Source organism: Streptomyces sp. NPDC026092 (assembly GCF_040638605.1).
Lineage (GTDB): Bacteria > Actinomycetota > Actinomycetes > Streptomycetales > Streptomycetaceae > Streptomyces.
The window spans coordinates 100,062-212,148 of sequence record NZ_JBEZYN010000009.1 but is presented as its reverse complement, the minus strand read 5'-3'; the positions used below and the strand labels follow the sequence as shown (position 1 = coordinate 212,148).

Annotated in this window: 100 protein-coding genes, 1 pseudogene and 1 riboswitch (2 of these 102 only partly in view); of the genes and pseudogenes, 62 read left to right on the top strand and 39 right to left on the bottom strand. The window is 72.7% G+C overall.

Translation table 11 applies throughout. From position 1 onward, the window contains the following. The 3 genes in view from AB0F56_RS17510 to AB0F56_RS17500 are tightly spaced (at most 5 nt apart) and all read left to right on the top strand, a layout consistent with a single transcriptional unit that may run on beyond the window. Positions 1-1,371, top strand: partial view of an amino acid adenylation domain-containing protein gene (locus AB0F56_RS17510; RefSeq protein WP_362010008.1) — the 3' portion only. Its footprint begins 1,107 nt before the window's first position; 1,371 of the gene's 2,478 nt are visible here — the last part of the coding sequence; the start codon falls outside the window, past its left edge; it ends in the stop codon at positions 1,369-1,371. A 5-nt stretch (positions 1,372-1,376) separates the two neighbouring features. After that, positions 1,377-2,192, top strand: a complete 816-nt coding sequence (locus AB0F56_RS17505; RefSeq protein ID WP_362010005.1) for an alpha/beta fold hydrolase — start codon at positions 1,377-1,379, stop codon at positions 2,190-2,192. Next, the gene (locus AB0F56_RS17500) at positions 2,189-3,508 is read left to right on the top strand and encodes an MFS transporter (RefSeq protein WP_362010002.1); all 1,320 of its coding nucleotides are present in this window, start codon (positions 2,189-2,191) and stop codon (positions 3,506-3,508) included. Before AB0F56_RS17505 ends, AB0F56_RS17500 begins: the two co-directional genes overlap by 4 nt. On the opposite strand, the gene AB0F56_RS17495 is transcribed toward AB0F56_RS17500, so the two are convergent. From AB0F56_RS17495 to AB0F56_RS17485, 3 genes are all read right to left on the bottom strand, one after another. Beyond that, positions 3,495-5,567, bottom strand: coding sequence for a BTAD domain-containing putative transcriptional regulator (locus tag AB0F56_RS17495; protein WP_362010000.1), 2,073 nt, complete (start codon positions 5,565-5,567; stop codon positions 3,495-3,497). The genes AB0F56_RS17500 and AB0F56_RS17495 overlap by 14 nt on opposite strands. A gap of 460 nt (positions 5,568-6,027) precedes the next feature. Beyond that, positions 6,028-6,780, bottom strand: a complete 753-nt coding sequence (locus tag AB0F56_RS17490) for a response regulator transcription factor (RefSeq protein ID WP_362009997.1) — start codon at positions 6,778-6,780, stop codon at positions 6,028-6,030. Then, positions 6,764-7,681 carry an ATP-binding protein gene (locus AB0F56_RS17485; RefSeq protein ID WP_362009995.1) on the bottom strand — a complete coding sequence of 306 codons (918 nt, stop codon included), beginning with the start codon at positions 7,679-7,681 and terminating at the stop codon, positions 6,764-6,766. The genes AB0F56_RS17490 and AB0F56_RS17485 overlap by 17 nt, the downstream gene beginning before the upstream one ends. Before the next feature lie 719 nt (positions 7,682-8,400). Between AB0F56_RS17485 and AB0F56_RS17480 the strand changes: the two genes are divergently transcribed. From AB0F56_RS17480 to AB0F56_RS17470, 3 genes are all read left to right on the top strand, one after another. After that, on the top strand, positions 8,401-9,144 hold the full coding sequence (locus tag AB0F56_RS17480) for a MerR family transcriptional regulator (RefSeq protein ID WP_362009992.1): 744 nt from the start codon (positions 8,401-8,403) through the stop codon (positions 9,142-9,144). Between the two features lie 206 nt (positions 9,145-9,350). Continuing rightward, complete coding sequence (locus tag AB0F56_RS17475; RefSeq protein WP_362009989.1) at positions 9,351-10,910, top strand: M28 family peptidase; 1,560 nt, start codon at positions 9,351-9,353, stop codon at positions 10,908-10,910. 193 nt (positions 10,911-11,103) lie between these two features. Further along, positions 11,104-12,309, top strand: a complete 1,206-nt coding sequence (locus tag AB0F56_RS17470; protein ID WP_362009987.1) for a cysteine desulfurase-like protein — start codon at positions 11,104-11,106, stop codon at positions 12,307-12,309. Here AB0F56_RS17470 and AB0F56_RS17465 read toward each other — a convergent pair. Next, positions 12,306-12,860, bottom strand: a complete 555-nt coding sequence (locus tag AB0F56_RS17465) for an FABP family protein (protein WP_362009985.1) — start codon at positions 12,858-12,860, stop codon at positions 12,306-12,308. The genes AB0F56_RS17470 and AB0F56_RS17465 overlap by 4 nt on opposite strands. 109 nt (positions 12,861-12,969) lie before the next feature. Between AB0F56_RS17465 and AB0F56_RS17460 the strand changes: the two genes are divergently transcribed. Both AB0F56_RS17460 and AB0F56_RS17455 read left to right on the top strand, forming a co-directional pair. After that, entirely contained in the window at positions 12,970-15,060 is a 2,091-nt protein-coding gene (locus AB0F56_RS17460) for a DUF4139 domain-containing protein (RefSeq protein WP_362009982.1), read from the top strand. A 7-nt stretch (positions 15,061-15,067) separates the two neighbouring features. Continuing rightward, on the top strand, positions 15,068-16,720 hold the full coding sequence (locus tag AB0F56_RS17455; RefSeq protein WP_362009979.1) for a DUF4139 domain-containing protein: 1,653 nt from the start codon (positions 15,068-15,070) through the stop codon (positions 16,718-16,720). Positions 16,721-16,732: 12 nt separating this feature from the next. Here AB0F56_RS17455 and AB0F56_RS17450 read toward each other — a convergent pair whose 3' ends face one another. Beyond that, on the bottom strand, positions 16,733-18,865 hold the full coding sequence (locus AB0F56_RS17450) for an FUSC family protein (protein ID WP_362009977.1): 2,133 nt from the start codon (positions 18,863-18,865) through the stop codon (positions 16,733-16,735). Between the two features lie 113 nt (positions 18,866-18,978). Here AB0F56_RS17450 and AB0F56_RS17445 point away from each other — a divergent pair, with 113 nt between their 5' ends. The 4 genes from AB0F56_RS17445 to AB0F56_RS17430 all read left to right on the top strand — a co-directional run bounded on the left by AB0F56_RS17445 (position 18,979) and on the right by AB0F56_RS17430 (position 21,445). After that, complete coding sequence (locus AB0F56_RS17445) at positions 18,979-19,911, top strand: MurR/RpiR family transcriptional regulator (protein ID WP_362009974.1); 933 nt, start codon at positions 18,979-18,981, stop codon at positions 19,909-19,911. A 267-nt stretch (positions 19,912-20,178) separates the two neighbouring features. Continuing rightward, positions 20,179-20,568: a hypothetical protein gene (locus AB0F56_RS17440; protein ID WP_362009972.1), complete on the top strand. Its 390-nt coding sequence runs from the start codon at positions 20,179-20,181 to the stop codon at positions 20,566-20,568. Positions 20,569-20,671: 103 nt separating this feature from the next. Then, entirely contained in the window at positions 20,672-21,115 is a 444-nt protein-coding gene (locus AB0F56_RS17435; RefSeq protein WP_362009970.1) for a DUF6325 family protein, read from the top strand. Between the two features lie 51 nt (positions 21,116-21,166). Then, positions 21,167-21,445 carry an SHOCT domain-containing protein gene (locus AB0F56_RS17430; RefSeq protein WP_362009967.1) on the top strand — a complete coding sequence of 93 codons (279 nt, stop codon included), beginning with the start codon at positions 21,167-21,169 and terminating at the stop codon, positions 21,443-21,445. A gap of 24 nt (positions 21,446-21,469) precedes the next feature. Here AB0F56_RS17430 and AB0F56_RS17425 read toward each other — a convergent pair whose 3' ends face one another. Beyond that, complete coding sequence (locus tag AB0F56_RS17425; RefSeq protein ID WP_362009965.1) at positions 21,470-21,655, bottom strand: CsbD family protein; 186 nt, start codon at positions 21,653-21,655, stop codon at positions 21,470-21,472. A gap of 175 nt (positions 21,656-21,830) precedes the next feature. Between AB0F56_RS17425 and AB0F56_RS17420 the strand changes: the two genes are divergently transcribed. Next, positions 21,831-22,490 carry an HdeD family acid-resistance protein gene (locus tag AB0F56_RS17420; protein WP_362009962.1) on the top strand — a complete coding sequence of 220 codons (660 nt, stop codon included), beginning with the start codon at positions 21,831-21,833 and terminating at the stop codon, positions 22,488-22,490. Positions 22,491-22,508: 18 nt separating this feature from the next. Here the strand turns inward: AB0F56_RS17420 and AB0F56_RS17415 are convergent, their stop codons facing one another. Further along, complete coding sequence (locus AB0F56_RS17415; RefSeq protein WP_362009959.1) at positions 22,509-22,931, bottom strand: secondary thiamine-phosphate synthase enzyme YjbQ; 423 nt, start codon at positions 22,929-22,931, stop codon at positions 22,509-22,511. A 300-nt stretch (positions 22,932-23,231) separates the two neighbouring features. Between AB0F56_RS17415 and AB0F56_RS17410 the strand changes: the two genes are divergently transcribed. The 5 genes from AB0F56_RS17410 to AB0F56_RS17390 all read left to right on the top strand — a co-directional run bounded on the left by AB0F56_RS17410 (position 23,232) and on the right by AB0F56_RS17390 (position 28,306). Further along, complete coding sequence (locus AB0F56_RS17410; RefSeq protein ID WP_362009956.1) at positions 23,232-24,098, top strand: ABC transporter permease; 867 nt, start codon at positions 23,232-23,234, stop codon at positions 24,096-24,098. Next, complete coding sequence (locus tag AB0F56_RS17405) at positions 24,071-24,805, top strand: ABC transporter ATP-binding protein (protein ID WP_362009954.1); 735 nt, start codon at positions 24,071-24,073, stop codon at positions 24,803-24,805. Before AB0F56_RS17410 ends, AB0F56_RS17405 begins: the two co-directional genes overlap by 28 nt. Positions 24,806-24,838: 33 nt before the next feature. After that, on the top strand, positions 24,839-25,873 hold the full coding sequence (locus AB0F56_RS17400; RefSeq protein WP_362009952.1) for an ABC transporter substrate-binding protein: 1,035 nt from the start codon (positions 24,839-24,841) through the stop codon (positions 25,871-25,873). Then, positions 25,870-27,084 (top strand): LLM class flavin-dependent oxidoreductase, encoded by a 1,215-nt coding sequence (locus tag AB0F56_RS17395; RefSeq protein ID WP_362009949.1) that lies wholly within the window; start codon positions 25,870-25,872, stop codon positions 27,082-27,084. Before AB0F56_RS17400 ends, AB0F56_RS17395 begins: the two co-directional genes overlap by 4 nt. A 130-nt stretch (positions 27,085-27,214) precedes the next feature. Beyond that, a complete protein-coding gene (locus AB0F56_RS17390) occupies positions 27,215-28,306 on the top strand; it encodes an NAD(P)-binding domain-containing protein (RefSeq protein WP_362009947.1) in 1,092 nt (363 codons plus the stop codon). Positions 28,307-28,313: 7 nt separating this feature from the next. Here AB0F56_RS17390 and mltG read toward each other — a convergent pair whose 3' ends face one another. Further along, positions 28,314-29,183, bottom strand: a complete 870-nt coding sequence (gene mltG / locus AB0F56_RS17385) for an endolytic transglycosylase MltG (RefSeq protein WP_362009944.1) — start codon at positions 29,181-29,183, stop codon at positions 28,314-28,316. Positions 29,184-29,510: 327 nt separating this feature from the next. Then, positions 29,511-31,346 (bottom strand): ABC transporter ATP-binding protein, encoded by a 1,836-nt coding sequence (locus tag AB0F56_RS17380; RefSeq protein ID WP_362009942.1) that lies wholly within the window; start codon positions 31,344-31,346, stop codon positions 29,511-29,513. A 94-nt stretch (positions 31,347-31,440) separates the two neighbouring features. Here AB0F56_RS17380 and AB0F56_RS17375 point away from each other — a divergent pair, with 94 nt between their 5' ends. The 3 genes from AB0F56_RS17375 to AB0F56_RS17365 all read left to right on the top strand — a co-directional run bounded on the left by AB0F56_RS17375 (position 31,441) and on the right by AB0F56_RS17365 (position 36,488). Then, positions 31,441-31,884 (top strand): MarR family transcriptional regulator, encoded by a 444-nt coding sequence (locus AB0F56_RS17375; RefSeq protein WP_362009939.1) that lies wholly within the window; start codon positions 31,441-31,443, stop codon positions 31,882-31,884. 37 nt (positions 31,885-31,921) lie between these two features. After that, positions 31,922-34,846, top strand: coding sequence for an FAD-binding and (Fe-S)-binding domain-containing protein (locus tag AB0F56_RS17370; RefSeq protein ID WP_362009937.1), 2,925 nt, complete (start codon positions 31,922-31,924; stop codon positions 34,844-34,846). A gap of 214 nt (positions 34,847-35,060) precedes the next feature. After that, on the top strand, positions 35,061-36,488 hold the full coding sequence (locus tag AB0F56_RS17365; RefSeq protein WP_362009935.1) for a Gfo/Idh/MocA family oxidoreductase: 1,428 nt from the start codon (positions 35,061-35,063) through the stop codon (positions 36,486-36,488). A gap of 82 nt (positions 36,489-36,570) precedes the next feature. On the opposite strand, the gene AB0F56_RS17360 is transcribed toward AB0F56_RS17365, so the two are convergent. Then, complete coding sequence (locus AB0F56_RS17360; protein WP_362009933.1) at positions 36,571-37,734, bottom strand: S1 family peptidase; 1,164 nt, start codon at positions 37,732-37,734, stop codon at positions 36,571-36,573. A gap of 306 nt (positions 37,735-38,040) precedes the next feature. Here AB0F56_RS17360 and AB0F56_RS17355 point away from each other — a divergent pair, with 306 nt between their 5' ends. Together AB0F56_RS17355 and AB0F56_RS17350 are read left to right on the top strand one after the other, a co-directional pair. Then, positions 38,041-39,870 carry an ABC transporter ATP-binding protein gene (locus AB0F56_RS17355; protein ID WP_362009931.1) on the top strand — a complete coding sequence of 610 codons (1,830 nt, stop codon included), beginning with the start codon at positions 38,041-38,043 and terminating at the stop codon, positions 39,868-39,870. Further along, positions 39,867-41,648, top strand: a complete 1,782-nt coding sequence (locus AB0F56_RS17350; RefSeq protein WP_362009928.1) for an ABC transporter ATP-binding protein — start codon at positions 39,867-39,869, stop codon at positions 41,646-41,648. The genes AB0F56_RS17355 and AB0F56_RS17350 overlap by 4 nt, the downstream gene beginning before the upstream one ends. 51 nt (positions 41,649-41,699) lie before the next feature. Here the strand turns inward: AB0F56_RS17350 and AB0F56_RS17345 are convergent, their stop codons facing one another. Continuing rightward, entirely contained in the window at positions 41,700-42,491 is a 792-nt protein-coding gene (locus tag AB0F56_RS17345) for a metal-dependent hydrolase (protein ID WP_362009925.1), read from the bottom strand. Between the two features lie 71 nt (positions 42,492-42,562). Here AB0F56_RS17345 and AB0F56_RS17340 point away from each other — a divergent pair, with 71 nt between their 5' ends. From AB0F56_RS17340 to AB0F56_RS17325, 4 genes are read left to right on the top strand one after another with little or no spacing between them, the layout of a single operon-like run. Further along, positions 42,563-45,136 carry a DUF3516 domain-containing protein gene (locus AB0F56_RS17340; RefSeq protein ID WP_362009923.1) on the top strand — a complete coding sequence of 858 codons (2,574 nt, stop codon included), beginning with the start codon at positions 42,563-42,565 and terminating at the stop codon, positions 45,134-45,136. A 13-nt stretch (positions 45,137-45,149) separates the two neighbouring features. Further along, on the top strand, positions 45,150-46,013 hold the full coding sequence (locus tag AB0F56_RS17335) for an acyl-CoA thioesterase II (protein WP_362009921.1): 864 nt from the start codon (positions 45,150-45,152) through the stop codon (positions 46,011-46,013). Between the two features lie 56 nt (positions 46,014-46,069). After that, complete coding sequence (locus AB0F56_RS17330) at positions 46,070-46,555, top strand: glutathione peroxidase (protein WP_362009919.1); 486 nt, start codon at positions 46,070-46,072, stop codon at positions 46,553-46,555. 14 nt (positions 46,556-46,569) lie between these two features. Further along, a complete protein-coding gene (locus tag AB0F56_RS17325; RefSeq protein ID WP_362009916.1) occupies positions 46,570-47,364 on the top strand; it encodes a putative protein N(5)-glutamine methyltransferase in 795 nt (264 codons plus the stop codon). A 16-nt stretch (positions 47,365-47,380) separates the two neighbouring features. On the opposite strand, the gene AB0F56_RS17320 is transcribed toward AB0F56_RS17325, so the two are convergent. Next, on the bottom strand, positions 47,381-48,760 hold the full coding sequence (locus AB0F56_RS17320; protein ID WP_362009913.1) for a cytochrome P450: 1,380 nt from the start codon (positions 48,758-48,760) through the stop codon (positions 47,381-47,383). Positions 48,761-48,844: 84 nt separating this feature from the next. Here AB0F56_RS17320 and AB0F56_RS17315 point away from each other — a divergent pair, with 84 nt between their 5' ends. After that, a complete protein-coding gene (locus AB0F56_RS17315; RefSeq protein WP_362009911.1) occupies positions 48,845-49,312 on the top strand; it encodes a VOC family protein in 468 nt (155 codons plus the stop codon). 96 nt (positions 49,313-49,408) lie between these two features. On the opposite strand, the gene AB0F56_RS17310 is transcribed toward AB0F56_RS17315, so the two are convergent. Beyond that, positions 49,409-49,768, bottom strand: coding sequence for a hypothetical protein (locus tag AB0F56_RS17310; RefSeq protein ID WP_362009908.1), 360 nt, complete (start codon positions 49,766-49,768; stop codon positions 49,409-49,411). A 96-nt stretch (positions 49,769-49,864) separates the two neighbouring features. Next, on the bottom strand, positions 49,865-51,094 hold the full coding sequence (locus AB0F56_RS17305) for an acyl-CoA dehydrogenase family protein (RefSeq protein ID WP_362009905.1): 1,230 nt from the start codon (positions 51,092-51,094) through the stop codon (positions 49,865-49,867). A gap of 163 nt (positions 51,095-51,257) precedes the next feature. Between AB0F56_RS17305 and AB0F56_RS17300 the strand changes: the two genes are divergently transcribed. Then, the gene (locus tag AB0F56_RS17300) at positions 51,258-51,905 is read left to right on the top strand and encodes a TetR family transcriptional regulator (protein ID WP_362009902.1); all 648 of its coding nucleotides are present in this window, start codon (positions 51,258-51,260) and stop codon (positions 51,903-51,905) included. Positions 51,906-51,963: 58 nt separating this feature from the next. On the opposite strand, the gene def is transcribed toward AB0F56_RS17300, so the two are convergent. Continuing rightward, positions 51,964-52,536 carry a peptide deformylase gene (gene def / locus AB0F56_RS17295; RefSeq protein ID WP_362009899.1) on the bottom strand — a complete coding sequence of 191 codons (573 nt, stop codon included), beginning with the start codon at positions 52,534-52,536 and terminating at the stop codon, positions 51,964-51,966. Positions 52,537-52,662: 126 nt separating this feature from the next. Between def and AB0F56_RS17290 the strand changes: the two genes are divergently transcribed. The 5 genes from AB0F56_RS17290 to AB0F56_RS17270 all read left to right on the top strand — a co-directional run bounded on the left by AB0F56_RS17290 (position 52,663) and on the right by AB0F56_RS17270 (position 57,225). Next, positions 52,663-53,910 carry a MurT ligase domain-containing protein gene (locus AB0F56_RS17290; RefSeq protein WP_362009896.1) on the top strand — a complete coding sequence of 416 codons (1,248 nt, stop codon included), beginning with the start codon at positions 52,663-52,665 and terminating at the stop codon, positions 53,908-53,910. Positions 53,911-53,929: 19 nt separating this feature from the next. Then, a complete protein-coding gene (locus AB0F56_RS17285; RefSeq protein ID WP_362009894.1) occupies positions 53,930-54,658 on the top strand; it encodes a glutamine amidotransferase in 729 nt (242 codons plus the stop codon). 176 nt (positions 54,659-54,834) lie between these two features. Continuing rightward, positions 54,835-55,860 carry a 6-phosphofructokinase gene (locus AB0F56_RS17280; protein WP_362009891.1) on the top strand — a complete coding sequence of 342 codons (1,026 nt, stop codon included), beginning with the start codon at positions 54,835-54,837 and terminating at the stop codon, positions 55,858-55,860. A 115-nt stretch (positions 55,861-55,975) separates the two neighbouring features. Next, on the top strand, positions 55,976-56,926 hold the full coding sequence (locus tag AB0F56_RS17275; RefSeq protein ID WP_362009889.1) for a cytochrome c oxidase assembly protein: 951 nt from the start codon (positions 55,976-55,978) through the stop codon (positions 56,924-56,926). A gap of 89 nt (positions 56,927-57,015) precedes the next feature. Beyond that, positions 57,016-57,225 carry a hypothetical protein gene (locus AB0F56_RS17270; RefSeq protein WP_362009886.1) on the top strand — a complete coding sequence of 70 codons (210 nt, stop codon included), beginning with the start codon at positions 57,016-57,018 and terminating at the stop codon, positions 57,223-57,225. On the opposite strand, the gene AB0F56_RS17265 is transcribed toward AB0F56_RS17270, so the two are convergent. Further along, complete coding sequence (locus AB0F56_RS17265; RefSeq protein WP_362009883.1) at positions 57,222-58,259, bottom strand: DUF3048 domain-containing protein; 1,038 nt, start codon at positions 58,257-58,259, stop codon at positions 57,222-57,224. The two genes, AB0F56_RS17270 and AB0F56_RS17265, sit on opposite strands and share 4 nt — an antisense overlap. An 87-nt stretch (positions 58,260-58,346) precedes the next feature. On the opposite strand from AB0F56_RS17265, the gene AB0F56_RS17260 reads away from it, so the two are divergent. Next, a complete protein-coding gene (locus AB0F56_RS17260; protein ID WP_362009881.1) occupies positions 58,347-59,078 on the top strand; it encodes a lysophospholipid acyltransferase family protein in 732 nt (243 codons plus the stop codon). A gap of 64 nt (positions 59,079-59,142) precedes the next feature. Continuing rightward, positions 59,143-60,177 carry an NAD-dependent epimerase/dehydratase family protein gene (locus AB0F56_RS17255; protein ID WP_362009879.1) on the top strand — a complete coding sequence of 345 codons (1,035 nt, stop codon included), beginning with the start codon at positions 59,143-59,145 and terminating at the stop codon, positions 60,175-60,177. Between the two features lie 54 nt (positions 60,178-60,231). On the opposite strand, the gene AB0F56_RS17250 is transcribed toward AB0F56_RS17255, so the two are convergent. The 8 genes from AB0F56_RS17250 to AB0F56_RS17215 all read right to left on the bottom strand — a co-directional run bounded on the left by AB0F56_RS17250 (position 60,232) and on the right by AB0F56_RS17215 (position 67,345). Then, a complete protein-coding gene (locus AB0F56_RS17250) occupies positions 60,232-61,809 on the bottom strand; it encodes an alpha/beta hydrolase (RefSeq protein ID WP_362009876.1) in 1,578 nt (525 codons plus the stop codon). 132 nt (positions 61,810-61,941) lie between these two features. After that, positions 61,942-62,685 (bottom strand): urease accessory protein UreD, encoded by a 744-nt coding sequence (locus AB0F56_RS17245; RefSeq protein WP_362009873.1) that lies wholly within the window; start codon positions 62,683-62,685, stop codon positions 61,942-61,944. Beyond that, complete coding sequence (ureG, locus tag AB0F56_RS17240) at positions 62,682-63,359, bottom strand: urease accessory protein UreG (RefSeq protein ID WP_362009871.1); 678 nt, start codon at positions 63,357-63,359, stop codon at positions 62,682-62,684. The genes AB0F56_RS17245 and ureG overlap by 4 nt, the downstream gene beginning before the upstream one ends. 146 nt (positions 63,360-63,505) lie before the next feature. Beyond that, entirely contained in the window at positions 63,506-64,204 is a 699-nt protein-coding gene (locus AB0F56_RS17235) for an urease accessory UreF family protein (protein ID WP_362009868.1), read from the bottom strand. Then, on the bottom strand, positions 64,204-65,925 hold the full coding sequence (locus AB0F56_RS17230) for an urease subunit alpha (RefSeq protein ID WP_362009865.1): 1,722 nt from the start codon (positions 65,923-65,925) through the stop codon (positions 64,204-64,206). Before AB0F56_RS17230 ends, AB0F56_RS17235 begins: the two co-directional genes overlap by 1 nt. Further along, positions 65,918-66,268 carry an urease subunit beta gene (locus AB0F56_RS17225; RefSeq protein WP_362009862.1) on the bottom strand — a complete coding sequence of 117 codons (351 nt, stop codon included), beginning with the start codon at positions 66,266-66,268 and terminating at the stop codon, positions 65,918-65,920. Before AB0F56_RS17225 ends, AB0F56_RS17230 begins: the two co-directional genes overlap by 8 nt. A gap of 16 nt (positions 66,269-66,284) precedes the next feature. Then, positions 66,285-66,587 (bottom strand): urease subunit gamma, encoded by a 303-nt coding sequence (locus tag AB0F56_RS17220; RefSeq protein WP_362009859.1) that lies wholly within the window; start codon positions 66,585-66,587, stop codon positions 66,285-66,287. A gap of 137 nt (positions 66,588-66,724) precedes the next feature. Then, positions 66,725-67,345: a helix-turn-helix domain-containing protein gene (locus AB0F56_RS17215; RefSeq protein ID WP_362009856.1), complete on the bottom strand. Its 621-nt coding sequence runs from the start codon at positions 67,343-67,345 to the stop codon at positions 66,725-66,727. A 127-nt stretch (positions 67,346-67,472) separates the two neighbouring features. Here AB0F56_RS17215 and AB0F56_RS17210 point away from each other — a divergent pair, with 127 nt between their 5' ends. Next, positions 67,473-68,465 (top strand): ABC transporter permease, encoded by a 993-nt coding sequence (locus tag AB0F56_RS17210; RefSeq protein WP_362009853.1) that lies wholly within the window; start codon positions 67,473-67,475, stop codon positions 68,463-68,465. 132 nt (positions 68,466-68,597) lie between these two features. Here AB0F56_RS17210 and AB0F56_RS17205 read toward each other — a convergent pair whose 3' ends face one another. Continuing rightward, positions 68,598-68,873, bottom strand: coding sequence for a type II toxin-antitoxin system Phd/YefM family antitoxin (locus tag AB0F56_RS17205; protein WP_362009850.1), 276 nt, complete (start codon positions 68,871-68,873; stop codon positions 68,598-68,600). Positions 68,874-68,928: 55 nt separating this feature from the next. Here AB0F56_RS17205 and AB0F56_RS17200 point away from each other — a divergent pair, with 55 nt between their 5' ends. From AB0F56_RS17200 to AB0F56_RS17190, 3 genes are all read left to right on the top strand, one after another. Then, entirely contained in the window at positions 68,929-69,552 is a 624-nt protein-coding gene (locus AB0F56_RS17200; protein ID WP_362009847.1) for an ATP-dependent Clp protease proteolytic subunit, read from the top strand. A 7-nt stretch (positions 69,553-69,559) separates the two neighbouring features. Further along, a complete protein-coding gene (locus tag AB0F56_RS17195) occupies positions 69,560-69,865 on the top strand; it encodes a hypothetical protein (protein WP_362009845.1) in 306 nt (101 codons plus the stop codon). A gap of 314 nt (positions 69,866-70,179) precedes the next feature. Continuing rightward, positions 70,180-70,377: riboswitch (cyclic di-AMP (ydaO/yuaA leader) on the top strand. A 3-nt stretch (positions 70,378-70,380) separates the two neighbouring features. Then, complete coding sequence (locus tag AB0F56_RS17190; protein ID WP_362009842.1) at positions 70,381-70,857, top strand: NlpC/P60 family protein; 477 nt, start codon at positions 70,381-70,383, stop codon at positions 70,855-70,857. Between the two features lie 65 nt (positions 70,858-70,922). Here the strand turns inward: AB0F56_RS17190 and AB0F56_RS17185 are convergent, their stop codons facing one another. Further along, positions 70,923-71,549, bottom strand: coding sequence for a LysE family translocator (locus AB0F56_RS17185; RefSeq protein ID WP_362009840.1), 627 nt, complete (start codon positions 71,547-71,549; stop codon positions 70,923-70,925). Between the two features lie 72 nt (positions 71,550-71,621). Between AB0F56_RS17185 and AB0F56_RS17180 the strand changes: the two genes are divergently transcribed. Continuing rightward, positions 71,622-72,527 carry a LysR family transcriptional regulator gene (locus AB0F56_RS17180; RefSeq protein WP_362009838.1) on the top strand — a complete coding sequence of 302 codons (906 nt, stop codon included), beginning with the start codon at positions 71,622-71,624 and terminating at the stop codon, positions 72,525-72,527. A 59-nt stretch (positions 72,528-72,586) separates the two neighbouring features. On the opposite strand, the gene AB0F56_RS17175 is transcribed toward AB0F56_RS17180, so the two are convergent. The 3 genes from AB0F56_RS17175 to AB0F56_RS17165 all read right to left on the bottom strand — a co-directional run bounded on the left by AB0F56_RS17175 (position 72,587) and on the right by AB0F56_RS17165 (position 74,932). Beyond that, positions 72,587-73,114, bottom strand: a complete 528-nt coding sequence (locus AB0F56_RS17175) for a DUF6584 family protein (protein ID WP_362009835.1) — start codon at positions 73,112-73,114, stop codon at positions 72,587-72,589. A 47-nt stretch (positions 73,115-73,161) separates the two neighbouring features. Next, entirely contained in the window at positions 73,162-73,608 is a 447-nt protein-coding gene (locus tag AB0F56_RS17170) for an ATP-binding protein (protein WP_362009833.1), read from the bottom strand. A gap of 157 nt (positions 73,609-73,765) precedes the next feature. Beyond that, positions 73,766-74,932 carry an 8-amino-7-oxononanoate synthase gene (locus AB0F56_RS17165; RefSeq protein ID WP_362009830.1) on the bottom strand — a complete coding sequence of 389 codons (1,167 nt, stop codon included), beginning with the start codon at positions 74,930-74,932 and terminating at the stop codon, positions 73,766-73,768. Positions 74,933-75,076: 144 nt separating this feature from the next. Between AB0F56_RS17165 and bioB the strand changes: the two genes are divergently transcribed. From bioB to AB0F56_RS17140, 5 genes are all read left to right on the top strand, one after another. Further along, on the top strand, positions 75,077-76,363 hold the full coding sequence (gene bioB / locus AB0F56_RS17160; RefSeq protein WP_362009827.1) for a biotin synthase BioB: 1,287 nt from the start codon (positions 75,077-75,079) through the stop codon (positions 76,361-76,363). After that, entirely contained in the window at positions 76,356-77,636 is a 1,281-nt protein-coding gene (locus AB0F56_RS17155) for an adenosylmethionine--8-amino-7-oxononanoate transaminase (protein ID WP_362009825.1), read from the top strand. The genes bioB and AB0F56_RS17155 overlap by 8 nt, the downstream gene beginning before the upstream one ends. Positions 77,637-77,744: 108 nt before the next feature. After that, complete coding sequence (bioD, locus tag AB0F56_RS17150) at positions 77,745-78,443, top strand: dethiobiotin synthase (RefSeq protein WP_362009822.1); 699 nt, start codon at positions 77,745-77,747, stop codon at positions 78,441-78,443. An 18-nt stretch (positions 78,444-78,461) separates the two neighbouring features. Further along, positions 78,462-78,806 carry a VOC family protein gene (locus AB0F56_RS17145; RefSeq protein WP_362009819.1) on the top strand — a complete coding sequence of 115 codons (345 nt, stop codon included), beginning with the start codon at positions 78,462-78,464 and terminating at the stop codon, positions 78,804-78,806. 52 nt (positions 78,807-78,858) lie between these two features. Then, positions 78,859-79,524, top strand: a complete 666-nt coding sequence (locus tag AB0F56_RS17140; protein WP_362009816.1) for a methyltransferase domain-containing protein — start codon at positions 78,859-78,861, stop codon at positions 79,522-79,524. Between the two features lie 31 nt (positions 79,525-79,555). On the opposite strand, the gene AB0F56_RS17135 is transcribed toward AB0F56_RS17140, so the two are convergent. From AB0F56_RS17135 to AB0F56_RS17125, 3 genes are read right to left on the bottom strand one after another with little or no spacing between them, the layout of a single operon-like run. Beyond that, positions 79,556-79,927 (bottom strand): fic family toxin-antitoxin system, toxin component, encoded by a 372-nt coding sequence (locus tag AB0F56_RS17135; protein WP_362009814.1) that lies wholly within the window; start codon positions 79,925-79,927, stop codon positions 79,556-79,558. Then, positions 79,924-80,151, bottom strand: a complete 228-nt coding sequence (locus AB0F56_RS17130; RefSeq protein WP_362009811.1) for an antitoxin — start codon at positions 80,149-80,151, stop codon at positions 79,924-79,926. The genes AB0F56_RS17135 and AB0F56_RS17130 overlap by 4 nt, the downstream gene beginning before the upstream one ends. Before the next feature lie 53 nt (positions 80,152-80,204). Beyond that, positions 80,205-80,615 carry a Fur family transcriptional regulator gene (locus AB0F56_RS17125; protein ID WP_362009809.1) on the bottom strand — a complete coding sequence of 137 codons (411 nt, stop codon included), beginning with the start codon at positions 80,613-80,615 and terminating at the stop codon, positions 80,205-80,207. Positions 80,616-80,851: 236 nt separating this feature from the next. On the opposite strand from AB0F56_RS17125, the gene katG reads away from it, so the two are divergent. The 8 genes from katG to AB0F56_RS17085 all read left to right on the top strand — a co-directional run bounded on the left by katG (position 80,852) and on the right by AB0F56_RS17085 (position 90,507). Beyond that, on the top strand, positions 80,852-83,074 hold the full coding sequence (gene katG / locus AB0F56_RS17120; protein ID WP_362009806.1) for a catalase/peroxidase HPI: 2,223 nt from the start codon (positions 80,852-80,854) through the stop codon (positions 83,072-83,074). Between the two features lie 158 nt (positions 83,075-83,232). Continuing rightward, positions 83,233-83,670, top strand: a complete 438-nt coding sequence (locus AB0F56_RS17115; RefSeq protein ID WP_362009803.1) for a GNAT family N-acetyltransferase — start codon at positions 83,233-83,235, stop codon at positions 83,668-83,670. A 152-nt stretch (positions 83,671-83,822) separates the two neighbouring features. Next, a complete protein-coding gene (locus AB0F56_RS17110) occupies positions 83,823-85,166 on the top strand; it encodes a hemolysin family protein (protein ID WP_362009801.1) in 1,344 nt (447 codons plus the stop codon). Continuing rightward, a complete protein-coding gene (locus AB0F56_RS17105) occupies positions 85,163-86,179 on the top strand; it encodes a hemolysin family protein (protein ID WP_362009798.1) in 1,017 nt (338 codons plus the stop codon). The genes AB0F56_RS17110 and AB0F56_RS17105 overlap by 4 nt, the downstream gene beginning before the upstream one ends. Positions 86,180-86,345: 166 nt before the next feature. Further along, positions 86,346-87,164 carry an SGNH/GDSL hydrolase family protein gene (locus tag AB0F56_RS17100; protein WP_362009796.1) on the top strand — a complete coding sequence of 273 codons (819 nt, stop codon included), beginning with the start codon at positions 86,346-86,348 and terminating at the stop codon, positions 87,162-87,164. Positions 87,165-87,234: 70 nt separating this feature from the next. Next, positions 87,235-88,677: an adenylosuccinate lyase gene (gene purB / locus AB0F56_RS17095; RefSeq protein WP_362009793.1), complete on the top strand. Its 1,443-nt coding sequence runs from the start codon at positions 87,235-87,237 to the stop codon at positions 88,675-88,677. Continuing rightward, positions 88,674-89,240, top strand: a complete 567-nt coding sequence (gene mug, locus AB0F56_RS17090) for a G/U mismatch-specific DNA glycosylase (protein WP_362010306.1) — start codon at positions 88,674-88,676, stop codon at positions 89,238-89,240. The genes purB and mug overlap by 4 nt, the downstream gene beginning before the upstream one ends. A 109-nt stretch (positions 89,241-89,349) precedes the next feature. Then, entirely contained in the window at positions 89,350-90,507 is a 1,158-nt protein-coding gene (locus tag AB0F56_RS17085; RefSeq protein ID WP_362009791.1) for an ROK family transcriptional regulator, read from the top strand. A gap of 123 nt (positions 90,508-90,630) precedes the next feature. Here AB0F56_RS17085 and AB0F56_RS17080 read toward each other — a convergent pair whose 3' ends face one another. Then, on the bottom strand, positions 90,631-91,371 hold the full coding sequence (locus AB0F56_RS17080; RefSeq protein ID WP_362009788.1) for a GntR family transcriptional regulator: 741 nt from the start codon (positions 91,369-91,371) through the stop codon (positions 90,631-90,633). 258 nt (positions 91,372-91,629) lie between these two features. Continuing rightward, positions 91,630-92,514 (bottom strand): RNA polymerase sigma-70 factor, encoded by an 885-nt coding sequence (locus AB0F56_RS17075; protein WP_362009785.1) that lies wholly within the window; start codon positions 92,512-92,514, stop codon positions 91,630-91,632. A 115-nt stretch (positions 92,515-92,629) separates the two neighbouring features. Here AB0F56_RS17075 and AB0F56_RS17070 point away from each other — a divergent pair, with 115 nt between their 5' ends. Then, the gene (locus AB0F56_RS17070; protein ID WP_362009782.1) at positions 92,630-93,463 is read left to right on the top strand and encodes an alpha/beta fold hydrolase; all 834 of its coding nucleotides are present in this window, start codon (positions 92,630-92,632) and stop codon (positions 93,461-93,463) included. A 42-nt stretch (positions 93,464-93,505) separates the two neighbouring features. Here the strand turns inward: AB0F56_RS17070 and AB0F56_RS17065 are convergent. Then, positions 93,506-94,342 (bottom strand): annotated as a pseudogene (locus AB0F56_RS17065) (EamA family transporter); the annotation flags it as partial. A gap of 47 nt (positions 94,343-94,389) precedes the next feature. Here AB0F56_RS17065 and AB0F56_RS17060 point away from each other — a divergent pair. From AB0F56_RS17060 to AB0F56_RS17030, 7 genes are all read left to right on the top strand, one after another. Further along, on the top strand, positions 94,390-95,901 hold the full coding sequence (locus AB0F56_RS17060; protein WP_362009779.1) for a PLP-dependent aminotransferase family protein: 1,512 nt from the start codon (positions 94,390-94,392) through the stop codon (positions 95,899-95,901). Between the two features lie 112 nt (positions 95,902-96,013). Further along, on the top strand, positions 96,014-97,612 hold the full coding sequence (locus AB0F56_RS17055) for an alkaline phosphatase D family protein (RefSeq protein WP_362009776.1): 1,599 nt from the start codon (positions 96,014-96,016) through the stop codon (positions 97,610-97,612). 70 nt (positions 97,613-97,682) lie between these two features. Next, positions 97,683-99,098, top strand: a complete 1,416-nt coding sequence (locus AB0F56_RS17050; protein WP_362009773.1) for an SWIM zinc finger family protein — start codon at positions 97,683-97,685, stop codon at positions 99,096-99,098. Further along, positions 99,095-101,752 (top strand): DUF6493 family protein, encoded by a 2,658-nt coding sequence (locus AB0F56_RS17045; protein ID WP_362009770.1) that lies wholly within the window; start codon positions 99,095-99,097, stop codon positions 101,750-101,752. Before AB0F56_RS17050 ends, AB0F56_RS17045 begins: the two co-directional genes overlap by 4 nt. Before the next feature lie 133 nt (positions 101,753-101,885). After that, complete coding sequence (locus AB0F56_RS17040) at positions 101,886-103,295, top strand: GNAT family N-acetyltransferase (protein ID WP_362009767.1); 1,410 nt, start codon at positions 101,886-101,888, stop codon at positions 103,293-103,295. Between the two features lie 474 nt (positions 103,296-103,769). Next, a complete protein-coding gene (locus AB0F56_RS17035; protein ID WP_362009765.1) occupies positions 103,770-105,476 on the top strand; it encodes a DUF885 domain-containing protein in 1,707 nt (568 codons plus the stop codon). A 104-nt stretch (positions 105,477-105,580) separates the two neighbouring features. Beyond that, positions 105,581-106,027, top strand: coding sequence for an Lrp/AsnC family transcriptional regulator (locus tag AB0F56_RS17030; protein ID WP_362010303.1), 447 nt, complete (start codon positions 105,581-105,583; stop codon positions 106,025-106,027). Positions 106,028-106,056: 29 nt separating this feature from the next. Here the strand turns inward: AB0F56_RS17030 and AB0F56_RS17025 are convergent, their stop codons facing one another. The 4 genes from AB0F56_RS17025 to AB0F56_RS17010 all read right to left on the bottom strand — a co-directional run. Beyond that, on the bottom strand, positions 106,057-109,059 hold the full coding sequence (locus tag AB0F56_RS17025; protein ID WP_362009762.1) for an SMC family ATPase: 3,003 nt from the start codon (positions 109,057-109,059) through the stop codon (positions 106,057-106,059). After that, entirely contained in the window at positions 109,056-110,234 is a 1,179-nt protein-coding gene (locus AB0F56_RS17020) for an exonuclease SbcCD subunit D (protein WP_362009760.1), read from the bottom strand. The genes AB0F56_RS17025 and AB0F56_RS17020 overlap by 4 nt, the downstream gene beginning before the upstream one ends. A gap of 75 nt (positions 110,235-110,309) precedes the next feature. Then, complete coding sequence (locus AB0F56_RS17015; RefSeq protein ID WP_362009757.1) at positions 110,310-110,936, bottom strand: YigZ family protein; 627 nt, start codon at positions 110,934-110,936, stop codon at positions 110,310-110,312. 9 nt (positions 110,937-110,945) lie between these two features. Continuing rightward, positions 110,946-112,087 carry the 3' portion of a helix-turn-helix domain-containing protein gene (locus AB0F56_RS17010; RefSeq protein WP_362009755.1) on the bottom strand. Its footprint extends 223 nt past the window's final position, so 1,142 of the gene's 1,365 nt are visible here — the last part of the coding sequence; its start codon lies beyond the right edge, outside the window; the stop codon is at positions 110,946-110,948.

Below are 112,087 nucleotides of genomic sequence, written 5' to 3'. Positions count from 1 at the left end.
CCCGACGATCTCGCGTACATCATCCACACCTCGGGTTCCACCGGCGCGCCGAAGCCGATCGCGCTGCGCCACCGCGGGGTGATGAACAACATCGCGGACCTCAACTCCCGCTTCGGCGTGGGTCCCGGCGACCGGGTCCTCGCCCTCTCCTCGCCGAGCTTCGACATGTCGGTGTACGAGTTCCTCGGCCTGACCACGGCGGGCGGCGCGGTCGTCCTGACCGAGCCGGAACGCGCCAAGGACCCCGAGCACTGGGCCGAGTTGCTCGCGGCCCACCGGGTCACCGTCTGGAACTCGGCGCCCGCGCTCCTGGACATGGTCGTCGAGCACCTCGAATCGACCGGCGCGGCGGCCCTCCCCGATCTGCGGCTCGCGCTGCTCGGCGGCGACTGGATCCCCGTGTCGCTGCCGGACCGGTCCCGGGCGGTGGCCCCCGCGCTGCGCTTCGTCGCGCTGGGCGGGGCCACCGAGGCCTCGATCCACTCGACGATCTACGAGGTCGTGAAGACCGACGCGCGCTGGACGAGCATCCCGTACGGGCGCCCGATGGCGAACCAGCGTACGTACATCCTCGACGAGGATCTTCAGCCCGTGCCGCCCGGTGTGCCCGGGGAGCTCCATCTGGCGGGCATCGGGCTCGCCCGGGAGTACCTCGGCCGGCCGGAACAGACGGCGGAGCGGTTCTTCACCTGGTCCCACGGCGAGGTGGCGGACGAGCGGCTCTACCGCACGGGCGATGTGGCCCGTCACGGTCCCGACGGTCTGATCGAGCTCCTCGGCCGGGCGGACTTCCAGGTGAAGCTGCGCGGCCTGCGGATCGAACTGGGCGAGATCGAGGCGGTGTTCCGCGCCCACGATGCCGTCCGGGAGGCGGTCGTCACCGCGCATCCCGACGGCGCGGGCGACCGGCGGCTCGTCGCCTACCTCGTCCCCGAGGCGGGCCGGACCGTGGACCTGGCGGAGGTCGCCGAGCACGCGTCCCGGTCGCTGCCCGGGTTCATGGTGCCGAGCACCGTCCTCGTCCTGGCCGAGCTGCCCCTGACGCCCAACGGCAAGGTCGACCGCAAGGCCCTGCCCGAACCGCCCGAGCCGGTCGGCGAGCCGCCGGCCCAGTACACCGCGCCGGCCACGGAGACCGAGCGGACGGTGGCCGAGATCTTCGCGAACGTCCTCGGCACCTCCCGGATCGGCGCGGACAGCGGCTTCTTCGCCGTCGGCGGCAACTCACTTCAGGCCATGCGGGCCGTCACCCGCTTGAACAAGCACTTCGGGATCCGGGTGAATGTCCGTCTGCTGTACGGCGGTACGACCGTCAGCGGTATCGCCGCCGTCATCGACGAGCGGCTCTCACCCCCTTCGAACGGAGCGTAGGCACCGTGACAGCACCCGCAGGCGGCAGCCTCGTCCCGCTCAGGGACGAGGGCGACCTGACCCCGCTCCACTGCGTCCATCCGGTCTCCGGTTCGCCCTACTGCTACTCGGCGATGGCGCACCGACTCCCCACCGGACGCCCGGTGTTCGGCTTCGAGGCCCCGGGCTTCGACGGCTCCTCCGAGCCGGCGCAGTCGATCACGGAGCTGGCCGAGCTGCACACGGCCTCGCTCCTGGCGGACCGTCCGCACGGCCCGTACCAGCTGCTCGGCTGGTCGCTCGGCGGGGTCGTCGCGTACGAGATGGCACGGCTCCTCGTCGCCCGCGGCGAGGAGGTCCCGCTGCTCGTCGTCGTCGACGCGGCGCTGCCCGGCACGCAGAAGGTGCTCCCCGACGACGCGTTGGCCCGCCACTTCCTGTACGACTTCCTCGGCGTGACCCCGGAGCGGGCTCCCGGGATCGACAAGGCGCTGGTGGGCATGGCGCCGGGCGCGGAACCGGCCGAGATCTTCGCGGCGGCGGAGCAACACGGCGCCGTGCCCGAGGAGTTCGACGCGGAGTTCCTGCTGGAGCGGTACGCCCTGTTCCGTACCGGTGTCCTGGCCCTGCGCCGCCACCGGTTCGACACGGTCCACGCGGGCTCCGCGATCCTGATCAAGGCCGAGGAGTCGGTGGACGGGCTCCTGGACTGGGATCCGTACGTCGAGCGGCTCACGGTGCACACCGCGCCGGGCGACCACCACTCCGTGTGGCAGGGCCCGGGGCTCGACGCCATCACCGGCATCGTCGACGCCGCCCTACGAGAGGCGACTCCCGCATGACGGAGCACGGCACGTCCACCGCTTCGGCCTCCCCGGCCGAGGCGGAGGACCCCCCGCGGTCGCTCTGGCGCGACAGGGACTTCATGGTGTTCTGGGCGGGCGAGGCCCTCTCCCTGTACGGCACCCAGATCACCCATCTCGCGCTTCCCCTGACGGCCGTCCTGGTCTTCGAGGTGGGCGCCGGAGAGCTGGGCATGCTCCGCTTCGCCCAGCTGGTGCCCTTCCTCGGGCTCGCCCTGCTCTTCGGGGTGTGGGTGGACCGGCGGCGGAAGCGGCCGGTGATGCTGGGCGCCAACCTGGTGCGGATGGTGCTCATCGGCCTGGTCCCCGTCCTGTACGAGCTGGACCTGCTGACGCTGCCGGCGCTGTACGCGCTGGCGTTCGGGATCGGGATCGCGACGGTCCTCTTCGACGTGAGCTGGATGTCGTACGTCCCGGTGCTCGTGAAGGACCGGCGCAGCCTGCTCGAGGCCAACACCAAGCTGAACGCCACCTATTCGTCGGCGGACATCGCCGGTCCCGGTCTGGCGGGCACGCTGGTGAGCGGGTTCTCGGCGCCGTTCGCGATGACCGCCAACGCCTTCTCGTACGCCCTGTCGGTGGTGTCGCTGCTCCTCATCAGGACGCCCGAGCCGGCCCCGGAGGTCCCGGAGGAGAAGCGGCGGCTGCGCACCGAGCTCGCCGAGGGGCTGCGCTGGGTGTTCGGCAACCGCTGGCTGCGGGCGATGGGTCTTGTCGGCTGCGCCTGCAACTTCCTGCTCACGATGGTGCAGTCGCTGTTCCTGCTGTACGCGGTGCGCGACCAGGATCTGTCGGCCGCCGCGGTCGGTTTCGTGATGGGCGCGGCGGCCGTGGGCGGTCTGCTGGGCGCGCTGGTGTCGGGCACGGTGGTGCGCCGGCTCTCGGTGGGCACCGCCTACCGGCTCTCGGTCTCGATCATCTTCCTCGGGCCGCTGCTCATCCCTGCGGCGGGCGGTCCGCGCTGGCTGCTCGTGGGCCTGTTCGTGGCCTCCTTCTTCATCGAGTACGTGGGCGCGAGCGTCTCGAACGTGCTCATCGTGAGCCTGCGTCAGACCATCACCCCGCAGCACCTGATGGGACGGATGACGGCCGCGATGCGGATGCTGCTGTACGGCGGCGGGGCGCTGGGCGGACCTGTCGGCGGTCTCCTCGCGGCGCTCGCGGGGCTGCACGGCGCACTGTGGATCGCGGGCCTGATGTCGGTCGCGATGCTGGTCCCGATCTTCCTGTCCCCGGTCGGCCGGCTCCGCGAGATGCCGACCGGTCCCGAGGACGCCTCGCTCACCGCGCGGTGAGGTCGGTGGGCCGCGTCGCGGGGTCGTCCCACTGCCGGAACGCGGCCCTGCGCAGCACGGCGGCCCGGCGCAGGACGACCGCGTACGCCTCGCCCGGGTCCGCGGGCGACGAGGGCTCGGGGGCGGCGTCGGGGTACGGGGCGGTCGCCCGTGGCGGGTCCGGGTGCGGGGGCGGGTCGCCCAGGCGGGCCAGGGCCGCCCGCCGGCTCAGCATGGGCTCGCGCTCGGCGCACTCCGCCGCGTAGATCCCGAGGAGGTCGTGCAGCCGGAACAGGGGTCCGTGCTCCTCCAGGAAGTGGTGGGCGGCCAGCACGTCGAGGAGGCGCCGGGCGGTGGTGTGGTCGGTGTCCGCGAGCCGCGCGGCGACGGGGACGGTGATCGGCCCGTCCTTGCGCAGGCCCAGGAAGCGGAACATCCGGGCCGCCTCCGACGGCAGCGCCTGGTACGAGGTCTCGAAGGCGTCGCGGACGCTGGCGAGGGCGTCGTCGCCGACGGTGAGCCGGTCGAGCCGGCCGCTCTCCGTCGTGTACTGCTCCACCAGCGTCCCGAGGGGTACGCCGGGGTTGGCGAGGAGCCCCTCGGCGGTGATGCGCAGGGCCAGCGGCAGTCCGCCGCAGAGGGCCGCGAGCCGCCGGGCGGCCTCCGGGTGGGCCGAGAGCCGTCCGCCGGAGAGGGTGGTGAGCAGCTGGGCCGCCTCGTCGACGGCCAGCGGGCGTACGGTGAGCGTGCGCGCCCCGTCCCGTGCGGCGAGCCCGGCGAAGCGCTGCCGGCTGGTGGCCACGACGCAGGACGCGCCGCGGGGTAACAGCGGTCGCAGCTGGTCCACGCTGAGGGCGTCGTCGAGGACGACGAGCATCTTCCGGCCGTACAGCAGGCTGCGGAAGAGCGTGGCGCGGCCGGCGGGGTCGCGCGGGATCCGGTTGCTGTCGGCGCCGAGGCTGGTGAGCAGGTGCAGCAGCGCGTCCGAGGCGCTCAGCGGCCGGCCGCGGAGCCCGTTGCCGCAGAGGTCCACATAGAGCTGGCCGTCCGGGAAGCGGTGGGCGAGCCGGTGGGCCAGTTCGAGTACGAGAGCCGACTTGCCGACTCCGGCGGGGCCGTCGACGACGATGACCGGGGTGCTGCGCTGGGCGGGCTCGTCGTCGAGGAGGCTCTCCAGGTGGGCGAGTTCGGTGTCGCGTCCGGTGAAGCCGCGTGCCACGGGCGGAAGTTGGGCCGGTACGGGTAAGGCGGTGGCGCCGAGTCCCGGTCGGCCGCCGGGGGTGATGCTCCCGACGGGGAGCCGTAACTCCCGCTGGCCCGCGAGGATCCAGCGATGCAGGTCCTGCAGTTCGGCGCCGGGCTCGATGCCGAGTTCGCGGCGGAGCAGCTGCCGGGTCTCGGTGTACACGGCGAGGGCGTGGGCCTGGCGGCCCGCGTGGTAGAGCGCCAGCATCAGGAGCAGCCGGACCTTCTCGCGCAGCGGCTCCTCGACGGCCGCGCGCGACAGGGTGTCGACCGCCTCGGCGCACCCACCGGTCGCCAGCATGACAGAGGCCCACTCCTCGACGGCGGTCAGCCGGAGGTCCCGCAGCCGGACGCCCTCGGTGGCGGCGAACGGTCCGGGCACCCCGGCGTACGCCTCGCCCCGCCAGAGCGCGAGGGCGTCCTCGTAGAGCCGTAACGTCGTCTCCGCGCTGCCGCCCTCGCGGGATCTGCGGGCGTGGCCGTGGCGCTCGACGAAGAGGGTGGCGTCCACGTCGGCCGGGTCGAGCCGCAGGCAGTAGCCGCCGGGTTCGGAGGACAGCACCGTGCTGGCGACCCTGCTGCCGCGCCCCGGTTCGAGGGCCCGACGTAATCGGGCGACGTAGGTGTGGACGCCGTTGGCCGCGGTCTGCGGGGTCTCGCTGCCCCACAGGGCGCTGGTGATGGCCTCCCCGCTCACCACCTCGCCCGCCCGGCTGGCGAGCAGGCTCAGGACCGCGCGCTGTTTCGGCGAGCCGAGCGCGACCTCCTCACCTTGCCGCCAGGCGCGTATCGGTCCAAGGAGCTGGATGCGAAGAGTTGCCCCCGTGCAGGTCATGATCCCGTTCACCCCTCAGGGTCGCGTGCTGTTCATGCCGGTCCCCGGTGGTGGCCGTTCGGGCCCCGGGCTTCGCGAAGGCGGCGAGTTGCGCCACGCGTTCGCGCGTTCATGAAGAGCCGGTGCGTCCGCCCATGGCGGGCCCGGCGTGCGGGCGGAAGGCCCGCCGAAGGCTCAGGCCGCGCCCGAGTGGCTCCGGCGCGGGGCCTGCCCGCCGCTGCGGTGACAACACGAAGAAGCAGCCGCACACCCGGGGAGGTACCGGGCCGTCCCGCACGCGGACCGGTGGTGGCGGTCGCATTCGCGGTTCCTGTGAGTCTCGCAAGGCGTCACTGGCGGCATGGCCGCGAATCTAATCCGGTCACCTGAGCGACACCAGGCCCTTCAGGGAGCATCGGGCATGCTCCGAAAGGCGTACGGCGACACTCCCGGCGCACTGGCGTTCCGTCGCCCCACCCGTTCAGACGACACGGCGGAACGCCAACTCCGCGAAGGGGGTCGGCCGTTGCACTGCGGGGCGGCGCGGCTCGGGCTGTTTGGCCTTCGCCGGATCGATCAGGCGGGCCTCCACGGCCTTGTTGACCGCCCCGATGCGCGAGGCCACGCCGAGTTTCTCGAAGATGTTCCTCAGGTGCCGCTTCACGGTCGCCTCCGTGATGCCCAGTTCGTTCGCGATCTGACGGTTGCTCAGCGCGCCGGCGACATGGGTGAGGACCTCGCGCTCGCGCGGCGAGAGGGAGGACCCGGCCGGGCTGAAGGCGGCGCTGGGCGTGGCGCTGCAGGGGAGCACGATCATGACCTGCGGGTCGTGGGCCGTGACGCCCCTGATGGCGGAGAGCAGTGAGGCGCGCGGGGCGCTCTTGTGGAGATAGCCGTGGGCGCCGCGGGCGAGCAGCTCCTGCACGAGCGGGAGGTGGTCGTGCATCGACAGCATCAGCACCCGCAGCCGCGGGAAGCGGGCTGTCAACTCGCTGACCACGGTGGGCGCGTGGTGCCGGGGCATCTCGACGTCGAGCAGCACGACGTGCGCTCCGGTGGACGCCACCAGGTCGGCGAGACCGACGGACGTGTCGGCCTCGGCGACGACGCGCAGGTCGTCCTCCGCGTCGAGCAGCTGACAGAGGGCGTCGCGCAGGAGCGAGTGGTCGTCGACCGCGACGATGCGGATCGGCTCGCCCGTCCGCGGGATCCGCTGGTCATCTGGCGTCCGCATGCCACTCCTCACCCATCGGCACCGAGAACGCGAGGGTCGTGCCGAGTCCTGGGGCGCTCCGGATCTCCATGCCGCCGCCGAGCAGGCGGATCCTTTCCGCCACGGAGGCGAGGCCGTTGCCGAACTCCCGCTCCGGCGGGAGACCGACTCCGTCGTCGCTGACGGAGGCCCGTAATCGGCGTACGCCCGTGTCCAGTTCCTGGTCGCCTCGCACCTCGACGGTGACGCGGGAGGCGTGGGCGTGCGCCAGTGCGTTGCGCAGCCCTTCGCGCAGGACCAGGAAGAGCTGTTCGCCGACGGTGTCGGGCAGCGGGTCGTCGACGTCCTCGACCCGGATCTCGACCACGGGCCGGTCGATCGCCATGGCGGTGACGAAGGCGGAGAGCGCCACGCCCAGGGAGCCGGCGGAGTGCGCTCCCGTGCGCAGTTCGGTCACGATGTCCCGAGCGCTCTGCATCGTCTCCAGGATCGCCTGCTTGAGGGCCTCGAGCCGAGGGTCCGTCACCGACGAGACGTTCTGGGTGAGTTCGTAGAGTTCCAGCTGGCGCAGCGCCAGGCCGGCCGCGCTGCCGACGCGGTCGTGGATCTCCCTCGCCATCGCGTCGCGGCTCGCCCGCGTGGAGTCCCGTACGACGTCGAGCAGGTGAAGATCGTCTCCGTCCGCGGCGTCCTCCAGCTCGTGGGCGACGGCCGCCTGGACCCGCGCGAGGAACCGCGTCCGGTCGGCCGGATCGCCGGGCGGCTCGGGCTTCGTCCGCTCCAGGAACTCCGCGACGAGCTGGACCAGCAGGGCCCCCGCCCGTACGGCGTGGAGGGGTACCGTCCCCCGCGCGAGCCGCGCCCCGGCCGCGTGTGGCGCGGGCTCCTCCTTGCCGGGGCCGGGCGGCGCGGTCGCGCTCACGGGTTCCGCGGTCGCGCCCCCCGACGCGTCGCGGCATTCCGACAGTATTCTGCGCGCCTGGTCACGGCAGGATTCCCAGGATTCCGCATGGGTTCCCAGCGGATTGCGTTGATCGATGAGTCTGCTGCGATAGGCGTCGAGCAACTCGGGCTCGCAGGCGATTAATTCCGCGGCCAGCCCCGCGTCCTCGACACACGGGGCCTGCCCTGACATTCCCCGCGCCGTCGTGTCGGACAACGCCTCCCCCCTCCCCTTTACCCGTCCCCCTCCACCGCTCCCCCGTCCCCAGACGGTGCAAAACGGAGAGAAATACCGGAGATCGTCATGATCATGCCGTACCACCTAAAGGACGTCAAGTGTCCCGCTTGCGGAATCCACGCTTCCCGACCCCATTGACCGGACGCAAATCCGGCGAAAGAGTTCGGACGGCCACGAACGTCCGGCATATCCACTTCCCGCCGGTGCCAAGGGGCGCCGAACAAGAACCGAGGGAGGGGCGAACGCCCGCCGAACAGCGCGACGGGAGCCCCGCGACCGGGCGGAAGATCGCCCACCCCTCCGGTTCTTGGTTTACCGCTGAACGGCATTTTCCGGCCGAGCCGGGGGAACATCCGCGAGCCGGCTCGCGCCACGCCGGAAGGCCTGTATAGAGAGACCGCCCACCCGGGAGACAGAGGCGACTTCCCCTTTGAGCCAAATCCCCCGGGCGCCGGTCCGTCATGCCTTGTGTCGCCGCATTCCCGCGCCATAGGGTCACCGCGGCCTCGAATTCGATTGCCGGGTCGCCGACCCGCCCGCGCCAACTCCTTCCCGAAAGCCGGTGGATTGTGTCGCAGCTCGCCGCTCTGAGTCGCCGTACCAAAGTCCCCGTCCGCACCTTGCGGTCGTATCAGGACCTGGATCTCCTGCCGAGCGTTCCGGAATACGATGAATCGCATGTGCGCAGGGTTGCACTGGTAAAGGCTCTCCTGAATGTCGGCGGACTTTCCCATGCCGAGGTGCGCCGGCTCGTCCGCCATGTGGAGGAGGACCGACCACCGGCGAACGAACTCCTCCGCCTCACCCAGCACGCCTTGCCGACCCCCGGCTCCCCGTCGCCCGACCAGGAGTGGGAATGGGCTCAGGCCCGGGTGTCCGGCCTGATCAGGGGCTGGGGCTGGCAGGTGGGCCCGGACAACCCGGCCTGGCAGACGCTCTGTCAGGTGGCCATCGCCTGCAAGTCGCTCGATCACCAGGACATTCCGCGGCTGTTTCCCGCGTATGCCGAGAACCTGGAGCGGATTGCCCGCCTTGAGATGCAAATCCTCAGCGAACAGGAGGACCCGGAAAGCGCCGTGACACGGCTCGTGACGGTCACCGCGTTGGGCGACGTCGCCCTCTCCGCGATGCGCCGACTCGCCCACGAGCATTTCCTGTCCTCGGCCGCGAGCGGGGCGGAGCACGCGGCGCCTCGCGCGGACTGACCGGGCGGACCGCGACACCGCCGACCGCCCCACCCTCGCCCGACACCTCACGCACACCACAGCGGACGCGGAGCCTCCGCCACCCATCCTCCACATATTGTCTACAACTGTGCTCGAATTGCCGTGAGTTGTGGCACATCTGTTCACAGAACCCCCCAGAGATCGCTAACTTCCCCTCAACCTCGTTCGCATCGGGAAGGACCTCTGTGAACGCATCACCTCGCAGAGCCGTGGCCACCCTGGCCGCAGCTGCTCTCGCGACCCCGCTCCTGCTGGTCTCCGCCTCCCCCGCCTCCTCGCAGCAGGACAGGCCGGGCAAGGACGCCGCCAAGCTCGCCCAGGCGCTCGTCCGGGAGGCGTCCGCGCAGGACGCCTTACGGCACCTGGAGAAGTTTCAGGCCATCGCCGACTCCGCCGGCGGTCACCGCGTGGCCGGCTCGCTCGGCCACGACGCCTCTGCCGCCTACGTCTACACGCAGCTGAAGAAGGCCGGGTACAACGTCTCGTACCAGCGCTTTGACTTCGTCTACACGCAGACGCTCGCCGAGAAGCTCTCCGCCGTCACCCCGGCGCCGTACGACATCGAGATCAAGGCCCTGACGTACACGAAGTCGACGCCGGTCGGCGGGGTACGGGCCGATGTGGCCGCCGTCCCGGTCGACGCCGACGGCACCACGGGCTGCGAGCCCGGCGACTACGCGAGCGGCGCCTACGCCGGGAAGATCGCCCTGATCAAGCGCGGTGGCTGCGCCTTCGCCGTCAAGCAGCAGCAGGCCGCCGCGGCGGGCGCGATCGGCGCCCTCATCTACAACAACATCGACGCCGGGTACGGCCCGCTCTCGGGCACCCTCGGCGACCCGGCCGCCGCCAAGATCCCCACCGGCGGGATCAGCAAGGCCGCGGGCGAGAAGCTGGCCGCGGACCTCGCCCAGGGGCCCGTGAACCTCTCCTTCGAGATCCGGCAGCTCCAGGAGAAGCGTTCCACCAACAACGTCATCGCCGAGACCAAGGGCGGGAACGCGGCCGAAACGGTGATGCTCGGCGCCTCCCTCGACTCGGTCCTCGCGGGCCCCGGCATCAACGACAACGGCTCCGGCTCGGCCGGCCTGCTCGACGTCGCCCTGAAGCTGGCCAAGAAGGAGAAGAGCCCCCGCAACAAGGTGCGGTTCGCCTGGTGGTCGGCGGCCGAGAGCGGCCTGGTCGGCTCGCACCACTACGTCGCGAACCTCACGCCGCTCGACAAGCGGGAGATCAAGCTCTACCTCAACTTCGAGCTGATCGCCTCGACCAACCACGGCCTGTTCGTCTACGACGGCGACAACTCCGACGGCGCCAACGGGCAGTCCGCACCGGCCGGTTCGGACCTGCTGGAGCGGGACATCACCGCGTTCCTCGGCAAGCGGGGCCTGCCGCACGCGGGCACGCCGTTCGTCGCCCGCTTCGACTACGGCCCGTTCGTCGACGCGGGCATACCCTCCGGCGGCACGTTCGCGGGCGCGGAGGCGCTCAAGACGGCCGCCGAGGCGGAGAAGTTCGGCGGTACGGCGGGGGCCATGTTCGACCCGAACTACCACGGGGCAGGCGACACGGTAAGGAACATCAGCCTGACCGCGTTCGACACGCACATCGACGTCATCGCCAACGCGGTCGGCACGTACGCGCACGACCTCAGCTCCCTGCGGCAGCCGGCGGGCGCCGCCCGCGCGGACAGCGGCGCGGCAGCGGCGGCCCCGCGCGAGGGGCGCCCCTACGGCGTGACCGAGTAGGAGTCCGGCGCTCGTCCGCCGCCCCGGTGCCGGGCCCGTCGCGCATGACGGGCCCGGCGCCGGGGAACGGGCTTCCCCGGGTTCCCCTGCGCCCCAGGTTCCCCCGGCGCCCCGGGGTCCCGATGAGGACCCCACCGCACGGAGAACGGCACCGCACCAGCCCCCCTCGCCCGCCCGACAGAAAGCCGAGGCCATGGCCATCGACGTCACCGCACTCCGAGCCCACTTCCCCTCCCTCGACGGCAGCCTCGCCTTCTTCGACGGTCCGGGCGGCACGCAGACCCCCCGCCCCGTCGCCGAGGCCATCGCCGAGACGCTGACCGGACCCCTGTCCAACCGCGGAAAGATCAGCCCGTCCGAGCTCAACGCCGAGCGCTCCGTCTCGGAGTTCCGCGACGCCTACGCCGATCTGCTGAACATGCCCGCGGACAGCATCGTCCACGGGCGCAGCGCCACCCAGCTCACGTACGACTTCGCCCGCCTGCTGGCGCGGGGCTGGGGCGCGGGCGACGAGATCGTCGTCAGCCGCCTCGACCACGACTGCAACGTCCGCCCCTGGGTGCAGGCGGCCGAGCGCGCGGGAGCGACGGTCCGCTGGATCGAGATCGAGCCGGAGACCGCCGAACTCGACCTGGAGTCGTACGAGCGCGTCCTCTCACCCCGTACGAAGCTGGTGGCCGTCACGGCGGCCTCGAACGTCCTGGGCACCAAGCCCCCGTTGCGCCGGATCGCGGACCGGGCCCACGAGGTCGGCGCGCTGCTGTACGTGGACGGCGTGCACTACGCGGCGCACCACCTCGTGGACGTACCGGCGTTGGGGGCGGACCTGTTCGTCTGCTCGCCGTACAAGTTCCTCGGCCCGCACTGCGCCGTCCTCACCGGAACGCCCGAGCTGCTGGAGACCCTCCGCCCCGACAAGCTCCTGCCCTCCCCGGACACGGTCCCGGAGCGCTTCGAGTTCGGCACGCTCCCCTACGAGATCCTCGCGGGCGCGCGGGCGGCGGTGGACTTCCTCGCGGCGGTGGACCCGGGCGCGGAGAGCTCGCGCCGGGGCCGGCTCGCCTCGTCCCTGGCCTCCCTCCACGCGCACGAACTGTCCCTGCGTACGCGCCTCGAGGAGGGGATACGCGGCCTCGGCGACGCCGTGACCCTGCACTCGAACGCCCAGGACCGCACCCCGACGCTCCTGATGACCCTCGAAGGCCGCGACCCCCGCGAGGCGCAGATCCACCTGGCCGCCCGCTCCATCCTGGCCACGGCGGGCCAGTTCTACGCGTACGAGCCCTTCACCGCCCTGAAGCTGGAGGGCCCGGCCCTCCGGGTGGGCCTCGCCCCCTACAACACCGCCGACGAGGTGGACCGGCTGCTCGAAGGCCTCGCCGACTTCCTCCGCGCCTAGGCCTTGACGCCGCCCGCCCGCACCAGCTGTGCGGAGAGGTGGTGCTGCAGAGGCTGACCGACCGCCGCGAGGTCGTGGGTGAAGTCGAGGGTGTCCTCGGCGGTCAGGGTGTAGCGGCGGCGGGTGGCGCGCACCTCCTTGGCCGTGGGGGTGAGCGCCACCTGGTGGCTGCTGAGCTCGACCAGGCCGGCGTCGGCGCCGCCGACCAGGATCTCCGCGATGCCGGTGGGCTGGGTGATCAGCGCCTCCACCCGGCCCTCCGGCTGGATCCGCCACCAGCCGGTCTCCCGGGCCGACGGCCGCAGCGGGTTGCCGTCGGCGTCGAGGAGCCAGGCGCGCGCCTCGAACTGGAGGAAGGGCCGCCCGTCATGACGGAAGGTCACCTCCTGCGCGTACGCGAACTCCTCTTCCAGCGTCGGGTATCCACCCCGGCCCCGGCCGACCCAGGTCCCGAGCAGCCCGAGCACAGGAGCGAGCAGCGGGTGGGGTGCGGGGGAGGCCTCCGGGTGGAGCGCGTCGGGGAACGGGGGCTGCTGGGCGGGGTCGTGCATGATGTGCGCTCCTGGGATGCGTCCGGTACCGGATGGCAGCTTAGGGGGACGCGTCGGCCGCCTCGGCATAGGCTTCGCTCGGCATACGAGTTCCAGGGGACGGGGGAGCATGAAGGCGGGAACGACGGTGCGCTGGGGTTCGACCCTCGATTCGGTCGTGGTGTACGCGCAGGGGGCGCTCTGCCTGCGTCTGGCGCGGGGCACCGTGCCGGCGGACGGGCGGGTGCTCGTGACGGGACTGCCCCGTTCGATCGACCCGGGTTCGCTGCGGGCCCGCGTCCTGGGCGCGCCCGGGGTGCGGGTCACCGAGGCGCGGGTGGAGGTCGGGGCCGAGCCGGTCGGCGCGGGAATCCCCGACGAGTTGCGGCGCGAGGCCGAGCGGCTGCGGGAGGCGTACACGGAGGCCGAGGCGCGCCGGGACCGGCAGCTGGGCCTGATCGCGGAGGTCGCGGCGCTCCGTCCGGTTCCGCCCGGCCGCAAGCGCGACGACCCGCAGCACCGCCGGACCCCCGTCGACGCGTGGCTGGCGCTCGCCGACTTCGTCGACGAGCGCCTCGCGGGACTGCACGCCCGCCTCGCCGAGCTTGAGCAGGAGGTGCGCGAGGTCGAGCACGCCCTCGAAGTCGCCTCCGCCCGGGAGGCCCGAGCCTCCTCGGACACCCCGCAGGCGCACGTGGAGACCACGGTCGGCGCGCTTCTGACGCTCGACGGCACCGCCGGGGGCGAGGTCGAGGTGGAGGTGGAGTACGGCGTGCCGGGCGCGGTCTGGGTGCCGACGTACCGGCTCACGCACCGTCAGGGGGACGGCAGCGGCCGCCTGGTGCTGCGCGCCTCGGTCGCCCAGCGGACCGGCGAGGACTGGACGGGCGTACGGCTCGCCCTGGCCACGGCCGATCTGCGGCGCCGCACCGATCTGCCGCGGCTCCGGTCGGTCCGGATCGGGCGGCGTCAGGCCGCCCCCGCGCCGTCCGGCTGGCGCGAGCCGCCCGCCGGGCTCGCGGAGCTGTTCTCCGGCTTCGACGCGGCGGGCCCTTCGCCGGATTCGGGCGCGGCCGCCGCGGCGGCCGGAGGCACGGCCCGTGCCGTGGCCGGGGGCATGGCCGTGTCCGCCCCCGTCCCGCCACCGCCGCCCGCCCCGCAGGGCTTCGGCGCCCCGGCAGGTGGTCTTCCGGTGCCCGGCGCCGCGTACGGCGCGCCGATGCCGGCCATGATGCCCGCACCGTCGCAGCCGTCCGGGCCGCAACCGCCCGGCGGCCGGCCGGCCGCCAAGGCACGTAGCCGGGGCCGTGCCCAGTCCGACATGGACGACATGGACGGCATGGCGCGCGCGGAGGGCGCCGCCCCGCCGCCGCTCCCGACCGGGCCGCCGCAGCCGAGCGGGGCCGAGCTCGACTACGCCGCGCTCGTCCTGAGCGGGCCCGAGGAGCCGGGCGTTCGCCGGGGCCGACTGTTCCCCGACACCGCCTTCGACCCGGTGGCGGTCGAGCACCGCCGCCGTGCCGAGACGGTGGCCGCGCTCCCGCTGCCCGGCCACGCCGTGCGGCCCCGCGTGTCGGCGGGCTCCTTCGACCACCGGTTCGACGCGGCCGCCCGCGCCGACATCCCGTCGGACGGCACCTGGCACACCGTCACCGTCGGGGAGATCCCGGTCGGCCTGCGGACCGAGTACCTCAGCGTGCCGTCCGTGGAGCCGACCGTGTACGCGACGCTCGTGCTCTCCAACGCCACCGACCAGGCCCTCCTGGCCGGTCCTGTCGAGGTCACCGTCGACGACGACTTCCTGCTGACCACGGCGCTGCCGACGCTGGCTCCCGGCGGTGTCCGCCGGGTCGGGCTCGGCCCCGCCGAGGGCATCCGGGTCACCCGCCGCACCCAGCTGCGCGAGTCGACGGCGGGCCTGCGCAACACCACCACGGTGCTCGACACCCGCGTCCACGTGGAGCTGGCCAACGCGCTCGCGCGGCCCGTCACCGTCGAGGTCCGCGAGCGCGTCCCGGTCACCGCGGAACCGGACGTCCGGATCGAGGAACGGGCCGACTGGACGAGCCCCGAGGCGGACACCGGGCCCGACCGCCACGCACCGGGCACGCGCGTGTGGCGCCTCGATCTGCCCGCCGGGGCCACCGCCGCCCTCGAAGGCGGCTACGAGATCCGCATCCCGACCGGCAAGGCCCTGGTCGGCGGAAACCGCAGGAGCTGACGCACCCATGTCCACCACCCCGACGCCCTCGGCTCCGAAGTCCCCGACCCCCGAGTCGGTAGCCCCTGGTTCGACAGCCCCGGAGTCGACGGCCCCCGAGGCCTCGGCCCCGGAGTCGATCGCTCTCCCCGTCACCGCCGTCACCTGCCTCGAAGACCGCGCCCACGTCGAACGCGCCACCGTCCTCGACCTGACCGCCGGGGTCCACCGCCTGCGTCTCGGACCGATCGGGGCGCTCGCCGTCGACCGGACCCTGCACGCCGAGCTGACGGCCGATCACCGGGCGACCGCCCTCGACGTACGGATGGTCCGCGCCTGGAACCCGCGCGGGCCGCAGCCGCCCACCGACGAGGACTCGCCGCTGCGCCGGCGCGCGCACGCCCTCGAAGAGGAGCGGGTCGGCCTGGAGCGCCGCCGCGACCGGCTCCGTACCCGCCTCGAACTGCTCGGCACTCTCGCCGGCGGCCTGCTCCGGGAGATCGGCGAGGGCGCCGGCTTCGGGGAGGCCGAACGGACGCGCTGGGCCCGCGAACTGGACCGGGTGGACGCCGACCGCGAGACGTCCGGCGAGGAACTCCGCACCGTCGACGTCCGGTTGAAGGCGCTCACCGCCGAACTCGGCGATGTCGCACGGGCGATGGACCTCGCCGAGGAGGATCCCGCCGAGCTGGTCGGCCATGTCGAGCTGACCCTGGAGACCGAGGCGGCGGGGCCGGTCGCCCTGAGTCTCAGCCACCTCACCCCGTGCGCGCTGTGGCGGCCCGCGTACCGTGCCGTGCTCGACGGTGACGCGCTCACCCTGGAGACCGACGCGATCGTCTGGCAGCGCACCGGGGAGGACTGGTCGGACGTACGCCTCACCCTGTCGACGGCCCGCTCCGCCCTGGCCACCGACCCGCCGCGGCTGCGTGAGGACCGGCTGACCCTCAAGGACCGCTCGGCGGCGGAACGCCGCGCCGTCGACGTCGAGCTGCGCGAGGAGGAGATCGGGACGCTCGGCCCGGCCCCCGTGCTCGGCCTGCCGGGAGTGGACGACGGCGGCGAGACACGGGTGCTCCGTGCCCCGGCGCCGGTCTCGGTTCCCGGGGACGGCCGCGCCCACCGGGTGCCGCTCTCCTCCTTCAGCGCGGCCCCGCGCAGCGAGTACGCCTGCTCTCCGGAGCTTTCGCCGCTGGTCACGCAGGTGGTGCGGTTCGACAACGGCTCCGGGCACGCTCTGCTCGCCGGGCCGGTGGACCTGGTCCGGGCGGGCGGTTTCATCGGGCGCGGCACGCTCGACTTCACCGCCCCGGGCGCCCCCGTCGAGCTGGCCTTCGGCAGCCGGGACGACCACCGGGTGGTCCGGGAGACCGAGGAGTCCCGCGACACGACCGGGCTCACCCAGCGGACGGTGGTCACCCGCACGGTCCGGCTGCACCTGTCCCGGTTCTCCGCCCCCGGCGAGCAGGGCGAGCGGGTGGTCGTCCTGCGGGAGCGGATCCCGGTCTCCGAGGTGTCGGCGGTGGAGGTACGCCTCCACAAGGACGCCTGCTCCCCGGCCCCGGACACGGTCGACGCCGACGGCATCGCCCGCTGGGACGTCCCCCTCGCCCCCGGCGGCCGGCGCACGGTGACCCTGGTCTACGACCTCTCGGCGAGCGCGAAGGTCACGGGCCTCTGAGCGGAGGGCGCCTCACGGGGCCTTGGCCGGGGCCCCACCGTCCGTGACCCGGTCCAGGTCCGCGAGGAGGGCCTCCAGCCAGGTCTCGGCCGCGTAGTACCGGCCCGGCGCCCCTGCGGGCGAGGTTCCCTCGGGCGGGGCGTCCGGTGCGCCGGGGGTGTCCCCGGGCGACTCGAGCCGGGCGGCGAGCAGCAGCATCCGGCCCGCCACCCGGTCGCCGCGCCGGGTCAGCGCGGCGGCCGCCTCGGGATCGAGCGGCGGTACGGAGACGGGTCCCGGCGTACCGCCCTCCGGTACGGGCGGGGCGGCAAGGAGCCGGTCCGCGCCCCACAGCGCGTGGTGCCCGGTCAGCAGCACGGCCTGCCAGTCGGTCGACCGGGCCCGCTCCCCCGCCGCCGGCACCCGGGGTTCGGCCTGGAACTGCGCGTACGCCGACTCGGCCAGGACGAGCGAGCGCCGCAGGGAGGCGTGGCCGGGAGGGCCGGCCGGGTCCCGCACCCCGCCCGCCGCGATCGTCGAGGCCGTGGCCACCACCGCCTCGGCCGCCGAACGGAGCAGCGCCGTGCTGGACTGCCGTACCTCCCGCTGTGCGCCGCGCGGCCAGGCGAGGAGGCCGAAGACGGCACCGATGGCGCTGCCGATGAGGACGTCGAGCAGTCGGACCTCGGCCAACTCCCAGGTGGTGGGCGCCAGTTGGGCGAAGACCAGCGAGACCACGATCGCGAAGAACGCCTGGGCCCAGCCGACGCCCTTCACGGGCCCGACCGTGAACGTGAGCAACAGCAGCGGTACGAGCACGGCCGCGTACACCGTGGTGTCCGTCCCGACCAGGGCGAGGATCCCGGCGGTGCACAGGGCGCCGATCAGTGTGCCGGTCACGGCCTGCCGGATGACGGACCGGGTCGCGTCCAGGGTCGTCCGGGTGAGGCTCAGCGTCGCGAGCATGGCCCAGAAGCCGTGCGGGAGGGTGTCGAGGCCGGCGACGACCCGGGCGGCCGAGAGGGCCAGGCTGATCCGGACCGCGTTCTGGAAGAAGACCGACCGGGACCCCGCGTTGCCGATCAGCCGCCGCCACCACAGCTGCGGGGCCCGCATGCGCGCGTACCAGAACCGCCCGAGCGGCGGCTCGGGCCCGGCGCTGCGTCCCCGTACGGCCAGTCCCGCGGCGGTCGACAGGGCGAGGGCGGCATCCGCCAGTTCGAGCAGCGCGGCGTCACGGCGCAGGCTCACCGGGTCGGCCGAGCGCTCCCGCGCGGCGGCGAGCGCCGCCCGTTCCCGGGCCGGACTCGCGGTCCCCGCCCCAGGGACTCCGCGCAGCAGCGCGGCGGTGTCGGCCGTCGACCGCGCGACGGCGCGCAGCAGGTCGAGACCGGGCTCCGCGGGTGTCCGCCCCTCCGGCACCGCGGGCAACCGATGCAGCCGGTTGACCAGGGTCCGCGCGGCGAGACCGGTATGGGCGAGCGCCCGCGAGCGGACCCCGGGCCCGGCGGGCCGGTCCGCCTCCGGTACGTGCGAGGGGCGCAGCGACTGGGCGGCCGCACCGGCCGCGTCGCCCGCGTCCGGGGAGAGCACGTACGGCGGCCGGGCGAGCTCCCCGGCGCACCGCTCGGCGACGTCGGCGGCGCGGGCCGCGAGCTCCCGGTAGGGCACGGTCGCCGGTTCGCGGAACAGGACGGCCTCGGCGAGGACGAGCAGCAGGATCCCGACGGCGCTCCCGATCAGCCGCTCCCCCAAGGTGTCGGGGGCGTACGGCGGGAACGACGGGAGGATGTAGAGCAGTTGGAGCCCCGGCGCCGCACCGGCCGGGCGGGGCCCACCGACGGCGACGAAGGCGAGCGCGAAGCCGATGACCAGCATGCCGGCCACCGCGCTCGCGGTCCGCACGGCCAGGAACGTCCCCACGACGACGAGGAGCAGGGCCACCGGCACCACCCGCAGCAGGACGACCGCCCGCTGCCGCCCGGTCCCCGGGATGCGCGAGAGACCCCCCAGCGAGACCGCGCCGAACAGCGCGTAGGTCGCGGCGACGGTCTCCCCGAACCCGTACAGGAACAGGTAGAACCCGCCCGCCGCGGCCACCGTGACCCGCACCGAGTTGCGGGCCGCACCCACGTAGGCGGCGGGCACCCGCGGCAAACCGCTCACCCCACCAGCATCGACCACACCTCGGTCCACGGCACCCCGCACCGATCTCTGCCCCATGCGGCCACCGTTCGTGAACTATCTTGGGCGGCATCGGGACGAAAGGGAGGCACCCCGTGCCATCAGGGCAGCAGGCGCGTGCGCAGGCGGCGGCGATCACACCTGGCACGCACGGCTCGGAGGCGGAGGCGGAGCAGGCGTCGCCCGTCGACCAGGTGCGCGCGCTCTTCGGCGGTCACCGGCTCTCCCCCGGCCAGCGGCGCATCGCCCAGTTCCTGATCGACCACCTCACCGAGGCCGCGTTCCTGTCGATCACCGAACTGGCGGAGCGCGTGGGCGTGAGCCAGCCGTCCGTGACCCGGTTCGCGTCGTCGCTCGGTTTCAGCGGATATCCCGCGCTCAGGGACGCCCTCCAGCCCATCGCGCTCAGCGCGATCGCCGGATCGCCCGAGGGGCGGGAGGCGCGGCGGCGCAACGAGCTCCAGGCGGCGGTCGACGCCGAGATCGAGAACCTGGCCTCACTGCGCCGCTCCCTCGCGAGCACCGACCAGATCCTCGACATCGGACGTGAGCTGGCCCGCTCCACCCCGCTCACGGTCCTCGGCCTGCGCATCTCGGCCTCCCTCGCCGAGTACTTCGCCTACGCCGCGCGGCGCATCCACCCCGATGTGCGGGTCGTGACCCGCGGCGGCAGCGTCGCCTACGACGCGCTGCTCCAGTCGCGCGAGGCGGGCGGCACCTGGGTGCTGGCCTTCGCGATGCCCCGCCACTCCAAGGAGACCCTCGCCGCCATGAGGGCGGCCCGCGGCGCGGGGCTGCGCGTCGCGCTGATCACGGACCTGGCGCTCGGCCCGCTGGTCCACGAGGCCGACGTGAGCTTCACCGCCGGTACGGGCTCGCGGCTCGTGTTCGACTCCTACTCGGCGCCGGGAGTCCTGTCCGCGGCCATCCTCCAGGCGATGGCGGACGCCGATCCTGAGCGGACCCAGGTCCGGCTGGAGAAGTACGAGCAGGCGTCGGAGCAGTACGACTTCTTCCTGGAGGACTGACCGGGTCCCACCTGCGCCCTTTCACGCCTCCAGGTCGAATGAATTTTTTCATGCCCTTGCGTACTCGACGGTATATATATTTACTACAGAGGCCCCGCGGGCACGGGCAGAACAGCGTCGGGTCGGCCCCCTCCTCCTCAGTCGGCCCCTGAGTTGTTCCACAGGGAGCACTCCGCGCCACACGGGTGCCCCCGCGGCGGCTCCGGTCAACCCCTGGGCCGGAGCCGTCGCGCCCCTCCCAACAGGAACCTCCCAAAGGCGACGACGATGTCCCACCTCCTTCAGGCCCACGCCGACTGGCCCTACACGGTCGCGACCCCCGGCAACCGCAACTGGGAGACCACGGCCGTCCGCTGGCTGCGCGACCTCCTGCCGGCCCGGTACGGCGGCTACACCACCCTCACGCACCACCCGGTCCTGCTGGCCCGCCACGCCCAGCTGCAGGTCGAGCACGAGATCCGTGCGGTACGGGTGGCGATGCAGACCTGCCGCGCGGAACTGCCCACCCTGGGCGTCTCCGGCCCGACGATCGAGAGCACGATCAGGCTCTACGCCGTCGAACTGGACCAACTGAGCCGCCTGGCCCGCGGCGTCCGCCTGGTCACGTCGGCGCTCCTCGCCAACGACCAGACCCCCCGCCGCCAGGCCCGCGTCTGACGGACCCGCCCCCACGCGCCCGTCGCGAGGCCGTACCGGATGCACCGCGCGACAACCGGTGTTGGAATGGCGATCAGGGGCCTCCAGGATCAGAGGTGACGTGGTGAGCGAGCAATTCGACGAGATCGGCCCCATCGACTATCTGGTGATCGAGTTTCCAGGCAACCGCATGACGGGCGAGGGCTTCCCGCTCCTGGTCGACCTGGTGGACCGCGGCCTCATCCGGATCCTCGACCTGATGTTCATCAGGAAGGACGAGGACGGTTCGGTGACCGCGCTGGAGATCGCGGATCTCACCGGGGACGGCCATCTCGACCTCGCCGTCTTCGAAGGCGCCCAATCGGGGTTGCTCGGCCAGGACGACCTGGAGGAAGCCGCGAGCGCCGTCGAGCCCGGCAACTCCGCCGGTCTGCTGATCTACGAGAACGTGTGGGCCGCGCCGTTCGCCGCCGCCCTGCGGCGGGGCGGAGCCCAGTTGGTCGCCTCCGGGCGCGTGCCCGTACAAGCCATCCTCGCGTCGCTCGAAGCGACCGAGGAAACGGGGTGACCCGTCGCCGTTCGCGCGACGACCTCGCGTGAGATGTGAGAGGAGAACGCGATGCCAGGTCTACTTCGCGGAGTGGCCCGCACGGCGGTCGTCGCGGGTACGGCGACCGCGGTGTCCAACCGCGTGTCGCGCCGCCAGCAGGGTCGCTGGGCCGCTCAGCAGGGCTATCAGACGCAGGTGGCCGAACCGCCGCCGGCTCCCGCTCCCCCGCCGGCCGACGACGGCATGGAGAGCAAACTGGACCAGCTCAAGCAACTCGGGGAGCTGAAAGAGCAGGGAGTGCTCACCGAAGCCGAATTCGAGGAGCAGAAGCGCCGGATCCTCGGCTGACCGGCCCTTCGGAAGGGTCGAGGGTTACGAGCGATCACGCTTGAGCGAGTCCACGATTCCCTCGGCCCGGTGGCGAACGCTCTTCGCCTTCTCACGGAGCTTGGCTTTCGTCTGGTCCGTCCTGCCCTCGGCCTCGAGGCGCTCGTGGCCGGTGATCTTTCCGGCGATCTCCTTGAGTCTGCCCTTGGCCTTGTCCATGGCGTCACTCATGGTCGCGATCCTCCGTCCCATCGTTTCCCCCACTCCACGCTAGGTTCGGACGCCCCCGGGTGCTCGTCGGCCGGCTCGCGTGGAAGCACCGTGGCGCCCGGCCGAAGGCGGCGGCCACGCGAAGAGCGCACACTGGCACTGGAGCGATCCACACGTGCGGGCGTGAGGAGGACACATGTCAATGCCACAAGGCTCCTCACCCGGTGCCGGACCGGAGGACACGGCCGGGAGGGCGCCCACGGCTCCCCCGGTCGACCCCGCGGACCAGCTGGCACGTCTCGGCCGGTCCTGGACCTGGCTCATGGGCGCGGCGCTGGCGACACTCGTACCGGGCATCCTGGCGCTCGTCTGGCCGGACGTGACCCTGCACGTCCTGGCCGTGCTCATCGGGCTCTACCTGCTGGTGATCGGCGTCTTCCGCTTCGTGGCCGTGTTCGGCCGCGACAGCGGCGACCGCGTGCCCGGCCTGATCGTGGCCGTCCTGTGTGTCCTGGGCGGGGTGCTGTGCCTGAGGAACCCGCTCCAGACGATCGCCGCGCTCTCGCTCATCGTCGGCGCGGTCTGGCTGGTGTCCGGGATCGTCACCCTGTACTCCGCCGTCGCCACCAAGAGCATGCCGCACCGCGGCATCGTCATGGCCGTCGCGGCCCTCGGCATCGTCGCGGGAATCGTGGTCCTGGCGCTTCCGACAGAGTCGGCCCAGACCCTGACCAGGCTGCTCGGCCTGTGGCTCGTCCTCATCGGCCTGGCCGAGGCCGCGGTCGCCCTGGCGTGGCGGTCGGCCCTGCGCAGGGCGGGCATCACGGGCCGCGAAGCGTCCGGCCCGGCCACCTGACGGTCCCACCGGCACGGCTCACTGCCCGAGGAACGTCAGCCGCACCTGACGCTCCGGGTTGTCCTTGTTGGTGTCGACGAGGCAGATCGACTGCCAGGTGCCCAGCTCCAGGCGGCCGCCCAGGACCGGCAGGGTCGCGTGGGGTGGGACCAGGGCGGGGAGGACGTGGTCGCGGCCGTGGCCCGGGGAGCCGTGGCGGTGTTGCCAGCGGTCGTCGGCCGGGAGGAGGTGGTGGAGCGCCGTCAGGAGGTCGGTGTCGCTGCCCGCGCCGGTTTCGAGGATGGCCAGGCCGGCCGTGGCGTGGGGGACGAAGAGGTTGAGGAGGCCGTCCTGGGCCGGGGCGGTCTCGGTGAGGAAGTCCGCGCAGGCTCGGGTCAGGTCGGTGACCGTCTCCGAGGAGCCGGTGGTGAGCGTCAGGACGCGGGTGCTGAAGGTCGACATGGGACCATCCTGCCGCTCACAGCGCGGGACGGCGCGTCCACGCTCCGAGACGGCATTGACCGCCACCGGAACGAGTCGCTACGTTCGCGCCATGTTGCGTACAGCCCTGCTCACCACGCGCGGTCACATCGACCTGCTGCGGGTGGCCTCCGCCGCGTGTCGTCGCGGCTGCTGACGCCCTCTCACACCCTGAGTTCTCCGCGCTGACCCCCCTCGCCGCCCGCCGTTTCCGGCGCGTGCGCGGGCGCTGACGCGTACTCATTCGTCTCCCCTCCCTTTTCCTCCCTGCGGAGTGACCTCATGACGGTCGGCCATGCCCCGCCCGCTTCACTGCCGGACATATCCCCTGTTTCGCTACTTGAGGAGGTGACCCCCGACGCTCGCAGCGGTTCCGGGCGGCTCGCGCGCACGCCGCGCTGGTTGCGGCGGGCCGTCGGGCCCCTGCTGTTGCTCGTCACCTGGCAGGTGCTCAGTTCGGCCGGTGTTCTGCCCGCCGACGTGCTCGCCTCCCCCGGGACCATCGCCCGCGCCGGTGGAGAGCTGATCGCCGACGGCACCCTGCCGCACGCCATGGGCGTCTCCCTCCAACGCGTCGCCGTCGGGCTGCTGTTGGGCGGCACGATCGGGGTGTCGCTCGCGCTGGTCTCAGGGCTCTCGCGGCTCGGCGAGGATCTCGTCGACGCGACCGTGCAGATGCTGCGGACCGTCCCCTGGGTGGGGCTCATCCCGCTGTTCATCATCTGGCTGGGCATCGGCGAGGCGCCCAAGGTGGCGCTCATCGCGCTCGGTGTCGCCTTCCATCTGTATCTGAACGTGTACGCCGGCATCCGGGGTGTCGACGCCCAACTGGTCGAGGCCGGGGAGTCGTTGGGCCTCAAGCGCTGGGGGCTGATCCGGCACGTGGTGCTGCCCGGGGCGCTGCCGGGCGCCATGACCGGGCTGCGGTACTCCCTCGCGACCGCGTGGCTCGCGCTCGTCTTCGGGGAGTCGATCAACGCCGACGCCGGCATCGGCTTCCTGATGAACCAGGCGCGGGAGTTCTTCCGTACCGACGTCATCGTCGTCTGCCTCGTCGTCTACGCCTTCCTCGGCCTGTTGGCCGACGCCGTCGTCCGTACTCTCGAAAGGCTGCTGCTGCAATGGCGACCGACCTTCACCGGGCAGTGACCGTCGAGGGGCTGACCCGCTCCTTCGACGGCCGTCCCGTCATCGACGACCTCGATCTGACCCTGCGGGCGGGCGAGTTCACCGCGCTCCTCGGACACAGCGGCTGCGGCAAGTCCACGCTGCTTCGGGTCCTCGCGGGGCTCGACCGGGAGATCTCCGGGACCGTCCTCGTGCCCCGGCGCCGGGCGGTCGCCTTCCAGGCGCCCCGTCTGATGCCGTGGAAGCGGGTGTGGCGCAACGTGCTGCTCGGGCTCCCGGGCAGGCCCGAACGGGCCGTCGCCGAGCGGGCGTTGGACGAGGTCGGGCTCAGCCACCGCTCGGGCGCCTGGCCCAAGACCCTGTCCGGCGGTGAGGCCCAGCGCGCCTCGCTCGCCCGCGCCCTCGTCCGGGAACCGGACCTCCTGCTGCTCGATGAGCCGTTCGGGGCCCTCGACGCGCTCACCCGTATCAAGGCCCAGCGTCTGGTGGCCGAGTTGTGGCAGCGGCGCGGGTGCGCAGTGCTGCTCGTGACGCACGACGTCGACGAGGCGCTGCTCCTCGCCGACCGCGCCCTGGTGATGCGGGACGGAGTCATCGCGTACGACACGCCCGTCGCCCTCGACCGCCCTCGCGCCGCCGGCGACCCCGCCTTCGCCGCCCTGCGCTCCCGTCTCCTCGCCGAGCTCGGCGTCGAGGCCGAGCTCCCCGCCGTCCACCAAGCCGCCTGACCTCCGCGACCCGAGAGACCCGAGAGACCCTCCATGAAGCGCTCACTCCTGCCCGCCGTCCTCCTCCTTCCCCTCGCGCTGCTCGCCTCCGCCTGCTCCTCCCCCTCGTCAGCCGACTCGGGATCCAACTCCGACGGCAAGGGCTCCGTCGTCCTCAACGTCGGTGACCAGAAGGGTGGTTCGGAGGCCGTCCTGCGTGCGGCCGGCGAACTCGACGATCTGCCCTACCGCATCCAGTGGTCGACCTTCACCTCCGGACCACCACTCCTGGAGGCGGTCAACGCCAAGGCCGTCGACATCGGTTCGGTCGGCAACACCCCGCCCGTCTTCGCCGCCGGCGCCGACTCGAAGATCACCGTGGTCGCCGCCACGCACAGCGACTCGGCCGGCGAGGCGATCCTCGTGCCGAAGGATTCGCCGATCCGCACCCCCAAGGAGCTGAAGGGCCGTACGGTCGCCGTCGCCCAAGGCAGCTCCGCCCACTACCAGTTGGTCGCCTCGCTCAAGCAGGCGGGGCTCACGCTCGACGACATCAAGGTGACCCTGCTGCAGCCCGCCGACGCGCTCGCCGCGTTCACCAGCGGCAAGGTCGACGCGTGGGCCGTCTGGGACCCGTACACCTCACAGGTCCTCGCCAACGGCAAGGCGCGGATCCTGACCGACGGCCGGGGCGTGGTCAACGGGCTCGGATTCTCGGTCGCCTCGCCCGCCGCGCTCGCCGACAAGGAGAAGGCCGCGGCGATCGGCGACTTCATCGACCGGCTGCGGCGCGCCCAGGACTGGGTCTACGACCACCCGGACGTCTGGGCCAAGGTCTGGGCGAAGGAGACCGGGCTGCCCTACGAGGTGGCGCTCGCCGCCGTGAAGCGCAGCAGCGGCACCCGGATCGCGGTCGCGCTCGACAAGGAGGCGATCGCCTCCGAGCAGGCGATCGCCGACACCTTCGCCGAACTGAAGCTGATCCCACGGAAGTTCGACTTCGCCGACTACGTCGACACCCGCTTCAACAAGAACCTGCCGCCGTCCACCACCGCGCCGCGCGGCTACGGAAAGGGAGCCACCTCATGACCGTCCATCTGCACTGGTTCCTGCCGACCGGCGGCGACGGCCGTACGCTCGTCGACCGGCACGCCTACACCGACGGCGGCATCACCCGGTCCCGCGCCGTGACCGGCGTACGCGCCCCCGACATCGACTATCTGACCCAGATCGCCAAAGCTGCCGAGCAGTTGGGCTTCGAGGCCGTCCTGACCCCGACCGGCACGTGGTGCGAGGACGCCTGGCTGACGACGGCGGCGCTCGCCCAGCACACCGAGCGGCTCAAGTTCCTGGTGGCGTTCCGTCCTGGCGTGATCTCGCCCGTCCTCGCGGCACAGATGGCCGCCACGTATCAGCGGCTCACCCGGGGGCGGCTGCTGCTCAACGTCGTGACCGGCGGCGACTCGGTGGAGCAGCGGCGCTTCGGCGACCACCTCGACCACGACCGGCGCTATGCCCGCACGGCCGAGTTCCTGAAGGTCGTGCGCGGGGCGTGGACCGGGCAGCCGTACGACTTCGAGGGCGAGCACTACCAGGTCGAGGGCGCGCTGACCGCCCTGCCGCCGGACCCCCTGCCGGAGATCTTCTTCGGCGGCTCGTCGGCGGCGGCCGGGCCGGTCGCGGCGGAGCACGCGGACGTGTATCTGACCTGGGGCGAGCCGCCGTGGCAGGTCAAGGAGAAGATCGACTGGATCCGGAAGCTCGCCGAGGAGCGCGGACGCGAGGTGCGGTTCGGCATCCGGCTGCACACCATCTCCCGGGACTCCGCACGAGAGGCGTGGACGGTGGCGGACCGGCTGCTGTCCGACCTCGACGCGGAGACGATCGCGGCCGCGCAGCAGACGCTCGGCCGCAGCGAGTCGGTCGGTCAGCAGCGGATGCTGGCGCTGCACGGCGGCGGCTCGCTCGACCGGGACAAGCTGGAGATCGCGCCGAACCTGTGGGCGGGCGTCGGTCTCGTGCGGGGTGGGGCCGGCACCGCGCTCGTGGGCAGCCACGCCGATGTGGCCGACCGGATCGAGGAGTACCACGACCTCGGGGTGGAGCACTTCGTGCTCTCCGGCTACCCGCATCTGGAGGAGGCCTACTGGTTCGGGGAGGGCGTGACCCCCGAACTCGCGGCGCGCGGTCTCCTGCCGAGGATCCCCGCCTCACCGCTGCTCGGCGTCCCGGCCGCCAACGGGCGCCCGGCGTCCGCGCCCGGCGGCGCCCCGCTGCTCCTGGCGGGCGGCGGGCGGTAGCGCCGGGCGGTGGACGGCGGGTGAGAGACGCGGTGCCCGGTGTCCCCTTCTGGGGTGGGGGACACCGGGCACCGCCTGCGGCAGCGACGAGGGCGGGAAGATCCTCGGCCCCTCCACGGTTAGTGGAATCGTGAACGATTTCGGGGTACGAGACGTGGACGTCGTCGTCATCGGTGCGGGCCAGGCCGGGCTCTCCGCCGCCTACCACCTGCGCCGCACCGGCCTGGTCCCCGACCGGGACTTCGTCGTCCTCGACCACGCCCCGCGCCCCGGCGGGGCCTGGCAGTTCCGCTGGCCCTCGCTCACGTACGGCAAGGTCCACGGCATGCACGCGCTGCCCGGCATGGAGCTGACCGGCGCCGACGACCGCCGGCCCTCGTCCGAGGTGATCGGCGCGTACTTCGCGGCGTACGAGGACCGCTTCGACCTGCGCGTCCACCGACCGGTGGAGGTGCGCGCCGTCCGTGAGGGCGAGGGCGGCCGGCTGCTCGTGGAGACCTCGGAGGGGACGTACGCCACCCGCTCGCTGATCAACGCGACCGGCACCTGGGACCGCCCCTTCTGGCCCCGCTACCCGGGCCAGGAGACCTTCCGCGGCCGTCAGCTGCACACCGCGAACTACCCCGGCCCCGAGGAGTTCGCAGGTCAGCGGGTGATCGTCGTGGGCGGCGGAGCCTCCGGGACCCAGCACCTGATGGAGATCGCCGAGGTCGCCGCGGAGACCACCTGGGTGACGCGGCGCGAGCCCGTCTACCGCGAGGGCCCGTTCGACGAGACGGTCGGCCGGGCGGCGGTCGCGCTGGTCGAGGAGCGGGTACGGAAGGGGCTGCCGCCGCAGAGCGTCGTCTCCGTCACGGGCCTGCCGCTCACCGACGCCATCCGCGAGGCCCGCCGAAGCGGTGTGCTGGACCGGAACCCCATGTTCGACCGCATCACCCCGACCGGTGTGGCCTGGGCCGACGGCCGGACCGTCGACGCCGACGTGATCCTCTGGGCCACGGGCTTCCGCGCCGCGATCGACCACCTGGCCCCGCTCCGCCTCCGCGAGCCGGGCGGCGGCATCCAGGTGGAGGGGACGCGCGCGGTACGGGACGAGCGCGTCCATCTCGTCGGGTACGGGCCTTCGGCCTCGACGATCGGCGCCAACCGGGCCGGGCGCGCGGCCGTCACCGAGATCCGCCGTCTCCTGGAGCGGCAGCCGGAGCCGGTGGCCGTACCGTAAGGCGCGGTCAGCCCTCTCCCCTGGCCGCACGACGAACGAGGTTGAACTCCTCGACGTTCCTCTGGTGTTCGGCGTAGTCGGCGGTGAACCGGGTGTCCCCCGGCTGCACGGTCACGAAGTACAGCCAGTCGCCCTTGGCCGGTTCGATGGCGGCCGTCATCGCCTGCTCCCCCGGGTTCCCGATCGGGGTGGGCGGGAGGCCGGTGCGCTCGTAGGTGTTGAAAGGGCTCTCGATCTTGGTGTCCGCGTGGGTGGTGTCCACGGTGGAACGGCCCAGGGCGTAGTTCAGGGTCGAGTCCATCTGGAGCGCCATGCCCCGGGCGAGCCGGTTGTAGACGACCCGGGCGACCTTACCCATGTCCTCGGTGGTGTCGGCCTCCGCCTGGACGATGCTCGCGATGATCACCGTCTGGTGCACGCTGACGCCGTTGCGCTGGGCGCCCGCGGTGATGTGCTCGGCGCCGAAGCGCTTGCCGGCCGTCTGGACCATGTAGCGGAGGAGGCTCTCCGGGGTGGTCGCCGACACGACCGGATAGGTCGCGGGGAAGAGGTACCCCTCGGGGTTTCCCGCTGCGGCGCCCGGCAGACCCAGGGGGGTGGCCGGAGTGTCGGCGGCCCTGCGCGTGCTGCCCGCGGCGAGGCCGAGGGAGCGGTCGACGGCCGTGTAGACCTGTCCGGCCCGCCAGCCCTCGGGGATGAGGAGCGTCCGCTGTTTCTCGGGGGCGGGCTTCTCCTGGCCGCCGAGGAGCAGCAGCAGGGGGACGGTGATCGCCGCGGCCACGGCGAGGGCGGCGCCGATGAGCAGGGCGATCCGGCCGCGCCGGGTGAGCCGGGGGCGGCGGCGACGGCGTTCGGGCTGCCAGGACCGGTACGTCATGGGCGCACGCTAACCCGGCCCGCCCGCGAATCCGGGGAGCCCCGCACACGCGGCGGCGCCGCCGGCCCCCTGGGACGGGGGACCGGCGGCGCCGCTTTCTCCTGCCGGGCGAACCGGGCGGAAGGGTCGGACGGACCAGCCGTCAGACGAGCCAGCCCAGGAAGTGGAAGACGCCGGCGAGCAGGTTGGTGATGACGTTCATGGTGGTGCTTCTCCTTGTGCAAAGTGGATCTGTGGGACAGTGCGCGGTCGCGGTCTGCAGCCCGTCGCTTGCGCACCGTAATCATCAGCTGCCACAAGGGAGTTGAGCAACGAATCCGGGAACGATCACACGTTCTGGGGAACAACCGCTCCCACGTTCGCGTGTTCGTCTCTGCGCACCAGGGCTGCGTACCGGCCGTCGCGGGCGAGGAGCTCCTCGTGGGTGCCGCGCTCGGCGATCCGGCCCGCGTCGAGGACCACGATCTGGTCGGCGTCCCGGACGGTGGAGAGCCGGTGGGCGATGGTGATCGTGGTGCGTCCGGCGGAGAGGGCGTCGATGGCCTGCTGGACGGCGTGTTCGGTACGGGTGTCCAGGGCGCTGGTCGCCTCGTCGAGGATGAGCACGGGCGGGTCGCGCAGGATGGTGCGGGCGATGGCGAGGCGCTGCTTCTCGCCGCCCGAGAAGCGGTAGCCGCGCTCGCCGACGAGGGTGTCGTACCCGTCGGGCAGGCCGGCGATGTGGTCGTGGATCTGCGCGGCGCGGGCGGCCTCGTGGATCTCCTCGTCGGTGGCGTCGGGCTTGGCGAAGCGCAGGTTGTCGGCGACCGAGGCGTGGAAGAGGTACGTCTCCTGGGAGACCACGCCGACCGCCCGGGCGAGGCTGTCGAAGTCGAGCTCGCGGACGTCGACGCCGTCGATGAGGACCCGGCCGCCGGTCACGTCGTAGAGCCGGGGGACGAGGTAGCTGAGGGTGGACTTGCCGGACCCGGTGGGGCCGACCACGGCGAGGCTGCCGCCGGCCGGGACGGTCAGGTCGACGGCGTCGAGCGTGGGCCGGCCCGCGTTCTCGGGGTCGTAGCGGAAGTCCACGTTCTCGAAGGTGACCTCGCCGCTGATCTTCGGGAGCCGGACCGGGTCGGCGGGCTCGGTGATGGAGACGGGCAGGTCGAGGTATTCGAAGATCCGCTGGAAGAGCGCGAGCGAGGTCTGCATCTGGACGCCGGTGGAGAGCAGGCTCACGGTCGGCCGGAAGAGGCCCTGCTGGAGCGAGACGAAGGCGACCAGGGTGCCAAGCGAGATGGCGGGGCCGCCGGTCTGGAGGGCGAGGCCCGCGGCCCAGTAGATCAGCGCGGGCATGGCGGCCATGACGATGCCGATGGTGGACATCCGCCAGCGTCCGGCCATGGAGGAGCGCACTTCGAGGTCGACGAGGCGCTCGGACTCTTCGGCGAAGGACCTGGTCAGCGAGTCGGAGCGGCCCATGGTGCGGCCGAGGAGGATGCCGCTGACGGAGAGCGACTCGGTGACGGTCGCGGCCATGACGGCCATCTGCTTCTGCCGCTGCGTGGTGATCTTCTTGCGCTCGCGGCCGACGCGGCGGCTGATCCAGACGAAGACCGGCAGCAGGAGCAGCGAGACGACGGTGAGCCGCCAGTCGAGCGCGAGCATCGCGACGACGGTGGCGACGACGGCGGTGAGGTTCGAGACGAGGGAGGTGGCGGTCGAGGTGACCGTCGCCTGCATGCCGCCGATGTCGTTGGCGATCCGGGACTGGACCTCGCCGGTGCGCGTGCGGGTGAAGAAGGCGAGCGGCATCCGCTGCAGCTGGCCGTAGACGGCGGTGCGCAGGTCGTGCATCACGCGCTGGCCGACGGTGGTGGAGATCAGCGTTTGGAGCACGCCGAAGACGCTGGTCATCACGGCGGTGACGATCATGCCGAGGGCGAGCAGGCTGAGCAGCCCGGTGCGGCCCTGCGGGATCGCGACGTCCAGGATCTCCTTGAGCAGGAAAGGTGACGCCACCGACACCAGCGACGAGGCACCGACGAGCAGGCCGACGAGCGCGAGCCGCCCGCGGTAGGGACGGAAGAGCCGCAGGATGCGCCGCGTCTGGGCGGGCTCCTTCGGCTGCGTGGCATCACGGGGCGGGGGCGTCCATTCGGACTCTTCATGGATACGCATGGGCTCCTACGACGGTGTGAGAGGTCAGGACGATCAGAGCATAGCTCACTGTTACCTATACTCACAATGAACCAGGTCCTGATATTGTTCCCCCATGAACAGCCCCGACGCCGACGGCCTCCTCGCCGAGCAGCTCCTCCGCCTCACCCGCCGGCTGCAGCGCAGCCAGAAGCGGCTGCTCGAGCCGGTCGGCATCACCCCCGCCCAGTCCCGGCTGCTGCGCACGGTCGCGCATTACGAGCAGCCGCCCCGGATGGCCGATCTCGCCGAGCGCCTGGAGGTGGTCCCGCGGGCCGTCACCAGTCTCGTGGACGGTCTGGAGGCCGCGGGGCGGGTCCGCCGTGTGGCCGATCCGACGAACCGACGGGTCATCAGGATCGAGCTGACGGACACCGGTCGGGAGACGCTGCGCGCGTTGCGCAGCGCGCGTCGCGCGGCCGCAGAGGACATCCTTGCTCCATTGACCGTCGACCAGCGCGAGGTGCTCGGAGGTCTGCTGTCCGCTCTGGTCGACCACGTGCCGGAGCGCCGCTGCTGACCGCTCGGGTGCCGGGAGCGCCGAGGGGAGCCGTGACATGCCACTGCTGGAGCCGAACCCGCAGGCCCTGCGGCCCGGTACGGAGCGCACTCCCGCCCCCGACCGGGTTCCCGACCTCCAGTCCCGGGGCACCCCGCGCCGGCTGCGGGAGGAGCTGGTCGCGCTCCTCGGCCCCGAGAAGGTCCTCTCGAAGATCTCCGACCTCGTGCGGTACGCCTCCGACGCCAGCCCCTACCGCTTCGTGCCGCAGGTCGTCGTGGTCGCGGAGGACATCGACGACATCTCCGCCGTCCTGTCGTACGCCCACGGCAAGGGCCGCGAGGTGGTGTTCCGGGCGGCCGGGACCAGTCTGAACGGGCAGGCGCAGGGCGAGGACATCCTCGTCGACGTGCGGCGGCACTGGGTCGGTGTCGAGGTGCTCGACGACGGCGCCCGCGCCCGGATCCGCCCCGGCACCACCGTCGTCCGGGCCAACGCGGCCCTCGCCCGGTACGGCCGGGTCCTCGGCCCCGACCCGGCGAGCGCCGTCGCCTGCACGATCGGCGGGGTCGTCGCCAACAACGCCTCGGGCATGACGGCGGGGACGACCAGGAACTCGTACCGTACGGTCTCCTCCCTCACCGTCGTCCTGCCGAGCGGCACCGTCGTCGACACCGGCGACCCGGCCGCCGACGAGGAACTCGCCCGCGCCGAGCCCCGCCTCTGCGCGGGGCTGCTGGAGCTGAAGGCCGAGATCGAGGCGGACGGGGAGCTGGTGGACCGGATCCGCGCCAAGTACGCCATCAAGAACACCAACGGCTACCGCCTGGACGCCTTCCTGGACGGCGCGACGCCGGTGGAGATCCTGCGCGGGCTCATGGTCGGCTCGGAGGGCACGTTCGGCTTCATCTCCGAGGTCGTCTTCGACACGCTCCCGCTGGACCGCCAGGTCTCCACGGCGCTGCTCTTCTTCCCCTCGCTGACCGCCGCTGCCGCCGCCGTGCCGCGCTTCAACGAGGCCGGGGCGCTCGCGGTGGAGCTGATGGACGGCAACACCCTGCGGGCCTCGGTCAGCGTCGCCGGAGTGCCCGCCGACTGGGCGGAGCTGCCCAAGGAGACGACGGCGCTCCTGGTGGAGTTCCGCGCCCCGGACACCGCCGCGCAGGAGGCGTACGAGCGGGCGGCCGCCGCCGTTCTCGCGGAGCTCGAGCTCGTCGCGCCCGTCGCGTCGGTGGACAACGCGTTCACCCGCGACCCCGGCAGGATCGCCGGGTACTGGAAGGCCCGCAAGGCGTTCGTGACGGCGGTGGGCGGCTCGCGCCCCTCCGGTACGACGCTGATCACGGAGGACTTCGCCGTGCCGCCGGCCCGGCTCGCCGAGGCCTGCGCCGACCTCCTGGAGCTGCAGTCCCGGCACGGCTTCGACGCGGCCGTGGCCGGTCACGCCGCCCACGGCAACCTGCACTTCCTGCTGGCCTTCGACGCCGGCGACCCGGCGGACGTGGAGCGGTACGCCGCGTTCATGGACGAGTTCTGCAAGCTGACGGTCGAGCGGTTCGACGGCTCGCTCAAGGCCGAGCACGCGACCGGCCGCAACATCGCCCCGTTCCTGGAGCTGGAGTGGGGGCCGAGGGCGACGGAGCTGATGTGGCGGATCAAGGAGCTCGTCGACCCCGACGGGGTGCTGGCCCCGCGGATCGTCCTCGACCGCGACCCGCAGGCCCATCTCCGGGGCCTGAAGACGATCCCGCGGGTCGAGGACATCGCCGACCCGTGCATCGAGTGCGGCTTCTGCGAACCGACCTGTCCCAGCCAGGATCTGACGACGACTCCGCGGCAGCGCATCGTGCTGCGCCGGGAGGTGACGCGCCAGGCCGACGGCTCCGCCGTCGAGGCGAGCCTCCTGGAGGCGTACGGCTACGACGCCGTGGACACCTGCGCCGGCGACTCCACCTGCAAGCTGGCCTGCCCGGTCGGGATCGACACCGGGGCGCTGATGAAGGAGTTCCGCCATCAGCGGCACTCGACGCGCGAGGAACGGATCGCGGCGCTCGCGGCCAGGAACTTCCGGGCCGTGGAGGCCTCGGCGCGGCTCGCCGTCGCGGCGGCCGACCGGATCGGCGACCGGATCCTGGGGGCGGCGACCGGTCTGGCGCGCAAGGTGGTCCGGCCCGATCTCGTACCGGAGTGGCTGCCGCAAATCCCGGGCGCGGCCGGCCGCCTGCTCCCCCGGACGCACCGCCCGGCGGCCGTCGCCGTGTACTACCCGGCCTGTGTGAACCGGATCTTCGGTGGCCCTCAGGGGCGGCGGGGGCCGTCGCTGCCGGAGGCGGTGGTGGCGCTCTCCGGCCGGGCGGGCCGGCCGGTGTGGATCCCGGACGACGTGGCCGGTACGTGCTGCGCGACGATCTGGCACTCCAAGGGGTATGAGCGGGGCAACGTGGTGATGGCCAACCGGATCGTGGAGGCGGCCTGGGGCTGGACGGCGGGCGGGCGGCTGCCGCTGGTGGTCGACGCGTCCTCGTGCACGCTCGGCATCGCCGATGAGGTGGTGCCGTATCTCACGGACGACAACCGGGAGTTGCACGCGGCGCTGACCGTCGTCGACTCCCTGGTCTGGGCGGCGGACGAGCTGCTGCCCCGGCTCGACGTGCGCCGCACGGTGGAGTCGGCGGTGGTCCACCCGACCTGCTCGATGCGGCACCTGGGGGACGAGGAGCAGCTGACGGCGCTTGCGCGGGCGTGCGCCGAGGAGGTCGTCGTACCGGCCGACGCGGGCTGCTGCGCCTTCGCGGGCGACCGGGGCATGTTGCATCCGGAGCTGACGGCCTCGGCGACCGCCCGTGAGGCGGCCGAGGTGACGGCGCGTCCGTTCGCTCTCCATCTGTCGGCGAACCGGATGTGCGAGATCGGCATGGACCGGGCGACGGGCCGGAGCTATCAGTCGGCCCTGCTCGCCCTGGAGCGCGCGACGCGCCCCTGACGGCACGTCACCCTTTTGCCGACGGATGACGAGGTCCCTTGCCCCATGTGGGTGAGGGACCCTTGTCGTCCGCATGGTCCGGCGACGCGGAATGGAAGAGTCCAACCACCCGTCGCAAGAGTCCAATCCGCACCCTTGCGCACCACCAGTCCCTGCGGCCAGGGTCCTGAGCGGGATTCATGAGCCAGCCGTGCACACAGCTACTGGAGGTTCCATGAACGACAACGCACCGCAGCCGCCGAGCCGCCGCTCCGTTCTGCGGACCACGGCCGGGGTCGCGGGAGCGGGCATCGGCCTCGGCGCCCTGGGCACCGGAAGCGTCGAGGCCGCCGCGCCGGAGACGGCCACCGCCGCCGCGCAGCCCGCCGGGCAGACCGCCGGGACGCCCCGTCGCAGAGGCGCCACCATGGCGAACGTCCCCTTCACCAAGCGCTCCACGGTCCGGGTCGGGATCGTCGGCCTCGGCAACCGGGGCGACAGCGTGATCGATCTCTTCCTCGTCCTCCCCGGGGTGCGGGTGGTCGCGGTCTGCGACCCGGTCCGCGACAAGACGGAGCGCGCCGCCGCCAAGGTCGTCGCCGCCGGACAGCCGTCGCCGGCCGTGTACACCAACGGCGAGGACGACTACGAGAACCTCTGCAAGCGCACGGACATCGACTTCGTCTATGTGGCGACGCCGTGGGAGCTCCACTTCGAGATGGCGAAGGCCGCCCTGCTGAACGGCAAGCACGTCGGCGTGGAGTGTCCGGTCGCGATGACACTCAAGGACCTGTGGGAGCTGGTCGACCTCTCCGAGCAGACCCGCCGCCACTGCATGCAGCTGGAGAACTGCTGCTACGGCCGCAACGAGATGCGCGTCCTGCGGATGGCGCACGCGGGCAGGTTCGGCGAGCTGCTGCACGGAGCGGGGGCGTACAACCACGACCTGCGCGAACTGATGTTCTCGTCGACGTACTACGAGGGCCCGTGGCGCCGGCTCTGGCACACCCGGCTGCGCGGCGACCTCTACCCGAACCACGGCTTCGGTCCGGTCGCCAACTACATGGACGTCAACCGGGGCGACCGGGTGGTCAGCATCAGCAGCTTCGGCACCCCGGCGCTCGGACTCGCCGACTACCGGGCGAAGCACATGCCGGCGGGCGACCCGAGCTGGAAGGAGTCGTACATCGGCGCCGACCGGACGATCAGCCTGGTCCAGACGGCGAAGGGTCGAGTGATCCGCCTGGAGCACGATGTCTCGACCCCGCACCCGTACAGCAGGATCAACAGCCTGGGCGGCACGCTGGGCGTGTTCGAGGACTATCCGGAGCGGATCTATCTGGAGCCGGACCACCAGGGTCACCAGTGGGGCGACTTCGCGGCGTACGCGCAGGAGTTCGACCACTGGCTCTGGAAGGAGCACGCCAATCCGCCGGGCGGTCACGGCGGGATGGACTACATGATGATCTACCGGCTGATGCAGTGCATGCGGCTCGGTCTGGTCCCCGACTTCGACGTCTACGACGCGGCCACCTGGACGGCCCCGGTGCCGCTCAGCCACGACTCGATCAAGGCCAACGGCGCGCCGCAGGCGATCCCCGACTTCACCCGCGGCGAGTGGACGAAGGCCCGGCCCGGTATGGACTCGGTGAAGCCCGCCTAGGACGACGAGGGCCGCACCCGCTCCGGGAGCGGGTGCGGCCGTCTCTGCCGCGGGGAGGCGACAGATCAGGGGGTACGGCTGGTCACGCCGTGTGCAGGGTCAGCCCGTAGCGGCCCAGGATCTCGTTGACCGGCTGGAACCAGGTGTTGCCGCCCGAGGAGCAGTTGCCCCAGCCGCCGGACGTCACGCCCTGGGCCTGGTCGCCGGTGATGAACGAGCCGCCCGAGTCGCCGCCCTCGGCGCAGACGTCGGTACGGGTCATTTGATGGACCGCGCCCACGTCGTAGTTGACGGTCTCGTTCTTGCCGAGCACCGTGCCGCAGTGCCACTTGGTCGTGGAGCCGGAGCGGCAGATGGAGGAGCCGACCGGGGCCTCCCACGAGCCGCGCACCAGCCGGTCCGAGGTCTGCCCCCAGCCGAGCACGACGGGCACGGTCCACCAGCCGTAGCCGGTGCTCACCCACGCCATGTCGTCGCCGGGGAACGAGGAGCCCTGGAACCAGCCCATGTCGGAGCCGTCCCAGCCGCGCACGAAGGTGCCGGGGGTGCCGCAGTGCCCGGCCGTGACGAAGCCGCCGTGCACCGAGAAGCCGATGGAGCAGCGGTACTGGTGGGTGTAGTACGGGTCTCCGCCGACGGTCCCGGCGGCGAAGGTGGTCGGCGTCGCGTTCACCGTCTCGATCCGTACGGGTCCGGCGGCGCGGGCGCGGTCGAGGAAGGCCTTGACGTCGTCCTTGCCGGCCCGGTCGGCGGCGACCTGGACGACGACCTGGTTGGTGCGCACGTCGACGTGCCAACTGCCCACGGCGGCTGGTGCCTTGAGGCGGTCGATGCGGCGCTTGACCGCGTCGAGCCGGTCCGCGGAGTGGGTGACGACCTTGGCGTCGGCGCCGGTCTTCCTTACGGCCTCGGCCTTCTGGCGGTTCGTCACGGCGACGGTGAGCCTGCCGCTGTCGGCGTCGAACCAGGTGCCCGCGAAGTCGCCGCCCGCCGCCCGTTCGGCCGAGGGCTGGACGGCGAACGCCGCCTTCTCCTGGGCGAGGCGGGTGCGCGCCTGCTCGGTGAGGCCGAGGTCGCGCTGCATGGCGGCGATCAGTCCGGGTGAGGCGTCGGGATCGGGGGCCGCGGCGGCGGCGGTCGAGGGGGCGAGCGCGGCGCCGCCCCAGGTGGCGACGAGGAGGAGGGCGGAGAGGACGGTCCGTATGCCGGTTCTCCCGGCGCGGCCGGTTCCACTGGTTCGTCTCACAGTCGTGAACCCTTCTGCTGTTCCTGTGGCGTGGGGTGGGAACATCAGGTGCTCATGGCGGTGCCGAGAACTCTCCGAGTGGCGCGTTGAGAGCGCTCTCTGGAGGGAGAGAGTAGGGGCTCCGCCGATGGCTGCACAGGGGTCCGTGGCGAAAACGAGGGCGGCCGCGCGAGAGCCCGGGAGGGTCTGGCCGACCTTGGCCTGTTCTGTACCTCGATGCGGAAAATCGGTTGCCGAGGGCCGTCGCCCGGCGCGAACCTTGCACGGTTTCAGCCATCCCCCGACACATCGGAATCCCGGGACGCCATGCAGATTCGCGATCTACCGTACGCCGACCCAGGGGTCCCCGATGTCCGCTCGGGCACCCGGTTCCTCCTCTGGCTCGGCCGCCGTCAACTGGGCGGTCAGGTGAAGGCACTTCTGTGGGGTCTGCTCCTGCAGCTCTCCATCGTCGGCCTCTCCCTCGCCGTCGGCCTCGCCGTGCAGGCCGTCGTGGACCGCGACGGCGGACGGCTCGCGCTCGTGGGCGGGCTGCTCGCCGTGCTCGGCGCGGGCATCGCGGTCGGCGACATGATGCTGCACCGCGTCGCCGTGACGAACTGGATCACCGCCGCCGCCCGCGTCCAGCAGCTCCTCTCGCGCAAGACCGCCGAACTCGGCTCGGTCCTCACCCGGCGGGTCGCCGCCGGTGAGGTCGTGGCCGTCTCCACCGGCGACGTCGAGAAGATCGGCTGGTTCGTCGAGGCGCTGTCCCGGTTCGCCGCCGCCGCGCTCACCGTGGTCCTGGTCTGCGTGGGCCTCGTGGTCTACCAGCCCGCCCTCGGCGTGGTCGTGGCGGTGGGCGTGCCGGTGCTGATGCTGGCCGTCCTGCCGCTCCTCCCCCGCGCCACGCGCAGGGCCGACATCCAGCGCGAGAAGGCCGGCCGGGCGACCGAGCTGGCCTCCGACACCGTGGCAGGGCTGCGGGTGCTGCGGGGCATCGGCGGCGAGGAGCTGTTCCTCGGCCGCTACCGCGCCGCCTCCCAGGAGGTCCGGCGCGCGGCCGTCCGCAGCGCCCGGATGTGGGCCCTGATCGCGGCCGTCCAGGTCCTGCTCCCCGGTCTGCTCATGGTGGGCGTGCTCGCCTACGGGGCGCGGCTCGCGCTCGACGGGCGGATCGCGGTCGGTGAACTGGTCACGGTCTACGGCGCGGTGGCGCTGATGCTCCATCCGCTGCGGCACTTCGAGGAAATCGCCATGGCGTACTCCTTCTCCCGGCCCTCCGCCAAGCGCGCGGCCCGGGTCCTCGGGCTCGCGCGGACCAGTACGACGACGGCGCCCGCGGACGGGCACGGCGAGGCGACGGGCGACCTGTACGACCCGGTGACCGGTCTGCTCGCGCCCGCCGGCCGCTTCACCGCCGTCGTCTGCGGCGACCCGGACGCGGCCGGCCGACTCGCGGACCGGCTCGGCGGCCACCCGACGGAGCCGGGCGAGGGCCACACCTCGGTCCTGCTCGGCGGGGTGCCGCTCGACGAACTGGACCTGGACACCGCCCGTACGGCCGTCCTGGTCCAGGACAAGGACCCGGTCCTGCTCTCCGGCACGCTCCACGAGCTCCTCGACGTGCCGTCCTCGGGCAAGGTCACGCCCGACGACGCCCTCGCGGCGGCGCAGTGCGGGGACGTCCTGGACGCGCTCGCGCAGGCGTCCGTGGACACCGACGGCGACCCGATGCGGACGCGGATCACCGAGCGCGGCCGGTCCCTCTCCGGTGGCCAGCGCCAGCGCCTCGCGCTGGCCCGCTCCCTGGTGACGGACCCGGAGGTGCTGGTGCTCGACGAGCCGACCTCGGCGGTCGACTCACACACCGAGGCGCGCGTCGCCGCCGGGGTGCACGGGCTGCGCGAAGGGCGTACGACGGTGGTCCTGGCGTCCTCGCCGCTGCTGCTGGACCGGGCGGACCGGGTGGCCCTGGTCCACGACGACGAGGTGGTGGCCGTCGGCACCCACCGCGAGCTGCTGCGGACCGAACCGCGCTACCGGGCCGTCGTCACCCGCGAGACGGACGACGAACAGGCCCTGGAGAAACAGGTGTTGGAGACGAACCTCGAAGCCGAGAAGCTCGAAGCCGAGCTGGAAGGAGAGTCGGCATGATCGGCCTGGCGCCACCGGCGTACGACCCGGCGGCCCCCACGTCGGCGACGACCCTGCCCGTGGGCACGACGGCGACCGTGCGCGGCTACGTACGCGAGCTGCTGCGCCGCCACCGCACGGCGTTCGCCCTGCTCGTCGGCGTGAACGCGATCGCGGTGACCGCCTCGATGGTGGGCCCGTACCTCCTCGGCACGGTCGTCGAGCGGCTCTCGGAGGGGTCGCGCGAGCTCCACCTGACGCGCACGGTCGCCCTGTTCGTGGCCGCTCTCCTCGTCCAGACCCTCTTCGTGCGGCTGGTCCGGCTGCGCGGCGCGATGCTGGGCGAGGAGATGCTCGCCGACCTGCGCGAGGACTTCCTCGTCCGGTCGGTCGGGCTGCCGCCCGGCGTCCTGGAGCGGGCCGGGACCGGTGACCTGCTGTCCCGTATCACCACGGACATCGACCGGCTCGCCAACGCCATGCGGGAGGCCGTCCCCCAGTTGGCGATCGGTGTCGTCTGGGCCGGTCTGCTGGTCGGCGGTCTCCTCGTCACCGCGCCCCCGCTCGCCGTGGCGATCGTGATCGCGGCCCCGCTGCTCGTCGTCGGCTGCCGCTGGTACTTCCGGCGGGCGCCGTCGGCGTACCGCTCGGAGGCCGCCGGATACGCGGCGGTCGCCTCGGTCCTCGCCGAGACGGTCGACGCGGGCCGCACGGTCGAGGCGCACCGCCTGGGCGGCCGGCGGGTGGGTCTGTCGAACCGGCGGATCCGCGAGTGGACGGCGTGGGAGCGGTACACCCTCTTCCTGCGTTCGGTGCTGTTCCCGGTCGTCAACCTCACCCACACCCTCGTCCTGTCGGGCGTCCTGCTGCTCGGCGGGGTGTTCGTGCTCCAGGGCTGGATCGACGTCGGCCAGCTGACCACGGGCGCGCTGCTGGCCCAGATGCTGGTCGATCCGGTCGGGATCATCCTGCGCTGGTACGACGAGCTGCAGGTGGCCCAGGTGTCGCTGGCCCGGCTCGTGGGCGTCCACGAGATCGAGCCGGACGCGGGCGACGAGGCCGTGCGCCCCGAGGGCCGCGACGTCCGGGCCGACGAGGTGCGCTTCGGCTACCGCGAGGGCGTCGACGTGCTGCACCAGGTGTCGATGGACCTCGCCCCCGGCACCCGGCTCGCGCTCGTCGGCCCTTCAGGCGCCGGCAAGTCGACGCTCGGCCGGCTGCTCGCGGGCATCTACGCCCCGCGCACCGGTTCGGTGACGCTCGGCGCGGCCGAGCTGGCGAGCATGCCGGCCGAGCGGATCCGCGAGCACGTGGCCCTGGTCAACCAGGAGCACCACGTCTTCGTCGGTTCGCTCCGCGACAACCTGCTGCTCGCGCGGACGGGCGCGGAGGACGGCGAGCTGTGGGCGGCGCTCGGCGCGGTCGACGCGGACGGCTGGGCGCGGGCCCTGGAGGAGGGCCTGGACACCGAGGTCGGCTCGGGCGGGCTCGCGCTCACCCCGGCGCAGGCCCAGCAGATCGCCCTGGCCCGCCTTGTCCTCGCGGACCCGCACACGCTGGTCCTGGACGAGGCGACCTCGCTCCTCGACCCGAGGGCGGCCCGTCATCTGGAGCGCTCGCTGGCCCGGGTCCTGGACGGCCGTACGGTCGTCGCGATCGCCCACCGGCTGCACACGGCGCACGACGCGGACGTGATCGCGGTGGTCGAGGAGGGCCGGATCAGCGAGCTGGGCAGCCACGACGAGCTGGTCGCGGCCGACGGCGCGTACGCGGCGCTGTGGAGGTCGTGGCACGGGTGACATGCGTGTGGGCCCGCCCCCGGGAGGGGCGGGCCCACACGTTTCACGGTCCTACAGATATCCGAGCGCCGAGGCCCCGCCCACGCCGCCGAGCAGCATGAACGCCGGCATCAGCACCTTCAGCTCGACCCAGCTGCCCGCGCGGAACCGCATGCCCTTCGGCGGGCCGACCGGGTACCAGCGCTTGCGACCGACCGGGATCGGCCACAGGATCGGGCAGCCGGAGACGGTCAGGGCGTCGCCGATGTCGTGCACGAGGGCGCCGAGGACGATCGGCAGTCCCAGCCACAGGTACTCCTGCCCGGGCGCGGTGAAGAGCCAGTCGGCGCCGTTGCCCGGCTGGTCGAGGACGCCCGCGAGGATCCAGGCGCTGGTGGCGCCGAGCAGCCAGACCAGGATGTCGCTGGACATCCGGGCGGCCCGCCACAGCAGACCTTCCACGGCGAGCACGACGTGCACGAAGAGGATGGCGAGGACCGCCCAGCGGCCGCCGGTGATGGCCAGGACCGAGGTTCCGGCGCCGATGAGGACCGCCCAGAGCCAGGTGTGGGTGAGCGTGCGGTGCCCGCCGGAGCGGCGGGGGTCGGCGGTGGAGCGGGTCGCCTTGTAGACCGCGTACGAGAGCTTGTCGACGATCTCGCACAGGCCCTTGGAGACCGGTCCGAAGGCGCGCGAGATGGTCGCGGACTTGTGGTCGAGGTCGGGCGCGAGGGCCGCGCCCGCGCAGATGAGCGCTCCGACGACGACAACCGGCCACGGCATGGGGTGGCCGGCGGCGGCCGCGGCCGCTCCGACGCCAAGCCAGGCCGCCGCTCCGGACAGCGAGTGCGCCGGTCCCATCATGGTTGTCCCCGCCCCATTCCTCCGGTGCCGGCGCTCAGTTGACGACCGGTCGACGGGTCAGCGTATCGTCCGTGATCTTCCGGCCGGTGGCCGGTTCCCTCATCCGGGCGGAATCCAGGCAAGATGGGGGCGTGACCCTTATCGATCAGCTGCCGCCGAACGCCGACCCCGACGCCCTCTTCGAGGCTTTCTCCTCCTGGGCGGAGGGCCGGGGCATCACGCTCTACCCGGCCCAGGAAGAGGCGCTGATCGAGGTGGTCTCCGGGGCGAACGTGATCTTGTCCACGCCCACCGGTTCGGGAAAGTCGCTGGTCGCGGCGGGTGCGCACTTCACGGCGCTGGCCAATGACCAGGTCACCTTCTACACCGCGCCGATCAAGGCGCTGGTGTCGGAGAAGTTCTTCGAGCTGTGCAAGCTCTTCGGCACCGAGAACGTGGGCATGCTGACCGGCGACGCGTCCGTGAACGCCGACGCGCCCGTCATCTGCTGCACGGCCGAGGTCCTCGCCTCGATCGCGCTGCGGGACGGCAAGCACGCCGACATCGGCCAGGTCGTCATGGACGAGTTCCACTTCTACGCGGAGCCGGACCGGGGCTGGGCCTGGCAGATCCCGATCCTGGAACTCCCGCAGGCGCAGTTCGTCCTGATGTCGGCGACGCTCGGCGACGTGTCGATGTTCGAGAAGGACCTGACCCGGCGCACGGGCCGGCCCACCTCGGTGGTCCGCTCCGCGACGCGGCCGGTGCCGCTCTCGTACGAGTACGAGCTCACGCCCATCACGGACACGCTGACCGAGCTCCTGGAGACCAAGCAGGCCCCGGTCTACATCGTCCACTTCACTCAGGCGCAGGCCGTCGAGCGGGCGCAGTCGCTGATGAGCATCAACATGTGCTCGCGCGAGGAGAAGGACAAGATCGCCGAGCTGATCGGCAACTTCCGCTTCACCACCAAGTTCGGCCAGAACCTCTCGCGTTACGTCCGGCACGGCATCGGCGTGCACCACGCGGGCATGCTGCCGAAGTACCGGCGCCTGGTGGAGAAGCTGGCGCAGGCGGGTCTGCTGAAGGTGATCTGCGGGACGGACACGCTCGGCGTGGGCGTCAACGTGCCCATCCGTACGGTGCTGTTCACCGCGCTCACCAAGTACGACGGCAACCGGGTGCGGACGCTGCGCGCGCGGGAGTTCCACCAGATCGCGGGCCGGGCCGGCCGGGCGGGCTTCGACACGGCCGGTTTCGTGGTCGCGCAGGCGCCCGAGCACGTCATCGAGAACGAGAAGGCGCTCGCCAAGGCGGGCGACGACCCGAAGAAGCGCCGCAAGGTGGTGCGCAAGAAGGCCCCGGAGGGCTTCGTCGCCTGGAGCGACACCACGTTCGAGAAGCTGATCGCCGCCGACCCCGAGCCGCTGACCTCCCGCTTCAAGGTCACCAACATCATGCTGCTGTCGGTGATCGCCCGCCCGGGCAACGCCTTCGACGCGATGCGCAAGCTGCTCGAGGACAACCACGAGCCGCGCAAGGCGCAGCTGCGGCACATCCGCCGGGCCATCGCGATCTACCGCTCGCTGCTCGACGGCGGTGTGGTGGAGCAGCTGGAGACCCCGGACGCCGAGGGCCGCACGATCCGGCTCACGGTCGACCTCCAGCAGGACTTCGCGCTGAACCAGCCGCTGTCGACGTTCGCGCTGGCCGCGTTCGACCTGCTCGACCCCGAATCCCCCTCGTACGCACTGGACATGGTCTCGGTCGTCGAGTCGACGCTCGACGACCCGCGCCAGATCCTGGCCGCCATGCAGAACAAGGCGCGCGGCGAGGCCGTCGGCCAGATGAAGGCGGACGGGATCGAGTACGAGGAGCGCATGGAGCGGCTCCAGGACATCTCGTACCCGAAGCCGCTGGACGAGCTGCTCTGGCACGCGTACGACGTGTACCGGAAGTCGCACCCGTGGGTGGGCGACCACCCGGTGTCGCCGAAGTCCGTCATCCGTGACATGTACGAACGGGCGCTGTCCTTCACGGAGTTCACCTCCTGGTACGAGCTGGCCCGGACCGAGGGCATCGTGCTGCGCTATCTGGCGAGCGCGTACAAGGCGCTCGACCACACGATCCCGGACGACCTGAAGACCGAGGACCTCCAGGACCTGATCGAGTGGCTGGGCGAGATGGTGCGCCAGGTCGACTCCTCGCTGCTCGACGAGTGGGAGCAGCTGGCCAACCCGGAGATCCAGACGGCCGAGGAGGCGCAGGAGAAGGCCGACCAGGTCAAGCCGGTCACGGCGAACGCGCGCGCCTTCCGGGTCCTGGTGCGCAACGCGATGTTCCGCCGCGTCGAGCTGGCGGCCCTGGACAACGTGGACGCGCTGGGCGAGCTCGACGCCGAGTCCGGCTGGGACGCGGACGCGTGGGGCGAGGCGATGGACGCCTACTGGGACGAGTACGACGACCTGGGTACCGGCCCGGACGCGCGCGGCCCGAAGCTGCTCAACATCGAGGAGGACGCGGCGCACGGGCTGTGGCGCGTCCGGCAGACCTTCGCCGACCCGAACGGCGACCATGACTGGGGCATCAGCGCGGAGGTGGATCTCGCGGCCTCCGACGAGGAGGGCCGCGCGGTCGTCCGCGTGACGTCCGTCGGACAGCTGTAGAAGGAGCAGACAGGTGACCAATCCCGCCGAGAGCCTCGTCGACCTGCTCGATCTGGAGCGGATCGAGGACAACATCTTCCGTGGCCAGAGCCCGCAGGAGTCGCTGCAGCGGGTCTTCGGCGGCCAGGTCGCGGGGCAGGCCCTGGTGGCCGCCGGGCGGACCACGGAGGGCGACCGGCCGGTGCACTCGCTGCACTCGTACTTCCTGCGGCCCGGCCGGCCCGGCGTCCCGATCGTCTACCAGGTGGAGCGGGTGCGGGACGGTCGTTCGTTCACGACCCGCCGGGTCACGGCGGTCCAGCAGGGCCGGACGATCTTCAACCTGACCGCCTCCTTCCACCTGCCGGAGGAGGCGGGCTTCGAGCACCAGCTGCCGCCCCGGCACATGACGGACCCGGAGACGCTGCCGAAGCTCGCCGACGAGATCCGCGACCACCTGGGCGTGCTGCCGGAGGCGCTGGAGCGGATGGCCCGGCGCCAGCCCTTCGACATCCGCTACGTGGACCGGCTGCGCTGGACGAAGGACGAGGTCACCGGCGCGGACCCGCGCAGCGCCGTGTGGATGCGCGCGGTGGGCCCGCTCGGCGACGACCCGCTGGTCCACACCTGCGCGCTGACGTACGCCTCCGACATGACGCTCCTGGACGCGGTCCGCATCCCGGTCGAGCCGCTGTGGGGGCCGCGCGGCTTCGACATGGCGTCCCTGGACCACGCGATGTGGTTCCACCGCCCGTTCCGCGCGGACGAGTGGTTCCTCTACGACCAGGAGTCCCCGATCGCGACGGGCGGCCGTGGCCTGGCCCGGGGCCGCATCTACGACCGCGAGGGCCGGCTGCTCGTGTCGGTGGTCCAGGAGGGGCTGTTCCGGAAGCTGTGACCAGGGGGTCGTAGGGTGAACGCAGCCCAGTACCGCGTCTCGACGAGGAGCCGACCATGAGCCTGTACGACATCCCCCTGCGCACCCTGTCCGGTGACCCGACCTCGCTCGCCGACTACCGCGACCAGGCCGTCCTGGTCGTCAACGTGGCCTCGAAGTGCGGTCTGACGCCGCAGTACGCAGGGCTCGAGCGGCTGCAGAAGGAGTACGGGGAGCGCGGCTTCACGGTGCTCGGTGTGCCGTGCAACCAGTTCCTGGGCCAGGAGCCGGGCAGCGCGGAGGAGATCCAGACCTTCTGCTCCACGTCGTACGGCGTGACGTTCCCGCTCCTGGAGAAGACCGATGTGAACGGCGCGGACCGGCACCCGCTCTACGCGGAGCTGACCAAGGTCGCGGACGCGGAGGGCGAGTCCGGGGACGTGCAGTGGAACTTCGAGAAGTTCCTGATCGGCCGCGACGGGCAGGTCACGCGCTTCCGTCCGCGCACCGAGCCGGAGGCCCCCGAGGTCGTCGCCGCCATCGAGGCGCTGCTGTCCGCCTGATGGGTCGATCGGACATGTCCACCGCGCTCGACCCCGCCGGCCCGCTGTGGGACGGCACCGTCTCGCGGCTCCGCGCGGCGGGCTGCGTGTTCGCGGAGGACGAGGCGGAGCTGCTCTTCGCCACCGCCGAGGACGCCGCCGCACTCGACGCGATGATCGAGCGGCGGGCCGGCGGCCTGCCCATCGAGCACGTCGTGGGCTGGGCGGCCTTCGCCGGGCTGCGCGTCGACGTCGACGCGGGCGTGTTCGTGCCCCGGCGGCGTACGGAGTTCCTCGTCGAGCAGGCCGTGGCCCTGGCCGGGCCCGGGGCGCTCTGTGTCGACCTGTGCTGCGGGTCGGGCGCGGCCGGGGCGGTGCTGCTCTCGGCCGTGCCGGGCGCCGAGGTGTACGCCTCGGACATCGAGCCGGCCGCCGTGCGCTGCGCCCGGCGGAACATCGAGCCGCGCAGCGGCCGGGTCTTCGAGGGCGACCTGTTCGCCCCGCTCCCGGCCGGGCTGCGCGGCCGGGTGGAGGTCCTGGTCGCCAACGTGCCGTACGTACCGACCGAGGACATCGGGCTGCTGCCGCCCGAGGCGCGCGAGCACGAGCCGCTGGTCGCGCTCGACGGCGGCGCGGACGGGCTCGACGTGCTGCGCAGGGTGGCGGCGGAGGCCGCCGGCTGGCTGGCGCCGGGCGGCCACATGCTGGTCGAGACGTCCGAGCAGCAGGCGGCCCGCGCGGTCGAGGCGGTCGCCGGGCACGGCCTTGCGCCCCGGGTGATCACCTCGGATGAGCTGTACGCGACGGTGGTCGTCGCGACCCGCCCGTAGGCCCGGCCCGACAGCCCTACGTGGCGCGGCGGGTGAGACGGCAGCGTGCCGGGCCCGCGGCGCGGAGGGTGACGGCGGAGTCGACCGGTACCTCGGTGTCGATCGCCTCCAGGTCGTAGCTCTGCAGGATCATCGCGAGCGCGATGACCGACTCCAGCATCGAGAAGTGCTGGCCGATGCAGGCGCGGGGGCCGCCGCCGAACGGGAACCAGGCGTAGCGGGGGCGGGCCGCCTCGGCCTCGGGCGTGAAGCGGTCGGGGTCGAAACGCTCCGCGTCCTCCCAGTACGCGGGGTGCCGGTGGGTGACCCACGGGGCGACGATCACGTCGGCGCCGGCCGGGATGGTGTGCCCGTCGATCTCGATCGCGGCGACCGCACGGCGGCCGATGACCGGCCCGGCCGGGAAGAGCCGCATGGCCTCCTTGAGGACCTGGGTGAGGAAGGGCAGGGCGTCGAGGTCGGCGGCGCCGGGAGTACGGCCGGCCAGGACGCGGTCGACCTCCTCGTGGGCGCGCTCGAGCTGGTCGGGGTGGCGGGCCAGCAGGTGGAGGGCGAAGCCGAGCGAGGTGGCGGTGGTCTCGTGGCCCGCGAGCAGGAACACGAGGACCTGCTCGCGCAGTTCCTGGGCGTCGAAGCTGCCGTCCTCCGCGCTCTCGGCCTCGGCGAGGAGGGTCAGCAGGTCCTGCGCCTCGTCGTCGCCCGCGGCCGCCCCGCCGGCCTCGCGCCGCTCGGCGATGATGCGGTCGCAGACGGCGTACAGCTCCGCGTGCGCGGCGGCGGCACGCTTGTTGCCGGGGGTGGGCCAGTCGCGGGGGACGTTGAGGGGCGAGAAGCCGCGGCGCAGGACGTAGTCGCCCATGACCGGGAAGGCGCGCTCGACGATGGCGACGGCGGCCTCGACGTCCGTGCCGAAGAGGATGCGGGCGACGGCGCGGAGCGCGAGCCGGGCCATCTCGGCGAGGACGTCGACGGTGGAGTCGGGCGCGGTGCGCCACTCCTCGCTGAGGGTCGCGGCCTCGACGGCGATCGCCTCGGCGTAGCTGTCGACGCGGCGGCGGGTGAAGAGCGGCTGGACGAGTCGGCGCTGGCGCAGATAGTCCTCGTCCTGGCTGGTCAGCAGGCCGTTGCCGAAAGACTCGCGGAGCTCCTGGTAGAAAGCGTTGTCCTTGCGGAAGTTGGCGGACTGGGTGGCGAGGACCTGCTGGGCCCCCTCCGCGGAGAAGATGCCGTAGATGACGGCCCGCACCCCCGGCGGTCCCGCCGTGATCCGGACGACGTCTCCGTGGGCGCGCTGGGCGTTCAGGAACGTGCCGAGCGAGTCGTTCTTGAGGTCGAGCATCGAGCCGAGCAGCGGAAGCCCCGCCGGTCCCGGGATGGCTGTCGTGGTCGTAGCCATGGGTACGTTCCCCCTTGATCGTCACCGGCGGCGATTGTCCCGCAGCTCGGGCCGACTGTCAGTGGGGTCGGGGAGACTCGTCCCATGGAACCGATCGAGATGACGATGCAGATCACCATCGACTGCGCGGAGCCCCAACGCCTCGTCCCCTTCTGGGCGGAGGCCCTGCGCTACGTACCGCAGCCGCCGCCCGAGGGGTACGCGACCTGGCGCGCGTACTGGGAGGCGCTCGGGGTGCCCGAGGAGGAGCTGACCGAGGGGGCCGGCGACCTGCCCGAGTCGATCGTGGACCCGAAGGGGATCGGGCCGAGGGTCTGGTTCCAGCAGGTCCCGGAGCCGAAGACGGTCAAGAACCGGGTGCACCTGGACCTGAAGGTCGGCGGCGGACGCGAGGTCCCGCTCGCGCTGCGGCGCGAGCGCGTGGACGGCGAGGTCGCGCGTCTGACGGCCCTGGGCGCGACGATCCTGTACACGATGGACGAGCCCGACGGCATGGACTACTACGCGGTGGTGCTCCAGGACCCGGAGGGCAACGAGTTCTGCGTCGTGTGACCCGTCGTACCGGGCCGGCGTGCGACGACGGACCGTCGGAGAACCGACGGCCCGTCATCGCGTACGGCTGTGGGTCAGGACAAGTACGGCGAAGGGTCAGGAGTAGACGCTCGTCCAGTCGCCGCTCTGCGAGGTGGGCACCCAGGCGTTGGTGTCGCCGTAGTACGTGGCGAAGGAGCAGCCGGCGGACTTGTAGAACGTGACGGTGACCTCGCCCTTCCACCACCAGCCGCCGACCCAGGTGTCCCGGCCCGGGGTGGAGAAGCAGCCCGAGGCCACGTCGCCGTTCTGGTTGAATCCCTGGATGCGGATGGAGTAGACGGAGCCGCTGGTGTCGTGGAAGTGGATCTGCTGGCCGTTCGACGCGGCGGACGCCTGGCCGGCGGTTCCGAGCACTCCGGCGAAGGCCAGGGCGGCGGCCCCGACGGTGGTGGCGGCCTTCTTGATCACGTTCATGGTTCCCCCCAGGGATGTACGGCGATTGCTGCTACGACCAAGATCATAACGGCCGAACCCGCCCAGAGGGAACGCACGTTCGAGGACTGCCCTCGGTCAGCGGATCGGCATCCCCGAGAGGGTGCGGGCGATCACCAGACGCTGGATCTCGCTCGTGCCTTCGAAGATCGTGTAGATCGCCGCGTCGCGGTGCATGCGCTCCACCGGGTACTCACGGGTGTAGCCGTTGCCGCCGAGGATCTGGATGGCCTGGCCGGTGACCTTCTTGGCGACCTCGCTCGCGTACAGCTTGGACATCGAGCCCTCGGCCGAGGTGAACGGCTTGCCGGTGGTCGCCATCCAGGAGGCGCGCCAGACGAGGAGCCGGGCGGCGTCGATCTGGGTGCGCATGTCGGCGAGCTGGAAGGCGACGCCCTGGTTGTCGATGATCGGGCGGCCGAACTGCTCACGGGTCTTGGCGTAGTCGAGAGCGACCTCGTACGCGGCGCGGGCCGTGCCGACGGCCATCGCACCGACGGCGGGGCGGGAGGCCTCGAAGGTGGCCATGGCCGCGTTCTTCACGCGCTCACCCCCGCCCGCCTTCGCCTTCTCGCGGGCCCGGGCGAGGCGCTCGTCCAGCTTCTCCTTGCCTCCGAGGAGGCAGTGGCCGGGGATCCGGACATTCTCGAGGACGACCTCGGCGGTGTGCGAGGCGCGGATGCCGTGCTTCTGGAACTTCTGCCCCTGGGAGAGGCCCGGGGTGTTCGGCGGCACGATGAAGGAGGCGTGACCCTTGGAGCCGAGCTCGGGATCGACGGCCGCGACGACGACGTGGACGTTGGCGATGCCGCCGTTGGTCGCCCAGGTCTTGGTGCCGTTGAGGACCCACTCGTCCTTGGCCTCGTCGTAGACGGCCCGGGTGCGCATCGCGGCCACGTCGGAGCCCGCGTCGGGCTCGGAGGAGCAGAAGGCGGCGACCTTGACGTCGTCGACGTCGCCGTACATCTGCGGGATCCAGGTGCCGATCTGCTCCTCGGTGCCGTTGGCGAGGACGCCGACGGCGGCGAGGCCGGTGCCGACGATGGAGAGGGCGATGCCCGCGTCGCCCCAGAAGAGCTCCTCCATCGCCATCGGGATGCCGAGGCCGGTCGGGTCGAAGAACTGCTGGGCATAGAAATCGAGAGAGTAGATGCCGATCTTGGCGGCTTCCTGGATGATCGGCCAGGGAGTCTCCTCACGCTCGTCCCACTCGGCGGCGGCGGGGCGCATCACGTCCTCGGCGAATCCGTGCAGCCAGTCACGGACCTGCTTCTGGTCGTCATTGAGATCGAGCGTGAACTCGGTCATGTTCCCTCCCAGCAGTGCGTTACTTGCGGTAACAGCAGTGTGTTACTCACGGGTAGGCCCTGTCAACCTGCGACGGAGCACTCCGGGCGGCGCGGCACGGGGTGCCGCTCGGGTGTTACGTTGCGACAGCCTCAGGGAATTCGCACGGGCGGGGAGACGCGCTATGGAGACCACACACCGGACCACCGAACAGCAGAAGCCGGCCGATCAGCGGCGCCGTGAACTGCTGGAGGCGGCGGACCGGGTCGTGCTCCGGGACGGCCCCAAGGCCTCGATGAACGCCATCGCGGCGGAGGCGGGCATCACCAAGCCCATCCTCTACCGGCACTTCGGCGACAAGGGCGGGCTCTACCGGGCGCTCGCGACCCGGCACACCGACGCGCTGCTCGCCGCGCTGCGGGCGGCGCTCGACGCGCCGGCCGACCGGCGCAGGCGGGTCGAGTCCACGCTCGACACCTACCTCGCCTCGATCGAGGCGCTGCCGCAGGTCTACCGCTTCCTCATGCACCCGGCCGAGGAGACGCACCAGGCCGAGCAGGGCTTCGACGTGGGCCGCCACTCGGCGCCGGTGCTGCGGCGGATGGGCGAGGAGCTCGGCCAGGTCATCGCCGAGCGCATCGACCTCGGCCCGGTCGGCGACGCCCAGGCCCGGATCTGGGGCCACGGCATCGTCGGCATGATGCACGCGGCCGGCGACTGGTGGCTCGGCGAACGCCCGTGCTCCCGCGCCGAGTTGGTCCAGGCCCTGGCGGACCTCCTGTGGGGCCGCCTGGCGGAGGCCGGCGACAAGGACGGGGCGCCGGGGTTCTAGGCGGTGCCAGAAATCGTGAGCCCGGCCTGATCGGCGAGACACCCCCTCCGGACACGACCTAGGACCTGTCCAGGACCTCCGCGGCCTCCGCGCCGCGCCCCCACGGCTCCTTCCGGATCGCGCGGCGCAGCCGCGAGCCGCGCCACCCCGTCACGTGGTCCGCGTACACCCCGCCCTCCAGGTGGTCCGTCTCGTGCTGGAGGCAGCGGGCGAAGAAGCCCGTGCCCTCGACGCGTGCCGGGGTGCCGTCGAGGAGCACGCCCTCGACGACCGCGCGGTCGTAACGCGGGGTCGGCGCCTCCAGGCCCGGCAGGGACAGGCAACCCTCGGCGCCCCGGATCACGTCGCCGTCCGCCTCCACCAGGCGCGGGTTGACCAGGTGCCCGAGGTGGCGCACCTCGTCGTCGTCCGGGCAGTCGTACACGAAGACCCGCAGGCCCACGCCCACCTGGTTGGCCGCGAGGCCGACGCCGTTCGCCGCGTACATCGTGGCGAACATGTCCTCGACAAGGCGCTCAAGCTCGGGACCGAAGTCGACGACGGGTTCACAGGGGGTGTGCAGCACCGGTTCGCCGAGCAGGGTCATCGCTCGGACGTGGCCGGAACTGCCGGGGATCGGCCGGTTTCGCATGGGCGTAAGGGTACGGTCCGCTGTGACCTCGTCGTTTCGGCGCGGGGTCCAGCGGTGCCGCAGTTCGGGTCGCTGGCCGGATCTCGATAGGCTGAGCCCGGACCGACGCAAGGAGGAACAAGGAAGATGTCAGGACACCCCGGTAATCCAGAGCCGTTGTCGCCGCGCGCCAAGCTGGCCGTGACGGCGGGCAAGGCCGCGGCCGCGGTGTCGCGGGCAGCCGGACGCGGCAGCGGATCCGTGATCGGCGGCCGGGTGGCGCTCAAGCTCGACCCCGATCTGCTGGCGCGGCTCGCCCAGCATCTGGATGTCGTCCTGGTCTCGGCGACCAACGGCAAGACGACCACGACCCGGCTGATCGCCGAGGCGCTGCGGGCCAGCGGGCCCGTCGTCTCCAACGCGCTCGGCGCGAACATGCCCGCAGGCATCACCTCGGCCCTGGCCGGCGGCTCGGACGCCAAGTACGGCGTGATCGAGGTCGACGAGAAGTACCTCGCCGGAGTCGCCCGGGACACCACGCCCAAGGCGATCGCGCTGCTCAACCTCTCGCGCGACCAGCTGGACCGCGCCGCCGAGACCCGGATGCTCGCCGAGAAGTGGCGCGAGGGTCTGAGCGGTACGAAGGCCGTCGTCATCGCCAACGCCGACGACCCGCTGATCGTCTGGGCCGCCTCCTCCTCCCCCAACGTCGTGTGGGTCGCCGCGGGCCAGGAGTGGAAGGACGACGCCTGGTCCTGCCCCTCCTGCGGCGGTGTGATGCAGCGCCCCGGCGACGACTGGTTCTGCGGCGAGTGCGGATTCCGCCGCCCGGCGCCGAGTTGGGCGCTCAACGGCGACCACGTGCTCGACCCGCACGGTTCCGCCTGGCCGATCCACCTCCAGCTGCCCGGCCGCGCCAACAAGGCCAACGCCGCCACCTCGGCCGCCGTCGCCGCCGTCTTCGGCGTCCCGCCGCAGGTCGCCCTTGAGCGCATGTACCAGGTGCAGGCCGTGGCCGGCCGCTACGACGTCGTGAGCTTCCAGAACCGTGAGCTGCGGCTGCTGCTCGCGAAGAACCCGGCCGGCTGGCTCGAAACGTTTTCCCTCATCGACCAGCCGCCGACGCCGGTGATCCTCTCCGTCAACGCGCGCGGCGCCGACGGCACGGACACCTCCTGGCTGTGGGACGTGGACTACGGGCGGCTCGCCGGCCACCCGATCATGGTCCTCGGCGACCGCAAGCTCGACCTGGCGGTCCGCCTGGAGGTCGCGGGCGTGGACTTCCGCGTCTGCGAGTCCCTCGACGAGGCGGTCCAGCTGGCCCCGCCCGGTCAGATCGAGCTGATCGCCAACTACACCGCCTTCCAGGACGTCCGCCGCCGCGTCGGCAACTGACCCGTAGAGGACTTGCAGCATGAGTGACAGCAGCCTGCGCCTGGTCTGGGTCTACCCGGACCTGCTCAGCACGTACGGCGACCAGGGCAACGCCCTCGTCGTCGAGCGCCGCGCCCGCCAGCGCGGTCTGGACGTCCAGCGCGTCGACGTCCGCAGCGACCAGCCGGTGCCGACCTCCGGCGACATCTACCTGATCGGCGGCGGCGAGGACCGGCCGCAGCGGCTCGCGGCCGAGCGGCTGCGCCGCGACGGCGGCCTGGAGCGCGCCGCGTCCAACGGCGCGATCATCTTCTCGGTCTGCGCCGGCTACCAGATCCTGGGCCACGAGTTCATCAACGACCTCGGCGAGCGCGAGCCCGGCCTCGGTCTGATCGACGTGATCTCCACCCGGGGCGAGGGCGACCGGTGCGTCGGCGACGTCCTCGCGGACATCGACCCGCGCCTCGGCCTGCCCCAGCTCACCGGGTTCGAGAACCACCAGGGCATCACCCACCTCGGCCCGACGGCCCGTCCGTTCGCCCGGACGATCCTGGGCCGGGGCAACGGCACCGGCGACGGCACCGAGGGCGCGTACAACGACACGGTCTTCGGTACGTACATGCACGGCCCGGTCATGGCCCGCAACCCGCAGATCGCGGACCTGCTCCTGAAGCTGGCCCTCGATGTGAACGCGCTGCCGCCGACCGACGACCGGTGGTACGAGGCGCTGCGCGCCGAGCGCATCGCGGCGGCGACCCAGCCCGCCTGACCCTCGGACGGAGTGCACGTCTGAGCACCCCTACGCCCATGGGATTCGTAAGTAAATACGGTGTCCAATCTGCGGACATCGGGTTCGGCCCCGCCTCCCAGCACCGATAGGGTGGCGGGGATCCAACCGGACGACGTGGTCCGGGAGTCGGCCCACGTTGCAAAGGTATTTGGGCTATGCGCATTGGTGTGCTCACCTCCGGGGGCGACTGCCCCGGTCTGAACGCCGTCATCCGTTCCGTCGTGCACCGTGCCGTCGTCGACCACGGGGACGAGGTCATCGGCTTCCACGACGGCTGGAAGGGCCTCCTGGAATGCGACTACCGCAAGCTCGACCTTGACGCGGTCGCCGGCATCCTCGCCCGCGGCGGCACCATCCTCGGCTCCTCCCGGGTCCAGCCCGCGCACCTGGTGGACGGCGTCGAGCGCGCCCGCGGCCACGTCGCCGACCTGGGTCTGGACGCGATCATCCCGATCGGCGGCGAGGGCACGCTGAAGGCGGCCAACCTGCTCTCGCAGGCCGGCCTTCCGATCGTCGGCGTCCCGAAGACCATCGACAACGACATCTCCTCGACGGACGTCACCTTCGGCTTCGACACCGCCGTCGGCGTGGCGACCGAGGCCCTCGACCGGCTGAAGACCACCGCCGAGTCCCACCAGCGCGTCCTCATCGTCGAGGTCATGGGCCGGCACACCGGCTGGATCGCCCTGCACTCCGGCATGGCCGCCGGCGCGCACGCGATCGTCGTGCCGGAGCGCCCCTTCGACATCGACGAGCTGACCGCCCGGGTCGGCGCCCGCTTCGAGGCCGGCAAGCGGTTCGCGATCGTGGTCGTCGCCGAGGGCGCCAAGCCGCGCGAGGGCTCGATGAACTTCGAGGTCGGCGCCAAGGACCAGTACGGGCACGAGCGCTTCACCGGCATCGCCAACCAGCTCTCCGTGGAGCTGGAGCGGAGGCTCGGCAAGGAGGCCCGCCCGGTGATACTCGGCCACGTCCAGCGCGGCGGCACGCCGACCGCGTACGACCGGGTGCTCGCCACCCGCTTCGGCTGGCACGCGGTGGAGGCGGCGCACCGCGGCGAGTTCGGCATGCTGACCTCGCTGCGCGGCACGGAGATCGAGATGGTTCCGCTGGCCCAGGCCGTGGAGACCCTGAAGACCGTTCCGTCCGAGCGCTACGCCGAGGCCGAGACCGTGCTCTGACCGCGCGTACGCCTCCGCACCGACACCACGAACCGCCCCCGGTCGCAGCCGCGACCGGGGGCGGTTCTAGTCTGGTGCGGACAACAAGCGCGAATCGGGCTCCAGGAGTACACAGATGGATCACAGCGGGCACGGCATGACGATGGATCTGCCGCCGTTCACGCTGGGACGGGGGCTCGAGTTCTCGCCCGACCCGTTCTTCCTCATCGCCTGCGTCGTCGGGCTCGCGCTGTACGGCTGGGGTGTCGCGCGGCTGCGCGGGCGCGGTGACAGCTGGCAGCTGAACCGGACGATCTTCTTCACCCTGGGCGTCCTGAGCATCGCGCTGATGATGTGCACCAAGCTCAACGACTACGGCATGGTCATGTTCAGCGTGCACATGGTGCAGCACATGGTCATCTCGATGCTCTCGCCGATCCTGCTGCTGCTCGGCGCGCCCGTGACGCTCGCGCTGCGCGCACTGCCGGTCGCGCCCCGGGGCGACAAGGGCCCGCGCGAGCTGCTCCTGATGCTGCTGCACAGCCGCTACATGCGGATCATCACGCACCCCGCGTTCACGATCCCGCTCTTCATCGCGAGCCTGTACGGCTTCTACTTCACCCCGCTCTTCGACACCCTGATGGGATCGAAGATCGGCCACATCGCGATGATGGTGCACTTCCTCGCCGTCGGCCTGGTCTTCTTCTGGCCGATCATGGGCATCGACCCGGGGCCGCACCGCCCCGGCTATGTGATGCGGATGCTGGAGCTCTTCGCGGGCATGCCGTTCCACGCCTTCTTCGGCATCGCCCTGATGATGGGCAGCGAGCCGATGATCAAGGCGTACGCGAACCCGCCGGCCTCGCTCGGGATCGACGCGCTCGCCGACCAGAACGCGGCGGGCGGCATCGCCTGGGCGTTCAGCGAGATCCCGTCGGTCCTGGTGCTGATCGCGCTGGTCTACCAGTGGTACCACTCCGAGCAGCGGCAGGCCGTTCGCAAGGACCGGGCCGCCGACCGGGACGGGGACAAGGAGCTGGAGGCGTACAACGCCTATCTGGCCTCGCTCCAGAGCCGCGGACGGTAGAAGGACAGGAGATCGTCGCACGGGAGTAGCATTCGCCCGCCCCAGGGGTCACGATGAGCGTGAAGGCCCTGTCGGGAGGAGGCGGACAGATGTCCGGTCCCACGAAGGCGATGAGCGTGATCACCGTCGCGGCCCTGGTGCTGACGACGGCGTACACGGTGGCACTCGGCAGCAGCGGCTGGCTCTGGTTCGGCGTCGTGGTGCTCATCGTGGTCACCATCGGCATGGCGGCCGCCGACAGCTCCGTACCGACGGGCACACGGCGCCCAGGCCCGGGCAGGCCCGGCCCGCAGCCCTAAGCGCGTGGGGCGAGGACGACCCAGGTGGGGCCGGGGGCGAAGTTCAGGGGGGCGCCGTCCGGGGTGGTGAAGGCCGTGCCGTTCGTCGCGGTGGGGCGGCTCCAGCGGGCCTCGTGGGCGCGGCCGTCGCGCAGCACGAGCGCGCTGCCGCTGCCGACCGTCTCGGTGTACGGGGAGACGCTGCCGAGCACGTCGTGGAAGCGGGACGACCGTATGGTCACGTACTGCACCACGACCGTCGACGCCGTGACCGGGCCTTCGTCGGTGGTACGGGCGGCCCTGCCGTCCATCGCGACCCGCCAGCCCTTGTCCGCCGGGGACCAGGTGAAGGTGTAGCGGGAGGCGGGGAAGCGCACGGTCCGTTCGTTGACCTGTTCGCCGCCCGCGGGGGCCGGGCCGAAGCGGAAGCCGATGTCCTTGGCGTTCTCCGCGTCGGGGGCGGCGGCCAGGGCGCGCCCGGGCAGGACATACAGGTTGTGGGGCGCGGACCTGCCCCGGTCGCGGAGGTAGGCGCCGGGGGCGTCCTCGGGCGGCAGGGCGTCCAGCGGGGCGGCCTTGAGCAGGGGTTTCAGGGCGGTCTGGGAGCCGGAGTAGGCGAGCGCGGGGTTGCCGAACTGGCGGAGCAGCTCGATGTCGGACTCGCGGGCGCTGCGTACCGGCCCTATCCGGTCCGGCAGGTCGCCGGAGTAGACCGCCAGCAGCCGGGTCTGGCCGCCCTCGACCTGCTCGACGTAGACCAGCTCGGCCGCGCCGAGGCCGGTGTGCGGGCGGGCCGGGGGCACGTTGTCGATCTTGACGGCGAGGACCGGGGCGGGGCGGGCCGGGAGTCCCGTGAAGGGCGAGATGCCCTGCGGGGCGGGGGTCGTCGGCGTGGGGGGCGGCGTCGGGGCCGTCGGCGTGGGCGTCGGGGTCGGTTCCGGGGTGCCGGAGTCGGCGCAACCGTACAACCCGGCGGTCATCACCGCGCACAGCAGCACGGTGACGGCTGCGCCGGGCCGTATGTGTCGCGGTGCGCGACGGCTATCGGCGGCCATCAGGACCCACTCTCCGTCTCCAGTGTGGACCAGGGTCGCCGGAGTGGTTAGAAATTAACCATCGCTCGAACGAGACGGGGGCCGTCGGTGTTCTATCACGTCCTGAAATACGTCCTGCTCGGACCGTGGCTGAGGCTGGTGTTCCGGCCGCGGATCGAGGGCCTGGAGCACATCCCGGCGGACGGCGCGGCGATCGTCGCCGGCAACCATCTGTCGTTCTCCGACCACTTTCTGATGCCGGTCGTCCTCAAGCGGCGGATCACGTTTCTCGCCAAACAGGAGTACTTCACGGGTCCTGGCCTCAAGGGTCGGCTGACCGCTGCTTTCTTCCGCAGCGCCGGGCAGATCCCGGTTGACCGCTCCGGCAAGGAGGCCGGGCAGGCGGCGATCCGCGAGGGGCTCGGAGTCCTTGCCAAGGGCGAGCTGCTCGGCATCTACCCGGAGGGCACGCGCTCGCACGACGGCCGGCTCTACAAGGGCAAGGTCGGCGTGGCGGTCATGGCGATCACGGCCGGGGTGCCGGTGATCCCCTGCGCGATGGTGGGGACCTTCGAGATCCAGCCGCCCGGCAAGGTCGTGCCCCGGGTCAGGCGGGTCACCGTCCGGTTCGGCGAACCGCTCGACTTCTCCCGGTACGCCGGCATGGAGGGCGAGAAGGCGGCGGTCCGCGCGGTGACGGACGAGATCATGTACGAGATCCTCGCGCTGTCCGGGCAGGAGTACGTCGACGACTACGCGGCCAAGGTGAAGGCCGCCGAGCAGGAGGCGAAGGCCCGGACCAGCGGGTCGCGCGGAAAGTTCCCGCGCCGCGGACGCTGACGGCGGATCCGCGCACGGCGAAAGGTGCTGGGTCGGTGATCACTGTCCCCGTACCGTCTCGTCCATGGGACAAGGACACGCATTCGTGCTCGGAGCGACAGGACAGGTGGGGCGGGCGGCCGTGCGGGCGCTCGTCGCGGACGGCTGGGAGGTGACGGCGGCCTCGCGGCGCGGCGGCCGGGGCGAGGAGTGGCCGGAGGAGGTCCGGTCGGTGGCCGTCGACCGTGACGAGGAGGGCGCGCTCGCCGCCGCGCTCGGCAAAGGCTGTGATGTGCTGGTCGACATCGTCGCCTACCACGCGGGCCACGCACGGCAGTTGACGGCGCTCGCCGACCGGATCGGCTCGGCGGTGGTGGTCTCCAGCGGCGCGGTGTACGAGGACGACCGGGGCCGTAACTTCGACACGCAGGACGAGCCGGACGGCTTCCCCGCCTACCCGGTGCCGATCCCGGAGTCCTGGCACACGGTCGCGCCGGGCGACGCGTCGTACGGGACGCGGAAGGTGGCCCTGGAGCAGGAGTTGCTCGCGGCGGGCGCGGCGCTCCCGACGACGGTGCTGCGGGCGGGCGCGATCCACGGGCCGTACTGCCCGGGCCCGCGCGAGCTGTGGTTCGTCAAGCGGGCGCTCGACGGGCGACCGGTGCGGATCCTCTCGTACGAGGGCTCGTCCCGGTTCCACCCGGTGCACGTGGACAACCTCGGCGAGCTGGTGCGCCTTTCGGCGGCGAAGCCGGGCACCCGGGTCTTCAACGGCGGTGACCCGGAGGCCCCGACGGTCGCGGAGATTGGAGCGGCGATCGACGCCGTCATGGGCGTGGAGAGCGAGACGGTGCTGATGGAGGGGGCGCCGGAGGACACCGTGGGGCTGAGCCCCTGGACGGCGCCCCACCCGGTCGTCTTCGACATGGGCGCGGCGGAACGGGAGCTGGGGTACCGGCCGGTGGTGTCGTACGCCGAGTCGCTGCCGGCGACGGTCGCGTATCTCTCCCGGCGGGTGGCGGAGCAGGAGTGGCGGGAGGCGTTCCCCGGTCTGGTGAAGTACGGGGTGGACTTCTTCGACTACGCGGCGGAGGACGCCTGGCTCGCCGCGCGACGCTGAGCCCGGCACGCCGAAGGGGGAGGGGCGGGCCGCCCCTCCCCCTTCACCCTGTGACTACGGCTGGGGCGTGGCGTGCGGGGCGCACGTCACGTCGCGGCCGTCGAGCTTGCCGGTGAGGAGGTAGGCCTCCACCCGGGTGTTCAGGCACGGGTTGGCGAGGTTGGTGATGCCGTGCGAGCCGGCGTCCCGCTCGGTGATGAGACGCGAGCCCTTGAAGCGCTCGTGCAGCTCGACCGCGCCCTCGTACGGCGTGGCCGCGTCGCGCTCGGACTGGGTGATGAGCACGGGCGGCAGGCCCCTGCCGGTGCGGACCTCGGTGGGCTGCTGGCGCGGGGTCGACCAGGTCGCGCAGGGCAGGTTCATCCAGGCGTTGGACCAGGTCATGAACGGGTACTTCTGGTGGAGCCGGCTGTTGTCCCGGTCCCACTTGCGCCAGCTGGTCGGCCAGGGGGCGTCGGCGCACTCGACCGCGGTGTAGACGGCGTTGCCGTTCTCCGAGGCCGCGTTGCCGGCCGTGTCCGTCGGGTCGGAGGCGGCCGCGTCGATCAGCGGCTGCGGGTCCCCGGCGGCGTACGCGCTGAAGGCCTCGGCGACCGGGGCCCACATCGAGTCGTAGTAGGGCGCGTTCTGGAAGAAGCCGATGAGCTCGGCCGGGCCGACCTTGCCACCGAGGGGGTTCTTCTTGGCGGCGGCGCGCAGCGTGTCCCACTGGCCGCGGACCTCGGCGTAGGTGTCGCCGAGGTGGTACGTGGCGTCGTGCTGGGCGACCCAGGTCATCCAGTCCTTCAGCCGGCCCTCGAAGGCGATGTCCTGGTCGAGGTTGGCCTCGTACCAGATCTTCTCCTTCGACGGGTTGACGACGCTGTCGAGCACCATGCGGCGGACGTGCGTCGGGAAGAGCGTGCCGTAGACGGCGCCGAGGTAGGTGCCGTAGGAGACGCCGACGAAGTTGAGCTTCTTCTCGCCGAGCGCGGCCCTGATGACGTCCAGGTCGCGGGCGGTGTTGCGGGTGTTGATGTACGGCAGGATGTCGCCGCTCTTCTCCGCGCAGCCCGCGGCGTACTCGGCGGCGAGCTTGCGCTGGGCGCGCTTGTCGGCCTCGCTGTCGGGGACCGGGTCGAGCTTGGGGCCCTTGACGAACTCGGCCGGGTCGACACAGGAGATGGGGGCCGAGTGGCCGACGCCGCGTGGGTCGAAGCCGACGAAGTCGTACGCCTTGGCGGCGCCCGCCCAGATGGTGTTCTTGGTGGTGACCCGGCGCGGGAAGCGCAGGCCGGAGCCGCCGGGGCCGCCCGGGTTGTAGAGCAGGGCGCCCTGGCGTTCGGCGGGGGTGCCGGTGGAGCCGATGCGGTCGACGGCGATCTTGATCTGCTTGCCGTTCGGCCGGGCGTAGTCGACGGGGACGGTGACCCAGCCGCACTGGATGGGCTTCTCCAGACCCCAGTCGGCCGGGCAGTCCTGCCAGTCGATGCCCCGGTCGGCGGCGCGCTGGGCGGCGACGGCCGTGCCGTACGCCTCCGCGTCGGGCCGGTGGCGCTGGTCGGCGCTCGCGGCCGGAGCCGCCAGCGCGCCCACCATGAGCGTGCCCGCTATCAGAGCGCCTGCCGAGCCGAGCGCTGCCGTGCGTCTCACGTGATGCCTCCCCCTGTAGGTGGTCGGTCTGTCCGGGGGATCCTTTCGTCCGGCCGGTGTACGGGAAAGGGCGTACACGCGTTTCTTTGCCGAACCAATAACCGGATACCGCTGTACCGCTGAGCGGTGACGTCACGTGGGCGCGAGGATGCCGAGGGCCTCGTCGAGGACGCGGCGCAGCCGCAGCGCGTCGGGGGCGACGGCGGTGACCAGAGCGCCGGGACCGGCTAGTGGGGCGAGCACGGCGTTCTCGGCGAGCAACCGTGACTCGACCGGCTTCTCGGCGAACGCCGGTTCCACGACGAGGAGTTGGCCGACCGAACGGTGCCCGGCGAGGACCGCTCCGCCGTCCCAGCCGCCCGGGGCGCCGGGGCCGTACGCGACCTCCTGGTCGAGCAGTGGACGTCCGGCGCGGTGGACGGTGAGGCGCGAGAGGAGCGTGCCGGGCTCCTCGCCGTGACGGCCGAGGATCTGCTCCTCCCGGAGCACGAGCCGTGCGGTGGCGGCGAGTTCGACGGTGGTGCGCATCACGAGGTCGGATCCCTGGGCGCAGACCAGCTGTTCGGGCAGCCAGCGCAGCACCGCGCCGTCGCCGACCGTCAACCGCACGTCGTACGTGGCCGGTTCGGTCGAGCGACCGGGCAGGGCGACGGTCGCGGCGGACGAGTCGACCAGGAGCCGTGCCCCGTCCCGTACCTCCGACTCGATCGCGAGACGGTCGCCGCCGAGCGGGGCGCTCATCGCGCCGACGACGGTGACCCGCGTGTACGGGCCGGTGGTCCGGGTCCTGCGGAGGGCGAGGGGGCCGTCGCCGATGAGGACCGGCAGGGTGCCGTCGGCCTCGGCGACGATCCGGGCGGTGGCGCTCAGGCTCATGCGGACCAGGCGCCGAGCTGCTCGCGGACCCACTCCGCGATGGGGGTGACACCCTGTGCGCCGGTGAGCGAGGTGAAGGCGACGGGAAGGTCGCCGCGCTGCTCCTTGGCGTCGCGGGCCATCCGCTCCAGGTCGGAACCGACGTACGGGGCGAGGTCGGTCTTGTTGACGACGAGCAGGTCGGCGGTGGTCACGCCGGGGCCGCCCTTGCGGGGGATGTCGTCGCCGCCGGCCACGTCGATGACGAAGATCTGGGCGTCGACCAGGCCCTTGGAGAAGGTGGCGGTCAGGTTGTCGCCGCCGGACTCGACCAGGATCAGGTCGAGCGGGCCGACCGTGTCCTCCAGCTCCTCGACGGCTTCGAGGTTGGCGGAGATGTCGTCGCGGATCGCGGTGTGCGGGCAGGCGCCGGTCTCCACGGCCTGGATCCGCTCGGGCGGCAGGACGGCGTTGCGGAGGAGGAAGTCGGCGTCCTCGCGGGTGTAGATGTCGTTGGTGACGACGGCGATCGACAGCTGGTCGCGCAGGGCGCGGCAGAGCGCGGCGACCGTCGCGGTCTTGCCGGAGCCGACGGGTCCGCCGAGCCCGATGCGCAGCGCGCGCCGGGTTCCGTCGGGGCGATGGGCGTCGGCGGAGACGGCGCCGAGGTGGTCGTGGGAGTGGTCGAGATGCATGGGTGCCTCCGGTGGTTCGTGGGTGGTCGCGTTCGGTGTCGCGTGTCGCCCGACGGGTTCGCGGGCCGACGGGTTCGGGTGCCGACGGCTGCGAGGTCGGGGCTGCTTCGGGTCAGGGCAGCTTCTGGGGCAGCGCTGCTTCGGGGTCAGGACGCGAAGAGGCGGACGGGCCAGGATGCGTGCTTTTCGGCGGTGATGTCGAGGAGGGGTGAGGAGGCGGCCGGGAGGGCGTCGATGCCCTGGCGGGCCGCCGCGGTGGCGCGCTCGGCGACCTGGTCCATCTCGGGGGCGAGGCGGGCGAGGACGGCGGTGGCCTTGAAGGGGTCCAGGCTCAGCAGCCGTACGGCCGCGGTGGCGGGGCCGCTGACCGTCTCGTACACGACGCAGTGCGCGGCGTCCTGTGGCCCGAGGCCCGCCGCGCGGGCCGCCACGCCGAGGACGATCGGCTGGTGAGCGCCGCGCGGGAACGCGGCCGCGAGCGCGTCGAGTTCGGCGCACGGCCAGGTGGCGCGGGCGGCGCGCATCATCTGCCGGCCGAGCCTGCGGGCTGCCGCCCGCAGGGCGGGCGAGGGCGTACGGGCGTCGGCGGCGGCGTCGAGCGCGTCGGGGTCGTGGCCGTGGGCGGCCGCCGCGGCGAGGCCCGCGGCGGTGAGCCCTGCCGTGTGGAGCCGGCCCCGGCAGAACGCGGCGAGGCTCACCGCGTCCGTGATCCGGCCGGCCTTGACGGCGGCCTCGGCCCCACCGGAGTGGGCGTGCCCGCCGGCGGGGAAACGCCCGTCGGCGAGCACGAGGAGCGCGGCGCGGCCGCCGAACCCACCGGCGACCGCTGTGGTCGGCGACGCCATCAGAAGAGGAAGTAGCGCTGGGCGAGGGGCAGTTCCTCGGCGGGAGCCGGGTCGACCGCTTCGCCGTCGATGGTGACGGTGAAGGTGTCGGGGTCGACCTCGACCCGGGGGAGGGCGTCGTTCTCCCGCATGTCCGCCTTGGTGACCCGCCGGGTGTTCTTGATGGCGACGAACTTCCGCTCCAGGCCGAGACGTTCGGGGAGGTCGTCCTCGATGGCCGCCTGGGTGACGAAGTTCAGGGAGTTACCCGCCGGCGCCTTGCCCAGCGCCCCGAACATCGGCCGGGGCAGGATCGGCTGCGGGGTGGGGATGGAGGCGTTGGCGTCGCCCATCTGCGCGTAGGCGATCTGGCCGCCCTTCAGCACGACCAGCGGCTTCACGCCGAAGAAGGCGGGCTCCCACAACACCAGGTCGGCGAGCTTGCCGGTCTCGACCGAACCGATCTCGTGGTCGAGGCCCTGGGCCACCGCCGGGTTGATCGTGTATTTGGCGACATAGCGACGCGCCCGGTGGTTGTCGGCGCGGCCGTCCCCCGGCAGCGCGCCCCGGCGCTTCTTCATCACGTGCGCGGTCTGCCAGGTCCGCATGATGACCTCGCCGATACGCCCCATCGCCTGCGAGTCGGAGGAGATGATCGAGATGGCGCCGAGGTCGTGCAGCACGTCCTCGGCCGCGATGGTCGAGGGCCGGATGCGGGACTCGGCGAAGGCGAGGTCCTCCGGGACGGCCGGGTTCAGGTGGTGACAGACCATCAGCATGTCGAGGTGTTCCTCGATCGTGTTGACGGTGTGCGGCCGGGTCGGATTGGTGGAGCTGGGCAGGACGTACGGCTCGGAGACCACGGTGATGATGTCCGGCGCATGCCCGCCGCCCGCGCCCTCGGTGTGGTACGCGTGGATGGTGCGCCCGGCGATGGCCGCGAGGGTGTCGCCGACGAAGCCCGCCTCGTTCAGGGTGTCGGTGTGGATGGCGAGCTGGGCGCCGGACTCGTCGCAGACGGTCAGGCAGGCGTCGATGACGGCCGGGGTCGCTCCCCAGTCCTCGTGGATCTTGAACCCGAGCGCCCCGCCCCGCAGTTGGGAGTACATGGCCTCGCGGGACATCGTGTTGCCCTTGCCGAGCAGACCGATGTTGACCGGGGAGTTCTCCAACGCCGCGAACATCCCGGCGAGGTGCCAGGGGCCCGGCGTGACGGTGGTCGCCTTGGTGCCCTCGGCGGGTCCGGTGCCGCCGCCGACGAGGGTGGTGATGCCGGAGGCGAGGGCCTCGTCGATGATGGTCGGCGCGATGAAGTGGATGTGGGTGTCGACGCCGCCGGCCGTGACGATCCGGCCGTTGCCCACGATCACCTCGGTCTCCGGGCCGATGACCAGGTCCGGGTGGACCCCGTCCATGGTGTCGGGGTTGCCGGCCTTGCCGATGCCGGTGATCCGGCCGTCGCGGATGCCGATGTCGGCCTTGATCACGCCCCAGTGGTCGATGATCACGGCGCCGGTGATCACGGTGTCGGGCGCGCCCTCGGCCCGGGTCGTACGGGCCTGGCCCATCGACTCGCGGATGACCTTGCCGCCGCCGAAGACGGCTTCGTCGCCGGCGCGTCCGGGGCCGCCGGAGCGGTCCTCCTCGATCTCGACGAGGAGGTCGGTGTCGGCGAGCCGGATGCGGTCGCCGACGGTGGGGCCGAACAGGTCGGCGTAGACGGCGCGATGCAGCTCAGGCACGGTCGCCTCCGTTCACGTCGCCCTTCGTGTCGATCGCGTCGAGGGGGCCCGCCGTCTCGCCGCGCAGGCCGTGGACGATCCGGCGGCCCGCCAGCGGGACGAGTTCGATCTCGACCGGGATGCCGGGTTCGAAGCGCACGGCCGTACCTGCGGCGATGTGTAGGCGCAGGCCGCGCGCGGCGGCGCGGTCGAAGTCGAGACCGGGGTTGGCCTCGGCGAAGTGGTAGTGGGAGCCGACCTGGACGGGCCGGTCGGCGGCGTTGAGGACGGTGAGACGGGTGACCGGCCGGCCCTCGTTGAGGGCGACGGGACCTTCACCGAAAAGGATTTCTCCGGGAATCATCGGCGGCGTTCCCCCGTCACACGATCGGGTCATGGACGGTGACGAGCTTGGTGCCGTCCGGGAAGGTGGCCTCGACCTGGACGTCGTGGATCATCTCCGGGATTCCGGTCATGACGTCGTCGCGGGTGAGCACCTTGCGGCCGGAGGCCATGAGCTCCGCGACGGTCCGGCCGTCGCGGGCGCCCTCCAGGATGTGGGTGGTGATCAGGGCGACGGCCTCGGGGTGGTTGAGCTTCACGCCGCGGGCCCTACGCTTCTCGGCCACGTCGGCGGCCACATGGATGAGCAGGCGTTCCTGCTCGTGCGGCGACAGTTGCACGCTTCCACCTCACAGTCGTCCACCGGGCATGTGCCCGGACAGCAGCGGACCTTACCGATCGTCAACACTCTGTTGAACTGCGGAAATGGTCCGCCCGGCCAGACATTGCACGTTAGGGCGGAAGTTTTTCCTACGCGTTAACTCGCGCTTTGCGGCCGCATGGACATGAGCCCGCGCAGGCCGTCCTGGAGCACCTCGACCTCCACGTCGCCGAAGAGCGCCTGCTGGGCGATGTACCCCTGGGCGGTGGCGATGAGGGTGCGGGCCACCCGGTCGGCGGGGACGTCCGCCGCCATCAGACCGGTCGCGCGGTAGACCTCGACGAGTTCGCCCCAAGCCTCGCGCATCCCGTTGAACCCGTCGGAGAGGGTCTGGAACAGCCGCTCGTCACGCAGGGTCTCCGACCACACCTGGAGGATGAGCCGCGCGAACGCCTGGCGGTCCGCGCCGGGGATCCGCTCCTCCAGGAAGAGCTTGAGGACCGAGCCGAGAAGGATGTCCGGCGTGGGCGGCGGCGTGGTCTTCGCGGCCTCCGCGAACGCGCCGCGGATACCGGCGAACGCCTCGGCCGCGATGGCCGCGATCAGCTCGTCCTTGCCGCTGAAGTAGCGGTAGACGGCTCCGGCCGAGAGGCCCACCTCGGTCAGGACGTCCTGCATGGACGTGGCGTGGAAGCCGTTGCGGGCGAAGCAGCGCGCGGCGCCGTCGAGGATCTGACGGCGGCGGGCGTCGAGGTGTTCCTGGGAGACACGAGCCATGCCCCGAACCTAAAACGAACATTCATTCTTGACAAGCGACCCCGCCGGGGAGACAGTGAAGGCACCGTAAAACGAATGATCCTTCTCTTTGAGCCTCGCTGATCCCTCTCTTCGAATCGAGCCCCTCATGCCCGCCTCCGCCACCCGCAAGACCCTCGCGGTGCTGGTACTGATCCCGGTCGTCGTGGCCCTCGCCCTCTGGGCCTTCGCCTGGCCCGCCGCCCGGATCGCCCCGCGCGACCTGCCCATAGGCGTCGCGGGTCCCGCCGCCGCCACCGCCCCGCTGGAGCAGCGCCTCGCCGAGCGCGACGGCGCCTTCGAGGTCCACCGCTACGACTCCGAGGCCGCCGCGCGCGAGGCGATCGAGGACCGGGTCGTATACGGCGCGGTGGTCGTGACTCCGCAGGGGCCCGAACTGCTGACCGCCTCCGCCGCGAGCCCGGTCGTCGCCGGGCTGCTGCGCGAGGCCGTCACCGCCCAGGTCCCGCCCGGCACTCAGCTGACGGTGACCGATGTCGTCCCGGCCCCCGCCGGCGACCCGCGCGGCAGCGCCTTCGGGGCGGGCCTCTTCCCGCTGATCCTGGCCGGCGCGGCCTCCGGCATCGTGGTGACCGTCCTCGGCCTGCGCGGCGCACGGGCGGCCGGCACCCTGCTCGGCGCCGCCGCGCTCGCGGGGATCGTCGGCACCGCGCTCGCCCACAGCTGGCTCGGCGTGTTCGCGGGCGACTGGTGGGCCGAGGCCGGGGTCCTCGGCCTCACCGTGCTCGCGATCGGCTCGTCGATCGCGGGGCTCGCCGCGCTCATCGGCAAGCCGGGCATCGGCATCGGGGCGTTCCTGATGATCCTGCTGGGCAACCCGTTCTCGGGCGTGACGAGCGCACCCGAAATGCTTCCGGCCCCGGTGGGCGCGCTCGGTCAGTGGCTGCCCCCGGGCGCGGGCGGCTCCGCGCTGCGCTCGTTCGCGTTCTTCGACGGCGCGGGCGCGGGCTCGGCGCTGCTGATTCTCGGCGCGTGGTCGGTCGCCGGACTGATCGCGCTCTTCGTGGGCGGAGCCCGGAACCGGGCGGCGGCCGCCCCGACGGCGGTCACCCCGGCGCCCGTACCGGCACCGGTGGGCTGACGCCCTCCCTCGTACAGCCGCGTGCCCCCGCTGTAGCGGACGGGGGCACGCGGCTTTTTCATGCGCCGGGGCGCCGGGGGCAAAGGCTTCGGAGGCGCTCAGGCTTCGGTGGCGCTCAGGCTCCCGCCCCGCTCACGCGCCCGGCGTGCGGTGGCGGGCCGCGATGCCGAAGCGGCCCTGTTCACCCGGAGCGGACGGGAGCGGGCGGATCTCGGAGACCGCGCTGCTCGCCAGATCCTCAGCGGTCTCGTGCTCCGCCTCGAGTTTGGCCAGGTCAGCGGCCGAAACCAGCGCCACGAGCGGCTTTCCGTGGCGGGTCACGACGACCCGTTCGTTGCCGTACACCACGCGGTTGATCAGGTCGGCGAGCTCTGCACGTGCTTGCGTCACCGGAATCTCGTAGGCCATGCTCCTCATCTTACGGGTTGTACGTCCTGTACATTTTTTACAAGGAGGCGCCGCCATGCACGCTCGCTATGTCCTGCCCGAGTTCACCGAGCGCACCAGCTACGGGAGCCGGACCCTCGACCCGTACTCCAAGCTGCTCGAGGAACGGATCGTCTTCCTCGGCACGCCCATCGACGAGACCTCGGCCAACGACGTGATCGCGCAGCTCCTGCACCTGGAGTACGCCGATCCGGACCGGGACATCTCGCTGTACATCAACTCCCCCGGCGGCTCGATGAACGCCATGACCGCGATCTACGACACGATGCAGGTCGTCACCTGCGACGTGGAGACCACGTGTCTCGGGCAGGCCGTCTCGACCGCCGCCGTGCTGCTCGCGGCCGGCGCGCCCGGCAAGCGGCTCGCGCTGCCCGGCGCCCGGGTGGTGCTCCAGCAGCCCGCGACGGACGAGCCGTTGCAGGGGCAGCCGAGCGATCTCGACATCCAGGCACGGGAGTTGATCCGGATGCGCGCGATGATGGCCGGGATGCTGGTCACCCACACCGGCCAGGACCTCGAGCGTGTCGACACCGACATCGACCGGACGACCGTCCTCGACGCGCCGGGCGCGACCGCCTACGGCGTGGTGGACCACGTCGTTCAGAACCGCGGGGCGTCGGGCGGCGCCGGGGGAAGGTGAGCGCGCGATGGTTCCCGAGCTGCCGCCGCTGCCCGCTCTGACGCGCGCCGAGGGCGAGTTCATCGACGCCTATCTCGAAGTCGTCGACCTGCTGGGCCGCATCAATCCATCCAGGGCTTCGCATACATATGGGGCGCTGCGCGCGGCTCAGGCGCTGGTGGGGCGGGCCAACGCCCTGCGGGACGCGCTGACGGCGATGCATACGCGCGGCGAGAGCGAGGTGCACGCGGAGACATTGGCCCGTGCGCTGCGGGTGTTGGACGGGGAGCGTAGATCGGGCCGCGTCACCGTCCCGGAGACACCGGCGAGTTGACATTCCCCCGTGTCGTGTCGAGGTCCACTCGGAGCAGCGCGGCCGCAGAATCGCTCCCCCGTTCGGCGTAGTCGACGAATCGACATATGTGCGGGGTGAGTTGCACAACGGGTGTACACATCTGGCGGAACAGGGCGTCCCACCCCTGGTCCGGGACTCGTCGGCCAAACCTCCGACGATCACGAAACATGCCTGTCCACCCGAATGGATCAGTCGTGAGGAGCCTCACATAACGCCGTTTCGGCTCGGTTTTGGCCCGGGTTGTGGGTCAAGATCCCTCACGACGACAAGCCCCCGCCACCGCGGCGGGGCGGTCCGGGCGGACGCCGAGTCCTGCCGCTGTCCCGGATGTCTGGTCGACAGGAGTGGATCGGCAGGAGTGGAGGACCCGAGCAGTACGGGACGGCCGGCCAGTGAGGCCGTTCCTCGGGGTGAAGCCGCAGCCGCGGCCGGGCAACTTCGCCAGCCCGAACCCGACAGGTCATCCTTCACAGGCGGCTGACGAAGGGTTGCGCATGACTGCGCAGATTCATGTCCCGTCCCTGCTGTCCCGGGCCGGAGCCGTCTCGGCTCTCACCCTCGCCGCCCTCGGCGGCACGATGCTGGCACCAGGAGCCGCATCGGAGGCCCAGGCCGCGACGTCGTACGCCGGCAACGCGCTGAACATCGCGGCTTCGAAGAAGGGATCGCCCTACAAGTACGGAGCGTCGGGACCGTCCCGGTTCGACTGCTCGGGGCTCACGCTCTACTCGTACAAGAAGGCGGGCAAGTCGCTGCCCCGTACCGCGCAGCAGCAGTACAACAAGACCCGGCACATCTCCGCGTCCAGCAGGCAGAAGGGGGACCTGGTCTTCTTCCATTCCGGTGGAAGGGTGTACCACGTGGGGATCTACGCGGGTAGCGGAAAGATCTGGCACTCGCCCAAGAAGGGTTCCTGGGTGAAGCTCGACAAGATCTGGACGTCCAAGGTCTACTACGGCCGGGTGCGCTGACGCCCGGTCGGCTCCGACGTATGACCGAGGGGTGCGGTGGCGCCGCCGCACCCCTCGCCCCGGGGTCAGTGCCCTGGGGACACCAGCAGCGTCACTCCGAGGGCGGCGAGCACGCCGCCCGTCACCCCCTGCACGGTCCGGGCCGTCCGGGGCCGCCTCAGCCGGTGGCCGAGCCGGTCCACGCCGAGGGCCACCAGCGGGAACCAGAGCAGGGCCAGCAGCACCACGATCGACGCGAGCAGCAACGTGCGCGGCAGCACCGCCGCGCCGGCCGGCACGAACTGAGGCAGCAGACTGAGGAAGAGCACGGGCGCCTTGGGGTTGAGGACGTTCGTCAGGAAGCCCTGCCGGACGGCCCGCCCGACCGCCCGCTCCCCCGCCACGTCCGCCGACGGCTCGCCCGCCGTCGCGCGCAGCGCACCGCGCAGCGCCTGCACGCCGAGGTAGAGGACGTACGCGCCGCCGGCGATCTGCAGCGCGCGATAGAGCACGGGTACGGCGATCAGCACGGCCGCGAGCCCGGCCACCGCGAGGGCGGTGTGCACCAGGAGCCCGCCCGCCACGCCCACCGCGCAGGCGACCCCGGCCCGGCGCGAGGCGAGAGCGCTGCGCACGACGACGGTGAAGTCCGCGCCCGGCATGGCCACCATGCCCGCCGCGACCCCGATGAAGGCGATCAGCTGTCCGTCCATGACCCCAGCGTGCCCGCCGAGAGCCTTTAGTGTGTAGACAGGATTTTATGGGTCTGCCAAAAGGAATGCTTAATGCAGGATCTGGTGCGGCTCGCGGCGCTTGTGGCCGTCGCCGAGGACGGCTCGATCACCCGGGCCGCCGCCCGGCTCGGCTACACCCCGCCCGCCCTCTCGCAGCAGCTCGCCAAGCTGGAGCGAGAGGCGGGGGCCGCGCTGCTCGTACGGCACCATCGGGGCGCGCGGCTCACTCCGGCGGGCGAACTGCTCGTCACCCGGGCGCGCCGGGTCCTGGACGAGATGGACCGGGCCCGCCATGAGCTGGCCCGGCTGAGCGGCCTGTCGGGCGGGCGGCTGCGGGTCGGCACCTTCACCACCGTGGGCATCCACCTGCTGCCGCCGGTCCTCAGCGCGTTCCGCCGAGCCCACCCGGACGTGGAGCTGACGGTCGCCGAGTACGAACCGCCGGGCGGGATCCACGCCGTGGCGGCGGGCGAGGTGGATCTCGCGCTGACCCACACGTACGAACCGGCCGAACCGGCGCCGCTGCCGCCGGGGGTCGAGCTGGAGCCGCTGCTGGTCGAGGAGTTGGTCCTGGTCACGGCGCCGGGCCACGTCCTGGCGGAGGGTTCGGGCCGGTTGCCGATCGCGGAGCTCGCGGGCCAGCCACTGATCAGCAGCGCCCCGGACCACCCCCCGCGCCGAGGCGTGGAGGGCGCCCTGGCCCGCGCGGGCGCGACGCCGTCGGTCGTCTGCCGTACACCCGGCTACGCCCTCGTGTGCGCCCTGGTCAGCGCGGGGCTCGGGGTGGCGGTGGTCCCTGAGATGGTCGCGTCGATGACGGCTTCGCCCCTGGGGGTACGCGCCCTGGAGCCGACCTCGTTCCGCCGCACGATCTCGGTCGCCCACCGCGGCGAGGAGTCCGGCCCCGCAGCGGCCTCCCTACGAGCACTCCTGCGCGGCGGCTTCGCCCGGGCCTAGGGACCGTCCGACCGGCCGCATCCTCCATGGCCGGCCCTCACCGGCCCCGGTGGCCTGTGTCAGTCGAAGAGGGCGACGACTCCGCTCACCCAGATTCCGAGGACCGCGAGGGCGCCCACCAGGCAGCCGACGCCCGCCAGGACGTCGCGGACCGACCACGGCTCGGAGGGCGCCTCGTGCGGGTCCTCCAGGCTGTCCTGGTAGGAGGCGGGGTCGTCCCAGTCGACGGGGTGCCCCAGCTCTTCGGCGCAGGCGGTGCGCACCGCGGCGAGTTGCCCCGCCGCGAAGGGGGTCGCAGCCGTCGTCTCGGGACCGCGCCAGGCGAGGGCCTTCATCCGCCACCCGGGAGACCCGTACCGCGCCTCGAACGCGGCGGTCTCGTCGGCGCTGCGGTCCTCTTCGAGGTACATCCAGCGGCCGGCCTCGGCGGCGTCGCCGTAGAGCCGGTACACCTCGGCCAGACGCCGGCGGAGCGTCAGGTCGTACGGGAAGGACGAGACGAGACCGCGCAAGCGCTGGCGCGCGACGGGAACGCGGCCGGCGGCCAGGTCCGCTTCGACTCGGGCAAGGGTCTCTCTCAGGGGCATGGACGCATCATCGGCTACCGCTCTGAGCTGCGTCGACCTGGTTTCTCTCAGTTCGGAGAGGCCGCGGCGGCCGGAGTCGCGGTCCAGGGGAGGTTGATCCAGACCGTCTTGCCGCCCTCGTCGGTCGGGGTGACCGAGAGGCGGCCGCCCGCCTCGGCCGTCAGGATGCGGATGATGACCATCCCGCGGCCGTTGTCCTGCTGCACCGCCGCCGGGAGCCGCTTCGGCCAGCGGGGGTGGCTGTCGGTGACGCCGATGTGGAGCTGCTCCTCGCGCTCCAGGCGGACGTCGACGGTGAAGGTGGGCGACTGGCCGAAGGTGTGCTGGACGGCGTTGGTGGCCAGCTCCGAGACGATCAGCCGGACCGTGTCGGCGGTGTCGCTGCCGCCCGCGAGCCCCCAGCCGCTGAGGACGTCGGCGACATATCTCCGGGCGGCGGACACCGAGGCGGGATCGCTCGGCAGAGTGACGGTTGCTTCCTGGTGGTCTGCCATGGCGACGCTGTCCCTTTCCCACCGGGCCCGGCCCGGTTTGCACTTCGCGTCAGACTGCCACCGATCGTGCCGCCCCGGGCGGCGATCCACCAAGATATGTGCATATTTGTCGCTCGAAGCGGTGAACTCTACGACGAGAGACCGTATTTGGGATCCATCAGTGGGAGAGCGGTGCTGTCCGCACGATCGTGGCGACGGCCTGCTCGATCTGCGCGTCCGTCAGATCCGCGCGGGCCGTGAGCCGCAGCCGCGAGATGCCGTCCGGGACGGACGGCGGCCGGAAGCAGCCGACGGCGAGCCCCTGCTCACGGCAGTCGGCCGCCCACCGCAGCGCCGCCTCCGGCGAGGGCGCGCGGACGGAGACCACGGCGGCGTCCGGGCGTACGGCGGTCAGACCGGCCGCGGTGAGCATCCGGTGCAGCGTGGTCGCCACGGTCCTGGCGCGCTCGGCGAGACCGGGTTCGTCCTGGATCAGCCGCAGCCCGCTCAGGGCCGCGCCGACGGCGGCCGGGGCGAGTCCGGTGTCGAAGATGAACGTCCGGGCCGCGTTGACCAGGTGCTCGACGACCCGGGCCGGGCCGAGGACCGCTCCGCCCTGGCTGCCCAGCGACTTGGAGAGCGTGAGGGTGGCGACGACGTCCGGGGCGCCCGCGAGCCCCGCGGCGTGCAGGGCGCCCCGGCCGCCGTCGCCGAGCACGCCCAGGCCGTGGGCGTCGTCCACGACCAGCCCGGCGCCGTGGGCCCGGCAGGCCTCGGCCAGTTCGGGCAGCGGGGCCCGATCGCCGTCCACCGAGAAGACGGAGTCGGAGACCACGAGCGCCCGGCGGTCCGGGTGGGCTTGGAGGGTCTTGCGTACCGCCTCGGGCTCGGCGTGCGGGACCACGGCCGTCTCGGCGCGCGAGAGCCGGCAGCCGTCCACGATCGAGGCGTGGTTGCTCGCGTCGGAGACGATCAGCGCGTCGCGGCCGCTCAGCGCGGTGAGGGCGGCGAGGTTGGCGGTGTAGCCGGAGGAGAAGACGAGGGCCGCCTCGAAGCCGCAGAACGCGGCGAGTTCGCGTTCGAGAGCGGCGTGCAATTGGGTCGTACCGGTCACCAGACGCGAGCCGGTGGACCCCGCGCCCCAGCGGCGGGCCGCTTCGGCGGCGGCCTCGGTCACCTCCGGGCGGCGGGTCAGTCCGAGGTAGTCGTTGCTCGCCAGATCGAGCGGCTCCGACTCGGCGGACCGGGGCCGCAGCGTGCGGACGAGCCCCGCCTCCGCACGGCGGCGCGCCTCCGTGTCGGTCCAGTCGAACGGGGTCCGGCGGGTGTCCTCGTCCCGGTGCATGGGGCAGATCCTTTTGTAGGCAGCGCACAGACCCTAACCGTCCGGGGCCGGGGAGAGGGTGTGGCCATCCACACACGACAAACTGGCGCGTTTGTTCAGATCCTCCTTGGCCACGAGGTGTGCCGTAAGCAAGGATCAGCCCTTATGGACCTGCTGAACACGCTGGTGGACAAGGGGCTGCGGCGCGAGCTGCCGAGCCGTGAAGAAGCGCTCGCCGTACTGGCGACCTCCGACGACGAACTGCTCGATGTGGTGGCCGCGGCGGGCAAGGTGCGCCGTCAGTGGTTCGGGCGGCGCGTGAAGCTGAACTACCTCGTCAATCTGAAGTCGGGGCTCTGCCCCGAGGACTGCTCGTACTGTTCCCAGCGGCTCGGCTCGACGGCCGGGATCCTCAAGTACAGCTGGCTGAAGCCGGACGAGGCCTCGCAGGCCGCGGCGGCCGGTGTCGCGGGCGGGGCCAAGCGGGTCTGCCTGGTGGCGAGCGGCCGCGGTCCGACGGACCGGGACGTCGAGCGGGTCGGCAAGACGATCGAGGCCATCAAGGAGCAGAACGAGGGCGTCGAGGTCTGCGCATGCCTGGGACTGCTCTCGGACGGCCAGGCGGAGCGGCTGCGCGAGGCGGGCGCCGACGCCTACAACCACAACCTGAACACGTCCGAGGGGACGTACGGGGAGATCACCACCACCCACACCTACGCGGACCGGGTGGACACCGTACAGAAGGCGCACGCCGCCGGTCTGTCGGCCTGCTCGGGGCTGATCGCGGGCATGGGCGAGAGCGACGAGGACCTGGTCGACGTCGTCTACGCGCTGCGCGAGCTGGACTCGGACTCGGTGCCGGTCAACTTCCTGATCCCGTTCGAGGGCACTCCGCTGGCGAAGGAGTGGAACCTCACCCCGCAGCGCTGTCTGCGGATCCTGGCGATGGTCCGGTTCGTCTGCCCGGACGTCGAGGTCCGGATCGCGGGCGGGCGCGAGGTGCACCTGCGCTCGATGCAGCCGCTCGCGCTGAACATCGCGAACTCGATCTTCCTCGGTGACTACCTGACGAGCGAGGGCCAGGCCGGCCAGACGGACCTGGACATGATCGCGGACGCGGGCTTCGAGGTGGAGGGCGCGGGCACGACCACGCTGCCCGCCCACCGCGCGGACGCGCTCGCGGCGGCGGGCGTGACGGCGGGTGCGACGGCCGGCGGCTGTGGCTCGGCGGCGTCGGCGGGCTGCGGCTCGCACGCGGAGGCGAGTGCGGGTGCGGGTGCGGCGGCCGGTGGCGGCTGCGGCTCGCACGCCGAGGCGGGCGGCGGCTGCGGTCCGTGCGGCGGCCACGCGGCGGTCGCCACGGAGGCCCCCGCCGAGGTGCCGGGCGCCCGGACCGACCTGGTGGCCGTGCGCCGTCGTGGCGCCGGAACGGACGTCGCGCCGAATGCGTAACGAGGAGCTGCTGGCCCTGGACCGGGCGCACGTGTGGCATCCGTACGGCCCCATGCCGGGCCGTGCGGAGCCGCTGGTCGTCGAGTCCGCGTCCGGGGTACGGCTCCGGCTCGCCGAACCGGCGCACGGGCAGGTCGAGTTGATCGACGGCATGTCGTCGTGGTGGTCCGCGATCCACGGCTACAACCACCCGGTGCTCAACGAGGCGGCGCGGGGGCAGCTGGACCGGATGAGCCATGTCATGTTCGGCGGGCTCACCCATGAGCCGGCCGTCCGGCTCGCCGCCCGGCTCGTGGAGATCACGCCCGAGCCGCTCCAGCACGTCTTCCTGAGCGACTCCGGTTCGGTGGCCGTCGAGGTCGCGATCAAGATGTGTCTGCAGCACTGGCGCTCCGTGGGCAGGCCCGAGAAGCGCCGGCTGCTGACCTGGCGCGGCGGCTACCACGGGGACACCTGGCAGCCGATGGCGGTGTGCGACCCGCAGGGCGGCATGCACGACCTGTGGTCGGGCGCGCTGCCGAAGCACTTCTTCGCCGACCCGCCGCCCGCCGCGTACGAGGAGTCGTACGCGGAACATCTGCGGGAGCTGATCGGGCGGCACGCGGACGAGCTGGCCGCGGTGATCGTGGAGCCGGTGGTTCAGGGCGCGGGCGGCATGCGGTTCCACTCGCCCGACTATCTGCGCGTGCTGCGGGAGGCGTGCGACGCCCACGACGTGCTGCTCGTGTTCGACGAGATCGCGACCGGCTTCGGCCGTACGGGCGCACTGTTCGCCGCGGACCACGCGGAGGTCTCCCCCGATGTGATGTGCGTGGGCAAGGCGCTGACCGGCGGGTATCTGTCGATGGCGGCGACGCTGTGCTCGGCGCGGGTCGCCGACGGAATCTCGCGCGGCGAGGTCCCTGTCCTGGCCCACGGGCCGACGTTCATGGGCAACCCGCTGGCCGCCGCGGTGGCGAGCGCCTCGATCGACCTGCTCCTGTCCCAGGACTGGGCGGTGGAGGTCAAGCGGATCGAGGCCGGTCTGCGCGAGGGGCTCGCGCCCGCGGCGGCGCTGCCGGGGGTTCGTGACGTACGGGTACTCGGGGCCATCGGCGTCGTCCAGCTCGACCACGACGTCGACATGGCCGCGGCGACCGAGGCGGCGGTCCGCGCGGGCGTCTGGCTGCGCCCGTTCCGCGACATGATCTACACGATGCCGCCGTTCGTGACGGGCGACGAGGACGTCGCGCGGATCTGCGCGGCGGTCCGCGCGGCGGCCGCGGCGGGCTGAGGCCGGGACACACCGCGGCGGTCCGTGCGGCCGCCGCGGTGGGCTTGAGAGCGGCACACCACACGGCACGGCCACGACGGGCCGGCACAGAGAGGACAAGCACACACCATGAGCGTCATCGTCGTCAGCGGTACGGGTACGGAGATCGGGAAGACGATCGTCACCGCAGCCCTGGCCGCCGTGGCCACGCTCCAGGGACGGTCCGTCGCCGTGCTCAAGCCCGCGCAGACCGGGCTCGCGCCGGGTGAGCGCGGGGACGCGGACGAGGTCGTCCGGCTCTCCGGGGCCGCCGCCTCGGTCGAACTGGCCCGGTTCCCCGAGCCGTTGGCGCCCGCGACCGCCGCCCGGCGGGCCGGGATGACCCCGGTCGGCCCGCACGAGGTCGCCGAGGCGGCCGCGAAGCTGGCCACCGAGTACGACCTGGTCCTCGTGGAGGGCGCGGGCGGGCTCCTCGTCCGCTTCGACCACGAGGGCGGCACGCTCGCCGACGCGGCCCGGCTCCTCGGGGCGCCGGTCCTGGTGGTGACGCCCGCCGGTCTCGGCACGCTCAACTCGACGGCGCTGACCGCCGAGGCCCTCGCGGCGCGCGGGATCGAGCAGCTCGGCGTCGTGGTCGGCAGCTGGCCGGCCACGCCGGACCTCGCCTCGCGCTGCAACCTGGCCGACCTGCCGGAGGCGGCCGGTGCACCGCTCCTCGGGGCCGTACCGGAGGGCGCGGGCGGTCTCGACCCGGCCGAGTTCCGGACGCGGGCGAGCGAGTGGCTGGCTCCGGCGCTCGGCGGGGTCTGGGCGGCCGAGACGCTCTGATCTCCGTAGGCTGGTGTCATGCGCGCACAGGTGGCGGAGATCGTGTTCGACTGCGGTGACCCGGCTCGTCTGGTCCGGTTCTGGGCCGAGCTCCTCGGCGGTACCCCGGTCGACCGCAGCCCCGACTGGTCGTACATCGAGCCGCCCGGCTTCGTCCGGATCGCGTTCCAGCAGGTGCCCGAGGGCAAGGTCGCGAAGAACCGGCTCCATCTGGACCTGCACGCGCCCGATGTGAGCGCGGCGGCCGACGAGGCGACCACCCTCGGGGCCACCCGCTCGGGCGGGCTCGTCACCGACGACGAGGGGGACTTCCAGGTGATGCTCGACCCCGAGGGCAACGAGTTCTGCTTCGTGTCGGGCTGAACGGGTCGGAACGGGGCAGAATCACCCCGTCCGCGTGTCGGAGGAGGCCCCGATGTCATCACGTACCGCCCGGGTCCCCCGGGACGCCGTCCACCACCCCCTCTTCGCCCGCTTCTACGCCCGGTTCAGCGTCTCCGCCGACACCAAGGGCGGTGTCGGCCGCCTGCGTGCGGAGCTGCTGACCGGTCTGTCCGGCCGGGTCATCGAGATCGGCGCGGGGAACGGGCTGAACTTCGCGTACTACCCCGCGGCGGTGTCCGAGGTCGTGGCCATCGAACCGGAGCGCCATCTGCGCCAGTTGGCCGCCGAGGCCGCCCGGGGCACGGACGTGCCGGTGGATGTCGTGCCGGGCGCCGCGGAGGCGCTGCCGGTGAAGAGCGAGGCCTTCGACGCGGCGGTCGCCTCGCTGGTGCTGTGCACGGTTCGGGACGTGCCGCGCGCGCTCGCCGAGACGCACCGGGTGCTGCGGCCGGGCGGCGAACTCCGCTTCTTCGAGCACGGGGTGGCCCCGTCGCCGGGGATGGCCCGGACCCAGCGGGCCCTGGACCGCACGGTGTGGCCGCTGCTCTTCGGCGGCTGCCACTCGGGCCGTGACCCGGTGGCGGCGATCGAGGCGGCGGGCTTCGAGAACGTCACGTACCGCAGCTTCGTCGTCCCGGAGAGCGGGCCGCGGCTGCCCAGCTCGTACTGCGTGCTCGGCACGGCGCGAAAGAGCTGAGCGAGACGGAGCCCCACGGGGGCGTGCCCCCTCAGCGGCTCCACTGGCGCAGTTCGTCGGCGATGGCCCGGACGTCCGCCTCGCCCTTCTTCACCATCCTCGCCAGATCCCTGACCTGTTCCGGCGAGGTGACGACCTTCAGGCCGCTGGCGACGAGGTAGCCGTAGGCGACGGCCGAGGCGAACATGGCGTTGGAGTGCTCCAGGGCCGGGACGTGCAGCAGGAGTTGGAGCAGGGCGGCGGCGCGGGCGTGCGGGTCTCCGTAGACGGGCACACCGAAGATCTCCGCGTCGTGCCGGCCGACCGCGGCGACGAGGGCGCCCCAGTCGGTGACCTGGGGGTCGCCGGGTGTCTGGTGTTCGGCCACCATGAGCAGCCAGGAGAGGTCGACCGTGAGGCTCATGCGGTGCGGTCGCGCTCCGTCCCGAACTCCTCGGTGAACACCGATTCGTACTGCTTCATGAAGTCGGCGGCCGCCTCGACGAAGGCGCGCCCGGACTCCCCGGCGTCCTGCTGGACGAGTTCCTCGATGTACCGGTTGACGCTCACGCCGCGCTGCTGCGCCCGCCGGCGGGCGGTGTCGGCGGTCGTCTCGTCCACGCGGACGTTCAGCTGCGTCTTGGCCACACGACCACGCTAGCGCCGAGGCGCTAGCACCGGCAAGCGGTCCCCGGCGACTGTTACGCGCAGGACGGGCAGAGCCCCCGGTACGTGACCTCGGCGGCCGAGACCGTGAAGCCGAAGCGCTCCCCCGCCGGGAGGTCGGCCAGCGGATCGCCGTGCGGGTGGACGTCCCGGATGGTGCCGCAGCGGGAGCAGACGAGGTGCTGGTGGGGGTGGTGGGCGTTCGGGTCGTAGCGCTTGGCCCGGCCGTCGGTGGAGACCTCGACGACCTCGCCGAGGGAGACCAGCTCGCCCAGCGTGTTGTAGACGGTCGCACGGGAGATCTCCGGCAGCCGCTCGGCCGCGCGGACGTGGACCTCGTCGGCTGTCAGGTGCACGTGATCGCCGTCGAGGACCTCGGCCACGACACGCCGCTGGGAGGTCATCCGCCAGCCACGTCCACGCAGTCGCTCCAGCAGGTCGCTCATATCGGTTCACCCATTCAGCTTGGATTTCGGCGGGACACACGACGTTCACCCAGGGATGCCAGGCTGTCCGATCGGGTAGAGGGTTGGCGTGCTTCTTGACTTGGACTCTGTCCATCGTAGGATCGGTTCCGGCAATAGCCAAGGGACAACATGGCTCCGGTCGGGTGGCACAACCACCCTCCCGGGCCACCCGCCCCGGCTGAGCACCGTGATCCGCCCCGTCCGGAAGGATTCCCATGTCCGAGAACCACGACGCCATCGTCACCGACGCGCAAGCCGAGGGCGCGGGTGGCTGCCCGGTCGCGCACACCGCGCGCGCCGCGCACCCGACCCAGGGCGGCGGAAACCGCCAGTGGTGGCCGGAGCGGCTCAATCTGAAGATCCTTGCCAAGAACCCCGCCGTGGCGAACCCGCTGGGCGAGGAGTTCGACTACGCCGAGGCGTTCAACGCGCTCGACCTTCCGGCCGTGAAGCGGGACATCGCCGAGGTGCTCACCACCTCCCAGGACTGGTGGCCGGCCGACTTCGGCAACTACGGCCCGCTCATGATCCGGATGGCCTGGCACAGCGCCGGTACGTACCGCATCAGCGACGGTCGCGGTGGCGCCGGGGCGGGCCAGCAGCGCTTCGCGCCGCTGAACAGCTGGCCGGACAACGGCAACCTGGACAAGGCCCGCCGCCTGCTGTGGCCGGTCAAGCAGAAGTACGGCCAGTCCATCTCCTGGGCCGACCTCATGATCCTCACCGGCAACGTGGCCCTGGAGACGATGGGCTTCAAGACCTTCGGCTTCGCCGGTGGCCGCGCCGACGTGTGGGAGCCGGACGAGGACGTCTACTGGGGCCCCGAGACCACCTGGCTCGGCGACGAGCGCTACACCGGTGACCGCGAGCTGGAGAACCCGCTCGGCGCGGTCCAGATGGGTCTCATCTACGTGAACCCGGAAGGCCCCAACGGCAACCCGGACCCGATCGCCGCGGCCCGCGACATCCGCGAGACCTTCCGCCGCATGGCGATGAACGACGAGGAGACCGTCGCCCTCATCGCCGGTGGCCACACCTTCGGCAAGACCCACGGCGCCGGCCCGGCCGACAACGTCGGCGACGACCCCGAGGCCGCGCCGATCGAGGCGCAGGGCTTCGGCTGGGCGAACTCGTACGGCACCGGCAAGGGCGCCGACGCGATCACCAGTGGTCTCGAGGTCACCTGGACCACCACGCCCGCGCAGTGGGGCCACGACTTCTTCAAGCACCTCTTCGAGTACGAGTACGAGCTCACCCAGAGCCCGGCCGGTGCGCACCAGTGGGTGGCGAAGAACGCCGAGGCGATCATCCCCGACGCGTACGACGCGTCGAAGAAGCACCTGCCGACGATGCTCACCACCGACCTGTCGCTCCGTTTCGACCCGGTCTACGAGCAGATCTCGCGGCGCTTCTACGAGAACCCCGAGCAGTTCGCCGACGCCTTCGCCCGCGCCTGGTACAAGCTCACGCACCGTGACATGGGCCCGGTCGTGCGCTACCTCGGCCCGGAGGTCCCCGCGGAGGAGCTGCTCTGGCAGGACCCGCTGCCGGCGCGCCAGGGCGAGCAGATCGACGCCGCCGACATCGCCTCCCTCAAGGAGCGCATCCTCGGCTCGGACCTCACGGTCACGCAGCTGGTCTCCGCCGCCTGGGCCGCCGCCTCCTCCTTCCGGGGCAGCGACAAGCGCGGTGGCGCCAACGGCGGCCGCATCCGTCTGGAGCCGCAGCGCAACTGGGAGGTCAACAACCCGGACGAGCTGGCCCAGGTCCTCCGTACGCTCGAGGGCATCCAGGAGTCCTTCAACGCCGCCGGCGCCAAGAAGGTCTCGCTGGCCGACCTCGTCGTGCTCGCGGGCTCCGCGGCCGTCGAGCAGGCGGCCAAGGACGGCGGCTTCGCCGTCGAGGTGCCCTTCACGCCGGGCCGTGTCGACGCCGCGCAGGAGCAGACGGACGTCGAGTCGTTCTCCGCGCTCGAGCCGGCCGCCGACGGCTTCCGCAACTACGTCGGCAAGGGCAACCGCCTGCCGGCCGAGTACCTGCTGCTCGACAAGGCGAACCTGCTGACCCTCAGCGCGCCCGAGCTGACGGTCCTCGTCGGTGGTCTGCGCGTCCTGGGCGCCAACCACGGCGGTTCCAAGCACGGCGTTCTCACGAACAAGCCGGGCACGCTGTCCAACGACTTCTTCGTGAACCTGCTCGACCTCGGCACCACGTGGAAGTCGACGTCCTCGGCGCAGGACGAGTTCGAGGGCCGCGACGCCGCCACGGGCGCCGTCAAGTGGACCGGCACCCGTGCCGACCTGGTCTTCGGCTCGAACTCCGAGCTGCGCGCGCTCGCCGAGGTCTACGCGAGCGACGACGCGAAGGCGAAGTTCGTGAAGGACTTCGTCGCCGCGTGGGTCAAGGTCATGGAGCTGGACCGCTTCGACCTCGTCTGATCCAGCCGCACGCCGTTCCTGTCGTGACGTCCAGGCCCGCCCTCGGGGGCGGGCCTGGACGTCCGTCGTTCCGCGTCCGCCGTCGTTCCGCATCCCTGGTCGTTCCGCATACCGAAACGCGGTCGACGGGCCGCGGAAGCGGTGGTGGGATTCCGGTCATGACCGCACCGCACATCCGGGCCGCCGTGCCGGCCGACCTCGACGCCGTCCTCGCCTTCTGGAAGACCGCGGCCGAGGGCACGAGCATCAGCGACGACCGCGACGGGATCGAGCGCCTCGTCGCCCGTGACCCCGAAGCCCTGATCCTGGCCGAGCGCGACGGCGAACTCGTCGGCACGGTGATCGCCGGCTTCGACGGGTGGCGCTGCCACCTCTACCGCCTCGCCGTGCACCCGGACCACCGTCGCAGGGGCGTCGGCGGCGCGCTGCTCGCGGCGGCGGAGGAACGTTTCGTACGCCTGGGCGGGCGGCGCGCGGACGCCATGGTGCTCGACCGCAACACGCTCGGGCAGCACGCCTGGCGGGCCGCCGCGTACGGCCCCGAGGAGCAGTGGACCCGCTGGGTGAAGCCGCTGGCCGACGCCCCTCGCCCCTGATCCGGCGTACACCCTCCTTTGCGTCTCCTTTACGATGGGTGATCCCATCCCAGCACGATCGAAAGGTGTGAGCGTCCGTCCATGGGCGAGCCTCCCAGTACCAAGCGAGCGATCTCTCCGTCCCTGACTGATCATGGAACGGAGGTGAACCGATGATCGAAGTGCTTCTGCTCGTGGTGGCGCTCCTGCTCTCGCTCGCCTGCGGTGCCTTCGTCGCGGCCGAGTTCTCGCTCACCACAGTCGAGCGGTCCGATCTCGAACGGGCCGCGGAGCGCGGCGAGCGCGGCGCGGCCAGCGCCCTCAAGGCCGTCAAGTCGCTCACCTTCCAGCTCTCCGGCGCCCAGCTCGGCATCACGGTGACCAACCTGATCGTCGGCATGCTCGCCGAGCCCTCGATCGCCGCGCTCCTGCGCGGCCCGTTCGAGGCCCTCGGCCTGTCCGCCTCGGTGGCCTCCTCGGTGGCCCTGGTCGTCGGCACCGCCCTGTCGACCGTCGTCCTGATGGTCGTCGGCGAGCTGGTGCCCAAGAACTGGGCCATCTCCTCGCCGCTGGTGATCGCCAAGCGGGTGGCGACCCCGCAGCGGATCTTCACCGCCGCGTTCAAGCCACTGATCAGCCACCTGAACAACACGGCCAACCGGATCCTGCGCCGGCTCGGCATGGAGCCGACCGAGGAGCTGGCGTCCGCCCGCTCCCCGCAGGAGCTCGTCGCCCTGGCCCGCCACTCCGCCAAGGAGGGCGCCTTGGAGGCGGACACCGCCGAGCTGTTCGTACGGACCCTCAACCTGGCCGAACTGACCGCGGAGAACGTGATGACCCCGCGCGTGCAGGTCACCGCGCTTGAGGTGCAGGCCACGGCCGAGGACGTCGCCAACGCGACCCGGGCGACCGGCCTGTCCCGCTTCCCCGTCTACCACGGCAACCTCGACACCGTCGTCGGCATCGCCCACATCAAGGACGTCCTGGCGATACCGGCCGACCAGCGCCGCCTGCGGCGCATCGGCGACATGCTCCGCGAGCCGCTGCTCGTCCCGGAGACGCTGACCGTGGACCGGCTCCTCGACCGGCTGTCCGGCAAGCAGACGATGGCCGTCGTCATCGACGAGTACGGCGGTACCGCCGGCGTCGCGACGCTGGAGGACATCGTCGAGGAGGTCGTCGGCGAGGTGCGCGACGAGCACGATCCGCACGAGACCCCCGACCTCGCCCGGGCGGGCGTGGACGCGGACGGGCGCGAGCTCTGGTCCGCCGACGGCGCCGCCCGCACCGACCAGCTGGAGGCGATCGGGCTGCGGATCCCGGACGGCCCCTATGAGACGCTGGCCGGTCTCATCGCCAATGAACTGGGACGGATCCCGTCGGTCGGCGACCGCGTGGAGCTCGCCGACTGGCAGCTCGACGTCGTGGACGCCTCCGGGCGCCGGGCGGCGCGGGTGCTGATGCACATGCCGCCGCACGTCGAAGAGACCGGTACGACCCCGGAGGCCGGCCGATGATCGCCGTCCAGTTGCTGATCGGCGCGCTGACGCTGGTCGTGAACGCCTTCTTCGTCGGCGCCGAGTTCGCCATGATCTCCGTGCGCCGCAGCCAGATCGAGCCCGAGGCCGAGGCAGGGAACCGGCGGGCGCGCAGCGTCATCTGGGGCCTGGAGCACGTCTCGGCACTGCTCGCCGCGGCACAGCTCGGCATCACGCTGTGCACCCTGGTGCTCGGCATCGTCGCCGAGCCCGCCATCGCGCACCTGCTCGAGCCGGTCTTCGACGCGGTCGGCGTGCCGCACGGCCTGGTGCACCCGATCTCGTTCGTCATCGCGCTGGCGCTCGCGACCTATCTGCACATGCTGCTGGGCGAGATGGTCCCGAAGAACATCGCACTCGCCGAGCCGACCCGCTCGGCGCTCGCCCTCGGCCCGCCGCTGGTCGCGATCGCCCGGGCGCTGCGCCCGGTGATCTTCACGATCAACGCCTTCGCCAACACGCTGCTGAAGCTCATGAAGGTGGAGGTGAAGGACGAGGTCTCGGCCACCTACTCGGACGCCGAGCTGGCCCGGATGGTGACCGACGCGGGCGTCGCCGGTCTGCTCGACGACCGGGCGGCGGAGCGGCTGCACGACGCCCTCGAGCTGGGGCGCCGCCCCGTGCGGGACGTCGTCATGGCCGTCGACAAGGTCGTGTACGCGGCGGTCGGGACGACGCCCGAGCAGCTGGAGGCGCTCTCCGCCGAGTCGGGCTTCTCCCGCTTCCCCGTGGTCGACACGGGCCGCGGGATCCTGGGCTACCTGCATGTGAAGGACGCCCTGGACGTGACGCCGAGGGACCTGCCCTTCCCGGTCTCGGCGATGCGGCCGATCGCCCGCGTCCGGGCGGCCACGCCCATGGACGACGTCCTGACGGCGATGCGCCGCAGCCGTACGCATCTGGCGGCGGTCCTGGACGAGGACGGCAAGCTGGCCGGTCTCGTCACGATGGAGGACGTGCTGCGGGAGCTGGTCGGCAGGCCGGCGACGTAACGTTTCGCGAAGACGGTCGGACGGGCTGCCGGACGGCGTGTCGGACCGATTGTCGGACGGGCGAGGGCCCCGGGGTGCGGTGTGCGCCCCGGGGCCCCTTGTCGTCAGGAGCCCTCCCGGGCTGCGGCGGAGCGCGCGCATACCGCACGGTATGATCGCTTCCGCCATGGAGATGAATGCCACCTACACCAGTCTTGTCGCCGTCGGCGACAGCTTCACCGAGGGCATGTCGGACCGGCTGCCCGACGGTACGTACCGGGGATGGGCGGACCTCCTCGCGGCCCGCCTCGCCGCCCGCACCCCCGACTTCCGGTACGCGAACCTCGCCGTGCGCGGCAAGCTCATCGGCCAGATCGTCGAGGAGCAGGTGCCCCTGGCCGCCGCGATGAAGGCGGACGTGGTGACCCTCGTCGGCGGCCTGAACGACACGCTGCGGCCCAAGTGCGACATGGGGCGGGTACGGGACCTGCTCACCGAGGCCGTCGAGACCCTGGCGCCCGCCTGCGGGCAGCTGGTCCTGATGCGCAGCCCGGGCCGCAACGGCCCCGTCATGGAACGCTTCCGGCCGCGCATGGAGGAGCTCTTCGACCACGTCGAGGCGCTCGCCGCCCGCCACGGCGCCGTGGTCGTCGACCTGTACGGCGCGCCCGCGCTCGGCGACCCGCGCATGTGGGACGTCGACCGGCTCCACCTGACCGGCGAGGGCCACCGGCGGGTGGCCGAGGCCGTGTGGCAGACGCTGGGCCTGGACCCGGAGCAGGACTGGCGGACGCCGCTGCCGCCGACGGCGCCCCCGGCCTGGCTCGCCCGCCGCGTCGGCGACGCCCGGTTCGCCAAGGAGCACCTCGGCCCGTGGATCGGCCGCCGTCTGACCGGCCGCTCCTCGGGGGACGGCCGACCCGCCAAGCGCCCGGACCTGCTCCCGTACGAGCCGCCGGGGGTCCGACCGGCCGATCGCGGACGGGGCGTGACGGACGTCTCGTAGCGGTCTCGTAGTAAGAGACGAACCCGGCCCTGGCGCTGGCCTGCAGAAATCGCCAGTAGAATTCGGTCACGTGACTGCTGTGACTGCGAAGCCCCGTATCCCCAACGTCCTGGCCGGCCGCTACGCCTCCGCGGAGCTCGCCGTCCTCTGGTCCCCCGAGCAGAAGGTGAAGCTGGAGCGCCGGCTGTGGCTCGCCGTGCTGCGTGCCCAGAAGGACCTCGGGATCGAGGTTCCGGACGCCGCCCTCGCCGATTACGAGCGCGTGCTCGACCAGGTCGACCTCGGCTCCATCGCCGAGCGCGAGAAGGTCACCCGGCACGACGTGAAGGCGCGGATCGAGGAGTTCAACGCCCTCGCCGGGCACGAGCACGTCCACAAGGGCATGACCTCGCGCGACCTCACCGAGAACGTCGAGCAGCTGCAGATCCGGCTCTCGCTCGAACTGATGCGGGACCGTGCGGTCGCCGTCCTCGCCCGCCTCGGCAAGCTGTCCGGCGAGTACGCCGAGCTGGTCATGGCCGGCCGCTCGCACAACGTCGCCGCCCAGGCCACCACCCTCGGCAAGCGCTTCGCGACCGCCGCCGACGAGCTGCTCGTCGCCTACGGCCGCGTCGAGGAGCTGCTCGCCCGCTACCCGCTGCGCGGGATCAAGGGCCCGGTCGGCACCGCCCAGGACATGCTCGACCTGCTCGGCGGCGACGCCGGCAAGCTGGCCGAGCTGGAGAACCGGATCGCCGGTCACCTCGGCTTCGCGCACGCCTTCACCTCGGTCGGCCAGGTCTACCCGCGCTCGCTCGACTACGACGTGGTCACCGCGCTCGTCCAGCTGGCCGCCGCGCCGTCCTCGGTCGCCAAGACCATCCGCCTGATGGCCGGTCACGAGCTGGTGACCGAGGGCTTCAAGCCGGGCCAGGTCGGCTCGTCGGCGATGCCGCACAAGATGAACACCCGCTCCTGCGAGCGCGTCAACGGCCTCATGGTCATCCTGCGCGGGTACGCGTCGATGACCGGCGAGCTGGCGGGCGACCAGTGGAACGAGGGCGACGTGTCGTGCTCGGTGGTCCGCCGGGTCGCGCTGCCGGACGCGTTCTTCGCCCTGGACGGCCTCCTGGAGACCTTCCTGACCGTGCTCGACGAGTTCGGCGCGTTCCCGGCGGTCGTCGCCCGCGAGCTGGACCGGTACCTGCCGTTCCTCGCCACCACCAAGGTCCTGATGGGCGCCGTCCGCGCCGGTGTGGGCCGGGAGATCGCGCACGAGGCCATCAAGGAGAACGCCGTCGCCTCCGCCCTCGCCATGCGCGAGCAGGGCGCCGAGCGCAACGAGCTGCTCGACAAGCTGGCCGCCGACGAGCGGATCCCGCTGGACCGCGCGCAGCTCGACGCGCTGATGGCGGACAAGCTGTCGTTCACCGGTGCCGCCGCCGACCAGGTCGCCGCCGTGGTCTCCCGTGTCGAGGAGATCGTCAAGCAGCACCCGGAGGCCGCCGCGTACACCCCCGGGTCGATCCTCTGACCGGGTTCACCCCGCAGGAGCTCCAGGCCGCCCGCGACCGCGTCATTCCCGACGTGGCCGCGGGCGGCCTTTCGGTCCTCTTCTGCGGGATCAACCCCGGTCTGATGTCGGCGGCTACGGGCCACCACTTCGCGCGCCCGGGCAACCGCTTCTGGCCGGTGCTCGCACGGTCCGGCTTCACGCCCCGGCTGCTGAAGCCGGCGGAGCAGGACGAACTCCTCTCGTACGGTCTCGGCATCACGAACGTGGTCGCGCGGGCGACGGCGCGGGCCGACGAGCTGAGCGACGAGGAGTTCCGGGAGGGCGGCCGGCTGCTGACCGGCCGGGTGGAGCGGCTGCGGCCGCGCTGGCTGGCGGTGGTCGGGATCACGGCGTACCGGACGGCGTTCGGTGAGCGGCGCGCGGCCGTCGGTCCGCAGGAGCGCACGATCGGCGCGACGCGGATCTGGGCGCTGCCCAACCCCAGTGGCCTGAACGCGCATTGGACCCTGGAGACGATGGCGGAGGAGTTCGCGCGGCTGCGGGAGGCGGCGGGGGTGCCCGACCGGCGCGCGGACCTCTAGCCGACCCGTGCCCGGACCCGTTGCCGACTGGTGTCCGGGCGGGCCTCGCCGCACTCCTGTCCATTGAGTAACATCCGGCACACATGTGCACGAGCTGGGAGGACACACGGTGGGGCGGCTGACCGGCGGGGATCCGTCGCTGCTGCGGCGGATCAATTCCGCGGTGGTACTCCATGCTCTGCGGGGCGCCGACGCGCTCACGCTCACGGACCTGACCCGGGTCACCGGTCTCTCCCGGCCGACCGTCGAGGGCGTCGTCGAGGGGCTCATCGTCGGGGGCCTCGTCGTCGAGGTCGCGCCGGAGGAGGGCGAGGCGAGGCGACAGGGCCGGCCCGCCCGGAGGTTCCGCTTCCGCGCGGAGGCGGGGCATCTGCTCGGCATCGAGATCGGCCCGCACCGGGTCGCCGCCCTGCTCTCGGGCCTGGACGGCCGGATCATCGGCGCGGGTTCCCGCGAGGTCTCCGAGACGGCCCCCGAGGACGAGCGCCTCGAACGGGTCCGCACGGTCGTCGCGGACGTGCTGCGCAGGGCCGGGGTCGCCCGGTCGAACCTGCGCGCGGTCGGCGTCGGCACGCCCGGGATCGTCGAGGCGGACGGCACCGTACGGCTCGGCACGGCGCTGCCCGGCTGGACGGGCCTGGCCCTCGGGGAGCGGCTGCGCCGGTCGTTCAAGTGCCCGGTGCTCGTGGAGAACGACGCCAACGCGGCGGCGGTCGCCGAGCACTGGAAGGGCGCGGCGACCGACTCCGACGACATCGTCTTCGTCCTCGCCGGGCTGAGCCCGGGCGCCGGGTCCCTGATCGGGGGGCGCCTTCACCGCGGCTACGGCGGGGCGGCCGGCGAGATCGGCGCGCTGCACCTCCTGGGGCGCGGGGTCACCCCGGAGCACCTGCTCTCGACCACGGACGAGCCGCTCCACCCGCTGGACGAGCAGGCGGTGGCGGCGGTCTTCGCGCTGGCGCGCGGGGGCGACGCGCGCGCCGAGGCCGCCGTGGAGCGCTTCACGCAGCGCCTGGTCCACGACGTGGCGGCGCTGGTGCTCGCGCTCGACCCGGAGCTGGTGGTGATCGGCGGCTGGGCGGCGGGCCTGGACGGCGTCCTCCAGCCGCTCCGCGACGAACTGGCCCGCTTCTGCCTGCGCCCGCCGCGCGTGGTCCTGTCGATGCTGGGCGAGGCCGCGGTGGGCACGGGCGCGCTGCGCCTGGCCCTCGACCACGTGGAGGAGCAGCTCTTCGCGGTGGAGGGCACGGTCACGGCTCGGCGCTGAGGATGGGGGACTCGCCCCCGGCGGGGGACTCCCCCGGCGCTCCGACGCGACGAGCCCGGAGTGTGCTGCCGTGGCAGCTCACTCCGGGCTCGTGCTTGGGGCCTTCCGGTGGAACCTCGGTCGTCAGGACGCCATGACCAGGTCGCCCGAGTCGCCGAAGGTCAGACGGCAGGTGTCGGCGCGGTACGTGGCGACGGAGACCGCGGCCGTGCGGCCCTCGGAGAGGTAGCGGGTCGTGACGACGAGGACCGGGGCGCCGGGGAGGCGGTCCAGTTCCTTGGCATCGTCCGCGCGGGCCGAGCCGAGCTCCACCGAGCGGTCCTGGCCGTCGAGGGCGAGGCGCTGGAGTTCGCGCAGGACACTGCGCGCGCGGGCCGGGCCGTTCGGGGTGTCGATCGCGGTCAGCTCGGGGACCGAGTCGGACGGCACGTACAGCAGCTCGGCGGCGACGGGCTGGCCGTGCGTGACGCGCAGCCGGCGCACGACGTGCACCTGCTCGTCGGGGGCGAGCTCCAGGGTCCGCGCGACCGCGGCCGGAACCGTGTCGAGGGTGGCGTCCATGGACTGCCAGGTCTCCTCGGCGACGCCGGGCCAGACGTGCTGGGTCGTGGAGACGTCCACACCCACGCGCGGCGGGGCGACGGTCGTACCGACGCCGCGGCGGCGCTGCAGGCGGCCCTCCAGCTCCAGCTGCTCCAGGGCCTGACGGAGCGTGGCCCGGGCGACGCCGAAGCGCGCGGCGAGCTCCCGCTCGTTGGGCAGGATCTCCCCGACCGCGAAGTCGGAGTCGAGCGCCTCGCCGATCACGGTCTTGAGGTGCCAGTACTTCGGCTCCGGCACCGATTCCAGCTGCGTGGTCCCCACCCTGATCCTCCGCAATTCGCCGTGTCCCGCGGCGGTTTTCCGCGCCCTTGTTTATTAAAGGTTCCTGCACTAACTCTGCGACCATAGGGCGGCACACCCACTTGGTCAAGACCAATCCTGACCCGGATGCCCCCGAATGCGGGCCTCTGACGTAGATCGTTCACAGGACGTTCGCACCGTTGTGTGCCCTGCGCAGCAAAGCGCCCCGCCTCCGGGCGGAGGCGGGGCGGCGGGTGGAGCGAGGCAAGCGGAACCGGGTCAGGAAGGTGCGACCGCGTGCAGCTTGTCGGGGTTGCGCACGATGTAGACGCACTGGATGCGTCCGTCACGCACCTCGATCTGGAAGACCGAGTCCGGCTTCCCGTCGACGAGGGCGAGCAGTGCCGGCGCGCCGTTCACCTCCGCGAAGCGGAACTCGAAGAGCGACTCGGCGCCCTCGGCGACGGCGAGCAGGAAGCGGCCGACCTTGTCGGCGCTGTCGATGACCCGCAGCGGCGCCTTGGACTTGCCGCCGCTGTCGCCGACGAGCCTGACGTCCGGGGCGAGCAGGGCGAGGAGCTCGGCCAGGTCGCCGCCGGCCGAGGCGGCGAGGAAGCGCTCGGTGAGGTCGCGGCGCTCGGCCGGGTCGACGTCGTAGCGCGGCCTGCCCTCGTCGACGTGACGGCGGGCGCGGCCGGCGAGCTGGCGGACGGCGGCCTCGGAGCGGTCGAGCGTGGTGGCGATCTCCGCGAAGGGGAAGCCGAAGGCCTCGCGGAGTACGAAGACCGCGCGCTCCAGCGGGGAGAGCGATTCGAGGACGACGAGGACGGCGAGCGAGACGGAGTCGGCGAGCATGGCCTGCTCGGCGGTGTCGGGGACGGCCGGTCCGTAGTCGGTGAGGACGGGCTCGGGCAGCCAGGGGCCGACGTAGGACTCGCGGCGCGTCTGGGCCTGGCGCAGCCGGTCGAGGGCGAGTCGGGTCGTGATCCGTACGAGGTAGGCACGGGGCTCGCGGACGTCCTCGCGGTCGGTCGCGGTCCAGCGGAGCCACGCGTCCTGGACCACGTCCTCGGCGTCGGCGGCGCGGCCGAGCATGCGGTAGGCCACGCCATGGAGCATGGGGCGGTGTTCTTGGAAGACGTCGGTCAGCGTGTCGGTCACCACTCCCCCATCCCAGCCGATGGATCGGCCCGCTGTCCAGTTCCGTCCAGGCCCTTGAACTCGTATCTACCGAGCGGTAATTCTTGCTGACAGGGTGTCTAAGTCAAGGAGCGCGCGTATGTCCGCACAGATCTCGTTCTCGTTCGAGACCCCAGGGGGTCCGCGCACGTCCTCCGTGACGTACGAGCGCAGGGGCGCGGGCGAGCCGCTCCTGCTGCTGCACGGCATCGGCCACCATTGGCAGGCCTGGGAGCCGGTCCTGGACATCCTGGCCACCGAACGCGACGTCGTCGCCGTCGACCTGCCGGGGTTCGGGACCTCCCCCGCGCTGCCGGAGGGCTGCGCCTACGACCTGTCGACGGTCGTGCCGGTGCTCGGCGCCTTCTGCGCGGCCCTCGGCATCGAACGGCCGCACGTGGCGGGCAACTCGCTGGGCGGGCTCCTCGCCCTGGAGCTGGCCCGGGAGAAGCTGGTGCGCTCGGTCACCGCGCTCTCCCCGGCCGGCTTCTGGTCGGAGGGCGAACGGCGGTACGCCTTCGGGACCTTGCGCGCGATGCGGTCGATCGCCCTGTCGATGCCGGTGCCGATGATCGAGCGGCTGTCCCGGAGCGCCGCCGGGCGGACGGCGCTGACGAGCACCATCTACGCGCGCCCCGGGCGCCGTTCACCCGAGGCGGTGGTCGCCGAGACGCTCGCTCTGCGGGAGGCCACCGGCTTCCGCGAGACCCTGGAGGCCGGCCGGAGCGTGGTGTTCGGCGACGACATCACCGCCGTGCCCGTGACCGTCGCGTGGGGTACGCAGGACCGGCTGCTCCTTCGCCGTCAGGGCGTCCGGGCCAAGCGCACCGTCCCGGGCGCCCGGCTCGTACGGCTGCCCGGCTGCGGGCACGTCCCCATGAACGACGACCCGGCTCTCGTCGCGCGGGTGATCCTCGACGGCAGCGGTCGCTGACCGCTCACGCCTCTTGAAGAGTCCGGTCCCGAGGGCCGCTCCGGCACCCACGAGAAGACTGCCGGCGGCCTGCGGGAGGCCGAAGCCGCCGGTCGCTACCAGCACGGCGGTCAGGGCGGCGGCGACCGGGATGGCGCCGGTGAAGAGGGTGGCCCGCTCCATGCCGATCCGCTGGACGCCCATGTAGAAGAGCACGAACCCGACGACCGTGGCGAGGACGGCCTGCCACACCAGGGCGCCCGTCTCCACGGCCGTCGGCGTCCGCAGGAACGCCCCGCCGTCCACGACAAGGCCGAGCACCGCCGACTCGACGGCTGCGATCCCGCAGACGGCGGCGGTCAGCAGCTTCGGCCCGAGCGGCCGGAGCACGGGTACGGCGAGGACGGTGAACCCGACTTCGCCGGCCAGTGCTCCTACGGAGTAGGAGAGGCCCGCCAGGTCGGTACGCCCCCACCCCTGGACGGTGAAGGCCCCGGCGGCGACGAGCAGGGCTCCGTAGAGCACGGGCCGCGAGGGCCTGCGCCCTTCTAGGAGCGGTACGAGGACGGCCACGACCACAGGGGCGCAGCCCACGAGGACACCGGGGACTGCGGGTTCGGCGGTCCGCTCCGCGGCGAGCACGGCAAGGTTGAACCCGACCATGCCCACGGCGGCGAGCACGGCGAGGCGCACCCACCCCCGGGCACCCAGTGCGCGCAGCGGGGCGAGCGCGCCCGCCCCGAGCAGGGGCAGCAGGAGAAGACAGGCGGCGCCGTAGCGCAGGGCCTGGCCGCCCGCGTACGGATAGTCGCCGAGCAGACTGTTGGCGGTGAAGGAGGCGCCCACGAGCGCGTAGGCGACGGTCACGAGGAGAGCCCCTCGCAGGGAGTTCGCGTTCATGGTCCCGACGCTAGGAAGCCCGCCGGACCGGTTTAAGGTCCACTTTCATGACGAGTTCGGGGACCACTTCTCACCCCGCGGGCGGGCGGCCGGAGCCTTCGGCGGCCTGGGAGTTGTTGGTGTCCGCGGCCGACGCGCCGGCCAGGGGGCGGGGGCGGGCCTTGCAGGAGGCGTTGCGGGAGGCGGTGCGGGCGGGGCGGTTGACGGCCGGGACGCGGTTGCCGTCGAGCCGGGAGCTCGCAGCCGATCTGGGCGTCTCGCGGGGGCTCGTGACGGAGGCGTACGAGCAGTTGACCGCCGAGGGGTATCTGCGCAGCGACCGCGGTTCGGGCACCTGGGTCGGGGAGACGGCGCGGGCCGCTACCGGGCGGGGCGTACGAGATCTGGCGCCGGGTGGATTGGGAGCGCCGGGTGCGTCGGGTGTGGCAGGTGGGCCGGGTGTGGCAGGTGCGCCCGGTGTTCAGGTGGACTTTCGGCCCGGGACGCCCGATCTCGCGCTCTTCCCGCGTGCGGCCTGGGCGGCGGCCCAGCGGTCGGTGCTGTCCGCGCTGCCGCATCGGGCGCTCGGCTATCCCGATCCGCGCGGGCTTCCGGAGCTGCGGAGCGCGCTCGCCGGGATGCTCGCGCGGCGGCGCGGGGTGGTGGCCGATCCGGAGCGTCTGGTGGTCTGTTCGGGGGTCGCGCAGGCGTCGACGCTGCTCGGTTTCGTGGCGCGGGCGCGGGGGATGCGGACCGTCGGCATCGAGGACCCCGGCAGCCCCGAGCACGGACGGCTGTTCGCCTCGACCGGCCTCGACACGCGGTGGCTGCCGGTGGACGAGGAGGGGCTGCTGCCCGGTCCGCTCGCGGCGTCGGGGGTACGGGTGGTGGTCACGACGCCCTCGCACCATTTCCCGACCGGCATCGCGTACTCGGCGGGGCGGCGGGCCGCACTCCTGGACTGGGCGCGGGCGGTGGACGGGTACGTCCTGGAGGACGACTACGACGGCGACTTCCGCTACGACCGGGCTCCGGTGGGCGCCCTCCAGGGCCTCGATCCGGAGCGGGTCGTCTACACCGGCTCGGTGAGCAAGTCGCTGGCCCCGGGGCTGCGGCTCGGCTGGATGCTCGTACCGCGCGAGCTGCACGCGGAGGTCGTGGAGCGGAAGCGGACGATGGACCTCGGGAACCCGGCCCTGGACCAGGCGCTGCTGACCGAGTTCGTGACGCGCGGCGCCTACGACCGGCACCTGCGCCGGTGCCGGCGTGCGTACCGGGAGCGGCGGGACGCGCTGGTGGCCGCGCTGACGGAGGCCCTCCCGGGGACGACGGTGAGCGGGATCGCGGCCGGGCTGCACATCATCGCGCGCGTGGACGCCCGTTACGGCCCCACGGAGTACTTCGTGGAGCGGGCCGCGTCCGCCGGAGTGGCGGTGCGCCCGCTGGAGGAGTTCGGCACGTCCCGGCCGGCCGACGGCGCCGTCCGGCTGGTCCTCGGCTACGCCCATCTGAGCCCCTCCGCCATCGCCCGTGGGGTGCGGCTCCTGGCGGATGCCCGCGGGAGGGGCGGGGTGGGCTGAACGGGGGGCGGCTCCGGGGTGTTCACCCCGGGTTCGTGTGCGCGCCGCCCCCGGCCGTTAGGGATGGGACGGCACAACGACCGCATCCGGCACCGCACTTGGAGGCCCTTCGATGTCCCACTCCGTCCCCGGCCCGACCCCCGCCCGCCGCAGCGTGCTGCGCGGTTCCCTGGCCGCCTCCGCGGCGCTCGCCGTCGGCGGTGGCGTCGTCGGCTCCGCCACACCCGCGCTCGCTCTGTCGGGGCGGCCCCGGGCCGCCTGGGGCGTGCAGACGGGCGACGTCACGGCCTCCTCGGGCCTGGTGTGGGTCCGTTCGGACCGGCCGGCCCGGATGATCGTGGAGACCTCGGCGAGCGAATCGTTCCGCCGCGCGCACCGCCACCACGGGCCGCTGCTCGGCCCGGGCAGCGACTTCACCGGGACGACGGCGCTGCGCGGGCTGCCCGCGGGCGAGCAGATCCACTACCGGGTCACGCTCGCGGACCCCGACGACCCGCGCCGTACCGGCGAACCGGTCGTCGGCACCTTCCGTACCGCTCCGGCGCGGCGGCGGGACGGCGTGCGGTTCCTCTGGTCGGGCGACATCGCCGGGCAGGGCTGGGGCATCAACCCCGACGTCGGCGGCTTCCGCGCCTTCGAGGAGATGCGTCGGCTGAACCCGGACTTCTTCCTCTGCAGCGGCGACACCGTCTACGCGGACGGCCCGCTCCAGCCGAGCGTCACGCTGCCCGACGGCAGGGTCTGGCGGAACCTGATGACCCCCGAGAAGGCGAAGGTCGCGGAGACCCTGGACGAGTACCGGGGCCAGTTCCGGTACAACCTGCTCGACCACAACGTGCGGGCGTTCAACGCGCAGGTCCCCTCGATCGTGCAGTGGGACGACCACGAGGTACGGAACAACTGGTACCCCGGCCAGATCCTGGAGGACGCCCGCTACACGGAGAAGAACGTGGACGTCCTCGCGGCCCGCGCCTCCCGCGCGTTCGCCGAGTACTTCCCCGTGTCCACCCTCCACGCGCGCGGTGACGGCCTCGCCACGAAGGGCCGGATGCACCGGGTCGTGCGCTACGGCCCCCTGCTCGACGTCTTCGTCCTCGACATGCGCTCGTACCGCAACGCCAACTCCCCCGGTCGGCAGGCGGACGACACCGACGGCATCCTCGGCGCGGAGCAGCTTGCCTGGCTCAAGCGGGAGCTGAGCCGTTCGCGCGCGGTGTGGAAGGTGCTCGCGGCGGACATGCCGCTTGGACTCGTCGTCCCGGACGGCACGACGAACATCGAGGCGATCGCCCAGGGCGACCCGGGCGCGCCGCTCGGCCGCGAGCTGCAGATCGCGGAGCTGCTGCGGTTCGTCAAGCACCGCCGGATCACCGGCACGCTGTGGCTGACCGCGGACGTGCACTACACCTCGGCGCAGCACTACGCGCCGGAGCGCGCGGCCTTCAAGGACTTCGCGCCGTTCTGGGAGTTCGTCTCGGGCCCGCTGGCCGCCGGCGGCTTCCCCGCGAACGTGCTGGACGCCACGTTCGGCCCCGAGCGGGTCTTCGTCCGGGCGCCCGAGCGGGCGAACGTGTCGCCGATGGAGTCGCCGCAGTACTTCGGCGAGGTCGACATCGACGGCGGCAGCGGGGAGTTGACCGTCCGGCTGCGCGCCGAGGGCGGAACGGTGCTGTTCAGCAAGGTGCTCCAGCCGGGGCGCGTCGGGCAGTAGCGGCGCGGTTTTCCACAGGCCCGGAGGTCTCCGAAGTCGATTGTCAGTGGTGGGTCCTAGCGTCTTGCCCATGACGCGATCCGTACAGGCGCTCGCCTACTCACGCCCGTCCGCCCTGCGCTCCTCCGGGGACGGGCGGCTCCTCGGCCTGGAGACCTCCGGTGGGCTCACGCCCGCCGGGGCCGAGGCCCATCCCCGGTTCTTCAGCGGGTTCCTGACGTCCCCGCAGATCGCCGCGCGGGGACTGCTCGCGGTGGCGGACGTGGCGGCGGCCCGCTACTACCAGCGGATACGGCCGGGCTCGCTCGACCCGGTCGTGACCGGGAACGGCGACCGGCTGCGGTTCGAGTCCTTCTCCGGCTGCGGCGGGGTGTACGCCCGGCTCGACGTGCTGAGCGAGGGCCTGGACGGCGCCGAGACCGGGCACGGCACGACGAACGTCGACGTCAACAACCCGCTGCGCGAGGCGCTGTCGCGGATGACCGGGAGCGATCCGCTGCATCTGCGGGTCGGCCCGGAGGAGCTGGCCGTGACGACGCTCGGGGACGCGGTCGTGGAGAAGAAGGTTCCGCTGCCGGACCGCTGGCTGCGCGGTTTCGCGGAGGCCCAGGTGGCCTCGGCCGGCTTCGATCTGCGCGCCGAGCTGACGGGTCAGGAGGCGGTGCGGTTCCTGCGCTCGCTGCCGCGCTCGCAGGCGGCGGGGCGGCGTGCGCCGCTCTGGGTCGTCCAGGCGGGACGGACCCTGCGGCCCACCACCCGGCCGGTCCCGGGCGCCGTCTGCCTGCCGGGGCCCGATCGGCTGGTGGCCCTGGAGCGGGTGCTGCGCCACGCGACGGCGCTGCGGGTGTACGGGCCGGTTCCGGACGGCGTCGCCACGACGAGCGCCTGGGAGGTGACCCTGCCCGGGATGCGCCTCACGCTCACCCTCTCGCCCGACTCCGCGCGCGGGTTCTCCGGCGAGGGCGGCGTCCTGGAGGCCCTGGCCACGGAGGAGGCCGCGCAGGACGCCGAGCTGATCTCGGTGCTGCTGGCCTGGGAGCCGAAGATCGACCCGGCGGAGCTGGCCGAGGAGTCGGGCCTTTCGGTGGACCGGGTGCGGGCGGCGCTGACCCGGCTCGGCACCGCCGGGCGCGTGGGGTACGACGTGGCCGACGCGGCCTACTTCCACCGGGAGCTGCCGTACGACGCGGACCGGGCGGAGCGGCACAATCCGCGGCTCGTGGCGGCGCGCGCCCTGGTCACCGAGGGGGCGGTGATTCTCGACGGGGAGCTCGCGACGGTCGCGTCGGGCGAACGCCGTTACCAGGTACGGGAGTCGGGCGGGGTGCTGAGCTGCACCTGCCAGTGGTGGGCGGACTACCGGGGCCGGCGTGGCCCGTGCAAGCACGCGCTCGCGGTGCGGATGACCCGGCGCGGTGCGGTGGCCGGGGTCGCGACCGGTGCGGGTGTCATCGACGGTGTCGTGGCCGCCGGGGGTGCGCGATGAGCGAGGAGAACGTGGTGGGGACCGTGGTGGAGAAGTTGCTGACCGCTGTCCGGCGCGGGTGGTTCGAGGCCGTGCCCGCGCTGCTGAAGGAGCTTGGTCCTGGCGAGCGGAAGGAGGCCCTCGCGGAGCTCAAGGCGCTGCGGACCGAGGTCCGCCGCTGGGGCTGGGAGCGCTGGAACGAACAGGTGTCGGTCCAGAAGGCGCTGCGGGTCGCCGGGGCCGGCTGTCACACGGGCGCGGCGGCGGCTGCCGCCTGGATCGGCGGCCGTGACCTGACCGACTGGGGCCGGGCCACGACCGCGCAGGTCCTGGAGGTCCTGGCCGATCGCGACCCGGCCTGGCTGGGCGATGTGGCACAGCGGCTCGCCGAGCGGCCGACGGTGGCCGAGGACGAGTACGTGCTCGTGCACGAGCTGGTCGTCCGTTCGGGATGCGCCGTGCCCACGACGGAGGGCTACGTCGTCGGCTGGACGGCCGCGATGACCCGGCGACGGCTCGTGGAGGAGCTGCGAGCCGACCCGCAGACGCCGGTTCTGGTGCCCCGGGTCCTGGACCTGATCGAGACCCCGGACCGACTCACCTGGTCCGTGGGCCCCGAGGCACCCACCCACTGGCCCACGGCGCTCGCGACGCTCGCGGCGGAGGGCGTCCTCGCCCGGGCGTCCCTCGTGGACGGCTGCGTGGCGCGGCTGCTGCGCGGCGGCCGGCCCCGGGACCTGCGGTTCCCGCTGGCGCTGCTCCAGCTGCTCGATCCGACGCCCGCGGAGCGGCGCGGCCGCACGGCGGACTGGATCGGGATGGCCTCCCACGCGCCCTCGCCGGTCGCCGGGTACGCCCAGGACGTTCTGGCGGGGCTCGCCGCCGAGGGCGAGCTGGCGACGCCGGAGCTGGCGGAGATGTCCGCCCAGGTGCTGTTCCGTACGGAGAAGAAGCTCGTACGGGCCCAACTCACGCTCCTGACGAAGGCGTTGCGGCGGGACCCTGGCGCGGCGGCCGAGCTGCTGCCCGTGGTCGCCGACGCGTTCGGTCACGAGGACACCGGGATCCAGGAGCGGGCCCTGAAGCTCGTGGGGCGGTACCTGCCGACGGTGGACGAGCAGGTTCGGGAGGAACTGGCGGGCGCCGCGGCCGCGTTGAGCCCGGCGCACCGGCAGGCGGCCGAGGAACTGTTCGGCGCCGCGGAGTTCGCCGAGGACCTGCCGTACGAGGAGACGCTGCCGCCCGTTCCCGAGCCGAGGCGGGTGGCGGGTCCTGCCGGCACGGTCGCGGAGCTGGTCGCGGACCTGGTCAGCGTCTCCAAGGGTCGCCCGGAAGCCACGCCCGAGGAGTTCGAGCGGGCGCTCGACGGGCTCGTCCGTCATGCGCACCTGCACCGCGAGGAGCTGACGGCGGCGGTCGCGGAGGCCTTCGCCGACGCGTGGTGGGCGGGCGATCACGGCGACAGGGGCGACGCGTTCGCTCGGGAGACGTACGGCGTGGACGTGGTGACGGCGGCGGTCATGGGCCGGGTGCGGCAGTCCCGGCTCCACGACGCCCGGGTGCGGGGCCACGCCCCCTCCTCCTGTGTGCACGGCGCCCTGGACGCGGTGGTCGACGCCCGTCTCTGGGAGGCGGCGGCCCTCATCGGTACGGACAGGCTGCCGTTCCTGCTCGCGGCCCCCACCTGGCACACCGGGGCCATCGAGCCGTCCGTGCTGGTGGAGCGGTTGCGTGCCTACCGGGACGCGGGCGTCGAGCCGGCGCCCGTCGACTTCGCGCAGGCCCTGCTGCGGCTCCGCAAGGGCGACCCGTCGGCGGCGGCGGCGGCTGCCGCCGAGGCCGCCGCGCTCGGCACCCGGGCCGGGGAGCGGCTCGCGGACTGGCTCACGACGGACGCCTCCGTCGCCCCGGGGCTGCGGTTCCTCGCCGGGGGACAGGTGTCGAGCGGCCGCACCGGCCCACTGCGCGACCGGATCGTCCTGAAGATCCGTGAGCGTCGGGCCGTGCGGGACGAGTTCCCGCCCGCGTTCCGCTGGCTGGGCGGTGCCGAAGCCAAGGCCGGGAGCCGTTGCCATCACTGGTTCGCGGAACGGCGTCACTGGTCCGCCGTCGTGCCGGACGATCGGGAGGCCCTGGCGACCTGGCTGCTGCCGGTCCTCGCCGGCGGCCTCGACTGGGACGAGCGCGGGGTCACCTGGGGGCTGACGGCCCTGGCCGAGTCGGACGGGCCGGTGGGCGAGACGACCCACCTCGCCCTGGCCCTGGGGCTCGGCTGCCGGCACACGGAGGACCGGCTGACCGCCGTGGACACCCTGCTCGTCCTCGCCGCACGGGGCGATCTGGACCCCAGCATGCTGGGCGCTTCGCTGACCCGGCTGGTCGGCGACGGCACGGTCAAGCCCAACCGGCTCGCGGACGCGGCCCGGACGGCGGCGGCCACAGGCGCGTACGGCACGACCTGGGCGGTCCTCGCGCCCGTGCTGCCCGCGCTGCTCGCCGCCGAGAAGCCGGTGCGCGGACTCGGTGAGCTGCTGGCCGTCGCGGCGGACGGCGTGGAGCGGTCCGGGGCGGCCGGGGAGATACCGGGCCTCGGCGCCGTGGCGGACCGGCGCGGTTCCTCGCAGCTCGTCGTCCAGGCCGGGCGGCTGCGGAGGGCCCTGCGGACCGACTCGTAAGGAGACGCCAGGGGAGCCGGTCAGGACTCGACACAACCGGTCGAAAACGACCAGTAAACTCCCAGATCGGCGCTTAACCCGTCAGTCACAAAGCGTTCGTGATCACGCAACACCACTGAGTCACAGTGAGGTCATGACCGATGTGACATCCGCGAAGACCGCCCGCCGCCCCCACCACTGGCGGCGGGACCTGATCGAGCTCGCCGCCCTCTTCACGGCCGTGGTGGTGGCCGACACGATCGCCAAGACCGTGGTCCGCGGTGCCGACGGCCCGTACATGCTGGTCTTCTCCGCGATCGCGCTGATCGCCACGGCGACCTTCCACACCTGGTGGGCCAGGCGCCACAGCCATGCTCCGCCCGCCGGTGATCCCGGCGGCAGCGGGTCCGCCCCGCTGCCGCCGACCACCGAGACCGCCCCGGAAGGCGGCGCGTCCGACAGCCCCGTCGAGACGGCCCTCTGGCGGATGCGGACCACGGTCCGCGACGCCCCGGGCAGCCTCGCCGCGCTGTGCACCGCGCTGGCCCACCAGCGGGTCGACATCCTGACCCTGCAGACCCACCCGCTCGCCGAGGGCACCGTCGACGAGTTCCTCCTGCGTGCCCCCGCCGCCCTCCAGGCGGCCGAGCTGACCCGGGAGATCGCCGCGGCCGGCGGCCGGAACACCTGGATCGAGCGCGCCGACGCCCACGACCTGGTGGACACCCCCACCCGGCTGCTCGGCCTCGCCACCCGGACCGCGCTCGACGCGGCCGAACTCCCCCTCGCTCTGCGCCAGCTCCTCGGCCGCTGCCGGATCCACTCCCTGCCCGCCGTCTCGCTGACCGGCCGCCCCACCGGCGAGACCGCTCCCGTCGAGGGCGTCCTGGAGGAGACGGTGATGCGGCTGCGCGACCCGAACGGCGGCGTGCTCACCATCGAGCGGCCCCATCTGCCGTTCACGCCGACCGAGTTCGCCCGCGCCCGGGCGCTCGTCGAGCTCGACGCCCGCCTCGGCCCGCGCATCCCGCGCAGCCAGGACGTCCTCACCCTGCCCGAGGGCAACGAGATCACCGTCCGCCGCGCCGACCAGCGCGACCTCGCGGCCGCGCGCGCCATGCACGACCGCTGCTCCGCCCGGACGCTCGCCCTGCGCTACCACGGCCCGGTCGGCGACGCCGACCGCTACCTCGACCACCTCCTCAGCCCCCGCTTCGGCCGCACCCTCGCCGTGCAGACGACCTCCGGCCGACTGGTCGCCCTCGGCCATCTGCTCTGGGACGGCGACGAGACGGAGGTCGCCCTCATGGTCGAGGACGACTGGCAGCGCCGGGGCATCGGCGCCGAACTCCTCGGCCGGCTTGTCGCGATGGCCGAAGAGGCGGGCTGCGCCAGCGTCTACGCCGTGACACAGTCGTCCAACACCGGCATGGTGGCCGCGATGCGCGCCCTGAACCTCCCCCTCGACTACCAGATCGAGGAAGGCACCCTGGTCATCACCGCCCGCCTCGCCACGAAGCCGGCCCCCGCGGCGCTCCGCCGCCTGCAGCTGGGCGAGCGCTGAGGCGGCCGGACGACGGCTGGGAGGCGGCGGTCGAGGGCCGGACCACGGGTCCACGACGCCCGAACGGCGACCGGACGACGGCCGGACCACGGCCAGCAGTTGGCCGGATCCTTCGTACCCCCGCCCGGCCAGTCCGCCCCGTCCCCGCCTCCCGGGCAACGGCGCCCGGGAGGCCGACCGCGAGCCCACCCCCGAGGTGGGCGTGGCGCCCCGGGCCCGCCGGGGAACCGTCTCCGTCGGGATCCGGCCAAACTCGGCCTGGGGCTTGATGCTCGGCCGCCGGTCATGCCGTACCCGTACCGGCGCGAACTGTTCGGCCCGTCCATCGAGCGCATGCGCGAAGTGACCCGCGTAGACCCCGCGCGGGCGCTCGCTCCGGGGGCGCGCGGGCCCTCTCTCCGCGCGCTCATTTGTCAGCCTCATGAGATCGATTGAGGATGACGCGAGGACCGTGGAGGCACGAGGATGACCCCCATGCCAGAGACTTCCAGCAGCCCGCTGCCCCGCCAGGTCGCCGACAGCTACGTCGACGCACTCATCGCACTCGACCCGATCACCGGTACCTACCTGGGAGTCGAAGCGAGCGCAGGCCTCCTTCCCGACTTCTCGCCGGCCGGTCAGGAGGAGGTGGCCGACCTCGCCCGCCGCACCCTCGCGCGGCTCGAGGAGGCCGAGCGGCTCCCGGGCGCGGACACCGACGCCGAACGGCGCTGCGCCCGGCTGCTGCGGGAGCGACTGACGGCCGAACTCGCCGTCCACGACGCCGACGAGGGTCTCTGCGCGGTCAGCAACATGCGCTCCCCCGCACACAGCGTGCGGATGGTGTTCACGGTGGCGCCGACCGAGACCGAGGCGGACTGGGAGGCCGTCGCGCAGCGGCTGCGTGGGGTACCCGCGGCGCTCGACGGCTACCGCGAGGCCCTCACGCTCGGCCTGGAGCGCAAGCTCCTGGGCGGGCCCCGGGCGACCACCACCTTCGTCGGCCAGCTGACGGAGTGGGCGGGCGGGGACGACGACGAGGCCCGCGGCTGGTTCGAGGAGTTCGCGGCCACGGGCCCTGAGTCCCTCCGCCCCGAGCTGCGGACGGAGCTGGCCTCGGCGGCCCGGGGCGCGACGGACGCGGTCGTCGCGCTGCGGGACTGGATGCGCGACGTGTACTCGCCCGCCGTCGCGGGCGCGCCCGACACGGTGGGCCGCGAGCGGTACCGGCGCTGGTCGCGGTATTTCAACGGCACCGACCTGGACCTCGACCAGGCGTACGCGTACGGCTGGTCCGAGTACCACCGTCTCCTCGGCGAGATGCGCACCGAGGCCGACCGCATCCTGCCCGGCTCAGGACCGTGGGAGGCGCTCGCCCACCTCGACGTCCACGGCACCCACATCGAGGGGGTCGAGGAGGTACGGGTCTGGCTGCAGGGCCTGATGGACGAGGCGATCGAGGCGCTGGACGGCACGCACTTCGAACTCGCCGAGCGGGTACGGAAGGTGGAGTCGCACATCGCCCCGCCGGGCGGCGCCGCCGCCCCGTACTACACGGGCCCGTCGGAGGACTTCTCCCGGCCGGGCCGCACCTGGCTGCCGGTCGACGGCCAGACCCGGTTCCCGGTGTACGACCTGGTGTCGACCTGGTACCACGAGGGTGTGCCGGGCCACCACCTGCAGATCGCCCAGTGGGTGCACGTCGCCGACCAGCTCTCCCGCTACCAGGCGACCATCGGCGGGGTCAGCGCCAACGCGGAGGGCTGGGCGCTCTACGCGGAGCGGCTGATGGACGAGCTGGGCTTCCTGCCCGACGCCGAGCGGCGCCTCGGCTACCTGGACGCGCAGATGATGCGGGCCTGCCGGGTGATCGTCGACATCGGCATGCACCTGCGTCTGGAGATCCCGGCGGACTCGCCGTTCCACCCGGGCGAGCAGTGGACCCCCGAGCTGGCCCAGGAGTTCTTCCAGCGGCACAGCAGCCGGCCGCCGGCCTTCGTCGAGAGCGAGATGACCCGCTATCTCTCCATGCCGGGGCAGGCGATCGGCTACAAGCTGGGCGAGCGGGCCTGGCTCCTCGGCCGCGAGAACGCGCGGGCCACGCACGGTGAGGCGTTCGACGCGAAGGCCTGGCACATGGCGGCGCTCTCGCAGGGCCCGCTGGGTCTCGACGACCTCGTGGAGGAGATCTCACGGCTCTGACCAGCCAGGATCTCCCGCCCGTCGCGCGTTCCGGACGGTGAGAACTCCCCGGGGATCGCTTGATCGCCCGGGGATTCTTCTGCACCATCACGGTCATGACCGCCTTGACCGGATACACCCCGGACGCCACCGACTGGCGCATCCTCGACGCCCTGCAGAGCCAGGGCCGGGCCAGCTTCACCGAACTGGCCCGCGCCGTCTCCATGTCCGCCTCCGCCGTGACGGAGCGGGTCCGCCGACTGGAGGAGGCCGGTGTGATCACGGGCTACGCGGCCGTCGTCGACCCGGAGCGGCTCGGCCTTCCGATCCTCGCCTTCGTCCGCCTTCGCTACCCGAACGGCAACTACAAGCCGTTCCACGATCTGATCGCCGCCACCCCGGAGGTCCTGGAGGCGCACCACGTGACCGGCGACGACTGCTTCGTCCTGAAGGTCGCCGCGCGCTCCATGAAGCACCTGGAGGAGATCTCCGGCAAGGTTGGCACGCTGGGTTCGGTGACGACGAGCGTGGTGTACTCCTCGCCGCTCCCGCGCCGCGCGATCGGCCGCTGATCCCGCCGCCGACTCACCGGCCTGGCGCGTCAGGCGCCCGCCCCCTTCTGGCGTACGGCCGACCCCGTGCGCTCCTTGACGACCTCCAGCTGGGCCGGGATGCGGCGGCGCAGGTCGGCGACGTGGCTGACGATGCCGACGCTGCGGTCGCGTTCGCGGAGGGAGTCGAGGACGTCGAGGACCTCGTCCAGGGTCTGGTCGTCGAGGCTGCCGAAGCCCTCGTCGATGAAGAGGGTGTCGAGGCGGACGCCGCCGGCCTCGTCGGTGACGACGTCGGCGAGGCCGAGGGCGAGGGACAGGGAGGCGAAGAAGGTCTCGCCTCCGGAGAGGGTGGCGGTGTCCCGCTCGTTGCCCGTCCAGGCGTCGACGACGTGCAGGCCGAGGCCGGCCCGCTTGCCGCCGGAGCGGGCGTCGGAGTGGACGAGGGTGTAGCGGCCGGCGGACATCCGCTGGAGCCGGGCCGTGGCCGCGGCCGCGACCTGTTCGAGGCGGGCGGCCAGGACGTAGGACTCCAGGCGCATTTTGCGTTCGTTCTCCGCGGACGTGCCCGCGGTCAGTCCGGCGAGCCGGGCGACCCGGTCGTACTCCGCGCGCAGCGGTCCTAGGCGGCGGGCCTCGGTGTCGGCCTGCCGGGAGAGGCCGGCCAGTTCGGCGCCGCGCTCGCGGACGGCGGCGAGGGCCGAGGTGGCTTCGCGCAGGGCGCGTTCGGCGGCGGTGTGCGCCGCCTCTGCGGCGTCCGGGTCGGCGGGCGGGTGCTCGGCGGCGGCCCGGGTCTCCGGCTCGGCGAGCCGGTCGGCGACGGCGGCGGCCTCCGCCTGCCAGGCGTCGAGCCGGTGCTGGAGCGTGCGGTGCTCGCCGTCCTGGAGGAGGGCTGCGGCGGCCTCGTCGGGGGTGTCGAACCCGGCGCGGAACGCGGTGTCGGCGAGCTTGCCGTCGGCCTCCTTGAGGCGCCGGGCGGTCAGTTCCACGGCGCGTACGGTCTCGGCCGCCTCGATGAGGACGGCGATGTTCCGCTCAAGCCGTGAGGCCTGTTCGGCGACGCTCGCGGACGCGCCGCGCCCCCGGGCGACTTCGGCGTCCAGGGCGGTCTGTTCCCGGTCGAGCGCCTCCCGTTGCGAGGTCCTCGCGGCAACGCGGCGCTCGGCGTCCCGCTGCGCGGCGACCCGGCTCTCGTACTCGCGCTCGGCGCGCGCGAGGGTCTCCCGCGCGCCGTGCGTCTGCGCGGCGAGCGCGTGTGCCTCGGCGTGCCGGACCGCCAACTCCTCGACCTCGGCGGCGAGTTCGCCCACCGAGGGCTCGGGGCCCGAACCCTCCCGGACCTCCTCCCGGGCCGCAGCCCAGGCCTCGGCGGTGGCGGCCGTGTCGCGCTCCGCCGCCGTACGGTCCTCCTCCGCGTGCGTGAAGGCGGCGTACGCGGCGTCCTCGGTGGCCCGGTCGACGTGGTCGGCGCCCGTGCGGGCGGGGGCCGGATGGTCGGCGGAGCCGCACACCTGGCAGGGGTCGCCGGGGGTGAGCGCGGCGGCCAGTTCGGCGGCGATGCCCTGGAGGCGGCGGGACTTGACGTCGAGCCAGCTCTCGTGGGCTTCGTTGCGCCGCTCCCGGGCGGCCGTCAGGCGGGACTCGGCGTCGGCCGTCCGCTCGGCGAGCGCGTCCCGGCGCCGGGCGGCCTCCAGCCGGCGGCGGGCCGGTTCGAGCCGGCCGGCAAGCTGTTCGGCGTGGGCAGCGGCCTCCTGGGCGGCTTCGATACGGGCCGCGAGCTCGGCCCTGCGGGACTCCCAGCCGCTGAGCCAGCCGCCCGCGTCCTGGAGGATGTCGTCGTCCGCGCGGGCGTGCCGGTCGAGGTCCGCGCGCTCCCGCGCGATCTCGGCCGCGCGCCGCTCGGCGCGCCGGGCGGACTCGAGGCCGCCCAGCTCCTCCGTCAGCCGCCGCTCCCGGGCGGACAGCTGCTCCGCGCCCTCGTCGGCCAGTTCGGCTGGCAGGAGGCCGAGGCTCTGCTCCCGGGCCGTCCGCGCCGCCGCGTGGTCACGCTCCGCGTCGGCGCGCAGGCCGAGGGCCGGGGCCACGAGGTCGGCCTTGCGCGAGCGGTCGAGGACCGCCTGGACGCGGTCCCGCTCGGGCCTGCCGGACTCCAGCGCCTCCCGGCGGCGCACGGTCTCCGCGTACCGCGCCTGACGGGCCGCCAGGTCCCGTTCCAGGTCGAGGGCCCTGCGGGCGGCGGCCTGCCGGGACTCGGCGGCCGAGACCGCCGTGTCGGCGATGTCGAGGGCCTCGCGCGCCTCGGAGCGGGCGACGGCCGCCTGGGTCAGGACGGCGTCGGCGAGACCGGGCTCGCCCGGCCGCTCGTCGACGACGGCGCCGCCGGTGACCTGCGCCGTCCGGTGGGCGAGCGCGAGCAGCCGCTCGTCCCCCTCCCGTACCTGCTGCTCGGCGGCGCGCCGCAGATCGGCGAGGCGCTCCTCGACGGCCGCGAACCTGCGGGTGTCGAAGAGCCGGCCGAGCAGCTTGCCGCGCGCCTCCGCGTCCGCGCGCAGGAAGCGCGCGAAGTCGCCCTGTGGCAGGAGCACGACCTGGCAGAACTGCTCCCGGCTCATGCCGACGAGCTGGGTGATCTCCTCGCCGATCTCCTGGTGGGATCGGCTGAGCGCGGCCCATTCACCCGTGCCGGAGTCGTACTCGCGCAGCCAGCTCTGGGCCTTCTCGGTGGTGAAGCCGCCGCCCCGCTTCTTGGGGCGCGGCTGCGCGGGTCGCCGGGTGATCTCCAACCGCCGCTCGCCGACGGTCAGTTCGAGCAGGACCTCGGTGTACGTGCCGGCCGGGGCGTGGTCGCTGCGGAGCGAGGTCCCGGGCGACTGCCGGGCGCCGGGCACGGCTCCGTACAGGGCGTAGCAGACGGCGTCGAGGACGGACGTCTTGCCCGCGCCGGTGGGGCCGTGGAGCAGGAAGAGGCCCGCGTCGGAGAGCGCGTCGAAGTCGACCTCCTGGGTGGCGCCGAAGGGGCCGAAGGCGGTGACGGAGAGGCGGTGCAGTCTCACCGGGCGCCCACCTCGCGCTCCGTGGCCGCCGCGTCGACCCGTACGTCGTCGAAGGCGCCGTACAGCACGGTCCGTTCGGTGTCGTCGGGTCCCGCGCCGCCGCGCACATGGGCCACGAAGTCCTCCGCGATCTGCTGGTCGCTGCGGTCGCGCAGCCGCTCCGCGTACGAGGCGGACGGGTCGTCCTCGGTGCGCTCGGGGTCGAAGACCAGGTGCAGGGTGTGCGGGAAGCGCTCGGCGAGCCGGGCCATGGGCTCGGCGGGCCGCACCGGGTCGGTGAGCGTCGCCTCGACCCACGCCTCCTCGTGCCGTACGAGCGCGGGGTCGGCGAGCAGGTCGTCGAGCCGGCCGCGGATGCGGGCGAGGGCACGGGGCGCGGGGCAGTCGACCCGCTCGGCCGCCTCGATCGCGCCGTCGGGGCCGAGGTCGATCAGCCACATGGTCTTGCGGTGGTGGACCTCGGAGAAGGAGTACGCGAGGGGGGAGCCGGAGTAGCGGACGCGCGGGGTGACGGTCTGGCTGCCGTGCAGATGGCCGAGGGCCACGTAGTCGACGCCGTCGAAGACCCCGGCAGGCACGGCGGAGACGCCGCCGACGGTGATGTCCCGTTCGCTGTCGCTCGGTTCGCCGCCCGCGACGAAGGCGTGCGCGAGGACGACCGAGCGGGTGCCGGCGGGCCGGGCGGCGAGGTCGGCGCGGACCCGGTCCATGGCGGCGGAGAGCACGGCCTCGTGCCCGGCCCTGGCGGCGCCGAGCCGCTCGCGTACGAGGGCCGGTTCCAGGTAGGGCAGGCCGTAGAGCGCGACGTCGCCGTGGGGGTCGGCGAGCACGACGGGCGTGCCGATGCCGGCCGGGTCCGTACGGAGGTGGATGCCGGCCCGCTCGATGAGACCGGCGCCGACGCCGAGGCGGCGGGCCGAGTCGTGGTTGCCGGAGATCATGACCGTCGGCACCCCGGCCTCGGCGAGCCGGTGCAGGGCGGTGTCGAAGAGCTCGACGGCGGAGAGCGGCGGCACGGCCCGGTCGTAGACATCCCCGGCGACCAGGACCGCGTCCACGTCACGCGCGCGCACCGTGGCCACGAGGTGGTCCAGGAACGCGGACTGGGCGTCGAGCAGGCTCACCCGGTGGAACGACCGTCCCAGGTGCCAGTCCGACGTGTGCAGGAATCTCATGATCCAGGAGCGTATCGGTGGGGTCGGACAACGGCCGTGGCTTCGGAGAATCGGACCACTTCCGGGAGCTTCCGCTCACGCATCGCCGTACGCCTCGCCGCCCAGCTCCAGGGTCGCGGTGCCGGCCGTCACGTCGGCGAGCCAGGCCCTGAAGGCGTCGACGTCGGCGTCCGGAAGCCCGATCTCCAGGGCGACGGCCTCGCCGTAGCGGACCTCGCGCACGTTCCGGCCGGTCGCCCGCAGGTCGTTCTCCAGCTTGCCCGCGCGCTGGTGGTCGACGGTCACCGAGGCGAGGCGGTAGCGCTGCCGGGTCAGGGTGCCGAGCGCGTCGAGGGCCTCGCCGACCACGCCCCCGTACGCCCGGATCAGTCCGCCCGCGCCGAGCTTCACGCCGCCGTAGTAGCGCGTGACGACGGCGGCGACGTACCGCACCTCGCGCCGCAGGAGCATCTGGAGCATGGGGACGCCGGCCGTGCCGCCGGGTTCGCCGTCGTCGCTCGCCTTCTGGACGGAGGCGTCGGCGCCGATGACGTACGCGAAGCAGTTGTGGCTGGCGGTCGGGTGCTCCTTGCGGACGCGTGCGACGAAGTCCTGCGCCTCCTGCTCGGTCGCCACCGGCGCGAGGGCGCAGATGAAGCGCGAGCGGTTGATCTCGGTCTCGTGCACGCCCTCGCGGGCGATCGTGCGGTACTGCTCCTGCATCCCGCCACCCTATGCGCCCGGGAACGCGCCCCTGTCCCCCGCCGTCCGCTCCTGCTCGTCGCCGAGGTCCGCGAGCGGCAGCGCCCGCAGGGCGAGGGCCCAGCCGAGGCGGGTCTCGCCCGATTCGCTGGAGCGACCTGTGAGCTCCGCGATACGGCTGATGCGGTTGAGGACCGTGTTGCGGTGGCAGTAGAGCCGCTCGGCGGCCCGGGCGGCGGAGCACCCGCAGTCCAGCCAGACCCGGAGGGTCTCCAGGAGGGCGGCGCGCTCGCCGGTGGTGGCGAGGACCGGTCCGAGGTGGACGGCGACGATCCGGTCCATGATGTCGCCCCGTCCGCTGAGCAGCACCTCGGTGAGCCGGTCGTCGAAGGCCGCGGCCTCGCCGCCGCCGGCGGGGAGGGTACGGAGGGTCTGTTCGGCCAGCCGAAGGGCCCGGCCGGCCTGGGCGAGCCGGTCGAACTCCGGGGAGACCCCGGCGGTGGTCCCGGTCTGCCTGCGGAGCAGGTCGAGCAGGTCGCGCGGGGCGTCGGCGCCGCGCGGCAGCCGAACGATCCCGGCGTAGCGGCCGGCGCGCGGGCGCCAGAAGGACCACAGCCCCGCGGCCTCGAGGACCGGCGCGGGGTGGGGCGGGGCGGCCGGGTTCTGGGCGGCGACCACGACGACGTACCGGTCGCTCAGGGGAACGCCGAGGGCGGCGGAGGCGGCCGCGGCGACGGCCGGGTCGTCGGCGCGGCCGTCGAGCAGGGCCTCGAAGAGAGCGACGCGGCGGGTGTCCTGGCGGCTCCGCAGCTCCAGCTGGGTGAGCCGGTAGGCGTCGGCCATGGCGACGGAGTAGCGGTCGATGGTCTCCCAGAGGGCGCCGGCGACGTCGAGTTCGGTGTCCCTGGTGTCGGTGTCACGGCCGGGGCGGACGCGCAGGTACTCCGCCATGACCTGCCAGAGCACCCGGCCGCCCCGACGGTAGGCGCGCAGGACGGTGTCGAGCGGCACGTTCTGCTCGGCGCGACGACGGCCGGTCTCGCGGGCGGCCTGCTCGAAGTCGACGCCGGTGGGGGCAAGCCCGCCGAAGTCCTGGAGAGCCCGCAGCAGGTTGTCCCGGCAGATCTCCCAGAGGTCCTCGCGGGTGACCGGAGTACCGGAGGCGTACGTAC

Excerpts from the sequence above, each read along its gene's own strand:
- AB0F56_RS17500 (WP_362010002.1), top strand. The coding sequence starts at position 2,189 with ATGACGGAGCACGGCACGTCCACCGCTTCGGCCTCCCCGGCCGAGGCG.
- AB0F56_RS17495 (WP_362010000.1), bottom strand. The coding sequence starts at position 5,567 with ATGACCTGCACGGGGGCAACTCTTCGCATCCAGCTCCTTGGACCGATA.
- AB0F56_RS17490 (WP_362009997.1), bottom strand. The coding sequence starts at position 6,780 with ATGCGGACGCCAGATGACCAGCGGATCCCGCGGACGGGCGAGCCGATC.
- AB0F56_RS17480 (WP_362009992.1), top strand. The coding sequence starts at position 8,401 with ATGCCTTGTGTCGCCGCATTCCCGCGCCATAGGGTCACCGCGGCCTCG.
- AB0F56_RS17470 (WP_362009987.1), top strand. The coding sequence starts at position 11,104 with ATGGCCATCGACGTCACCGCACTCCGAGCCCACTTCCCCTCCCTCGAC.
- AB0F56_RS17465 (WP_362009985.1), bottom strand. The coding sequence starts at position 12,860 with ATGCACGACCCCGCCCAGCAGCCCCCGTTCCCCGACGCGCTCCACCCG.
- AB0F56_RS17460 (WP_362009982.1), top strand. The coding sequence starts at position 12,970 with ATGAAGGCGGGAACGACGGTGCGCTGGGGTTCGACCCTCGATTCGGTC.
- AB0F56_RS17455 (WP_362009979.1), top strand. The coding sequence starts at position 15,068 with ATGTCCACCACCCCGACGCCCTCGGCTCCGAAGTCCCCGACCCCCGAG.
- AB0F56_RS17440 (WP_362009972.1), top strand. The coding sequence starts at position 20,179 with ATGTCCCACCTCCTTCAGGCCCACGCCGACTGGCCCTACACGGTCGCG.
- AB0F56_RS17430 (WP_362009967.1), top strand. The coding sequence starts at position 21,167 with ATGCCAGGTCTACTTCGCGGAGTGGCCCGCACGGCGGTCGTCGCGGGT.
- AB0F56_RS17425 (WP_362009965.1), bottom strand. The coding sequence starts at position 21,655 with ATGAGTGACGCCATGGACAAGGCCAAGGGCAGACTCAAGGAGATCGCC.
- AB0F56_RS17420 (WP_362009962.1), top strand. The coding sequence starts at position 21,831 with ATGTCAATGCCACAAGGCTCCTCACCCGGTGCCGGACCGGAGGACACG.
- AB0F56_RS17415 (WP_362009959.1), bottom strand. The coding sequence starts at position 22,931 with ATGTCGACCTTCAGCACCCGCGTCCTGACGCTCACCACCGGCTCCTCG.
- AB0F56_RS17410 (WP_362009956.1), top strand. The coding sequence starts at position 23,232 with ATGACGGTCGGCCATGCCCCGCCCGCTTCACTGCCGGACATATCCCCT.
- AB0F56_RS17405 (WP_362009954.1), top strand. The coding sequence starts at position 24,071 with ATGGCGACCGACCTTCACCGGGCAGTGACCGTCGAGGGGCTGACCCGC.
- AB0F56_RS17400 (WP_362009952.1), top strand. The coding sequence starts at position 24,839 with ATGAAGCGCTCACTCCTGCCCGCCGTCCTCCTCCTTCCCCTCGCGCTG.
- AB0F56_RS17395 (WP_362009949.1), top strand. The coding sequence starts at position 25,870 with ATGACCGTCCATCTGCACTGGTTCCTGCCGACCGGCGGCGACGGCCGT.
- mltG (WP_362009944.1), bottom strand. The coding sequence starts at position 29,183 with ATGACGTACCGGTCCTGGCAGCCCGAACGCCGTCGCCGCCGCCCCCGG.
- AB0F56_RS17380 (WP_362009942.1), bottom strand. The coding sequence starts at position 31,346 with ATGCGTATCCATGAAGAGTCCGAATGGACGCCCCCGCCCCGTGATGCC.
- AB0F56_RS17375 (WP_362009939.1), top strand. The coding sequence starts at position 31,441 with ATGAACAGCCCCGACGCCGACGGCCTCCTCGCCGAGCAGCTCCTCCGC.
- AB0F56_RS17370 (WP_362009937.1), top strand. The coding sequence starts at position 31,922 with ATGCCACTGCTGGAGCCGAACCCGCAGGCCCTGCGGCCCGGTACGGAG.
- AB0F56_RS17365 (WP_362009935.1), top strand. The coding sequence starts at position 35,061 with ATGAACGACAACGCACCGCAGCCGCCGAGCCGCCGCTCCGTTCTGCGG.
- AB0F56_RS17355 (WP_362009931.1), top strand. The coding sequence starts at position 38,041 with ATGCAGATTCGCGATCTACCGTACGCCGACCCAGGGGTCCCCGATGTC.
- AB0F56_RS17350 (WP_362009928.1), top strand. The coding sequence starts at position 39,867 with ATGATCGGCCTGGCGCCACCGGCGTACGACCCGGCGGCCCCCACGTCG.
- AB0F56_RS17345 (WP_362009925.1), bottom strand. The coding sequence starts at position 42,491 with ATGATGGGACCGGCGCACTCGCTGTCCGGAGCGGCGGCCTGGCTTGGC.
- AB0F56_RS17330 (WP_362009919.1), top strand. The coding sequence starts at position 46,070 with ATGAGCCTGTACGACATCCCCCTGCGCACCCTGTCCGGTGACCCGACC.
- AB0F56_RS17325 (WP_362009916.1), top strand. The coding sequence starts at position 46,570 with ATGTCCACCGCGCTCGACCCCGCCGGCCCGCTGTGGGACGGCACCGTC.
- AB0F56_RS17320 (WP_362009913.1), bottom strand. The coding sequence starts at position 48,760 with ATGGCTACGACCACGACAGCCATCCCGGGACCGGCGGGGCTTCCGCTG.
- AB0F56_RS17315 (WP_362009911.1), top strand. The coding sequence starts at position 48,845 with ATGGAACCGATCGAGATGACGATGCAGATCACCATCGACTGCGCGGAG.
- AB0F56_RS17310 (WP_362009908.1), bottom strand. The coding sequence starts at position 49,768 with ATGAACGTGATCAAGAAGGCCGCCACCACCGTCGGGGCCGCCGCCCTG.
- AB0F56_RS17305 (WP_362009905.1), bottom strand. The coding sequence starts at position 51,094 with ATGACCGAGTTCACGCTCGATCTCAATGACGACCAGAAGCAGGTCCGT.
- AB0F56_RS17300 (WP_362009902.1), top strand. The coding sequence starts at position 51,258 with ATGGAGACCACACACCGGACCACCGAACAGCAGAAGCCGGCCGATCAG.
- def (WP_362009899.1), bottom strand. The coding sequence starts at position 52,536 with ATGCGAAACCGGCCGATCCCCGGCAGTTCCGGCCACGTCCGAGCGATG.
- AB0F56_RS17290 (WP_362009896.1), top strand. The coding sequence starts at position 52,663 with ATGTCAGGACACCCCGGTAATCCAGAGCCGTTGTCGCCGCGCGCCAAG.
- AB0F56_RS17285 (WP_362009894.1), top strand. The coding sequence starts at position 53,930 with ATGAGTGACAGCAGCCTGCGCCTGGTCTGGGTCTACCCGGACCTGCTC.
- AB0F56_RS17280 (WP_362009891.1), top strand. The coding sequence starts at position 54,835 with ATGCGCATTGGTGTGCTCACCTCCGGGGGCGACTGCCCCGGTCTGAAC.
- AB0F56_RS17275 (WP_362009889.1), top strand. The coding sequence starts at position 55,976 with ATGGATCACAGCGGGCACGGCATGACGATGGATCTGCCGCCGTTCACG.
- AB0F56_RS17270 (WP_362009886.1), top strand. The coding sequence starts at position 57,016 with ATGTCCGGTCCCACGAAGGCGATGAGCGTGATCACCGTCGCGGCCCTG.
- AB0F56_RS17265 (WP_362009883.1), bottom strand. The coding sequence starts at position 58,259 with ATGGCCGCCGATAGCCGTCGCGCACCGCGACACATACGGCCCGGCGCA.
- AB0F56_RS17255 (WP_362009879.1), top strand. The coding sequence starts at position 59,143 with ATGGGACAAGGACACGCATTCGTGCTCGGAGCGACAGGACAGGTGGGG.
- AB0F56_RS17245 (WP_362009873.1), bottom strand. The coding sequence starts at position 62,685 with ATGAGCCTGAGCGCCACCGCCCGGATCGTCGCCGAGGCCGACGGCACC.
- ureG (WP_362009871.1), bottom strand. The coding sequence starts at position 63,359 with ATGCATCTCGACCACTCCCACGACCACCTCGGCGCCGTCTCCGCCGAC.
- AB0F56_RS17235 (WP_362009868.1), bottom strand. The coding sequence starts at position 64,204 with ATGGCGTCGCCGACCACAGCGGTCGCCGGTGGGTTCGGCGGCCGCGCC.
- AB0F56_RS17225 (WP_362009862.1), bottom strand. The coding sequence starts at position 66,268 with ATGATTCCCGGAGAAATCCTTTTCGGTGAAGGTCCCGTCGCCCTCAAC.
- AB0F56_RS17215 (WP_362009856.1), bottom strand. The coding sequence starts at position 67,345 with ATGGCTCGTGTCTCCCAGGAACACCTCGACGCCCGCCGCCGTCAGATC.
- AB0F56_RS17210 (WP_362009853.1), top strand. The coding sequence starts at position 67,473 with ATGCCCGCCTCCGCCACCCGCAAGACCCTCGCGGTGCTGGTACTGATC.
- AB0F56_RS17205 (WP_362009850.1), bottom strand. The coding sequence starts at position 68,873 with ATGGCCTACGAGATTCCGGTGACGCAAGCACGTGCAGAGCTCGCCGAC.
- AB0F56_RS17200 (WP_362009847.1), top strand. The coding sequence starts at position 68,929 with ATGCACGCTCGCTATGTCCTGCCCGAGTTCACCGAGCGCACCAGCTAC.
- AB0F56_RS17195 (WP_362009845.1), top strand. The coding sequence starts at position 69,560 with ATGGTTCCCGAGCTGCCGCCGCTGCCCGCTCTGACGCGCGCCGAGGGC.
- AB0F56_RS17190 (WP_362009842.1), top strand. The coding sequence starts at position 70,381 with ATGACTGCGCAGATTCATGTCCCGTCCCTGCTGTCCCGGGCCGGAGCC.
- AB0F56_RS17185 (WP_362009840.1), bottom strand. The coding sequence starts at position 71,549 with ATGGACGGACAGCTGATCGCCTTCATCGGGGTCGCGGCGGGCATGGTG.
- AB0F56_RS17180 (WP_362009838.1), top strand. The coding sequence starts at position 71,622 with ATGCAGGATCTGGTGCGGCTCGCGGCGCTTGTGGCCGTCGCCGAGGAC.
- AB0F56_RS17175 (WP_362009835.1), bottom strand. The coding sequence starts at position 73,114 with ATGCCCCTGAGAGAGACCCTTGCCCGAGTCGAAGCGGACCTGGCCGCC.
- AB0F56_RS17170 (WP_362009833.1), bottom strand. The coding sequence starts at position 73,608 with ATGGCAGACCACCAGGAAGCAACCGTCACTCTGCCGAGCGATCCCGCC.
- AB0F56_RS17165 (WP_362009830.1), bottom strand. The coding sequence starts at position 74,932 with ATGCACCGGGACGAGGACACCCGCCGGACCCCGTTCGACTGGACCGAC.
- bioB (WP_362009827.1), top strand. The coding sequence starts at position 75,077 with ATGGACCTGCTGAACACGCTGGTGGACAAGGGGCTGCGGCGCGAGCTG.
- AB0F56_RS17155 (WP_362009825.1), top strand. The coding sequence starts at position 76,356 with ATGCGTAACGAGGAGCTGCTGGCCCTGGACCGGGCGCACGTGTGGCAT.
- bioD (WP_362009822.1), top strand. The coding sequence starts at position 77,745 with ATGAGCGTCATCGTCGTCAGCGGTACGGGTACGGAGATCGGGAAGACG.
- AB0F56_RS17145 (WP_362009819.1), top strand. The coding sequence starts at position 78,462 with ATGCGCGCACAGGTGGCGGAGATCGTGTTCGACTGCGGTGACCCGGCT.
- AB0F56_RS17140 (WP_362009816.1), top strand. The coding sequence starts at position 78,859 with ATGTCATCACGTACCGCCCGGGTCCCCCGGGACGCCGTCCACCACCCC.
- AB0F56_RS17135 (WP_362009814.1), bottom strand. The coding sequence starts at position 79,927 with ATGAGCCTCACGGTCGACCTCTCCTGGCTGCTCATGGTGGCCGAACAC.
- AB0F56_RS17125 (WP_362009809.1), bottom strand. The coding sequence starts at position 80,615 with ATGAGCGACCTGCTGGAGCGACTGCGTGGACGTGGCTGGCGGATGACC.
- katG (WP_362009806.1), top strand. The coding sequence starts at position 80,852 with ATGTCCGAGAACCACGACGCCATCGTCACCGACGCGCAAGCCGAGGGC.
- AB0F56_RS17115 (WP_362009803.1), top strand. The coding sequence starts at position 83,233 with ATGACCGCACCGCACATCCGGGCCGCCGTGCCGGCCGACCTCGACGCC.
- AB0F56_RS17110 (WP_362009801.1), top strand. The coding sequence starts at position 83,823 with ATGATCGAAGTGCTTCTGCTCGTGGTGGCGCTCCTGCTCTCGCTCGCC.
- AB0F56_RS17105 (WP_362009798.1), top strand. The coding sequence starts at position 85,163 with ATGATCGCCGTCCAGTTGCTGATCGGCGCGCTGACGCTGGTCGTGAAC.
- AB0F56_RS17100 (WP_362009796.1), top strand. The coding sequence starts at position 86,346 with ATGGAGATGAATGCCACCTACACCAGTCTTGTCGCCGTCGGCGACAGC.
- AB0F56_RS17070 (WP_362009782.1), top strand. The coding sequence starts at position 92,630 with ATGTCCGCACAGATCTCGTTCTCGTTCGAGACCCCAGGGGGTCCGCGC.
- AB0F56_RS17060 (WP_362009779.1), top strand. The coding sequence starts at position 94,390 with ATGACGAGTTCGGGGACCACTTCTCACCCCGCGGGCGGGCGGCCGGAG.
- AB0F56_RS17055 (WP_362009776.1), top strand. The coding sequence starts at position 96,014 with ATGTCCCACTCCGTCCCCGGCCCGACCCCCGCCCGCCGCAGCGTGCTG.
- AB0F56_RS17050 (WP_362009773.1), top strand. The coding sequence starts at position 97,683 with ATGACGCGATCCGTACAGGCGCTCGCCTACTCACGCCCGTCCGCCCTG.
- AB0F56_RS17045 (WP_362009770.1), top strand. The coding sequence starts at position 99,095 with ATGAGCGAGGAGAACGTGGTGGGGACCGTGGTGGAGAAGTTGCTGACC.
- AB0F56_RS17040 (WP_362009767.1), top strand. The coding sequence starts at position 101,886 with ATGACCGATGTGACATCCGCGAAGACCGCCCGCCGCCCCCACCACTGG.
- AB0F56_RS17035 (WP_362009765.1), top strand. The coding sequence starts at position 103,770 with ATGCCAGAGACTTCCAGCAGCCCGCTGCCCCGCCAGGTCGCCGACAGC.
- AB0F56_RS17020 (WP_362009760.1), bottom strand. The coding sequence starts at position 110,234 with ATGAGATTCCTGCACACGTCGGACTGGCACCTGGGACGGTCGTTCCAC.
- AB0F56_RS17015 (WP_362009757.1), bottom strand. The coding sequence starts at position 110,936 with ATGCAGGAGCAGTACCGCACGATCGCCCGCGAGGGCGTGCACGAGACC.